Origin of the sequence: Streptomyces sp. NPDC047886 (assembly GCF_043204435.1) — a bacterium.
Lineage (GTDB): Bacteria > Actinomycetota > Actinomycetes > Streptomycetales > Streptomycetaceae > Streptomyces.
Genome location: NZ_JBIDCF010000001.1, coordinates 135,836 through 251,178, shown reverse-complemented (window position 1 = coordinate 251,178; position 115,343 = coordinate 135,836). Strand labels below are relative to the sequence as shown.

The window sequence follows — 115,343 nt, the reverse complement described above, 5'->3', positions numbered from 1 at the left end:
CCGGCGGCTCCGACGGTGTCGTACGGCTGTGGGACCCGGTGTCCGGCGCGTGCCGCCACCGGCTCGACGTCCACCCCGACGGCGTGTGGCCCGTCGTCCTCGACCACACCGGCACCCGTGTCGCCACCGGCGACGCCGAGGGACTCGTCACCGTCTGGGACGTCGCCACCGGCGAGCCCGTCCACCGGCTGCCCGGCCACCTCGCCCCCGTGTACACGGCCGTGTTCAGCCCCGACGGCACCCGGCTCGTCACCGGCGACGCCGCCGCCGACGTCCGCGTCTGGGACCTCGGCACCGGCGTCTGCGAACGGGAACTCCCCGGCCACCGGGGCGCCGTCTACCGGGTCAGGTACAGCCCCGACGGCACCCTCATCGCCACCGCCGACCGGGGCACGGGCCGGGGCGGCACCGTACGGATCTGGCAGGCCGGCGACGACCGGCCGCCCCAGGAGTTCACCGGCCACACCGGACGCGTCTACACCCTGGACTTCCACCCCTCGGGGCGGCTCCTCGTCAGCGGCTGCACCGACGGGCAGGTCCGCCTCTGGGACCCCGCCGTGGGCACCGCGCTCGGCACTCTGGAACGCTGCCCCGGCGGCCTCTACCAGGTCGGCTTCCATCCCGACGGCACGCTCCTCGCCGCCTGCGACAGCGACGGCACCGTCCGGCTGTGGAACGTCACCGGCACCGCGCGGGGCGGCCATGTCGTCACGCTCCACGAACGCCAGCCGTCCCCGCACCGGGGCTCGGCCTGGGCCTGCGCGTTCCACCCGTACGAGAGCCAGCTCCTCAGCGTCGGCAACGACGGCGGCGCGCAGGTCTGGGAGGCCGCCACCGGCCAGGGCAAGCGCATCCTGCGCGGCCACGGCCGACGCGTCTCCGGCGTCGCCTTCAGCTCCGACGGCGCCCACCTGGCCACCTGCGGCAGCGACGGCGCCGTACGCCTGTGGGACACCCGCACCGGCTGCCGCACCCATGAACTCACCGGCCGGGGCGACCGGCTGGTCTCCGCCGCCTTCAGCCGGGCCAGGCCCGTCCTGGGCACCGCGAGCAGCGACGGCGGCGTCTACCTGTGGAACCAGCACAGCGGCGAGTTCCTGCGCGAGATGGACGCCGAGACCGAACACATCTGGGCCGAGGCGTTCAACACCGCGGGCGACCTGCTGGCCACCGCCAACGACGACGACACCGTCTGCCTCTGGTACCGCTCCACCGGCGCCCGCGTCGCCACCCTCGACCGGCACCGGGGGCGGGTACGCTCCATCGCGTTCCGCGCCGACAGCGACATCCTCGCCACCGGCTGCGACGACAGCGCCGTACGGATCTGGGAGGCCCGCGCGGGCCGTCTGACGGCCGAACTCCGCGCCCACGAGGACCGCGTGTACGGCGTCGCCTTCGGCCCCGGGGACGCCTGGCTCGCCAGTGCCTCCTGGGACGGCACCGCCATCGTCTGGCGCGACGGCGAACCCCGGCTGCGGCTGCGCGGGTCCGGCGGCAAGTTCTGGACGGTCGCCGCGCACCCGACCCGCCCGGTGGTCGCCGCCGCCGGGGACAACCGCAGCGTCACCCTGTGGAACGCCGACACCGGCGCCCGCCTCGCCGAACTCACCGGCCACACGGGGCGGATCCTCTCCGTCGCCTTCAGCCCCGACGGCACCGCGCTCGCCAGCGGCGGCGAGGACGGCACCGTACGGCTGTGGAACCTGCCCGCCGACGGCGGGGCGCCGTCCCGGCGTGCCACCCTCATCGGCGTCCCGGGCGGCTGGGCGGCACTCACCCCGGACGGCGGCTACAAGTACGAGGGCGATGTGGCGGGCGAATTCTGGCACGTCGTCGGCATGTCCCGGTTCACGCCGGGCGAACTGGACGCGTTCCTGCCGGGCGTGCGGCGGATGCCGCTGGCCGAGGAGCTGTGACGGCGGGGCCGGCGGGGCCGCCAAGGAAGCCGGGGGCCGCCGGGGCCGCCGAGCGGCCGGGTCTCGGCGACCGCGTAACCTCCCGGCGAGGAGAGGAGTCACGGATGGCCATCAGCCTCCAGAAACTGGAGGAGACCGCCCCCGCGCTGGTCAGCCTCTACAAGAGCGCCGCCGTCAGCCTGCGCAAGCACGGCCTGAGCGGCCGGCGTGCCGCCGTCTACCTGGTGGTCGACCACTCGGGTTCCATGCGGCCGTACTTCAGGGACGGCAGCGTCCAGGCGCTCGCCGACCGCGTGCTCGGCCTGTCGGCCAACCTCGACGACGACGGGCGCGTCCCGGTCGTGTTCTTCTCCACGGACATCGACGCCGAGACCGAGATCACCCTGGCCGGACACCAGGGCCGGATCGAGCGGATCGTGGCGGACCTCGGCCACATGGGCAGGACCAACTACCACGTGGCCATGGACGCCGTGATCGACCACTACCTCGACAGCGGCGCCACCGAACCGGCCTTCGTCGTCTTCCAGACCGACGGCGGCCCGAGCAGCAGGCCCGCCGCCGAGCAGTACGTGTGCAAGGCGGCCCGACTGCCGATCTTCTGGCAGTTCATCGGCTTCGGCGACCCGCGCAGCCGCCAGTTCGACTTCCTGCGCCGACTGGACGAGCTGCCCGTCCCCGCGAGACGCCCCGTCGACAACGCGGGCTTCTTCCACGCCGGGGAGAATCCCCGGAGCGTCCCGGACGCGGTGCTGTACGACCGGCTGCTGGGCGAGTTCCCGGCCTGGCTCGCCGCCGCCGGCGCCCGGGGAATAATCCGCTCGGCCAGGCGGCCGACGGCTGGCAGTCTGACACCATGACCTCTCTCGTGCACCATGTGACGATCGACTGCGCCGACCCCTACGAACTGGCCCGGTTCTGGTCGGCCGTCCTCGACGCGCCCCTGGCCGACGACGACCTCCCCGGCGACCCCGAGGCGACGGTCCGCGCTCCGGGCGCCTCGCTGCTGTTCATCGCCGTCCCGGAGAAGAAGGCGGTGAAGAACCGCCTCCACCTCGACCTCCAGCCGCAGGACCGGGGACGGGACGAGGAGGTGGAGCGGATCCTCGCCCTCGGTGCCACGCTCGTCTCCGACCAGCGCCGCCCGGACGGCACCGGCTGGGCGGTACTCGCCGACATCGAGGGCAACGAGTTCTGCGTGGAGCGCAGCGCCGCCGAACGAGCGGCGACCGGCTGACACCCGCGCCCGCCGCGCCCGCCGTCCGCGCGTACGGGGCTGCTCGGCAGGCAGGTGACCGGTCTACGGGGTCAGCACGTGCCGCCGCACGGAGCGGCCGATGTGGCAGGAACACGTGCACATGGCGGAGACGGCGGGGCCGACTCGCGGCCGCCCGGGGTGCCGCACATACACGTACACCGGGTGGCAGAAGCCGTGTTCGTCGATGACGCACGCCCCCGACTTCCCCGTGCGGTCCGTCTCCGCCCACGCTTCCGTGATCGTGAACCGCCTGATGCGCACGGTGGCCGTGCGGTCGGCACTCACCGGGTGCCGCCCCTCCTGCTTCCGTGCCGACATGAGGGAGCACGGGAAGGCAGGCACGTGGGAGGCTCACAGCACCGCCCGCGCCCCGGCGCCTCAGCTGATCGCGGAGCGCCTGGCGATCGACCCCGGGGACCTTTGCGTCGTGACGCGGTATGAGTTCATGGCCGGCAAGCAGCCGGTGCAGCTCTCCGAGTCCTGGGAGCCCATGGCTATCACCGACGGCACCCCGATCGTGCTGCCGGAGATGGGGCCGTTGGCCGGCATGGGCGTGGTGGAGCGGATGCGCTCCATCGGCGTGATCATCGAGACTGCCGTCGAGTTGCCTCGCCCCGGCCGCGCCACCCAGGAGCAGGCGAACCTCCTGCGTATCCACGCAGGGGACCTGCTGCTCATGATCGAGCGGACCTACTACGACATCGACGGCCGCCCAGTCGAGACGGCTGACATCGCCGTACCGGATGTCCGGTGGGAAGTGGCGTACGAGTTCGGCATCGACCACCCGTGACCCGCGACCGGACTGCCGAACACTGCCCCGTCGCGCTCCGGTGACGCGTCGGCGCGGCCACGCGGGGGCAGACACGGACGGGGCAGGGTGAGGCACTCCCCACCGCTCCGGGGGTAGCTGTACCGCGTGATCGGGCGGGCCGGGGGCGGGAGCCGAGCGCGTCAGATCGGGAAGCTCCAGGAGTCATCCGGGGACAGGAGACAGCTGCCCTCGGACGAGAGTTCCGCGCGCATCGAGTGCAGAGAGAACCGGTTGTTCTCCTCCCACTTGCGGCGGACGCGCTCCAGTGCATCCCAGAGCCGGCGGGGGCCGCCCTGGTGGACCAGAGGCGCCGTTCCATCCTCGGCGCGTGCCCATGACCCGTCGGCGGCGAGCAGCCACACCACACGCCGACCGTCGTCCGGGTACGTTGCCGCGCGAGTCTCGACCCCGGGCGTATCCAGCTCGTACAGCCACCGAAGCGGCCACTCCTGCCACAGGTCGGGAATCGGGCCGTCCGGAGACCGCACGTCCTCGCCCTCTCGCACGCGGGCGGACACGAACACGTCGTTCAGCTTCGCCGGATAGTCCGCACCCTGCCGGGTCTCCATGAACGTTGCCGGATCGGGCTGGACGCTGCCTCGCGCCATGCCGTCCGCGCCCATGTCCGCCGTGATCAGTAGGGCGGTGTGAGCGATGGTCGTGACGAGACGACCGCCGGGACGGAGCGTGCGGAGCCATGACGCGGGGACGGGTCGCACGGAAACGGTCGCCATGATGCGGTCGTATTCCGGCTCCGGGAGTTCCCCGGTCGCGTCGACGGCTTCCACGCGCGGTGAGCGTCCGAACTCGGCGAGACGGGTCCGGGCAGCCTCGACCAGGTACGGGTCCACGTCCACGCTGGTCACGTTCTCGTCCCCGAAGCGGCGAGCGAACAGACCGGCGGAGTAACCGGACCCCGTGCCCACGTCCAACACCTTGTGGCCGGGCTTGACGTCGAGGCGGTGAGCCATGGACACGATGAGCCCCGGCAGGGTGGACGACGACGTGGGGTCGCCCGTGCCGTGCTCGCCGGGAGAGGCGTGGTCGGCGTGTGTGGGACCGACGCGGGTCACGAGCGTTTCGTCTGAGTACGCGGCGTGGAGCCGCTCGGGGGAGTCCTCGGTGAGGTCCACCAACTCCCATTCCTGCGTGGGACTGTCGGGAATGCGCTGCCACCAGCGCGGTACGAGCCGGTGACGGGGGGTGTTGCTTACGGCGTCATGCCATGCGGGGGCGTCTGCGGTCACCTTGTCGGCAAGCGCGTGGGCGGCTTCGGTCCATGGGGGCGCTTTGGTCATCTGGTCTCTCCCTGTAGGGCGTCGGCCATGGCTTCAACGAGCGGAACACCAGCCCTGACAGCGAGCCAGTGCCATTGACCGTTGGGGTTCACCTCGAAGAACACCCAACGACCGTCCGGTGTGACGGCGAAGTCCAGCGCGCCGAAGAACAGGCCGAGTTCGTCCATGAGCCGGCGGACCCCCTGTTCAACCTCCGGGGGCATGTCCACGGCCTCGTATGTGTGGGACTGGTAGTCCGTCCGCCAGTCCAGCTGTGCGGCTTCGCTGCCCGCGTGGATGGCAACGGGGAACATGCGGTTGCCGATCACCGTCAAGCGCACCTCGTACGCCTTGTCCACGCGTTCTTGGAACAGATGTGCAGTGCCGCTCACTCCGTCGTCCACCTGGTCTGCGGAGACGAGCGCCACGGGGAGGAACTGACGCTTCCCACCAGGACCCAGTACGCCACCGCCGAGCCCCTTGTAGACAACCGTGTCGTCCCCCATGAACCTACGGGCATGCTCGGGGTCCGACGTGATCACCGAGCGGGGCACGTTCAGCCCGCACCGCGCGGCAACGGCAAGCTGTCTCGGCTTGTAGTTCGCTGCCGCGTCGTCGGCGGGGTGGTTGACCCACCGGACGGGCAATGAGCCGAGCACGCCGAGCAGCCCTGAGCGTGCTTCCGAGACCGCGAGCGCGCGAGCGTGTCCGGGCCAGTCGACGGGGATCCGGAACTCGTTGGGGCGACGCCACCACACCGACTTGACGGACTCCAGGCGGACCGTACGGGAGCCGGTGAGGGACCCCGCCCAGCCGTCCCCGGTGAGGGAGACGGCCAGACGGGAAGCGGTCGGGAAGTCGGCAGTGTCATACCTGACGACGTGCTCACCGCGTTTCACCAGCTCCTCAACCACCGCATCGGCCGTGAGATCGTCCCGGCCGGTCAGGATGAGGATGGGTCGCATGTCAGTACAGGTCGGTCCCGCTGTCGGAGCCCGGCGCGCTGCCGTCGCCGTTGCTGGTCTCCGTCTGCGTCTCGGGCAGCTCGGCCGCGAGGGCGTGCCACGGGTTGCCCTCGGCGGAGACGTTGAGCTGAAGCGACTCGCTGTACGTGATGACAGGCGCCTCGCCGTTCGTCGGAGCCGGCGAGACCAGATGCCGTACCCCGAAGGGGATGGACGTAGTGGTCGCGGTGCGCATGCTGTGTTCCTCCTGTTGTCGCGTCTTGCCCTGCCGTTACAGGTCCGGTCCGCTGCGAACGTCCCGCATGCAGCCGACCGGAGGTAGCGCCCGCCCCCTGCCCCAGAGCGAGTCAGTGCGGGCGGCGGACTCGTCGGCGACGTACTCAGCACGGTCATGGGGCTGCCTGCCCACTCGATGCGCTCCCTCACAGCAACTCCCGACGGCATCGGGCGCTCGCGCCGGCGCTTGCGGCGCGCAGCGCTGTTCGAAAGAGACCGGTTGAGTCCGCTGGGGCCATAAGCCCGAGCACGCGTCGTTCAGGTCGCGTCGTCGCCGCCGGTCGGCGGGGCTACGGTTCATGACCTGGTCTCCCATGCTCCGAAGGCGGGACGAGTCATGACCGTATGGCTGTGACGGGCAGTCAGACCAGCTCAAAAGCACGGTAGTTCACGGAGTGCGATCGGCCGGCTACCACGCTCCGTGGTAGTTCTCAGAAAACCCCCAGGTAGGAAGCCATGTCGCGCATCTCTTGGGTAAGCGTGCGCTTACGTGACCTGAGTGCGTCGGACATGATGTATCGCGCTAGCGGCTGGTGACGGAGCCACGCCCCGTTGCTCTCGCGGAGGCCCACCAGCTCGGCCATCGCGTCCTGGTGCGACCCCAGCGCGACATGGGCTTTGGCCACGTCAAGCCGGTGGCGTCCCCAGTTCGGTGCGGTGGGCTTGCCGAGAGCCTTCAACGCCTTGTTCCCGAGTACGCCTTCATCCGCCCGCCGCAGTACTCCGCGAGCGTCGCCGTCCAGCGCCAGGTCTTCCACGGCCTTCATCTCCGCTGTGACGGGACCGAACCCGCCCCAGTGGTGGGGGAAGCTGTTGCGCTCGGTAGCGAGGGCGCTTGCCGCTGTCGCAGCCATCCGGCGGGCGTACGCGGCATCGTCGGGCCGGTTGTTCCGCACGGTGGAGGACGCCACGCGCAACCACAGTTCACCCCAGATCGCTAGTTCGTCGGGCTTCGCCGACGACATGCGGGGTTCCATGACTTCGGCTGTCCGCAGCGCGAGCGCTTCGCTTTCGTCGAACCTGTCTTGCCGTAGCAGCAGCCAGCACATCCCCACGATGCCTGTGCCCGCGGCCGACTGCTGCCCGGATTCCCGAGCTGTCCGGATGGACTCCGCGAGGGCGTAATAGGCCAAGTCGTACTGGCGTACCTGGGTGAGGTACTTGCCGGCCAGCAGCAGTGAGTGGGTTCGAGCCTTGTCCGCCTCGTGTCTGTCCTCGTCGCCCTCGACCGCCGTCACGGTGGCTTCCGTGTCCCTGAGCAGCGCGGGAAGTTGCCGCGCGACAGAGTCGTACCGGTCAGCCCAGTAGAGCGCGTGCACGTCTTCGATGCGCCTGTGCAGGTCGGCAAGGTCGCTCGGCTCCGCCGCGAGCACCACGGGAGCTTCCAGCCCGACCGGCGGCATCAGGGCCTTGCGGAGTTCCACGAGGTTCCGGCGGGATGCCTCGTCACCGACCACGGGGGCCGGGGAATCCGCTACGAACAGCTCGGCCGTGGTCACGCCCAACCCGCGAGCCACCTGGTGGAGGGTGTCTGTACGTACGTCGCCGCCCTGCTCGATCTTCCGAACGGTCTGGATGGACAGACAGGTGTTCTGCGCCAGTTCTTCCTGGCTCCATCCCCTGCGGCGCCGGTGCTTCCGTACGTTGTGCGCAAGCGCTGTCGTCATCGTCGCCCCTCCCCTCTGTGCAACGGTACGCCCGAGGGGGACGCTCGTACTGATACCCGCACCGCTCTTGACGCAACGCGCAATCGGGGGCCCGGGTACGACGAGAGCGGGGGCGGACCCGGTGTCACAGGGAGTCGAGCAGCACCTGCTCCCGGCACCACGCGGGCGCGCCCCACGCCTCGCGCAGCGGTCGCGCCTTGCGGAGCCACAGCGCGAGGGCCGGCTCGTCGGTGTAGCCGATCGCGCCGTGCAGCTGGAGCGCGGTGCGGGCCGCCGCGTACGCCGCGTCGCCGGCCGCGGCCTTGGCGGCGGCGACGTCCGCCGTACGGGACGTCAGCGCCGCCCCGTACAGCAGCGGCCCGGCGAACTCCAGGCCCAGCAGCGTGTCCGCCAGCCGGTGCTTGACCGCCTGGAACGAGCCGATCGCCGCCCCGAACTGGCTGCGCCGCCGCACGTACGCCACCGTCCGGTCCAGCAGCGCCCGCCCGACGCCCAGCGACTGCGCCGCCGTCGCCAGCGCCGCCCGGCGCGCCGCGTCCCCGGCCGCCCGCGCCACCGGCTCCCCGGCGGCCAGCAGTTCCCCGCCGTCCGCCGGCCGGGCGAGCCGCCGCACCGGGTCGGCGGAGACCCGCACCGGGCCGTGCCCGGGGGCCGACCACAGCTCGTCGCCGTGGACGACGACCAGGAGAGCGGCGGCATCGGCGTCCAGCGCGTACCCGCCCGACTCCGGCATGGCGAGCGTCGCCGTCACCTCGCCCGCCGCGATGCCGGGGAGCAGCCGTTGCGCGGGGGCCTCGTCGCCGAGTGCGGCGAGACGGGTCAGCAGTTCCGCCACCGCGAGGGTCTCCACCACGGGGCCGGGGACCGCGTGCCGTCCGGCAGCCACGCACGCGAGGGCGATCTCGACCGGGAGCGGGCCGAGCCCCCCGTACCGTTCGGGTACCGCGAGCGCGAAGAGGCCCGCGCGGGCCAGCCGCGACCAGACGGCCCGGCCGGGCGCCGGGTCCCCCGCCGCCCACGCCCGTGCCGCCGCCGGGGCGTCCGCCGCCGTCAGCATCGCGTCCAGCGTCCGGCTGAGGTCCCGCTGCTCGGTTGTCGGGTGGAAGCGCATCAGCGGCGGCCCTTCGGCAGGCCGAGCAGCCGCTCGGCGACGATGTCGCGCTGGATCTCGTTCGTACCGGCGTAGATCGGCCCGGCGAGCGCGAACGTGTACCCCTCCGCCCACGGGCCGTCCGCCATCTCCCCCTCCGCGCCCTGCAGTTCCAGCGCCGTCTCGTGCACCTTGATGTCGTGCTCGGACCAGAACAGCTTGTTGAGGCTGGCGCCGCCCGGCGAGAGCGGCGCCCCGGACGCCGCGCCCGACGCGGCCGCCAGCGCGTACAGCCGGTACGCCCGGGCGCCGATCACCGCGTCCGCCACCCGGTCGCGCAGCGCCGGGTCCTCGCCCCGTTCGCGCCACAGCCGTACGAGCCGGTCGGCGGCCGCCAGGAAGCGCCCGGGGGAGCGCAGCGTCAGCCCGCGCTCCGCGCCGGTCGCCGACATCGCGATGCGCCAGCCCTGCCCCGGCTCGCCGATCACGTCCTCGTCCGGGACGAACACCTCGTCGAGGAACAGTTCGGCGAAGGCGGGCCTGCCGTCCAGGCGTCCGACGGGCCGTACCGTCACACCGGGCTCCCGCAGCCCGAACATCAGATACGTCAGCCCCTCGTGCGGCCGGGCCGCCGCCGGGTCCGTACGGAAGATCCCGAAGGCGCGGTCGGCGAACGCGGCCCGTGACGACCAGGTCTTGTGCCCGTTCAGCAGCCAGCCGCCTTCGGTGCGCACCGCGCGCGACCGCAGCGACGCCAGGTCCGAGCCGGCCTCCGGTTCCGACCATGCCTGCGCCCAGATCGTCGTACCGCTCGCCATCGAGGGCAGGACGCGGTCCCGCTGCTCCGGCGTGCCGTGGTCGAAGAGCGTCGGCGCGAGGAGGCTGATGCCGTTCTGCGAGACCCGGCCGGGCGCGCCGGCCGCCCAGTACTCCTCCTCGAAGACCAGCCACCGGAAGGTGTCGGCACCCCGGCCCCCGTACCGCTCGGGCCAGGACACCGCCGACCAGCGGCCGGCGTGCAGTTCGGCCTCCCACGCCCGGTGCGCGGCGAAGCCGTCCTCCGTCTCCAGCGACGGCAGCGGCCGCGCCGGCACGTGCGCGGCCAGCCAGGCGCGGGCCTCGGCCCGGAAGGCGTTCTCCTCGGTCGTGTGCGCAAGGTCCATACCGCCCACCTTCCCTAACAAGCGTTTGGCAGGTTAACGTACGGCCATGAGCAGCGTCGAGCCTCCGTACGTCCCCGGACACGGCCTGCTGGCCGGACGCACCGCCGTCGTCACCGCCGCCGCCGGCACCGGCATCGGCGGCGCCACCGCCCGCCGGCTCCTGGAGGAGGGCGCCCAGGTGCTGGTCAGCGACGCCCACACCCGGCGCCTGAACGAGACCGAGCGGAACCTCGCGGCCGAGTTCGGAGCGGCCTCCGTCACCGCCCACCCCTGCGACGTCACCGACGACACCCAGGTCCACGACCTGTTCGCGGCGGCGGTACGGCTCCACGGCGGCCTCGACATCGTCGTCAACAACGCCGGCCTCGGCGGCACCGCCGCACTCGCCGACATGACCGACGACCAGTGGGACCGGGTCGTCGACGTCACCCTGAACGGCACCTTCCGCTGCCTGCGGGCGGCACTGCGGCACTTCAGGGACACCCGGCCGAGCGGCGGCGGCGTCGTCGTCAACAACGCGTCCGTCACCGGCTGGCGCGCCCAGGCCGGGCAGGCGCACTACGCGGCCGCCAAGGCGGGCGTCATGGCCCTCACCCGCTGCGCCGCGATCGAGGCCGCCGCCTACGGGGTACGCGTCAACGCGGTCGCGCCGAGCCTCGCCATGCACCCGCACCTCGCCAAGGTCACCTCCACCCGGCTGCTGGAGGAGCTGACCGGACGGGAGGCGTTCGGGCGGTACGCCGCGCCCTGGGAGGTCGCCAACGTCATCGTCTTCCTCGCCAGCGGCTACGCCTCGTACATGACAGGCGAGACCGTCTCGGTCAGCAGCCAGCACCCGTAGGACGACAATGGACCACGTGCCGAACAAGCCCAGGACCCCGCAGAAGAAGCCCCGCCCGATCGACGCCGCGCAGCAGGAGCGGCGTGCCGAGATCCTCTCCACCGCCGCCGAGGTCTTCGCGGCACAGGGGTACAACGCCACCACCGTCCGCCGGATCGCGGACGCCGCCGGCATGCTCGCCGGCAGCCTCTACTACCACTTCGACTCCAAGGAGTCGATGGTCGACGAGATCCTCTCGTCCTTCCTGGACGAGCTGTGGACCGGCTACGACACCGTCCTCGCCGCCGGTCTTGGCCCCAGGGAGACCATCGAGGCGCTCGTCACCGAGTCCTTCCGGGAGATCGACCGGCACCACGCCGCCGTCGCCATCTACCAGAAGGAGTCCCGGCACCTGGCCGCCCTGCCCCGCTTCCGGTACCTCACCGACTCCCAGGAGAGGTTCGAGAAGGCCTGGCTCGGCACCCTGGAGAGAGGCGTCGCCGAACGGGTGTTCCGCGCCGACCTCGACGTCCGCCTCACCTACCGGTTCGTCCGCGACACGGTGTGGGTGGCCGCCTCCTGGTACCGCCCCGGGGGCCTGCACAGCCCGGAGGAGATCGCCCGCCAGTACCTGTCGATGGTCCTGGACGGCATCGCCGTACGCACGTAGCCGATCGAGGAGTTCGACATGGCCGAGGCCTACATCGTGGAAGCGGTACGCACGCCGGTCGGCCGGCGCGGAGGCGGACTCGGCGCCGTCCACCCGGCCGACCTGGGCGCCCATGTCCTCAGGGCGCTGGTCGAACGGACCGGCATCGACCCGGCCGCCGTCGACGACGTCGTCTTCGGCTGCCTGGACACGGTCGGCCCGCAGGCCGGTGACATCGCCCGTACGGCCTGGCTCGCGGCCGGCCTCCCGGAACAGGTGCCGGGCGTCACCGTCGACCGGCAGTGCGGCTCGTCGCAGCAGGCCGTCCACTTCGCGGCGCAGGCCGTCCTGTCCGGCACGCAGGACCTCGTCGTGGCGGGCGGCGTCCAGAACATGACGATGATCCCCATCGCGTACGCGTCCCGGCAGGCGGGCGCCCCGCTCGGCCTGACCGACGGCCCCTTCGCCGGCTCCGACGGCTGGCGCGCCCGCTACGGCGACGCGCCCGTCAACCAGTTCCACGGCGCCGAACTGATCGCCCGGGACTGGGGCATCACCCGCCGCGACCAGGAGGAATACGCCCTCACATCCCACCAGCGGGCGATCAGGGCGACCGACGAGGGCCGCTTCGCCCGCGAGATCGTCCCGTACGGGGACGTGACCGCCGACGAGGGGCCGCGCCGCGACACCGACCTCGGCAGGATGGCAGCCCTGCGCCCCGTCCTCGACGGCGGCACGATCACCGCCGCCTGCTCGTCCCAGGTCTCGGACGGCGCCGCCGCGATGCTGCTGGCGAGCGAGCGCGCCGTGACCGCGCACGGGCTGACCCCCCGGGCGCGCGTCCACCATCTGTCGGCTCGCGGCGAGGACCCGATCCGGATGCTGTCGGCACCCATACCGGCCACCGCGCACGCGCTGAGGAAGACCGGGACGACCATCGACGACATCGACCTGGTCGAGATCAACGAGGCGTTCGCCCCCGTCGTCCTCGCCTGGCTGAAGGAGACCGGCGCCGACCCCGCCCGGGTGAACGTCAACGGCGGTGCCATCGCGCTCGGCCACCCGCTGGGCGCGACCGGCGTCCGGCTGATGACCACCCTGCTCCATGAACTGGAGCGCACCGGAGGACGGTTCGGCCTCCAGACCATGTGCGAAGGCGGCGGCCAGGCCAACGTGACCATCATCGAACGGCTGTGACCGAACCGGCCTCCGAGGGCCCCGCCCCGTCCCCTGCCGTGTCACCGTTCCGTGTCACCGTTCCGTGTCACCGGACCCCGGGCCGGGGCAGGGAGTCCAGCGTCCGCCACGCCTCGGACATCACGCGCCGCACCAGCTCCTCGCAGCTCGGCAGGTCCTCGATCACGCCCGCCACCTGCCCGGACGCCATGACGCCGAGGTCCGTACGGCCCTCCACCATGGCCGCCCGAAGCAGCATCGGCGTGTTCGCGGCCAGCAGCACCTGGCTCCACGTCAGGTCCTTGCCCCGCTTCAGCGCCAGCCCGTCCCGCACCATCCGCCGCCATGACAGCCCCGACAACCGCCGGAAACCGGCCGCTCGCCGCACCGCCCGCGCCGTCGCCGCCGCCCGCCCGGCCGGACCCGCGCCCTCCAGCGCCGCCACGAAATCCGTACGCAGCACGCGGTGCGGCAGCCCGTCCACGGCCCTGGTCACCGTCACGTCCCTGACGCCCGCCGCCAGGTAGGCGGCCTTCACCGCGTCCGGCACCGTCGAGTCGGAGGTGAGCAGGAACCGCGTCCCCATCGCGACGCCCGCCGCCCCGTACGCGAGCGCGGCGACGAGCCCGCGCCCGTCGTGGAACCCGCCGGCCGCGACCACCGGGACGGACACCGCGTCCACCACCTGCGGCAGCAGCACGCTCGTCGCCACCTCACCGGTGTGCCCGCCGCCCTCACCGCCCTGCACGATCACCGCGTCGGCACCCCACGCCACCACCTTCTCCGCGTGGCGCCGCGCACCGACCGACGGCACGACCACGACTCCCGCATCCTTCAGCTCGGCGATCAGCTCCCGGGACGGCGCCAGCGCGAACGACGCCACCCGCACGCCCTCCTCCACGAGGATCCGCACCCGCTCCCGCGCGTCGGAGGCGTCGGCCCGCAGGTTGACGCCGAACGGCGCGTCCGTCCGGGACCTCACCTCCCGTACCGCCTCCCGCAGCCGGCCGGGCGTCATCGTCGCGGAGGCGAGCACGCCCAGTGCCCCGGCGCGGGCGGTCGCCGACACGAGGCGCGGTCCGGACACCCAGCCCATGCCGGTCTGCACGATCGGGTACCGCACCCCGGTCAGCCGCGTGAACGCGGTCTCCAAGGACGGCTCCGCCCGCCCGGTGTCCGGCTGCCGGGGGCCGTCCCGCCCGGGGCCGTCCCGCCCGGGGGTCGGCTGCCGGGGGCCCGGCTGGCCGGGGCCGTCCCATCCGGTGTCCGGCTGCCCGGAGCGGGGACGCCCGGGAGGCCCGTCCCATCCGGAGCCCGCCCGCCCGGGGCCCGCCCGCCCGGGGTTCGGCTGCCCGGAGCCGTCCCATTCGGAGCCCGCCCGCCCGGGGCCCGGTTCCGCACCCGCGCCGGAGGGCGCCGTGTCCCTCATCGGACCCCGACCTCCCGGTCCCGGCGGCCCTCCGGGTCGATGACCTCCCGGATCAGCCGGAGCTCCTCGGCGGTCGGCTCGCGGGTGTACGGGACGTCGTCGCCGGTCACCAGCGGGAACCCGGTCGCGGCCGCGACCTCGTCCAGGGTGACACCCGGGTGCAGCGAGGCCGGCCGCATCACGTGGTCCGGCGTCGCGAAGTCGAACACCCCGAGGTCGCTGACGACCCGGACGATCCGGTGGAACCGCGCACCGGCCGGAACCCGGTCGTACCCGACCCCGCACACCATGTCGACGCGTTCGACGAACACCCGCCGCGAGTGCCGGGGCACCCAGTAACTCGTGGGATTGTTCAGCGTGTTGACCGGCGCGCCGCGTACCCCGATGAGCTGCCGGACGGGCCGTTCCCAGTCCCCGACACAGGAGATGTTCTGGTTCCCGAACCGGTCGATCTGGCTCGCGCCCATCATCACGTGCCTCCGTCCGCCGGTGACGAGCGCCAGATGCGCGCGGTACGGCAGCCAGCCCTCCACCGTGCCGTCGAGGCCGACGAGCGTCGCCTCACCGTCGGTGAGCAGCAGGTCGGGGGAGAAGGTGTGCTTGGCCAGCCGTGCGCCGATCGACGGGATCAGCCCCATGGGGGCGGCCAGCACCTCTCCGGCGTCCCGCCATGCCTCGGCGCAGGCGACCACGCAGTACTCGGCCCGTGTGATCACCCCCGCGCACCCCCTTCCCTCTCCCTCTCCCTCTCCCTCTCCCGGTCCAGGTCCGGGCCCCGCCCCCGCCCCCGCCCCCGCTCCCTCTTCTCCTTCTCCCGCTCGTCGTGAAAGGCCCGGACGGCCGCCTGATAGTCCGCCTCACCGACCAGGAACCGTCCGGCGAACTCGTCCCACGGCGTGGCCGCGTACCACTTCTGGAACTCCTCGTCCCGGCCGTGGTCGGGGGCGCAGGAGGTGAAGTGCGCGCCGCCCGGTGCCTCGACGACCCCGGCCACGGTGTGCCGGGAGAGCAGCAGCGACTGCGGCGGGGCGTCCCCCGTCAGCTCCGCCGTCTCCACGATCCGCTCGCACGACACGTACGCGGCATCGGCGGCCTGGCAGAACAGGTCGTCGAAGTACGGGTCGGGGCCGAGGTAGCGGGCGTTGCCGAGGCGGTCGGCGAGGTTCAGGTGGACGAGGGCCGCGTCCATGCGCAGGGCGGGCGCGGCGACGAACTCCTCGCCGTCCTCGTACGGTGAACGGACCGTGCGCAGCTCCGGGTTGACGCGCATGACGTCCGAGCCGAGCCCCGCCCGCACCGGCAGGAACGGGAGCCGGTTCGCGGCGGCGTGCAGGCCCCACATGAACATCGCCTCGTCCAGCTCGGTCAGTGCGAGGGCGCCGCGCTCGCGGGCCGCGCGGAAACGCGGCTCCAGCGGGATCGAGTCCAGTGTCACGAACGGTGCGACGAGCCGGCGGATCCGGCCGGCGGCGGCCAGCATGCCCACGTCGGGTCCGCCGTACGAGACCACCGTGAGGTCGGTGATCGCCGACCGGATCAGCGCCCGGACCAGGGCCATCGGCTTCCGGCGCGACCCCCAGCCGCCGATGCCGACGGTCATGCCGCTGCGCAGCCGGGACACGACGTCGTCCAGGGACATGACCTTGTCCGTCATCCCGCGCCCCCTTCCTCTCCCCGGCCGTGTCCCTGGTCCTGTCCCCGGCCCCGGCCCTGTCCCGCACCGGAGGTGGCCCGCTCGCCCGTCCCGAAGGCGTCCCGCACCCGGCCGGCGACCCCGCCGAGGTTCGCCTCGAAGGTGAACCCCTGCTCGAAGCGGTAACTGCGGTGTACGTCCACGGGGTCGATGCCGTTGATGGCCGCCTTGGCGAGCCGCAGCAGCGTCCCGTCCTTGCGGGCGATCTCGCGGGCCAGCCCGGCCGCCGCGTCCGCCAGCTCGTCGCGGCCCACCACCCGCCAGACGGAGCCGTGGGCGTGGAGTTCGGCGGCGGTGACCGTACGGGAGGTGTAGTACAGGGCGCGCATCAGATGCTGGGGGACCAGCCGGGCCAGATGCGTGGCCGCGCCGAGCGCGCCACGGTCCAGTTCGGGCAGCCCGAACACGGCGTCGTCGGACGCGACGATCGCGTCGGCGTTGCCGACGAGTCCGATGCCGCCGCCCAGGCAGAACCCCCGCACGGCCGCGACGACGGGGACCTCGCACGCGTACACCGCCGAGAACGCCTCCGCGCAGCCGTGGTTGGCGCCGAGCAGCGCCCCGTGCCCGGCGTCACGCTGGAGCTCCTTGATGTCGACGCCCGCGTTGAAGCCCCGGCCCGCCGCCGTGAGGACGACGCAGCGCACGGCCGGGTCGCGCCCGGCGGCGCGGACCGCGTCGGCGAGCGCGTACCAGCCGCTCACGGGCAGCGCGTTGACGGGCGGGAAGTCGACGGTGACGACGGCGACGCCTTCAGGCCCGGCGGTGGTGCGGACTCCCATGAGCGGCTACCTTTCCACCAAACGTTTGTTAGGCACCCATTCGGAAGGAAGGTAGCAGCCGATGGAGCTCGACGGGAGGGTCGCCGTCGTCACCGGCGGCACACGCGGCGTCGGAGCCGGCATCGCCCGCGCGCTGCTCACCGCCGGCGCGCACGTCGTGATCTGCGCCCGCAGACCACCGGACGCCCCGGTCCAGGCGGCGGGCCGCACCGCCGAGTTCACCCCCCTCGACCTGCGCGACCACGCCGCCGTCGACACCTTCTTCGCCGCCACGGCGCACGCCCGCGGCCGCCTCGACATCCTCGTGAACAACGCGGGCGGCACACCGCACCGCCCGCTCGCCGACGGGAACGCCGCCCGCCACGCGCGCGTCCTGGAGCTGAACCTGCTCGCCCCGCTCGCCGCCTCCCTCGCCGCCCACCCGTTCCTGCGGGCCCGGGGCGGCGGCAGCGTCGTGATGATCGGCAGCGTCAGCGGCACCCGGCCGTCACCGGGCACGGCCGCGTACGGGGCGGCCAAGGCCGGCCTGGAGAACCTGGCCCGCTCGATGGCCGTCGAATGGGCGCCCGATGTACGGGTCAACACCCTCGTACCCGGCCTGGTCGCCACCGAGTCGGCCGCCGCGCACTACGGAGACGCCGACGGTGTCGCGGCCGTCGCCCGCACCGTCCCCCTGGGCCGGCTCGCCACCCCCTCCGACATCGGAGAAGCGGCCGTCTTCCTCACCTCGGACCGCGCCGCCCACATCACCGGGGCGCAGCTGCTGGTGCACGGCGGCGGCGAACGGCCCGCCTACCTGAACGCTTCGACGGCCGCCAAGGAGTCCTGACATGACCGGCATCTGCACGGACCGCGTGGTCGCCGTCACCGGCGCCGGGCGGGGCCTGGGCCGCGCCCACGCGCTGGCGTTCGCCGCCGAGGGAGCCCGCGTGGTCGTCAACGACCTCGGCGTCGCCCTGGACGGCACACCGTCCACCGCGGACAGCCACGCCCACCGGGTCGTCGACGAGATCCGCGCCGCCGGCGGCCGGGCGGTAGCCCACACCGGGGACATCGCCACCGCCGAGGGCGCCGCGTCCCTCGTCGCCACCGCCCTCGACACCTACGGGCGCCTCGACACCCTCGTCAACAACGCGGGCTTCCTGCGCGACCGGATGCTCGTCAACCTCGGCGACGACGACTGGGACGCCGTCCTGCGCGTCCACCTCACCGGCCACTTCCTGCCCCTCAGGCACGCCGCCGCCCACTGGCGGGCCGAGGCCAAGGCGGGCCGCACCACCGAGGCCCGCGTCGTCAACACCAGCTCGGGCGCGGGTCTCCTCGGCAGCGTCGGACAGGCCAACTACGCGGCGGCCAAGGCCGGCGTCGTCGCCCTCACCCTCGTCGCCGCCGCCGAACTCGCGCCGTACGGCGTCAACGTCAACGCCCTCGCCCCGGCCGCCCGCACCCGTATGACCGAGCAGACCTTCGCCCCCGTCATGGCCGCCCCCGACGACCCCGGCGCGTTCGACGCCATGGCCCCCGAGAACGTCTCGCCGCTGGTCGTCTGGCTCGGCTCCCCCGCGAGCACCGGCGTGACGGGCCGCGTCTTCGAGGCGGAAGCGGGCCGGATCACCGTCATGGACGGCTGGCGCCCCGGCCCCACCGCCGACAAGGGCGCCCGCCTCACCCCCGCCGAGGCCGGCGCCACCACCCGCCGCCTCCTCACCCGCGCCGACCCCCCACTCCCGGTCTACGGAGCCCGGACATGAACGACCGGTCCCGCCGTCGGCCGGTCGCCGTCACGTCAGCGGCGGCGCGGGAACGTGTGCTCCAGACGGCGCCGCGTCCGGTCGTCGTGGACGACCTCAACCGCTGCCCGCGCGATGCGGTACGCCGCGCCTTCCGGGTCCTCGTGCATCAGGATCCGGCCCAGCGCCGCCACCGCGCGGTCGTCCTGACGGGTCGCCAGGCCCCGCGCCGCCTCGGCGGCCGCCACCGGGTCCTGGTCGGTCAGCCGCGCGGCCAGCGCCTCACGCACAGCGGGGGAGTCCTCCGGTGCCCCGGCCAGCGCCCGCGTGGCCCGCTCCCGCACCGCCGCCTCCCCGTCGCCGGTCAGCGTCACCAGCGCCCCGACGGCGTCCCCGGCCGCCCGGCCCTGTCCGCGTGCGCCGGGCGCGCCGCTGCCGCCCGCCCGTGCCAGGCGGCCCAGCGCGGCGGCGACGGCACACCGCACCGCCGGGTCCGGGTGCGCGGCGTGCCGCAGCACGTCGGGCGCCGCCGCCGGGTCGCCGTGCGCGCCGAGCCCGGCCAGCACGGGTACCAGCAGCTCGGCGGCCACCGCCTCCCGCGCCAGCTCCCGCAGCACGGGCAGCACCCGCGCAGAGAACGCCCCGCCCGCCCCGCCCGGCACCGCGCCACCACCACCGCCATCGCCACCGGCCCCGGCACCGCCATCGCCACCGGCCCCTGCACCGCCACCGGCCCTGGCGCCTGCACCGCCCCCGGCCCCGGCGCCTGCACCGACACCGGCACCGCCACCGGCACCGGCTACGGACGCGGCAGCACCGGCCTCCTCCGCCGGGCTCGGGCCAGGGCCCGAACCCGAACGCGCCTCCGGGCCCACGTCCAAGCCTGCCTCCACACCCACGTCCGAGCCCACCTCCAAGCCTGCCCCCGGGCCCACGTCCCAGCCCGCCTCCGAGCCCGTGTCCCGGGTGGCGAAGCCGGCCAGCACGTCAGCTCCCAGCGCCTGGCGCAGTACGTCGTCGGACGCGCACCACGACACCGCCGCGTCGAACGTCTCCTCGTCGCCGCGCCGGCGCAGCACCGCCACGGCCTCCGTCCAGTCGTCCTGTTCGGGGGCGCCGCAGCGCAGCGCCCTGGCAGCCAGCTCGTCGGGCGGGGTGCGCTCGCCGAGCGCGGCCTCCAGGAGCGTCGCGATCGCCGCGTGCGCGGTCTGCTGCTCCTGGCCCGCCCCCGTCCCGTCGTCCCGCACCACCTCCACCACGACGGTCACCCCGCCGTCCTCGGGGACGCGGCGCACCACGGTCTCGGCGCCGTCGCCGTACATCTCCTCCAACTGGTCCCGCAGCACCCGCTCCACGTCCGAGTCCAGCCACCGCCGGGCCTCCCGCAGCGCCTGCTCCCGGCCGGGCGCGCCGTACCCCAGGAGCGTCCGCACCAGTGACGCGGAACCGCGCCGCGCGGCCGCGACCAGCGGCAGGTCCCCCGCGCCGCCGTCACCGGTGTGCGGGGCCGGCATGCCCGGGTCGGCGCCGTGCTCCAGCAGCACCCGCACGATGTCCGTGAACCCGTGCCGTACCGCCCACGCCATCGCCGTGAACCCGAACTCCTCGCGCCTGTCCGGCCACGCCCCCGCCGCGAGCAGCGCCCGCACCACCCCGGTGTGCCCGCCGCACGCGGCGCCGCACAGCGGCAGGTCGCCCCCGGTCTCCCCGCTGCCCCGGTCGGGGTCCGCACCGGCGGCGAGCAGCAGCCGCGCGATGCCCGGGTGGTCGCACACGGCGGCCGCGTACAGGGCGGTCGTACCGTCCTCGCTGGTCGCCTCGGCCGGGGCCCCCGACCGCATCAGCCGTACGACGGCGTCCTCGTCACCGCCGTACACCGCTTCGAACAGATCGTCGTGAACCTCTGCGGGCACCATGGTCATGATCCGACCTTGGCCTGCCCGCCTCCCAAAGGCAAACAAGTAGCCGCAAACGGCATCGTTCTGGTCGTCAGCACCTGATGCCTATGTGTCGCACTCCAGCACCGTCCGGCACAGCCCGCAGCGCGCCCGCACCCTGCCCCGGACCGGGACCCGGATGCGCTGCTGACATGTGGGGCACGGGAACGACACCCGCAGGGCCGCCCCGCCGCCGCCCTCGAAGGCGTACCCGGGTCCCGCCGTCCCGGGACCCGCCGTTCCCGGTCCCGCCGTCCCGGATCCCGAAGTCCCCGGTCCCGACGCCCCGGCGCCTGCCGCGCCCGCCTCTCCGTGGTCGTGCGCGTGGCGGCGGTCCTTGGTGTACCGGTGGCGGCCCGCCCACCCCGCGGCCGACAGCGGTGGCCTGCGCCCGTCCCGCAGCGCCTGTTCCCGGCCGCGCTCGTACGCCGTGTAGGCCTGCGGGCTGGTGAACCACGGCGACGGGTCCTCGCCGAACACCAGTGCCCGCTTGTGGAGGACGTAGCCGAACTCCTCCGGTGTCAGATAGCCCAGCTTCTGGCTCGACACGCCGTCCTCCCGGTACGCGTCCAGCAGAAGCCAGCCCGCCCCGAGATACGTTGTCGCGGTGTCGGTCAGGATCTCGTTGTCCCGGGTTCCCGGAAACCCCAGGCCCAGCCGGTGCAGCAGCACATGGGTGATCTCATGGGCGAGCGCCGCCCCGATGTCCCTGCGATGTGTCCGGAACCGGTCGTTCAGCTCGATGAAGTACTCGGGCCCCGCCGTCAGTTCGACGCTCGCCGCGTGCTCCATCTCGCGGAAGCTCACGATCATCCGCGCCTCCGGCAGCCGTAGCTGCCGCACCAGGGCGTGGGCCACCCGCTGGGCGCCCAGATGCAGGTCGTCGGTGTCGGCGAAGGCGACGTCGGCGGGCGGGACGCTCGTGGCGTACGCGTACAGCCCCTCGTACGAGATCCGGCGGTACAGCGCCGTGATCGACGCCCGCACGGTGTCGAGGTGCGGATAGCCGTGCGCCACCTCGCCACCGCCTCCGCCGCCAAGGCGTCCGCCGCCAGGGCGTCCGGCACCGCCCCGTCCGCCGCCGCTGCCGTTCGCCACGTCGCGTACCCCCATGTACGAACCCGACCGGACCCTCCTTCAAATGTACGGCCGGCCCCGGTCCGCCGTCGGGTCCCGGGCCGCAGGGCCTCCGCTCAGCGGACGCGCGTGGCCGAAAAGCGGGGCTTGTGGCGCCTGTGACCGCCTCCGGATAATCACGGGCACGCCTTGATGAGGTCATGTCATTCCCCGTCTCCCCGGACGCGGGACGACCGGACCCGTCGTGCACGCACGGCACAACCCCCCACGAAAGGCAGAGAATTGAAGAACCTTCTGCGCACCTTCAAAAGACTCGTCGCGGCCGGCGCCGTCGTCATCGCCGCGGTCAGCCTCCAGCCCGCCACCGCGACGGCCGCACCCGCGCCCGTCGTCGGCGGGACCCGAGCGGCGCAGGGCGAGTTCCCGTGGATGGTCCGCCTCTCCATGGGCTGCGGCGGCTCCCTCATCAGCCCGCAGGTCGTCCTGACCGCCGCGCACTGCGTCAACGGCTCCGGCAACAACACCTCGATCACCGCCACCGCCGGCGTCGTCGACCTCCAGAGCAGCTCCGCCATCAAGGTCAGGTCCACCAAGGTCCTCCAGGCCCCCGGCTACAACGGCCAGGGCAAGGACTGGGCCCTGATCAAGCTCGCCCAGCCCATCAACCTGCCCACCCTGAACATCGCCACGACCACCGAGTACAACAGCGGCACGTTCACCGTCGCCGGATGGGGCGCCAACCGCGAAGGCGGCAGCCAGCAGCGGTACATGCTCAAGGCGCAGGTGCCGTTCGTCTCCGACGCCAGCTGCCGGCAGTCCTACGGCAACGACCTCATCCCGGCCGAGGAGATCTGCGCCGGCTACACCAGCGGCGGCGTCGACACCTGCCAGGGCGACTCGGGCGGCCCCATGTTCCGCCGCGACAACGCCGGAGCCTGGATCCAGGTCGGCATCGTGAGCTGGGGCTACGGCTGCGCACGGCCCAACTACCCGGGTGTCTACACCGAGGTGTCCACCTTCGCCTCCGCCATCAAGTCGGCCGCGGCCGGGCTGTAAGGCCCCGGCACCCAGGCGGGCCCCGGCACCCACACCGGTACCCGCACCCGCCCCCGCATGCACATCCTCGCCAGACGGGCGGGCCCGGCATCCGGCCGGGCCCGCCCCGCCGTACATCCCGGCACGACAGCCACGGCCGACCAGGAGGGGACGGATGTACCACACCTGGATGCGCTACTTCACCCCCAGCGCGCAGCATCTGCGACTCGGCCTCGTCTGCCTCGGCGTCGGCCTCCAGCACGGCACCCTGCCCACCGTCGGGCCCCGCACCCTCGACCACCACGTGGCCGTCGTCGTCTCCGCGGGCGGCGGCTGGTACCGGACCGCCGACGGACGCCGCGTCACCGTCACCGCGCCCGCCCTGCTCTGGCTCACCCCCGGCGTACCGCACCACTACGCCCCCGACCCGCACACCGGGTGGGACGAGAGCTTCGTCGACTTCACGGGACCGGCCACCACCACCTACACCGAACTCGGCTACATCGACACCGACCGCCCCGTCGTCCCGCTCTCCGACACCGCCGGCGCCCGCACCGCCATCGGCCGGATCGTCCGCGCCGCCCGCCGCGGCAACCCCTTCCTCGAAGTGGAGACCGCCGCCGCCGTCCACGAGCTCCTCGTCGCCCTGCGCCGCGCCCGCGCCGACACCGACGCCGACGGCGCCCCCGTACTCGAAGCCCTCGCCCGCGACGCCTGCCGCCCCATGACCGTCGCCGAACACGCCGCCCGCCACGGCATGACCCCCGCCGAACTGCGCACCGCCGTCCGCCGCAGCGCCGGCTGCGGCCCCAAGGACTACCTCCTCGGCATCCGGCTCGGCCGCGCCAAGGAGCTGCTCACCGCCACCGAACTCCCGGTCGCCGCCGTCGCCCGCCGCGTCGGCTACGACGACCCCGCGTACTTCTCGCGGCTGTTCACCCGCCGTGTCGGCACCCCTCCGGTCCGCTTCCGCGCCCAGCAGAGCAGAGCCGTCCCGGGCGGCTGGAGCGACCGGATCCCGGATCCCGAACACCCGCCGACCCTCACTGGCGGACCCGTCTAAGCTCGCCTCCCATGAGCACCAGCGACATCGACGAGTCCGTCCACGCAGAGCTGACCCGGCTGCGGGAGAGCATCGACAACATCGACGCGGCGGTCGTCCATATGCTGGCAGAACGGTTCAAATGCACCCAGCAGGTCGGTCTGCTCAAGGCCCGCCACCAGCTCCCGCCCGCCGACCCGGCCCGTGAGGCGCGCCAGATCGGCCGCCTGCGCCAGCTCGCCGAGAGCGCGAACCTCGACCCGGCGTTCGCCGAGAAGCTGCTGAACTTCATCATCGCCGAGGTCATCCGGCACCACGAGACCCTCGCCGGAGCCGCCGGAGCCGCCGGAGCCGCCGGAGCCGCCGGAGCCGCCGGAGCCGCCGGAGCCGCCGCCGACCACGACGCGGCCGCCGACGATGACGGCGACACGGACGACGACGGACGGTAACCCCACCCCTGTTCGCGCGTCCACCCCACCGCCTACACCCCACACCCCCACCGCCTACACCCCACACCCCCCACCACCCCACCGCCCAGCACTCACCCCGTCGGGCGGCCCCGCCACCCCCCCCTCGGGCCCGCGCACGCTGTCAGCGGAATCCCCCTGACCACCGCCCACCCCATCGGGCAGCATGGGCCCATGCCCGTACTGACGCGCGACGAAGCGCAGACCCGAGCCCAGCTCCTCGACATCCGCCGGTACACGATCCACCTCGATCTCACCACCGGCGACGACACCTTCGACTCCACCACCGTCATCCGCTTCACCGCCCGCACCCAGGGCGACACCTTCGTCGAGCTCAAGCCGGCAACGCTGCGGAGCGTCACCCTCGACGGGCATCCCCTCGACCCCGAGACCCTCGCCGACAACCGCCTGCCCCTCACCGGCCTCAGCGAGGGCGACCACGAGTTGCACATCGACGCCACGATGCGCTACTCCCGCACCGGCGAAGGCATGCACCGCTTCACCGACCCCACCGACGGCGAGACCTACGTCTACACCCAGCTGTTCATGGACGACGTCCAGCGCGTGTTCCCCGCCTTCGACCAGCCCGACCTGAAGGCGGTCTTCGACCTCACCGTCACCGCCCCCGCCGGCTGGACCGTCCTCGCCAACGGCATCACCACCCACCAGGGCGACGGCCGCTGGACAGCCGCCCCCACCCCCCTCATCTCCACCTACCTGGTGGCCGTCGCCGCCGGCCCCTGGCACTCGATCCGCGCCGAGCACGCGGGCCTGCCCTTCGGTATCCACTGCCGCCGCTCCCTCGCCCCCCATCTCGACGCCGACGCCGACGAGATCCTCGACGTCACCCGGCAGTGCTTCGACCGCTACCACGAGAAGTTCGACGAGCCGTACCCCTTCGACTCCTACGACCAGGCGTTCGTCCCCGAGTTCAACGCCGGCGCCATGGAGAACCCCGGCCTCGTCACCTTCCGCGACGAGTTCGTCTACCGCTCCGCCGTCACCGTCACCGAACGCCAGACCCGTGCCATGGTCATCGCCCACGAGATGGCCCACATGTGGTTCGGCGACCTCGTCACCCTGCAGTGGTGGGACGACATCTGGCTCAACGAGTCCTTCGCCGAGTACATGGGCTACCAGACCGTCAACGAAGCCACCACCCGCTATCCCGACACCTGGATCGACTTCGGGGTCGCCCGCAAGGCCTGGGGATACGACGCCGACCAGCGACCCTCCACCCACCCCGTCGCCCCGGACCCCGACGCCGTCCCCGACACCGCGTCCGCCCTCCTGAACTTCGACGGCATCTCCTACGCCAAGGGCGCCTCCGCCCTGCGCCAGCTCGTCGTCTGGATGGGGGAGAAGGACTTCCTCGCCGGTATCAACACCCACTTCGCCCGGCACAAGTTCGGCAACGCCACCCTCGCCGACTTCATCGACAACCTCGCCTCCGCCACCGACCGCGATGTCCACGGCTGGGCCGACCAGTGGCTCCGTACCACCGGTGTCGACACGCTCACCCCGGAGATCACCGAAAGCGAGGGGAAGTGGCACCTCGCCGTCGGCCGGCGGGGCAGCCGCCCCCACCGCGTCACCGTCGGCGCCTTCGACCGCGACCCCCTCGACGGCCGCGGCCTCGTCCTCCGGGACCGGTTCGAGATCGACGTCCCCCAGACCGCCCCCACCGACGCCGCCCCCACTGACGCCGCCCCCGCCTCCTCCGGCGTCACCACCGTCCCCGCCGTCTCCACCGCCCACGGCCGGCGCCCCGCCCTCCTCGTCCTCAACGACGGCGACGCCACCTACGCCAAGGTCCGCCTCGACCAGCAGTCCGAGGAGACCGTCCTGCGCGGCCTGTCCGGCATCCCCGACCCGCTCACCCGCGCGGTCCTGTGGAACGCCCTGCGCGACATGGTCCGCGACGGCGAACTCCAGCCCGGCACGTACCTGGAGACCGCCCGCGCCCACCTCCCCGAGGAGACCGACCTCGCCATCGTGCAAGGCGTCCTCGCGTTCGCCCGCACCCACATCGCCGACCAGTACCTCAACCCCGGCGACCGCCCCGCCGCCCTCACCCTCCTCACCGACCTCACCCGCGACCTCATCCGCCGCACCGAGGACGGCCACAACCCCGGCCTACGCCTCACCGCCGTACGCCACTTCATCGACGCCGCCGGCCAGCCCAACGCCCTGCAGGCATGGCTCGCCGACGGCACCGTCCCCGGCGGACCCGATCTCGACCCCGAACTGCGCTGGCGCATCCTCCACCGCCTCGCCGTCCTCGGCGCCACCGACGACACCGCCATCAGCGCCGAACTCGACCGCGACACCAGCGCCACCGGCCAGGAAGGCGCAGCCCGCTGCCGCGCCGCACTCCCCACCACCGAGGCCAAACAAGCCGCCTGGAACAGCATGTTCCACGACGACACCCTCTCCAACTACCTGTTCACCGCCACCGCCCAAGGCTTCTGGCAGCCCGAACAGGCCGACCTCGTACGCGACTACATCCCCCGCTACTTCACCGACGCCACCGCCATCGCCGCCCGCCGCGGCCCCGCCATCGCCACGGCCACCGGCCGCTACGCGTTCCCCGTCCACGCCGCCGACCCCGACACCCTCCGCCTCGGCGAGCAGCACCTCACCCACGACGACCTCACCCCCGCCCTGCGCCGCCAGCTCGTCGACCGCCTCGACGACCTCCGCCGCGCCCTCCACGTACGCCGAGCCTGACCCCCGGGGGCACACCACCGGCCCGGGGGCACACCACCAACGGGCCCAGCAACGGGCACACCACCAGGCACACCCACCACGGCACGACAGGCGCCCCGGCCACCCGCGACCAGCGGACGGCCGGGGTGCAACCCCCATTCCCCCGTTCGGGTTGCGATCACCCCACACCCCGCACACCCCCACCACAACCGGTACACGCTGACCCACGGAACGTCACGCACCCGTGGAAGGCGACACCCGATGACCGGCACCCGCACCCACCCCCACGAACCAGACCGCGCCCACGACCTCGTCGGCATCGGCATCGGCCCCGCCAACCTCTCCCTCGCGGCCCTCGCCCACGGCCTCCGCACCCGCCACGACGACGGCCCCCACCTCACCGCCGCCTTCTACGAGCAGCGCCCCGCCTTCCACTGGCACCCCGGCCTGCTCATCGAAGGAACCACCCTCCAAAGCCCCTTCCTCGCCGACCTCGTCACCCTCGCCGACCCCACCAACCCCTGGTCGTTCCTCAACTACCTCCGCAGCCGCGAACGACTCTTCCCCTTCTACCTCGCCGAACGCTTCCGCATCCAGCGCGCCGAATACGACGCCTACTGCCGCTGGGTCAGCGACCACCTCCCCGACCTGCACTTCAACCACCAGGTCGACGCCGTCCGCTGGAACCCCGAACACAACCTCTTCGAAGTCGACTACACCCAACTCGACCCCGACGGAGAAGCCGAAGCCCTCGGCCGCACCCACACCCGCCACATCGCCCTCGGCATCGGCACCGAACCCCACATCCCCGACCCCCTCAAACCACTCGTCGACGCCCCCACCGTGCCCGTCTTCCACTCCGCCGACTACCTCCACCACCGCGACCTGCTCCGCACCGCCGCACACATCACCGTCATCGGCTCCGGACAGTCGGGCGCCGAGATCTTCCTCGACCTCCTGCGCGACCGCCCACCCGGCCGCGAGAGCATCCACTGGCTCACCCGCACCGAAGGCTTCGCCCCCACCGAGCACTCCAAGCTCGGCCAGGAACACCTCACCCCCGACTACACCCGCTACTTCCACGCCCTGCCCGAACCCGCGCGCAACGACCTCGTCCCCCGGCAATGGCAACTCCACCAGGGCATCCACACCGACACCATCGCCGCCATCCACGACGAGCTCTACCGCCGCAGCCTGCACGGCGGCTGGCCCGACGCCGTCCTCACCCCCGGCGTCCGCGTCCGCACCGCCGGCCGCATCGCCACCACCAAAGTCGAACTCCACCTCGAACACACCAGGCAAGGCACCCGCTCCCGCATCACCACCGACGCCGTCGTCCTCGCCACCGGCTACCGCGAACGCCCCCTGAGCCGCATCCTCGCCGGCCTCGACCCCTACCTGCGCCGCGACTCACGGGACCGCCCCCGTATCGACGACCACCACCGCCTGGTCCTCGACCCCTCCGTCACCGGCTCCCTCTACGTACAGAACGCCGAAACCCACACCCACGGCGCGGGCACCACCGCCCTCGGCCTCACCGCCTGGCGCAGCGCCGACATCCTCAACACCCTCACCGGCAAGGACCCCTACCCCCTGCCCCACCGCACCGCGTTCACCAGCTTCGGACTGGAACGGCGCGAGCCCCCCGAGGTACCCCACCAGGGACACCGGCTCACGCCGCTCAGCCAACACACCTAGGCAGTGCCCGGAACACCCCCGGGCCACGCCCGGACCACGCCGTTCACGACAGCGCGGACGAGAACACCGGCACACCGTCCCGGGTCAGCCTCCACCCCACCGAGGCGAACCGGCCCGGGTCGACAGCCCCCTGCGCCCGCACCCACTGAATGATCGTGTTCCGGATCTCATCCGAATTCGCCCACAGCTGCTTCGCCCCCGCCACATGCGGGAACGCACCACCACCACTCGCCCGGTAGTTGTTCACCGCCAGCACGAACTCCGCCGCCGGATCGACCGGCGCACCCTCGAACGACAGGTCCACGATCCGCGACCCCACCGGCTGGGCGATGTCGATGTCGTACGTCAACCCGTACACCGCGTCGTAGTTGTAATCCGGCGTACCGTCCGCGTTCGTCAGCTTCGCCGTGTCCACCGGCGCCCCCGCCGGCGTCCGCACGTAGTACTTCGCCGAATACTCCAGATAGTCCTTCAGCTGCGCACCCGTCAGCAGCCGCGCCTCCAGCGTGTTCTCGAACGGATACAGCCCCGCCGCGTCCCGGATCGTCACCTGGCCCGCCGGTATCGCCGCCGACCGCGAGAAACACGACGCCTGCGACAGCACCGGCAGCGCCGCATGCGCCCCGCCCGCCAGAGCGGCCTTCACCGTCTCCGCCTGGACGTGGTTGATCAGATCGATGATCGGCTCGTCCCGCCACGGCGCCTGCGCCGTCGACATCTGCACCGGCGACGTGCCGATCACCTGGTTGACGTACGCCACGACCTTCTCGTGCTCGTCACCCAGCAGCTTCACGATCTCCGGGTCCTCATCCACCGTGTTCGAGTTAAGCACCTGCGCGCCGACCTTCTCGACCACCCAGCGGCCCTTCGACCACACCACGTCGATGTCGAACAGCGTCAGCCGCTGGCCCCACTTCAGGGGCTCCGACAGGACCACGTCCTTGCCGGTCCGCCTGTTCGTCACCCGGTACTCCGGGATCTCCGTATGGGCGTGGCCCACCAGGATCGCGTCGATCCCCGGGACCTGCTCCGCCACCAGCGCCGCCGCGTTCTCGATGTACGGCAGCTGATCCCCGTACGACGACGTGCCGCTCGACCCCGAATGCGCCGACACCAGCACCACGTCCGCGCCCATGGACCGCAGCCTCGGCACCCAGTGCGCGGCCTGCTCCTCCAGCCCCGGGAACACCATCTGGCCGCTGACGTGCGCCTTGTCCCAGATCGCGATGCCGGGGTTCGTCAGCCCGAGCACCGCCACCCGCACGTCCCGCCCGCACGGCGTCCGCAGCCGGTGCATGCTGTACGGCGCGAACGCCGGGCGCAGCGTCTTCGCGTCCAGCGCGTTCGCCCCCAGCAGCGGGAAGTCGCACTGCTCCTCGAACTTCCGCAGCAGCGGGATGCCGTAGTTGAACTCGTGGTTGCCCAGCGCCGCCGCGTCGTACCCGATCGCGTTCATCGCCTGCGCCATCGGGTGCACCGGACCCGACTCCGCCGTGATCGGATCGACCTTGGCGTAGTAGTACGACAGCTGGGTGCCCTGGATGGTGTCACCCGCGTCGATCAGCAGCGTGTTCCGCCGCCCCTTCTCCGCCCGGACCCGGTTCACGAGCGTCGAGATCTTCGCCAGACCGACGTCGTTGTGCGCCTTGTCGTCGAACTCCCGGTCAGTGAAGTAGTCCCAGTTGAAGACGTTTCCGTGCAGATCCGTCGTCCCCATCACGGTGAAGGAGTACCGCTTCTGCGTCTTCCCCTTCCCCGTCGCGCCCGCCGCCGCGGCCTCGGCGGCCGGCGCGGTCACGCCACCCGCCACAGCGACACCAGCACCCACGGCGGCCGACCGCTCCAGAAACGACCTACGGTTCAGCGGCATCAGGACTCCCTTGCTTCCCTTGCTCCACAGCCACTTGACGCGCGTAGATTCTCATGCCGGCCACCCTCCCGAACACCCCCGCAAGGTTTCGATCCGATGACCGCTACGGAAAACAGCACCCATGACCACCACGCCACCCCACCCCACCCAGCCCACCCCTCCCGCTCACCCCACCCCCGCCACACCCCACCTCGCCGTCCGCGGCGAAGCCCACCTCGAAGTCGACCCCGAACTCGCCCGCATCACCGTCACCATCACCGCCCGCGGAACCGACCGCGCCACCACCCTCGCCGACCTCACCCGCCGCAACACCACCGCCATCAACCTCATCAAGTCCTACGGTGACGCCCTCCACGCCCTCGAAACAGGCACCCTCACCCTCACCCCCCAACTCACCCGCCACGGCCGGGGCGAACACATCCGCACCCACCACGGCACGGTCCACCTCACCGCCACCCTCAACGACTTCACCGCACTCGGCGAACTCACCACCCGCCTCGCCGACCTCGAACTCACCCGCGTCGACGGCCCCTGGTGGACCCTCCACCCCCACTCACCCGCCCACGACCAGGCCCACCGCCAAGCCGTCGACAACGCCCTCCACCGCGCCCGCGCCTACGCCCAGGCACTCGGCACCCACCTCACCGCCCTCCTCGAACTCACCGACACCGACACCCCCGGCCACCCCGGCCCCTACGCCGGCACCAGCCGCATGGCCTTCGCCACCGAAGCCGCCCCCGACACACCCCCACCACTCGACCTCGAACCCCAACGCCAGACCATCACCGCACACGTCCACGCCCGCTTCACCCTGCACCCCCCGACCATCTGAACCGCCCACCCCCGGCGCTCATCGGAGCACCCCCCTGCACAATTCAACACTTGTCAACAGCCTTTCCCGCAAAGGCTGTTGAACAGCCACACACAGGCCCATCGCTACCCGCCGGTAAGCCCTAGGCTCGAACCATGCGCCGAGCCAAAATCGTCTGCACCCTGGGCCCAGCCACCCACACATACGACCAGATCAAGGCCCTGGTCGAAGCCGGCATGGACGTCGCCCGGCTCAACCTCAGCCATGGCACCTACGCCGACCACGAAGAACGCTACGCACGCGTCCGCAAAGCCTCCGACGAAACCGGCCGCAGCGTCGGCGTACTCGCCGACCTTCAAGGCCCGAAGATCCGCCTCGGACGCTTCCGCGAAGGACCCGTACTCCTTGAACGCGGCGACCCGTTCACCATCACCACAGAAACCGTCGAAGGCGACCGCACCACCTGCGGAACCACCTACCCCGGCCTCGCCGACGACGTCACCCCCGGCGAACGCATCCTCGTCGACGACGGCCGCGTCAGCCTCGAAGTCACCGCCGTCGACGGCCCCCGCGTCCACACCCGCGTCAGCGAAGGCGGCCTCGTCTCCGACAACAAGGGCCTCAACCTCCCCGGAGTGGCCGTCTCCGTCCCCGCCCTCTCCGACAAGGACATCGACGACCTCCGCTGGGCCCTCCGCACCGGCGCCGACATCATCGCCCTCTCCTTCGTCCGCACCGGCCGCGACATCCAGGACGTCCACCGCGTCATGGACGAAGAGGGCCGCCGCGTCCCCGTCATCGCGAAAATCGAAAAACCCCAAGCGGTCGAGAACATCGACGGCATCGTCGCCGCCTTCGACGGCATCATGGTCGCCCGCGGCGACCTCGGCGTCGAAATGCCCCTCGAACAGGTCCCCATCGTCCAGAAGCGCGCCATCAAACTCGCCAAGCGCAACGCCAAACCGGTCATCGTCGCCACCCAGATGCTCGACTCGATGATCGAGAACTCCCGCCCCACCCGCGCCGAAGCCAGCGACGTCGCCAACGCCGTCATCGACGGCACCGACGCCGTCATGCTCTCCGGCGAGACCAGCGTCGGCCGCTACCCCGTCGCAACCGTCCGCACCATGAGCCGCGTGGTCGAGGCAGCCGAGGAAGACGTCCTCGCCAAGGGCCTCCCGCCGCTCACCGAACGCAGCAAACCCCGCACCCAGGGCGGCGCCGTCGCCCGAGCCGCCGCCGAGATGGGCGACTTCCTCGGCGCGAAGTTCCTCGTCGCCTTCACCCAGTCCGGCGACACCGTCCGCCGCCTCAGCCGCTACCGCTCACCCATCCCCCTCCTCGCCTTCACCCCCGACCCCGCCACCCGCTCCCAACTCAACCTCACCTGGGGCGTCGAGACCTTCCTCGGCCCCCACGTCGAGTCGACGGACGCCATGGTCGCCCAGGTGGACGAGCAACTGCTCAGGATCGGCCGCTGCCAGAAGGGCGACATCGTCGTCATCACCGCCGGCTCACCCCCCGGCGTCGCGGGCTCCACCAACCTCGTCCGCGTCCACCGCATCGGCGACCCCGTGCGCTAGACCTAGTACTTCGCGCCCACATGGGCGTCCATCAACGCGACGGACGCCCTCCGGGCGACGGAGATGTTGTACGGATTCCCGTCCCGAACGCACCGCCGCCACTCGACGCCCAGCGTGTCCAGGGTGTCGGTGTAGAGGCGCCGGATGTCGTCGGACACGTTGGTGAAGAAGTACCGGGGATACTCGTACCGCTTCCGCTCGCCGCCGACGAGGCGAGTCGTCCAGTTCGTGATCCGGCACCCGTCGGAGTGGACGAGCCCCCGCACGAACTCCCACGGGTACGCGTCCACGATGTCCTGCTGCCAGCCTTCGAGCTCGATGCGCCGCTCGTGCTTCCTGCCGGGTCCGTGCTGCGGAAACAGGCACGCGAGGTGTGTGAAGTAGACCTTGATGTTGTGGCATCCGGTCCTTCGGATCCGGCAGGTTCGGTTGTCCGGGAACACGGCTCGCATGGCTGCCTCGGCCATGTCCTGAATGCCCGGCCAGGCATCGTCAAGGGCGATCATGAGGCTGGGCGCCCGGTGTCCGGAGGGCTGGCTTATGTGGCCGTCGCCCAGGTAGAGCCCGAGAAGGTACGCGTACGCGGCTTCGTCGAGCTCCCGGTCGTGGCACCGGGGACACCGAGGGATGCGCCGGCCGGGGCACTCGCCGCGCTTCGCCCGGTCCTCGTGCTTCCAGTAGCCGATCGTGCCGAGTGGCACATCGAGTCTGCGCGCGACGTCCGCGTTCTTCACGCCGTCCCGCAGCAGCGTGAGCGCGCGCTGCCGTACCTCTGGTCCATGGAAGTCCATGGACGCCACTCTGCGTGGCGGTGCGTCGCGGTGCGTAGCAAAAAGCGGACGTTCATGCGAAGGTGAACATCCGCTTGTGGTGCCGGGTGCGGGATTCGAACCCGCAAGCCCTCTCGGGCAGATGTGTTTGAGACATCCGTGTATGCCGTTCCACCAACCCGGCAAGGTCGCTGGTCGGAGTGTACCCGGTGACCAACACGTCCTTCAGCTAGGTAGGCTCGGGGGAGCTGCACCGCCTCGTCACAAGGAGCCCACGTGACCGCCCCCGAGTCGCCCCAGCCTGTCGCCGACGACGACAAGTCGCACGTCCCGCCGCTGACGACGCGCGTCGTCATCGCCGAGGACGAGGCCCTCATCCGCCTCGACCTCAAAGAGATGCTGGAGGAGGAGGGCTACACGGTCGTCGGCGAGGCCGGTGACGGTGCCCGTGCCGTGGAACTGGCGCGGGAGCACCGCCCGGACCTGGTGATCCTGGACGTGAAGATGCCCGTCCTGGACGGCATCTCGGCGGCGGAGAAGATCGCCGGCGAGTCGATCGCCCCGGTACTGATGCTGACCGCGTTCTCGCAGCGCGACCTGGTGGAGCGGGCGCGGGACGCCGGTGCCATGGCGTATCTGGTGAAGCCGTTCAGCAAGAGCGACGTGGTGCCGGCGATCGAGATGGCGGTGTCGCGGTTCGCGGAGCTGAAGGCGCTGGAGAAGGAGGTCGCGGACCTCTCGCAGCGGCTGGAGACGCGGAAGCTGGTGGACAGGGCGAAGAGCATCCTGCAGACGCAGTACGGGCTGTCGGAGCCGGCGGCGTTCCGGTGGATCCAGAAGACGTCGATGGATCGGCGGATGTCGATGCAGCAGGTGGCGGAGGCGGTCATCGAGGACGCCGAGGAGAAGAAGGCCGCGAAGGGGCAGTAGCTCCGGCAGCCGTGGTCGTGGTCGTGGTTGCGGCGAGGCCCGCCCCGTACGGCAGGTGCGTGGGGCGGGCCTCGTCGTGTGCGTAAGGCGTGTGCGTAAGGCGTGGGCGCGGGGTCAGTCCTCGCCGAGGTAGGCCTTGCGTACGGATTCGTCGTGGAGCAGGTCCTGTCCGCTGCCGGAGAGGACGATGTTGCCGATCTCCATGACGTGGCCCTGGTCGGCGAGGGAGAGGGCGGCCTGGGCGTTCTGCTCGACCAGGAGGATGGTCGTGCCCTGGGCCTTCAGCTCGGCGATGGTGGCCATGATCTTCTGCATCATGATCGGGGAGAGGCCCATGGAGGGCTCGTCGAGCATGAGCAGTTTGGGCTGTGACATGAGGGCGCGGCCCATGGCGAGCATCTGCTGTTCGCCGCCGGAGAGGGTGCCCGCGGCCTGCTTTCGGCGTTCGCCGAGGATGGGGAACAGGTCGTAGGCGCGCTGGACGTCCTTGGCGATGCCCTCGGTGTCCTTGCGGAGGAAGGCGCCGAGGAGGAGGTTGTCCTCGATGCTCATCCTGGGGAAGATGTGCCGTCCTTCGGGGGAGTGGGCGAGTCCGAGGGAGACGATCTGGTGGGCGGGGATCTTCTTCAGGGACTTGCCGTTGAACTTGATCTGGCCGCTGACGGGCTTGAGGAGTCCGGAGAGCGTGCGGAGGGTGGTCGTCTTGCCGGCGCCGTTGGTGCCGATGAGGGTGACGACTTCGCCCGCGTCGACGGTGAACGAGATGCCCTTGACGGCCTCAATCTTGCCGTAGGCGACGCGGAGGTCCTCGACTTCCAGCAGTGCGGTCATGCGTCGTTCTCCTTGCCGGATCCGGGGGCCGGAGCGGTGTCGGTGTCGCTGTCACCGCTGTCGCTCTCACCGCTGGTGGTGTCACCGATGGTGGTGTCGGCTGCCGGGGTGTCGTCGTCTTCGTCCGCCGCGTCCGTGCCGTCGGCTTCGTCGGCCTCGTCGGCCTCGTCGGTCGGCTCGTCCGCCTCGTCCGCCTCGTCCGTGCCGGCCGGGGTGTCGTCCGTCGCCGGGGCGTCCGCGGCGGCTTCCGCCGTGGCTTCGGCGGCGGCGACCTCGGCGGCCTCCTCGTCGCCGGGGGCGCCTTCGAAGGGTTCGCCGAGGTAGGCGGCGATGACGCGTTCGTCGCTCTGGACGGTGTGGCTGTCGCCTTCGATGAGCTTCTCGCCCTGGACGAGGACGGCGACGCGGTCGCAGAGGTTGAAGATGAAGCGCATGTCGTGCTCGATCACGAGGACGGCGATGCCCATGTCGCGGATGGCGAAGACGAGTTCCTCGGTGGCGCGGGTCTCCTGCGGGTTCATGCCGGCGGTGGGCTCGTCCAGGAGGAGGAGGCCGGGTTCGCTGGCGAGCGCGCGGGCGATCTCGAGCTTGCGCTGTTCGCCGTAGGGGAGGTTGCGCGCGAGGTGTTCGGCCTTGTGGTCGAGGCCGACGAACTCGAGCAGTTCCATGGCGCGTGCGCGGGAGGTGGCTTCGGCCTTGTGGAAGCCGGGGCCGCGGAGGAGGGCGGACCAGAGGCCTTCCTTGGTGCGTGTGTGGCGGCCGACGAGCACGTTCTCCAGGACGGTCATGTTGGCGAAGAGCCGGATGTTCTGGAAGGTGCGGGCGATGCCGGCGGCGGTGACCTTGAAGGACTTGGGGGGCAGGACCTGGCCCTTGTACCGGACTTCGCCCTCGGTGGGGATGTAGAGGCCGGTGAGGCAGTTGAAGAAGGTGGTCTTGCCGGCGCCGTTGGGGCCGATGAGCCCGACGATCTCGCCGCTGTTGACGGTGAGATCGACGCCGCGTACGGCGGTGAGGCCGCCGAAGCGCATGGTGACGCCTCGGGCGTCGAGGACGGTCTCGCCGGTGGGGGCGGTCTGGGTGGTGGTCTCGGTGGTGGTGGTCATGTTCAGGCACCTGCCTTGGTGAGGGTGGCGGGCGCTTCCTCGTTCTCGTGGAATTCGAGCTGGCGGCGTCGGTTGGGGATGAGCCCTTCGGGGCGGAATCGCATGAGGAGGATGAGCGCGAGTCCGAAGGCGAAGAGCTGGTACTCGCCGAGGAACTGGAGCTTGTTGGGGATGAGGAAGAGCAGGGCCGCGCCGACCAGGGGTCCGCTCATGGTGCCCATGCCGCCGAGGACGACGGCGGCGAGGAGGAAGGCGGAGTTGGGCGGGATGGGTCCGGCGAAGAGGTACTGCTCGGGGGTCACGGTGTAGGTGACGTGGGCCTGGACGGTGCCGGCGAGGCCGGCGAGGGAGGCGCCGAGCGCGAAGGCGATGAGCTTGACGCGGAAGCCGTTGATGCCCATGGCGAGTGCGGCGGTCTCGTCCTCGCGGATGGCGACCCAGGCGCGGCCGATGCGGGAGTCGCCGCTGCGCCGGAAGACGAGGACGACGACGGCCATGATGAGCAGCATCAGGAAGAAGTAGTTGGCGAAGCGTCCGATGGTGAATCCGGCGATGGAGTGTTCGGCGCCGAAGTCGAATCCGAAGATGTTGAGGTTCGGGATGGAGGCGATGCCGTTGCTGCCGTTGGTGATGTCGGGGCCGCTGGTGCCGTCGGTGTTCATGACGGCGATGCGGAAGATCTCACCGAATCCGAGGGTGACGATGGCGAGGTAGTCGCCGCGGAGTCGGAGGGTGGGGGCGCCGATGAGGACGCCGAAGACGAGGGAGGCGGCGGCTCCGAAGAGGACGGCGGCCCAGAAGGGGAACTGGACACCGAAGGGGGAGGTGGGGGCGCCGGAGACGAGGGCGGCCGCGTAGGCGCCGACGCCGAGGAAGGCGACGTAGCCGAGGTCGAGGAGTCCGGCGAGGCCGACGACGATGTTGAGGCCGAGGGCGACGGTGGCGAAGATCAGGATGTAGACGCCGAGGGTGGCGTACTGGTCGTCGGTCTGGGTGAAGGGGAAGAGGGCGGCGGCGATGAAGGCGCCGGCGATGGTGAGGCTCTGGTGTTTGCCGGTGAGGCGGGTGGCCTGTTGGAAGAGGCCGGCCTTGTGGAGGGCGGCGACGCCGAAACCGGCGGTGATGAGGAAGCCGATGAAGAGTTCGTCGTACTCGGTGCCGATGCCGTAGGTGAAGACGCCGAGGGCGAGGGCGAGGATGCCCGTGATGATGAGGATCTCGACGTAGGACGGCAGGGCGCGCAGGGGCTTGACGGGGCCGGTGGCGAAGGCGGCCCTGAGGGTGGTGAGGTTGTCGCGGGTGTGGTGCTTGAACTGGTCCCAGCCGGCGTCGTCGGGGTCGCCTGGGCTGGCTTCGGGGCGGTCGAACGGCAGGGCGAGGGCGCCGATGAGTGCGGCGAGGGAGGTCGCCGCGACGATGTAGCCGCCGGGTTCGAGGTTGATGAGGCCGCCGAGCTGGACGCTGATGGCGAGGATCGTGTACCAGGCGGTGGTGAAGGCGGCGAGTGCGGCGAGTTTGATGGCCGCGTCGGCGCCGGCGGGGATCAGCCAGCGGGTGCCCTTGACTCCGTAGGAGGCGAGGCCGAGGAGTGCGGTGAGGGCGCCGGCGACGAGGACCTGCCACTGGAGGCCGCCGGGGTAGCCGTAGACGGTGAGGTTGCCGGGGAAGGCGGGTGTCCAGGTCCAGGCGAGGAAGGCGCTGAGGGCGGTGAGGGCTCCGCCGCCGGTGGCGAGGGCGCGTGCGGTGCCGGCGGGCAGTTTGGGGATGAGTCCCGTCTGCCGGGGCGTGGCGGTGGTCTCGGCCGGGGTGGTGGTGCTGGTCTGTGTGGTCATGGTGCTCACGCCCTGTCCGCGACGCGCTCGCCGAGGATGCCTTGTGGCCTGGCGAGGAGTACGACGATGAGGAGTACGAAGGCCCAGACGTCGGCCCAGGACTGGCCGCCGAGCTGCTGCATGCCGGGGATGTGGTTGATGTAGGCGGTGGCCATGGTTTCGGCGATGCCGAGGACGAGTCCGCCGATCATGGCGCCGTAGATGTTGCCGATGCCGCCGAGGACGGCCGCGGTGAAGGCCTTGAGGCCGAGGAGGAAGCCCATCCGGTAGTCGACGATGCCGTACTTGAGGCCGTAGGCGACGGCTCCGACGGCGGCGAACGTGGCGCCCAGGGCGAAGGCGATCACGATGATGCGGTCGGTGTTGACGCCCATGAGCTTGGCGGTGTCGGGGTCCTGCGCGGTGGCCTGCATGCCGCGGCCGGTGCGGGTGCGCATGACGAAGTAGCCGAGGAAGGCCATGCAGACGGGGGCGGCTATGAGGAGGAAGACGTCGCCGGTCTGGATGGTGACGCTGCCGAGTTCGAAGGGGCCGCCGTCGAGCTGGGGGAAGGTGCGGGCGGACTTGGCTTCGGGGTACCAGGCCCAGACCGCCTGCTGGAGGGCGAGGGAGAGGCCGATGGCGGTGATGAGGGGGGCGAGTCGTGGTCCGCCGCGGAGGGGGCGGTAGGCGAAGCGTTCGGCTCCGACGGCGACGAGGGTGGCGACGATGACGGCGCCGATGATCATGAGTGGCAGGGCGAGCCACATGGTGGTGCCGCCGGGCAGGATCAGCCAGACCGTGAGGGCGCCGAAGCCGCCGGTCATGAAGATCTCGCCGTGGGCGAAGTTGATGAGCTGGACGATGCCGTAGACCATCGTGTAGCCAATGGCGACCAGCCCGTACATGGATCCCAGGAGCAGGCCGTTGACCAGCTGCTGCGGCAGTTCGTTCACCGCATTGTCCTCCGAGACTGTGGACGAATGTGACACCGCGCGGGGCGCCTGGTGCGGCGCCCCGCGCGGCGAAGGGGGTGGGTCGTGTGGGGTTTCGGTGGATCAGCCGGTGAACGTGCCGGACTCGACCGACTTGTGGGCGCCGTTCTCGACGGTGTAGACGGTGAGCTGCTTGTTGGTGGTGTCACCGAACTCGTCGAAGGAGACCTTGCCGGTCACGCCGTCGAAGGAGACACCCTGCATGGCCTCGACGACCTTGGCGCGGGCGTCCTTCTCGGGGAGCTTGCCGCCGTTGGCGTCCACGACCTTCTTGACGGCCTCGATGATGGCCCAGGCGGAGTCGTAGGAGTAGCCGCCGTAGGCCTCGTAGGCCTCCTTGAAGTTGGCCTTCTTGTAGTTGGCCAGGAACTCCTTGGCGGAGTCGAGGGTCTCGATCGGCGCGCCGACGGAGGTGGCGATGTCGCCGTTGGCTCCGGTGCCGGCGAGCTTGATGTACTCGGCGCTGTAGAGGGCGTCGCCGCCGGCGACGACGACCTTGGCGCCGGCTTCCTTGATCTGCTTGCTGAGCGGGCCGCCGGCGGGGTACTCGCCGCCGTAGTAGACGACGTCGGCGCCGGAGCTCTTGACCTTGGTGGCGACGGCGCTGAAGTCCTTGGCCTCCGGGTTGACGTGGTCGGTGCCGACGACCTTGCCGCCGAGCTTCTCGAACTCGGCCTTGAAGGTGGCGGCCAGGCCGGCGCCGTAGGTCTTCTTGTCGTCGATGATGAAGGCCTTGGTCTTCTTGGCCTTGTTGACGATGTACTGGGCGGCGAAGGGGCCCTGGATGGCGTCGGTGGTGGCGGTGCGGAAGTACGCGTTGTAGGTGCGCTTCTTGTCGCCGGTGTTCCAGTTGGGGCCCTGGGTCAGTGCCGGGTTGGTGTTCGCCGGGGAGACCTGGACGAGCTTGGCGTCGTCGAGGACCTTCTGCATCGACTCGGCGACGGAGGAGTTCAGGGGGCCGACGACACCGAGTACGTCCTTGTTGGCGACGAGCTTGGTGGCGTTCTGCTGGCCGGAGGAGGGCTGGGCCTGGTCGTCGAGGGCTTCGAACTTGAAGGTGATGCCCTTGACGTACTCCTTCTCGTTGGCCGTGCGGACGGCCAGGTCGACGGAGTTCTTGATGCCGAGGCCGAGGGCGGAGAGGTCGCCGGTGAGCGGGGCGTCGAGGCCGATGACGACGGTGGTGTTGCCGCCTCCGGCGGAGTCCCCGCCCTTGTCGTCGCGCGAACCGCAGGCGGAGAGGGTGAGTGCTCCCGTGGTTATCACGGTGGTGAGCATGAGCAAGGAACGGTGTCGCACGATGAATCCTTTCCCTGGCGCGGCCTTCCTCTGGTGAGGTGCCGTTTCCTTCGCCGGGGCGTACTGGGGGTGGTCCGGGTGTCTTGCTTGCAGACGCGCCCGGCGGCGCGGTGACTGGCCGTGACTCTAAGCGCAGGTGGGGCGGTCGGGGAGCGCCCTGGGCAGGATGTGACTCTCTTGTTATGCCGTGGCCATGGATCACTGGTTCGTGGTCTCTACATGTGTCTTCGCGGGGTCGGCTTTCTTCTCACATGGCGAGAACATGCAGTACTGCTAAGGGGCTTGAGGGGATCATGGTGCTGACGGCGGGGGGCCGGCGCGCCGGGTCGAGTTATGGGGGAAGTGTGCGCACCGCGTCCTTCGGGAGGGGTGGGGTGGGGGTTCGCCGCATGTCATGAATGTTACGCAGTGTGACGAACGCGGGTTCGGTGGAGGGTGTCTCCAGGGGTGCCGGGCGGGTCCGCCGTCGCGGTGGCGGTCGGCGCGGCGGCGCTGTGTCCCGGTGGCGGTGAGGCGGTCGTCGGCGGCGGGTCCCGAGTGCGTCCGTTCGGTGCGGGAGGCGACGGCGACGGCTCTGAGGGTCTCGTTCCGGCCACGTGGCAGAGCCTGCTGTCGGTGGCCGCCCCGGGTGCGTCCTGCCAGCTCTTCCCGGGTCCGGTGATGGTGGGCGGGACGTACGGCCCGGTGGCCGAACTCGCCTTCGGGAGCGCGGAGTTGACCGGTTCGCGGTGGGTGCGGGCGCTCCGTGGAGTGCTGCGTCCGGCGGGCGCAAGGGCCGAGCGGGCCAGGGTGCGCGTCGGTGTGCGGGACGTCCGGCCCGGCGGTGCTGACGTCATGCCCGGACGCCGGGGATACGGGGCCGTGGACGCCGGGCGTCGGGTGCGCCAACTCTCAGCGACGGGGTGCGCGTTGTGCGGGCGCGGGGGGCGAGCGGTGTCGCCGGGGGCGGCGGGGTCCGGCGCAACGGTGCCGTCGCGGCTCCGGGTTGGCTGTGGGAGCGGTCACAGCGGGTGTCCGGTGAGCGGCGGCGGGGTGGCGAAAAGCGGACGGTCCGGCCGGGGTGGAGGGGGCGCGGTCCGAGGTGCCTCGGGGTCTCGGACGGGCGGCCGGGCGGGGTGTACGGGGGTGCGGCCGAGGGGCGGGGGAGCGGCCGGGTTCGTACGCTGCGTCACCCACCGGGGCGGGCGGCGGGTCGCTGCCCCCGCCCCCGGCGGGTGGGGGCGTGCCGCCGCCCCGGGCGGGTGGGCGGGTCAGCCGGTGGCGCCGTCGAGGCCGGCCTCGGGCACCTTCTCGGCGTCCTTGGCGGTGACCTCGCGGAGCAGGCAGGTCAGACGCGCGGTGCAGACCCGCTTGTCGTGCTCGTCGGTGATGACGATCTCGTACGTGGCGGTGGAGCGGCCGCGGTGGACCGGGGTGGCCACCCCGGTGACCAGCCCGGAGCGGACCCCGCGGTGGTGGGTGCAGTTCAGGTCGACGCCGACGGCGATCTTCCCGGAGCCGCCGTGCAGCATGGAGCCGACGGAGCCGAGGGTCTCGGCGAGTACGGCGGAGGCGCCGCCGTGGAGCAGCCCGTACGGCTGGGTGTTGCCCTCGACCGGCATGGTGCCGACGACGCGGTCGGCGGACGCCTCCACGATCTGGACGCCCATGCGGGTGCCGAGGTGCCCGGCGGAGAAGAGCGCGGGCAGGTCGACGCCGAGTGCGGCGTACTCGTCGATGACCTCTTGCGGGAACTTGGTTCGGCTCTGCTCGCCCATGGGGCCCTGCTCCGTTCGTCGTCGTACGGCTCATCTGCCTGAGCGAACGCTTAGGCGGTCGGTGATTGTTCCAGACGGACGATGACGGACTTGCTGGCGGGGGTGTTGCTGACGTCCGCGGTCGAGTCCAGCGGCACCAGCACGTTGGTCTCCGGGTAGTAGGCGGCGGCGCAGCCCCGGGCGGTGGGGTAGTGCACGACACGGAATCCGGGGGCGCGGCGCTCGGTCCCGTCGGTCCACTCGCCGACGAGGTCGACGTACGCGCCGTCGGCCAGGCCCCGGTCCCGGGCGTCGTCCGGGTGGACGAGGACGACACGGCGACCGCCCCTGATGCCCCGGTACCGGTCGTCCAGTCCGTAGACGGTGGTGTTGTACTGGTCGTGCGAGCGCAGCGTCTGCAGCAGCAGCCGGCCTTCCGGCACCCGCGGGTACTCGACGGGCGCGGCGGTGAAGTTGGCCTTGCCCGTGGCGGTGGGGAAGCGGCGCTCGTCGCGCGGGGCGTGCGGCAGGGCGAAGCCGCCGGGCCGGTCGACACGGGTGTTGAAGTCCTCGAAGCCGGGGATCACGCGCGCGATGCGGTCGCGGATGGTGCCGTAGTCCTTCTCGAACTCCTCCCACGGGGTGGCCGACGCGGTCCCGAGGACGGCGCGGGCCATGCGCGCCACGATGGCCGGCTCCGACAGCAGGTGGGGGCTCGCCGGGGGCAGGTTGCCGCGCGAGGCGTGCACCAGGCCCATGGAGTCCTCGACGGTCACGAACTGCTTGCCGCTCGCCTGGACGTCCTTGTCGGTGCGGCCGAGGGTGGGCAGGATCAGCGCGCGTGCGCCGGTGACGGCGTGGGACCGGTTCAGCTTGGTCGACACGTGCACGGTCAGCCGGGCGCGGCGCATCGCGGCCTCGGTGACGTCGGTGTCGGGGGTGGCGCCGACGAAGTTGCCGCCCATCGCGAAGAACACCTTCGCCCGGCCGTCGCGGAGCGCCCGGATGGCGCGGACGACGTCGTATCCGTGGTGGCGGGGCGAGGTGATGCCGAATTCCCTGTCCAGGGCGTCGAGGAACGCGGGTGCGGGCCGCTCGAAGATGCCCATCGTGCGGTCGCCCTGCACGTTGGAGTGGCCGCGCACGGGGCACACGCCGGCGCCGGGCCGGCCGATGGCGCCGCGCAGCAGCAGCAGGTTGACCACTTCCCGGATGGTGGCCACGGAGTGCTTGTGCTGGGTGAGGCCCATGGCCCAGCACACGATGGTGCGCCGGGAGGCGAGGACCATCCGCAGGGCCTGTTCGATCGCGGCGCGGTCCAGGCCGGTCGCGGCGAGCGTCTCGTCCCAGTCGGCGGTGCGGGCGGCGGCCGCGAACTCCTCGAACCCGTGGGTGTGGGCGGCGACGAACTCCTCGTCGACGGCCCCCTCGGTGTCCAGCACCAGTCTGTTGAGGAGACGGAAGAGTGCCTGGTCACCGCCGATACGGATCTGGAGGAACAGATCGGTCAGCGCGGCGCCCTTGATCATCCCCTTGGGGGTCTGCGGGTTCTTGAACCGCTCCAGGCCCGCTTCGGGCAGCGGGTTCACCGAGATGATCTTCGCGCCCTCGGCCTTGGCCTTCTCCAGGGCGACCAGCATGCGCGGATGGTTCGTGCCCGGGTTCTGCCCGGCGACGATGATCAGATCGGCGTGGTGCAGGTCCTCCAGCGACACGCTGCCCTTGCCGATGCCGATCGTCTCGTTGAGCGCGGACCCGGACGACTCGTGGCACATGTTGGAGCAGTCCGGCAGATTGTTCGTGCCGAACTCGCGGGCGAAGAGCTGGAGCAGGAACGCCGCCTCGTTGCTGGTGCGGCCCGAGGTGTAGAAGACGGCCTCGTCGGGTGAGTCGAGCGCGGTCAGCTCCTCCGCGATGATCGCGAACGCCCGGTCCCAGGTGACCGCCTCGTACCGGTCGGCGCCCTCGGGCAGGTACATGGGCTGGGTGATCCGGCCCTGCTGCCCCAGCCAGTAACCGCTGCGGCCGGCCAGGTCCGCGACCGGGTGCGCGGCGAAGAAGTCGGGTGTGACCCGGCGCAGCGTCGCCTCCTCGGCGACCGCCTTCGCCCCGTTCTCGCAGAACTCCGCCACGTGCCGCTTGTCACCCTCGGGCCAGGCGCAGCCAGGGCAGTCGAAGCCGTCCTTCTGGTTGACCTTGCGCAGCGTACGGGCGGTGCGCGAGACGCCCATCTGCTGCTGGGCGACGCGCAGGGTGTGGGCGACCGCCGCCAGACCGGCGGCCGAGTGCTGGACGGCGCCGACCTGCGGGGCGTCCTGGACCGGGTCGCCCGCGGGCGGCTTGCTGACCATCGCGCTCTCCTTCGAGTCGCCGTGCTGACGTCTTCTTCGATCCTGTCACGCCGCACCGACAACGCGTGACGCCGAGCCCGGCGGCGCCCCGCCGGGGCGGCCGCCAAGCCTCAGCAGGCGCCTGCCCGCGGCCCGCCGGGGCGGCCGCCAAGCCTCAGCGGGTGCCTGCCGGCGCCCCGCCGGGGCGGCCCCGGTCCGGGCGGTGGTCCATGAGTGTCAGTGGTCCGTGGCAGGATCGTCTGCGTGGCTGAGACAGCATCGAAGAAGACCGCACAAGACCGTCCGCGCCTGCTCCTCATGGACGGGCACTCTCTGGCGTACCGGGCGTTCTTCGCGCTGCCCGCGGAGAACTTCAGCACCGTGAGCGGCCAGACGACCAACGCCGTGTACGGCTTCGCGTCGATGCTGGCGAACACGCTGCGCGACGAGGCGCCCACGCACTTCGCGGTGGCGTTCGACGTGTCGCGCAAGACGTGGCGCTCGGCGGACTTCCCCGAGTACAAGGCGAACCGTTCGACCACCCCGGACGAGTTCAAGGGGCAGGTCGAGCTGATCGGCGAGCTGCTCGACACGATGAACGCGGTGCGGTTCGCCGTGGAGGGCTTCGAGGCCGATGACATCATCGCGACCCTCGCGACCCAGGCGGAGGCCGCGGGGTTCGAGGTGCTGATCGTCACCGGCGACCGGGACTCCTTCCAGCTGGTCTCCGACCACGTCACCGTGCTGTACCCCACCAAGGGCGTCTCGGAGCTGACCCGGTTCACGCCGGAGAAGGTCCAGGAGAAGTACGGGCTGTCGCCGAGCCAGTACCCGGACTTCGCGGCGCTGCGCGGCGACCCGTCCGACAACCTGCCGGGCATCCCGGGTGTCGGTGAGAAGACCGCCACGAAGTGGATCAACCAGTTCGGTTCGTTCGCCGAACTGGTCGCACGGGCCGACGAGGTCAAGGGCAAGGTCGGCCAGGCGCTGCGCGACCACCTGGAGTCCGTCAAGCTCAACCGCCACCTGACCGAGCTCGTCCGGGACGTGGAGCTGCCCAGGAGCGTGGCCGAGCTGGAGCGCGCCCCCTACGACAGGTCCGCGCTCAAGGGCTTCCTGGAGGTCCTGGAGATCCGCAACCCGAGCCTGCGCGAGCGGCTCCTCGCGGTGGACCCGGGCGCGGCGGAGGAGGAGGCCCCGGCGCCGGCCGCCGGAGTGGAGCTGGACGGTTCGGTGCTGGGCGCGGGCGAGGTCGCGCCGTGGCTGGAGCGGCACGGCGGGCAACCGCTCGGCATGGCCACCGTGGACACCTGGGCGCTGGGCGCCGGCCATGTCGCCGAGGTCGCCCTCGCCGCGGCCGACGGCGCGGCCGCCTGGTTCGACCCGTCGCAGCTGGACGAGGCCGACGAGCGGGCGTTCGCCGCCTGGATCGCCGACCCGGCCAGGCCGAAGGTCCTGCACAACGCCAAGGGCGCCATGCGGGTCTTCCCGGAGCACGGCTGGAGCGTCGCGGGCGTCACCATGGACACCGCGCTCGCCGCCTACCTGGTCAAGCCCGGCCGCCGCTCCTTCGCGCTGGACACCCTGTCCATCGAGTACCTGGGCCGGGAGCTCGCGCCCGCGGCCGCGCCCGACGGGCAGCTCGCGTTCGGCGCGGACGACACCGCCGAGGCCGATGCCCTGATGACCCAGGCCCGCGCGGTCCTCGACCTGGGCGCGGCGTTCGCCGGACGCCTCGAAGAGGTCGGCGCCACGCGGCTCCTGCACGACGTGGAGCTGCCGACGTCCGAGCTGCTGGCCCGGCTGGAGCGGCACGGCATCGCCGCGGACCGGCCGCACCTGGAGGCCATGGAGCAGCAGTTCGCCGGCGCGGTGCAGCAGGCCGTGAAGGAGGCGCACGCCTCGGTCGGGCACGAGTTCAACCTCGGCTCCCCGAAGCAGCTCCAGGAGGTCCTCTTCGGCGAGCTGAGCCTGCCCAAGACGAAGAAGACCAAGACGGGCTGGACCACGGACGCGGACGCGCTGGCGTGGCTGGCCGCGCAGACCGAGCACGAGCTGCCCGTCATCATGCTGCGCCACCGGGAGCAGGCCAAGCTCCGCGTCACGGTCGAGGGCCTCATCAAGACGGTCGCGCCCGACGGCCGTATCCACACCACGTTCAACCAGACGGTGGCGGCGACGGGCCGGCTGTCCTCGACCGATCCCAACCTGCAGAACATCCCGGTCCGTACGGACGAGGGCCGGGCCATCAGGCGGGGCTTCGTCGTCGGCGACGGCTTCGACGCGCTGATGACGGCCGACTACAGCCAGATCGAACTGCGCGTCATGGCGCACCTGTCCGAGGACGAGGGCCTCATCGAGGCGTTCACCTCCGGCGAGGACCTGCACACCACCGTCGCGTCGCAGGTGTTCGGCGTCGACAAGTCGTCCGTCGACGCGGAGATGCGGCGCAAGATCAAGGCCATGTCGTACGGCCTGGCCTACGGCCTGTCCGCGTTCGGTCTCTCGCAGCAGCTGAACATCGAGGCGGCCGAGGCGCGGGCGCTGATGGACACCTACTTCGAGCGGTTCGGCGGCGTCCGGGACTATCTGCGCCGGGTCGTCGACGAGGCGAGGGCGACCGGCTACACGGCGACGATGCTCGGCCGCCGCCGATACCTCCCGGACCTCAACAGCGACAACCGCCAGCGCCGCGAGGCGGCCGAGCGGATGGCGCTGAACGCCCCCATCCAGGGCACGGCCGCCGACATCGTCAAGGTCGCCATGCTCAATGTCGACCGGGCGCTGACCGAGGCGGGCCTCGACACCCGGATACTGCTCCAGGTCCACGACGAAATCGTGCTGGAGCTCGCCCCCGGTGAGCGCGAGCGGGTGGAGGAGATCGTCCGGCACGAGATGTCGACGGCCGTCGAACTGCGGGCTCCGCTGGACGTCTCCGTCGGCGTCGGCGAGGACTGGGAGTCCGCCGCGCACTGACCCGTACGGACGGGTGCGGGCGCGCGCCGACCCGTATGGCGCGCGCCGACCCGTACAGCCGCGTGCGCACGCGCGTGGACGCGGGCTGCCTCGCGCCCCGGGCCGGAGAACGTCGCGCGCCCGGTCGGACCCCCGCCGGTCCGGCCGGGCGCGGGGTGCGGGAGCTCTCGCTGCGGGCCGCCGGCCGGTCAGGCGCGGGTGCCGGCCGTCCACAGCCGCATGCCGGCGCCGTAGATCACCAGCCCGGCCGCCAGTCCGGCGCCGGCGCCGAAGCACGCGGTCGGGATGATGTCCAGGGGCGTGTCGATCCGCCCCCAGGACGCGTACCAGCGGGCGCACCGATGGGCGACACCCACCGCCACGCACACCCCGAGCAGCCCCCCGGCCAGCCACCGGCCCCGCCGGTCCAACACCGGCACCCCGGCCTCCACCGCGCGGCCCCTCTCGGCCGCACCGCCACCGTCACTGTCGCCGGTGCCCGCGTCGCCGCCCGCGTCCGCGCGGCGCGCCGCGCTCGTGACGAACCAGCCCAGGACGCCCAGCGCCAGCGCCGAACCGCCGTACTGCGCGTACTGGTACACCGGGAAGCCCCCGACGACCTCGCCCAGGACGGGCAGCACTTCGGTGCCCCACCGGCCGGGATGCGTGAACAGGTCCCAGACCACATGGGTGGTCGCCCCGATGACCGCCGACACGTAGAACCAGAACGCCAGCGCCACAGGCCGCCGCTCGCGCCACGCCCGCCCCCGCGCCAGCGCGGCCACCCGCGCCCGCAGACGTCCCGGTACCAGCGCCAGCAGCGGCTCACGCACCATCAGCCACGTCGCGACCAGCGCCCCCGTGATGGCCGCGTCGACGGTGAGGATGCCTGGCAGGCTGTGCGTCACGTCCCCGAAGAGCATCGCGCCGGGCAGCACACTGTCCGCGAAGTAGGTCGTGTCGGGCGCGAAGGAGCCCATGACGAGCGCCGAGGCGACCAGCGGACCGCGAGCGGCGCCGGACCTCCGTATCCCGGGCAGGACGGCGACGGCATGGCTGAGTGTGAAAGGCATGTGGTGGCGTACCCCGAAGTGGATTCCCCCGACGGCCTGATGGGCCGCGCGGCTTGACGAAGCCTGGTCTCCCTCAGTATGCGGGAGGTCAAAAATGCTCCGACCTGCGGCGCAGAGGTGACGAAACCGTGAAAAGCGGTCACGGAGCGGTGTGTCCGCGCCAGGAGTTGACGTAGGGTCGCCAGAGTCCTGGCGCTGGGGAGCGCAGGCAGTCGTCCACGGGGAGGGACCACACGAATGGCAGCGCACATCGGCCGTCGGCTGCGCAAGGGGGCCACCAGCACCGCGGTAGCGGCCGCTGCTGTAGCCGCTCTTTCCGCCTCGCAGGCGCCGGGTGTCACACCCGCCGGTGCGGGCGACCAGCCGACCGCCGACGCGACGACGCCCGGCGCGGGCGAATCGGCGACCGGTGACTCGCCGTACTACACCGACCTGCCGCCGCTCAACAGCCCCAACAAGCCCGGCGGTGTCATCGACATGCCGGTGGCGGGGCCGGCCGAGTCGGGTATACCCACGACCGTGCTCGCCGCGTACAAGCAGGCCGAGCAGTACGTGAAGAGCGTCAAGCCCGGCTGCAACCTCCCGTGGCAGCTCCTGGCGGGCATCGGCAAGGTCGAGTCCGGCCAGGCGCGCGGCGGCCGTGTCGACGCCAACGGCACCACGTTCTCCCCGATCCTCGGCCCCGTCCTCAACGGTGTCGGCTTCGCCAACATCTCCGACACCGACGGCGGCGCGTACGACGGCGACAAGAAGTACGACCGCGCGGTCGGCCCCATGCAGTTCATCCCGTCCACCTGGGCGAGCTGGGGCCAGGACGCCAACGCCGACGGCCGCAAGGACCCCAACAACATCTACGACGCCGCGCAGGCCGCCGGCATGTACCTGTGCGCCAACAGCCGTGACCTCGCGCTCAAGGCGGACCTGGACAAGGCGATCCTCAGCTACAACCGCTCGCAGGAGTACCTGCGGACGGTGCTCTCCTGGTTCGAGTTCTACAAGCGCGGCACCCACCAGGTTCCCGACGGCACGGGTGTCCTGCCGGCCGACCGCAGCGACGACGGCGTCATCACCGTCCCGAAGCCGACGCCCGTCCCGTCCGGTTCAGGCGCCACGCCCACGCCGAAGCCGACGACGCCCACCCCGGGCCCGTCGGTCCCCGCCAAGCCATCGCCGACACCTACCCCGACGCCCACGCCGACCCCCACCCCGACACCCACGCCGACCCCCGCGCCCGCCGAGACGGTGACGCGGATCGCTGACGCCGGGACCGGGGCGCTGACCGCGACGGCGGGCTCCCAGTTCGCCGAGCGGCCCCAGGTGGTGACGCTCAACGAGCAGGGCAGGCCGGTCGCCAAGGTTCCCGTCGTCTTCGAGATCGTCGGCACCACGGAGGCCCGGTTCGCGGGCGGCACCACCAGTGTCACCGTCGTCACGGGCAGCACCGGCACGGCCGTCGCGCCCGCCATCCTCGCCGGTGAGCGAACCGGCGAGTTCACGGTACGGGCGAGCGTGGCCCGCCGTACGACGCTCCGCGTCGACTATCCCGCGACCGTCACCGCCCGTCAGGCCGACGCCCTGACCAGGACGGACGGCAAGGCCCTGACGGCCGCGCCGGGCGCCGAGTTCGCCGACCCGCTGGTCGTGAAGACGACGTACCGGGGGAACGCGATCTCCGGTGTCGCCCTCACCGCCACCATGATCACTACGGCGGAAGGCGGAGAGGTCAACGACAAGGGCCCCTACTTCAAGGACGAGCAGGGCAACCCGATCCGTACCCTCACCGGCCTGAAGACCGGCGCCGACGGCACGCTCCAGCTGCCGAGGATCTACGCGGACGGCCAGACGGGCACCTTCCTGCTGCGCATCGGCGCGGCGGGCGGCGTGACGCTCGACGTCGAGCTCACGATCGCCTGATCCGTCCGCGACGCCCACCCGCGTGCCGTCCCTCCGCAACGGGGGACGGCACGACGCGTTCACGCCCCACACGCTCACCCCGCCGGTCCACACCCACCCCGTGCGCCCTGCCGGTGCGTCCCGCCGATGCGCACCCACCGGTTCACCCCTCGCCACCCCCACGCGGCCCAGCCCGCCCGGCCTGCCCGGCCTGTCCCGCGGTCCCCTGTGTTCTCGCGTGCTCTCCGTGTGTTCTCATCTCGCGGCGCGATTGCTACGGTGCCAACCCCCGACCTGACGCATCATCAGATCCCGTTCCGGGAGGTCGACCATGCGCGCCCTCGCAGCCGCCGCCATCGGACTGGTTCCCGCCCTCCTCCTCATGCTGCTCCTCGCCGTCGTGGACCTCGTACCCGAGGGCGAGACCTCGCCCCGCCCACTGCTCACCACCGTGCCGCCCGGACCCGGGAAGTAGGAGGACGGGTCCGCATGCGCCGCCGAGCCGGCCTCGTCCTCATCGCCCTCGCCGTCTGCCTCGCCGCCATGGCGCCGACACTGCGCTGGTACGCCTTCCCCCGGCTCGCCAGGATCCCCGCGGGCCAGTACCAGGAGATGGTGCTGGAGGCCCGGCCCGCGACCCTCCTCCAGTACGACACGATGCGGGCGGAACAGGTGGAGAAGGTCACCATCGTCCAGACCCTCAAGGGCAACGTGGAGGAGTCCCGCAGGATCGAACGGGACGCCGGCCGCGACGTCGTCGTCTGGGACGCCCTGTCCCACGTCGTCGGCCCCGACGGCGCGACGGTCTCCCAGATCCCCGAGCGCTACATCTTCGACGCCCACACCCAGGCACCCGTCCACGCGACCGGCGAGTCCGTCGACGGCCACCCGGTGCGGCGCGAGGGCATCGAGTTCAAATGGCCGTTCCTCACCCAGAAGCGGGACTACACCTACTTCGACGCGCAGACCCGTACCTCCGCGCCCATCCAGTACAAGGGCACCCGTACCTTCCGTGGCCTGGAGGTCTACTACTTCGAGCAGACCATTCCCTGGACGAAGGTCCCGTACCCCCGGAAGATGCCACTGCCCGGCATCGACGCGACGCGGCTGGAGCGGCAGACCGGCACCACCCGCTGGTACACCACCAAGCGGATGTTCTGGGTCGAACCCGTCACCGGCGCGCCCGTGAACGGCGAGGAGATCCACCGCGAGGAGCTGCGCGGCGGCACCCTCCTCGGCGGCCGGGACAAGGTCACCGCGTTCGCCGGGCACGTCAGGATGCGCGAGGACTACCTCGACCACACCGTCGACCTGGTCGCATCCCAGCGCACGCTGGTGCTCCTGATGACGTCGTACCTGCCGTGGGGCTTCATCGTCCTCGCCGCGGCGCTGTTCGCGCTCGCGCTGTGGCTGGAAGCCCGCGGCCGCCGCGCCCCCGCCCGTGACCGGCCGACCAGCTGACCGGCCGACCGGCCGACTGACCGACCGCCAGCTGACCGGCCGACCGACCGGCTGACCGGCTGATCAGCGCCGGGTGTTCGTACGCCGCGTCGGCTCCGCCGTCGAGGGGTCCTCCGGCCACGGGTGCTTCGGATAGCGGCCGCGCAACTCCGCGCGCACGGACCGGTAGCCGTCCCGCCAGAACGACGCGAGGTCCGCCGTCACGGCCGCGGGCCGCCCGGCGGGGGACAGCAGATGCACCAGCACAGGTACGCCCGCCAGGCGCGGCGTCTCGGTCAGACCGAACATCTCCTGGAGCTTCACGGCCAGGACGGGCTGCCCGCCCCCGTACCGGACCTGTATCCGCGAACCGCTCGGCACCTCGATCCGCTCCGGCGCCAGCTCGTCCAGCCGCCCCGCGTCCCCGCTCGCCCACGGCAGCAGCCGCCGCAGACCCTCCCCGGCGTCGACGCGCCCCAGGTCGGCCCGGCGACGGGCGCGCGACAGCTCCGGCTCCAGCCACTCCTCCGCACGCTCCAGCAGCGCGGCGTCCGACACGTCCGGCCACGGCCCGCCCAGGGCGTCGTGCAGGAACGCCAGCCGCTCCCGCAACCCGGACGCCTCGCGGGACCAGCGCAGCAGCCCCGGGCCCTCGCGCCGCAACCCCTCCAGCAGGGCGGCCCGCACCGCCGGGGGACCGGGCTCCCTCAGCGGGCGTACGGTCAGCTCGACCGCGCCCAGCCGTTCCACGGACCGGGCGACGACGTCGCCGTCCTCCCAGTGGACCTCGTCGCCCGCGACGAGCAGCGGCCGCGCCGCGTCCCGCGCGATGTCCTCGTCGGCGACGGCGGCGAGCCGCACCCGCGCGGACGCGGCGTGCGCGGGCCGGTCGGCGACCGCGACGGCCAGCCACGGCGCACCCCGCAGGCCCGAGCCGTCCGGCACCTCGGCCCCGGTACCCGACGCCATCAGGAACGCGCCGCCGCCACGCGCGCGTGCCACCCGTTCCGGGAAGGCCAGCGCGGTCACGAGCCCGGCCACGGCATCGTCACCCGGAGCGTCCCCGCCCCGCGCCTCCCCACCGGCCGCGCCGTCCAGCTGGGACGCCAGTCGGCGGGACTCCTGCCGCCAGCGGGCGCTGTAGGCGTCGCCGCCCCGGCGCGCGGCGCGCCACGCGGCCGCCAGATCGTCGCCGTACTCGCGTGGCGGCTCCTCGCTCAGCAGCGCCACGACCTCCGCCGCCCGCCGCACGCCCACCCGGGGCGCCCCGTCCAGCAGCGCCCGGGCAAGCCGGGGGTGCAGGCCCATGCGGGCCATCCGTACGCCCCGGTCCGTGACCCGGCCCGCCGCGTCCACCGCGCCGATCGCGGCGAGCACCGACCGGGCCGCGGCCATGGCGCCCGAGGGCGGCGGGTCCAGCAGAGCCAGCCCCGTCGCGTCCGGGTCGCCCCAGTGGGCCGCCTGCAACGCGAACCCCGTCAGATCCGCGATCCGGATCTCCGGCGCCGGGAACCGGGGCAGCCGCGGGTCCTCCGCCTCCGCCCAGCACCGGTACACCACGCCCGGAGCCTCACGGCCCGCACGGCCGGCGCGCTGTCGGGCGGCAGCCCTGGACGCCCGTACCGTCGTCAGCGCGCTCAGCCCCCGGGCATGGTCCACGCGCGGCTCGCGCGCCAGGCCCGAGTCGACCACGACCCGCACTCCCGGCACCGTCAGCGACGACTCCGCCACCGCTGTCGCGAGGACCACGCGGCGGCCTGACGCCGAACCCGCCAGGACCGCGTCCTGCACGGCCCCCGGCGCCCGCCCGTGCACCTGGAGCACCTCCGCACCGGCCCCGGACAGCAGCCCGGCCACCCGGGCGATCTCCCCGACGCCGGGCAGGAAGCACAGCACGTCCCCGTCACGTTCGGCCAGCGCCCGCCGCACCACGGACGCGACGTGCGCGGTCAGCGCCGGGTCCACCCTCATGCCGTGCGGCGGCCGCACCGGCCCCGACGGCGGCGCCCACACCACCTCCACCGGATACGCCGTACCCGTCGCCTCGACCACGGGCGCGTCGCCCAGCAGGCGGGCCCAGCCGTCGGCGTCCGTGGTCGCGGACGCGGCGACCAGCCGCAGCTCGGGCCGGAGCGTCTGCCGTACGTCCAGCAGGAACGCGGCGACCGTGTCGGCGTCCAGATGCCGCTCATGGCACTCGTCGATGATCACCACATCGGTGCCGGCCAGTTCCTGGTCCCGCTGGAGCCGCTGCAGCAGCACACCGGTGGTCACGACCTCGACCACCGTCTCCCGGGAGACGGCCCGCTCGCCGCGCACCGTGAAACCGACCCGGCCGCCCACCCGCTCGCCGAGCAGCCACGCCATCCGCCGGGCCGCCGCGCGTGCCGCGATCCGGCGCGGCTCGGCGACCACCACGCGGGCACCCCGCTCGGCCAGCACGAGCGGCACCAGGGTCGTCTTGCCGGTGCCGGGCGGCGCGCACAGCACGGCCGCCCCGTGCCCGTCGAGTGCCCGCTCCAGCGCGGGCAGGGCGGCGCTCACGGGCAGGCGCGTGCCCTCGTCGCGGATCACGTGCTCAGCCCCTCCGCCGGCCATCGGCCCCGGGGACCGGCGTCGCGTCCCGCTCGCACACGAAGATCGCCGTTCCCGGGATCAGGTTTCCGCGCAGCGGCGACCAGCCGCCCCACTCCTGGCTGTTCCAGGCGGGCCACTCCGGCTCGACCAGGTCCACCAGCCGGAACCCGGCCGCCACCACGTCCCGTACGCGGTCGCCCAGCGTCCGGTGGTGCTCGACGTAGACCGCCCGCCCCTCCTCGTCCTGCTCGACGTACGGCGTACGGTCGAAATAGGACGCGGCGACGGACAGGCCCTCGGGGCCCGGCTCGTCGGGGAACGCCCAGCGGATCGGGTGCGTCACCGAGAACACCCACCGGCCGCCCGGCCGCAGCACCCGGCGCACCTCCCGGAAGACCCTCACCGGGTCGGCCACGAAGGGCACCGCCCCGTACGCCGAGCACGCCAGGTCGAAGGAGCCGTCCCGGAAGGGCAGGGCCCCGGCGTCCGCCTCCACCAGGGGGATCCCGCCGCCGATCCGCAGCGCGTGCTGGAGCTGCCGGTGGGACAGGTCCAGCGCCACCGGCCGGGCGCCCCGCGCGGCCAGCCAGCGGGAGCACTGCGCGGCGCCCGCGCCGATCTCCAGTACGTCGCGGCCCCGCAGCGAACCGGCGGGGCCCAGCAGCCCGGCCTCCGCCTCGTCCAGCCCCTCGGGGCCCCACACGAACCGGTCGTCGCCGAGGAACCCTCCGTGTTCGCTCTGGTACTCGTCGGCGTTCCGGTCCCACCAGCCGCGGCTGGCCCGGCTGCTCTCCACGTCGCCGGCCGGGCGCCGGGTGGCCTCGGTCCCGTACTCGCCGGCCTCGGGGACCCCTCCGGCAGTGGCCCCGGAAGCGGCCCCGGAAACCCCTCCCGCAGTGGCCCCGGACCCCGGTCCGGGAGCGTGCGCGGTCCCGCGCCCGGACTCGAACTCGCGCTCGTACTCTTGGATCATCCCGCCCGCCGTTGTAGTTTGCGCACAGCGCCGTCGGCGTACGTGCCGGGCGCGTGTCGTGTCATGGTTCAGGGGCCACGACGGCCTCGGGCCACGATAGTTGTGCCGGGTATGCGGGGATCCGCCCCGGGTGGGCGCCTTCGCGCATTGACCGTGTCCGGCCGTCCCCGTATGCTAAAGGTTGCGCTGCGGGCCTGCGTGCCTCAGACGGAGCAGGCCGCGCTCGCATCTGTATGTATGTCCCCTCGGTTCTCGAGGCGTCACCCTTGTCGGGCGTGCGCTTCCTTGGCTGTCCGGTCTTCTGCAGAGGCGATACGGGCTCTCGGCGTAGCAGTACCTACGACTTCAATGTCCGCACCGGAGCCCTTTCCCACATGACGAGCAGCACCGAGACCACCGCCACCACCCCGCAGGTTGCGGTCAACGACATCGGTAACGAGGAAGCCTTCCTCGCCGCGATCGACGAGACGATCAAGTACTTCAACGACGGCGACATCGTCGACGGCGTCATCGTGAAGGTCGACCGGGACGAGGTCCTGCTCGACATCGGTTACAAGACCGAAGGTGTCATCCCGAGCCGCGAGCTCTCGATCAAGCACGACGTCGACCCGAACGAGGTCGTCAAGGTCGGCGACGAGATCGAGGCCCTGGTTCTCCAGAAGGAGGACAAGGAAGGCCGCCTGATCCTCTCGAAGAAGCGCGCCCAGTACGAGCGTGCCTGGGGCACCATCGAGAAGATCAAGGAAGAGGACGGCATCGTCACCGGTACCGTCATCGAGGTCGTCAAGGGTGGTCTCATCCTCGACATCGGCCTCCGCGGCTTCCTCCCGGCCTCGCTGGTCGAGATGCGCCGCGTCCGCGACCTCCAGCCGTACGTCGGCAAGGAGCTCGAGGCGAAGATCATCGAGCTGGACAAGAACCGCAACAACGTGGTCCTGTCCCGCCGTGCCTGGCTGGAGCAGACCCAGTCCGAGGTCCGCCAGACGTTCCTCACGACCCTGCAGAAGGGTCAGGTCCGCTCCGGCGTCGTGTCCTCGATCGTCAACTTCGGTGCCTTCGTGGACCTGGGTGGCGTCGACGGCCTGGTGCACGTCTCCGAGCTGTCCTGGAAGCACATCGACCACCCGTCCGAGGTTGTCGAGGTCGGCCAGGAGGTCACCGTCGAGGTTCTCGACGTCGACATGGACCGCGAGCGTGTCTCCCTGTCGCTGAAGGCGACGCAGGAGGACCCGTGGCAGCAGTTCGCCCGGACCCACCAGATCGGTCAGGTCGTCCCGGGTAAGGTCACGAAGCTGGTTCCGTTCGGCGCGTTCGTCCGTGTGGACGAGGGCATCGAGGGTCTGGTCCACATCTCCGAGCTGGCCGAGCGCCACGTGGAGATCCCGGAGCAGGTCGTCCAGGTCAACGACGAGATCTTCGTCAAGGTCATCGACATCGACCTCGAGCGTCGTCGCATCAGCCTCTCGCTGAAGCAGGCCAACGAGTCCTTCGGTGCCGACCCGGCCTCGGTCGAGTTCGACCCGACCCTGTACGGCATGGCCGCGTCCTACGACGACCAGGGCAACTACATCTACCCCGAGGGCTTCGACCCGGAGACCAACGACTGGCTGCCGGGCTACGAGGCGCAGCGCGAGGCCTGGGAGACCCAGTACGCCGAGGCGCAGCAGCGCTTCGAGCAGCACCAGGCCCAGGTCATCAAGTCCCGCGAGGCCGACGAGGCCGCCGCTGCCGAGGGTGGCGCCGCCGCTCCGGCCGGTGCCCCGGCGGGTGCCTCCGGCGGTTCGTACTCCTCGGAGTCGGACGACAACTCCGGCGCCCTGGCGTCGGACGAGGCCCTGGCTGCCCTCCGCGAGAAGCTCGCCGGCGGCCAGAGCTGAACAGCTCTCGCCCCTAGCGACTAGCTAGCGACGACCGAGGCCCGTCCCCGAAAGGGGGCGGGCCTCAGTCGTGTCCGCTGCCGCACCCGCTCCCGCCCCCTGGCCCTGGCCTAGCCCCGGCCCTACTCCCGCCCCGGCCCTGCTCCCGCCCCGGCCTTGTCCTCGCCCCGGCCCTGCTTCCGGCCCGGCCCTGCTTCCGGCCCGGCCCTGCTTCCGGCCCGGTCCAGGGCTCGGCTTCCGGGTGCGGCCGAGGCCGGTGTCCGCCGCCCGGGGGCCGGAGAGGGGCGGACTGTGGACATGCCAAGGCAGGGGCCGATGGCCGTCAAGAGGCCCCCGCGGTCCCGGAGATGGGGCCGGCGGCCGCAGCCGGCGGGAATGCCCGTGGCACGCGCGACGTTGTCTCCTGTGAACACGAGGAGGAGCGGTAATCGTGCTTGATCCGCAGGATTTGTACGCATGGGAGCCGAAGGGCCTGGCCGTCGCCGACATGGCGCTGGCGCAGGAGTCGGCCGGCTTGGTCATGCTTTATCACTTCGACGGATACATCGACGCGGGCGAGACCGGCGAGCAGATCGTCGAGAGCCTGCTGGAGACACTGCCCCACCAGGTAGTGGCCCGCTTCGACCACGACAGGCTCGTGGACTACCGGGCGCGCCGACCGCTGCTCACGTTCCGGCGCGACCGCTGGACCGGTTACGAGACGCCCGCGATCGAGGTCCGCCTCGTCCAGGACGCCACCGGAGCGCCCTTCCTGCTGCTGTCCGGCCCTGAGCCCGACGTCGAGTGGGAGCGGTTCGCCCGCGCCGTGCGGCAGATCGTGGAGCGGCTCGGAGTCCGGCTCTCGGTCAACTTCCACGGCATCCCCATGGGCGTCCCGCACACCCGCCCCGTCGGCCTCACCCCGCACGGCAACCGTACGGACCTGGTGCCCGGGCACCGCAGCCCCTTCGACGAGGCGCAGGTACCCGGCAGCGCCGAGTCCCTCGTCGAATACCGCCTGATGGAGGCGGGTCACGACGTCCTCGGTGTCGCCGCCCATGTTCCGCACTATGTCGCCAGGTCCTCCTACCCGGACGCCGCGCTGACCGCCGTCGAGGCGATCACCTCCGCGACGGGCCTCGTCCTGCCCGGCATCGCGCACAGCCTGCGGACGCAGGCACGGCGTACGCAGACCGAGATCGAGCGCCAGATCGGCGAGGGCGACGAGGAGCTCGTGGCGCTCGTCCAGGGGCTGGAGCACCAGTACGACGCGATGGCCGGCGCCGAGACACGCGGCAGCCTGGTCGCCGAGCCGGTGGACCTGCCGTCGGCGGACGAGATCGGCCGCGAGTTCGAACGGTTCCTGGCCGAGCGGGAAGGCGACCTCTAGCGACCTCTAGCGGCCTCTGCGATCTCTGGCGACCTCTGGCGACCTCTGGCGACGTCTGGTGAGCGCGTCCGGCCGGGTCCGGCGGCGCCCGCCGACCGTGGTTCGAGCGACCGGGTCCGGCGGCCGCTCCGCCCGCACGGGAGCCCGCGCCCGTGAGAACCGGCGAGCCAGGGCCTAAGCTTCGGCTCATGCTGACCGTAGGGCTGACCGGTGGAATCGGCGCCGGCAAGAGCGAAGTGTCCCGGCTCCTCGTCTCGTACGGGGCGGTGCTGATCGACGCGGACAGGATCGCCCGCGAGGTCGTGGAGCCCGGGACGCCCGGGCTGGCGGCCGTCGTGGACGCGTTCGGGGCGGAGGTCCTCACCGCCGAGGGGACCCTGGACCGGGCGAAGCTCGGCTCCGTCGTGTTCGCCGAGCCCGAGCGGCTCGCCACCCTGAACGGCATCGTCCACCCGCTCGTCGGCGCCCGCTCCGCCGAGCTGCAGGCGGCGGCCGCGCCCGACGCCGTCGTCGTCCACGACGTACCGCTCCTCACCGAGAACGGGCTCGCCCCGCTCTACGACGTGGTCGTGGTCGTGGACGCGTCCCCCGAGACCCAGCTCGACCGGCTCGTGCGGCTGCGGGGCATGACCGAGGACGACGCACGCGCCCGTATGGCCGCCCAGGCCGACCGCGAACAGCGGCGCGGCATCGCGGACCTGATCATCGACAACGACGGGCCCCTGGAGGCGCTGGAGCCGCAGGTCCGCGAGGTCTGGGAGGAGCTGGCCGCCCGCGCGGCCCGCACCGCGCCCACGCCGGAGCAGCGGTAGCCGCCGCTCCCGGAAGAGATGTTGACCGGCCGGAGCCGGCGGGAAGGATATGACCGTGTCCGAGAGCACTCCCGAGACCCATGTCATCGACTACCGCGCGGCCGAACAGCTCCTGGCCGCGCGGGACCCTCGCGGGGCCGTCAAGCTGCTCGACTCGGTGATCGCCGCGCACCCGGAGAACACCGCCGCCCGGCTCCTGCGGGCCCGTGCCTTCTTCGCCTCCGCTCAGCTGCGCAGGGCGGAAGCCGAGTTCACACTCGTGCTGGAACGCGAGCCGGACAACTCGTTCGCCCACTTCGCCCTGGCCCGGACCCTGCAGCGCGCGGGCCGCGCCGCCGAGGCCGTCCGCCACTTCCGGCTGGCCGCGGCCCTCGACCCGAAGCCGGAGTACCTGGAAGCGGCCCGCTTCGACGCCGACTGACGCCTGCGCCGACACCGACTGGCGCCCGCGCGCCCGCACGCCCGACCGACCGGCGCCGGGGCTTCCGCGGCCGATCGTTCAGCTCCCGCCCGGAGGGCGGTGGTCCGGTTCGTACGGGGGCACGTCCGGGCCGGGCTGGTAGTGCGCTCCCTGCCGGATATGGCGTACCACCATGATCATGTCCGCGGCGACGACCAGGAACAGCAGGCCACAGGCGAGCGCCCACCCCGGCCGGCCCGCCAGGGAGAAGGCCGCCGTGCCCGCGCCGGCCCAGATCAGACCCCACAGGCTCAGCCAGAACCGCAGCCGCAGCGGGCTGCGTGCGGTGATCGGTTCACTGCCGGTGCGCATACTCCGCGCGTACCCCCGCACGCGACATCTACGAGCGCTGCGCGCAGGATGACGCGGCGGTGTCTTTACGCGGGGGACACCGGCACGGTACGGAGGGTCCTGTGCCCGCCCGGGGCACCTCGGCGAAGGGACCTGACACAGATGGAACCGGTGTGCACGACCCGGCAGGGCGCGGTACGCGGCAGACTCTCGCCGACGGGAGTCGCCTCCTTCCTGGGCATCCCCTACGCGGCGGCGCCGTTCGGGCCCCTGCGCTTCCGGCCGCCGGCCCCGGCGCCCGTGTGGAGCGGGACCCGGGACGCGACCGCGTTCGGGCCGACCCCGCCCAAGGCGCCCTACGCCCCGCCGTTCGACGCCCTCATCCCGGAGTGGATCATCCCGGGTGACGACTGCCTCAATCTGAACGTGTGGACCCCCGCCCCCGATCCCGGCGCGCGGCTGCCGGTCATGGTGTGGTTGCACGGCGGGGCCTTCACCAACGGGGCGACGTCCACACCCGCGTACGACGGAAGCGCCTTCGCCCGTGACGGCGTCGTGTTCGTGTCGCTCGCCTACCGCCTGGGCGTGGACGGCTTCCTGAGTATGGACGGGGTGCCGGACAACCGCGGGCTCCTCGACCAGCTCGCCGCCCTGGAGTGGGTCCGCGACAACATCGCCGCGTTCGGCGGCGACCCGGACCGGGTGACCCTCTTCGGCGAGTCGGCCGGCGCCCTGAGCATCGGCACCCTGCTGGCCGACGAGCGGGCCCGCGGCCTGTTCCACCGGGCCATCCTCCAGAGCGGCGCCGCCCATCACTTCCTGCGCCCCGGCTCGGCCCGCCGGATCACCGAGCACCTCGCGCGGAAACTGGCCGTACCGCCGACGGCCGAGGCGTTCGCCGACGTCCCCCTGGACCGGCTCGTCGCCGCGCAGGCCGAGCTGCGCGCCGAGATCGGCGCCCGGCCGGACCCGGCCCTGTGGGGCGAGGCGGCGCTCAACGCCATGCCGTTCGAGCCCGTCGTCGAGGAGCTGGCGCCGCCCGGCCCCGGCTGCCCGGTGGACCTCCTCGTCGGCAGCAACCGGGAGGAGTACCGGCTGTTCCTCGTCCCCACCGGGCGGCTGCATCTGCTGCCGGAGGCCAAGCTGCGGGCGACCGCCGAGGCGTACGGGCTCGACCCCGACAAGGCCCTGTCCGTCTACCGGGAGACCCGGCCGGACGCCGTGCCCGGCGAGATCTTCGACGCGCTGGTGACGGACTGGTTCTACCGGATTCCGGCCGTCCGGCTCGCCGAGTCGGTGCCCGGTACCCACGTGTACGAGTTCGCGCGCCGCTCCCCGGCCTTCGACGGCCTGCTGGGCGCCTGCCACGGCGGCGAGCTGGCGTACGTCTTCGACCGGCTCGGCGACCCCACGTACGCGCCGCTCATCGGCGATGACCCGCCCCAGCCGGTCGCCGACGCCATGCACGGGGCGTGGGTGGCCTTCGCGACGACCGGTGACCCGGGCTGGGCCGCGTACGACCACGGGCGGCGCACCACGATGGTCTTCGACGACGTGGCGCCGGGACCGGTGGACGACCCCCGCCCGGCCGAGCGCGAACTCTGGGAAGGACTGCGCTGACCTGCGGTGAAAGGGTGATCGGGGCGATTGTCAGACCCTCGCCGTAAGGTCGTGGATGCAGGAGTCATGGTGATCCGGCCGGCCCCGGCCGGACATCGCCTGCGACCGGCGAGGGGAGGTGATCGGACCATGGGTACGTTCGACGCGCCGAGCGCATCGGCCGACCGGCGGCAGCGTCCCTCCGCGCCCCCACAGACGCCGCAAGGAACACCGGGGACGCAGGGAGCACCAGGAGCACTGGGAGCACCAGGAGCACTGGGAGCACCAGGAGCACCAGGAGCACCGGGAGGACTGGGAGCGCAGGGAGTACAGGGAACGCAGGGAGCCCCGGGAGTACCGGGAATGCCGGGAGCCCCCGGAACTCCGGGAGCCGCTGGAACTCCGGGAGCACCGGGAGCGCAGGGGAGGCGGCGGGCGCGGGAGACACAGCGGACGCGCGGCACACCGAGCGCGCCGCGCGAGCCGCGCCCGCTGCACGGCTGCGCGGCCGTGTTCCTGCCGGACGCGCTGCCCCGCGCGGGCCGGATCGCCTTCTGGTCCCCGGACGACCGGGCGCCGGCCGCGCCCGACGGCGCCCGGACCCGGACGCTCACGGTCGTACGGCGGCACGGCGCCGGCGCCCGCAGCCGCACCGTCCCGGCAGTGCTGCTGTCCGTCGCCGAGGCACTGCCCCTGCTGGTCACCGCACGCCACACGGCGGGGGCGCACCCCGCCACCGCGTGCTGGGGCGCCGCCGCGCTGCACGCCCTGCACCTCGCCGCGCGCGGGCGCCTCCTGCCCGGCCTCACCGCCACCGACCACGACGCCTGGCGGGCCGGCCCGCTCGACGCCGACGACATCGCCCACCTGCGCGCGGTCGCCGCCGCCATGCCGTACGAGGCGTACGCCGCGCCGGTGGCCGGGGCGCGGCCGCTGCGGCTGCCCGACCCGGAGGCCCTGGTCCGGGCGTTCCTCGACGCGGTCGCCGACACCCTGCCGCGCACCCCCGCCGCCGCGTACGCGGCCGGGAAGCCGTTCGCGGCCGACGCCCCCCAGCATCTGCCCCGTGCCCGGGCGTGGGCGGCCGAGGCCGCCGCCGGCATGGACGCGGGCGTGCGGATCTCCCTGCGCCTCGACCTCTCCTCCTACGAACTGTTCGACACCGACCCCGAGGAAGGCGACGAGCGGCAGGCCGCCGCCGCGCTCGTCCAGGTACACAGCCTCGCCGATCCCACCCTCGTCATCGACGCGGCCGGACTGTGGGCCGGGCGGGGCGACGAGCAGTTCGGGCCCCGCGCCCGGATCGACGCGGTCCTCGCCCTGCGCCGCGCCGCCCGCGTGTGGGCGCCGCTCACGCGGCTCCTGGAGCGGCCCGTGCCCGACGTGCTCGCGCTGACCGAGAACGAGCTGTACGAACTGCTGGGCCCTGCGGCGACCCGGCTCGGCGCGGCGGGCGTCACGGTGCACTGGCCCCGGGAACTGGCCCGTTCCCTCACCGCCACCGCGGTCGTCCGGCCCGCGCCCGGCTCGGCCACCGACGGCACCGCCTTCTTCGACAGCGCCGAACTCCTCCGGTTCAACTGGCAGTTGGCGCTGGACGGCGACCCGCTCACCGAACACGAGATGGACACCCTCGCCGAGGCCCACCGTCCGGTGGTCCGGCTGCGCGACCGCTGGGTCGTCGTCGACCCCGCGCTCGTCCGCAAGGCCCGCAAGCGGGAACTGGGCCTGCTGGAACCGGTCGACGCGCTCGCCGTGGCGCTCAGCGGCACCGCCGAGGTCGACGGCGAGACCGTCGAGGCGGTCCCCACCGGCGCGCTCGCGGCCCTGCGCGACCGGCTCGTCACCGGACCCGCCGATATCGCCGCGCCGCCGGGCCTCGACGCGACCCTGCGCGACTACCAGCTGCGCGGCCTCGCCTGGCTGGACCTGATGACCTCGCTCGGCCTCGGCGGCTGCCTCGCCGACGACATGGGCCTCGGGAAGACCGTCACACTGATCGCCCTGCACCTGCGCCGCGCCCGCACCGCGCCCACCCTCGTCGTCTGCCCCGCCTCGCTCCTCGGCAACTGGCAGCGGGAGATCCAGCGGTTCGCCCCCGGCGTGCCCGTGCGCCGCTTCCACGGCGCCGACCGCTCGCTCGACGGCGTGGCCGGCGGGTTCGTCCTCACCACGTACGGCACGATGCGCACCAGCGCCGAGCGGCTCGCCGCGCAGACCTGGGGCATGGTCGTCGCCGACGAGGCACAGCACGTCAAGAACCCGTTCTCCGCCACGGCGAAGGCGCTGCGCACCATTCCCTCACCCGCCCGCGTGGCGCTCACCGGCACGCCCGTCGAGAACAACCTCTCCGAGCTGTGGGCCCTCCTGGACTGGACGACGCCCGGACTGCTCGGGCCGCTCAAGGCGTTCCGCTCCCGCCACGCGCGCGCCGTCGAGAACAGCGAGCAGATCGAGAACGACGAAGCGGTCGAACGGCTCGCCAGGCTCGTCCGGCCCTTCCTGCTGCGCCGCCGGAAGTCCGACCCGGGCATCGTGCCCGAGCTGCCGCCGAAGACCGAGTCCGACCACCCCGTCCCGCTCACCCGGGAACAGGTCTCCCTCTACGAGGCGGTCGTCCGGGAGACCATGGCGAGCATCGAGGGCGCCGAGGGCATCGCACGACGCGGCCTCGTCATGAAGCTGCTGACCTCGCTCAAACAGATCTGCAACCACCCGGCCCAGTATCTGAAGGAGGACACGGCCCGGCTGGCCGGCCGGTCCGGGAAGCTCGCCCTGCTCGACGAACTGCTGGACACGATCGTCGCCGAGGAAGGTTCGGTGCTGGTCTTCACGCAGTACGTGTCCATGGCGAGACTGCTCACCGCGCATCTGGCCGCCCGCGCGATCCCGTCGCAACTCCTGCACGGCGGCACCCCGGTGGCCGAGCGGGAGCGGATGGTGGACCGCTTCCAGTCCGGCGACGTGCCCGTCTTCGTGCTCTCCCTGAAGGCCGCAGGCACCGGCCTCAACCTCACCCGGGCCGGCCACGTCGTGCACTACGACCGCTGGTGGAACCCGGCAGTCGAGGAGCAGGCCACCGACCGGGCGTACCGCATCGGGCAGACCCAGCCGGTCCAGGTGCACCGGCTCATCGCCGAAGGCACGGTGGAGGACCGCATCGCCGACATGCTCCTGGCCAAACGGGCCCTCGCCGACGCCGTCCTCGGCTCCGGCGAGGCGGCGCTGACCGAGCTGACCGACCGCGAACTGGCCGACCTGGTGTCGCTGAGGAGGCCGTCATGACGCCCGGCACCCACCGCACGGCACCCGGCCCCGAAGGCCGGGGCGGCGGGCGCGGCGGCGTACGGTCCGGCCGCACGGTGCCGCCGCACGGCGACCGGCGTCGTACGTTCACCCGGCTGCCGTCGGCGCCACCTGCCGCGACGGACTCCGCGCCGCGCTCCGCGGCACCCTCCGCGCCGGACCGCGACGACCGCCGGTTCGCCGCCACCTGGTGGGGCAACGCCTGGGTGGAGGCGCTGGAGGACACCGCCCTGGACCCGGCGCGGCTGGCGCGGGGACGCGCCTACGCGGGCCGTGGCCTCGTGGACGCGATCACCGTGACGCCCGGCCGGGTCACCGCCTACGTCCACGGCAGCCGGGCCCGGCCGTACCGGGCCGACATCCGGCTGCGCGTCCTCGGCGACGACGACTGGGAAAGCCTCCTGGACACGGCCGCCGAGCGTCCCGACCACATCGCGGCACTCCTCGACAAGGACGTCCCGCACGCCCTGGCCGCCGTCACCGACCTGCTGCCCGGGCCCGGCGACCTCGTCCCCGACTGCTCCTGCCCGGACGACGGCTACCCCTGCAAGCACGCCGCCGCGCTCTGCTACCAGGCGGCACGGCTCCTCGACGAGGACCCGTTCGTGCTGTTCCTGATGCGCGGACGCGGCGAACAGGAGATCCTCGCCGCGCTCGGCAGGCGCAACGCCGCCCGGTCCGCCGCCGAAGCCGGGGCCGCCCCGCCGCCGATGCCCACAGTGCCCGCCCGCGCGGCCGTCACCGCCGAGCCCGCGGTGGCCCTGCCGCCTCCCCTGCCCGTGCCCGCCCAGCCGGGCCGTCCGCCCGTCTACCCCGAGGACCCCGCAGCCCCCGACGCCCTGGCGCTGGAGCTCCTCGCCACCGAGGCCGCCGCCCGTGCCCACACGTACCTGACCACCGGCCGCGACCCGGTCGCCGCGCTCACCCCCTGGCAGGACGCCGTACGGCTGGCGGCCGCCCACCCGGGCTCCGGGCTCACCGCCTCCACCCGCGCCCTGTACCGCGACCTCGCCGGTGCCCTGGACCGCACGCCCGCCGACCTGGCCCGCGCGGTCGCCGCCTGGCGCCAGGGCGGGCCGGCGGGCCTCGCCGTCCTGGAGGAGTCCTGGGATCCGCCCGCAGGCCCCTTCGACCGGGCCCGCCCCGCCCTGATCGCCGCCGACTTCCCCCACTTCCGTCCCTGGCGCAACCGGCTCTCCACCGCCTCCCTCCAGCTCCGCTACGGCCGTGACGGCCTCTGGTACGGCTACGAGTCGGACCACGGGCGTGAGGACTGGTGGCCGCGCGGCACACCCGACCCGGACCCGGTGGGCGCGCTCGCCGACCTCCTCGGACGGTGAGTGGCGGGAAGGCGGGCGGAACGCACGGGCAGCGGTGCTCGCCGAGGAGGAGACCGGCGACAGGGCCGCGACCGCCGACCCGCGACACCACCGGCGGAGACGTCCCGGGCGGGACGGTGATCCAGGCCGGCACATCCGGAGCCTGAACCTCGGTCCCCGGGGCGGCTGGGACGGCATGCCCCGCCCTCCTCACCTACGGCACCCGTTGTGATGACAATGCGTGGAGGTGATGTGAAAGTTCGATTAACTCGCCACTCGTTGGGGTGAATGGTGTATGCGTCATAACCCGCGTTGGCTGTAAGGCGTTAATTCCGGTACGGGCGAATGCCCGTGAAGGTCTCCGGAAGGCAGGAAGCCATGAGACACACTCGCCGAAATGGCCTCGTCGCACTGATGGCCACGGGCGGCGCACTCGCTCTCGCGGCGGGCAGCGCCCACGCCGACGCGGACGCGGCGGGCGCCGCGGCCGACTCTCCCGGGGTGATCTCCGGCAACACCGTGCAGTTGCCGGTGGACGTCCCGGTCAACATCTGCGGAAACACCGTCAACGTGGTCGGACTCCTCAACCCGGCGTTCGGCAACAAGTGCGCCAACACCGGCGGGTCGGAGGGGCATCGCCACAAGGACCGTCCGGGCACGCCCCATGGAAAGCCCGGCGACGGAAAGGCCGGCAGCGGAAACACCGGCGGTGCCTCCGCGCAGAGCGTCGGAAAGGATTCCCCCGGTGTGATTTCCGGCAACGGGATCCAGCTGCCCGTCGACCTGCCGGTGAACGTCTCCGGCAACTCGGTCAGCTTCGTCGGCATCGGCAACCCGGTCTTCGGCAACGCGTCCAGCAACTCGGGCGGCAAGCCGCCCACGCACGTGGTCACCCCGCCGAAGCCCCCGGTCAAGGACAGGACGCCGGGCACGCCCGCCACGCCGCCCAAGCAGGACGAGACCGCCCCGCCGGCCTCGGAAGGCTCCGTGCCCGCCCCGCACGGCTCCGTGTCCCTCGCCGAGACCGGCGCGGGCGATCTGGCCGGTCTGGCGCTGCCCGCCGCGGGCCTGATCCTCGGCGGCGCGCTGCTCTACCGCCGCTTCCGCCCGGCGTCCGACGCCTCCTGAGCCCGGCAGCGCGCCGAGCGACTCCGGGGCGTACCCGGAGTACCCGAGCCGCACCCCTGTCCGTGGCCGCGCAGTCCCAGCCGCTCACCGCCGCCAGGCCGACAGCACCGCCTCCATGGCCGGTGCCACCCGGGTACGGGCCTGGCGGCGGGGGACGCCGCGCATCAACAGCGCGTCGTACGCGGTGTCGACGTGCCGTACCGACGCCCGCACCGCCGCGGTGACCGCGCCCTCCTCCAGTGCCCGCCCCGCCGCCGTGCGCCCCACCCGCCCGCTGCCCCGCACCGACGCGTGCGCCGCGATCTCGGCGACCCGCTCCGGCGGGCACCCCGGAAACAGCCGCTGGATCTCGGCGGCCAGGGCGGCCGTGAACCGTACGTCCTGTGCGGCACGCCGTTCCGCGTCCCGGGCCCGGCGGCGGGCCCGCGCGTCGGCGTCCGCCAGACACGCCGCCTCGGCACGGGCGAGGGCGGCCTCCTCGACGAGGATGCCCTGCCGTTCGTAGCGCGTACGGCGCCGGTTGTGGCGTACGACCACGGCCCACAGCGCGCTCGCCTCCCGGGCCCGGCGGGTGAGCGCCGCGTCCCCGCGCGGCAGATGGACCAGATGGCCCAGGTCCGCGCAGTCCAGACAGAGCGGCGCGTGGAACTCCAGGACGAGCCGGGGCAGCGGCCCCCGCCGGCACTCCGCGCAGTGGCGCGGCCTCAACGGCTCGATCACCACGATCGGGGCGGTCGCCGGCATATCAGCGTCTCCTCCTCCGGCCGCGTCCTCCCCTCCTCCGTTCCCTTTCCCTCCCCGGCCGGTCCCGCAGGAAGAAAACCATTCGATCCGGCCGGCCGGTACCGGTTAGCTTTCCCGGGTGGGGAACACGAAACTCAACCAGATCATCGCCGTCGAGAAGGGCGTCAAGTCCAAGGCGCACCAGGACCTGACCGCCGCGCACCACGGGCTCCAGAAGCCCGCGCTGCTCGCCGGTATCGCGCGCTCGTACCAGCCGAAGGACGAGGAGGGCGAGCAGCTGCCGCCCGAGTCGACGCTCGTGCAGGTCAAGGCCGAGGAAGTGCTGAGGGCCACCGCGAAGACGCTCACCCGGCTGTTCGACGTGACCGCCACCAAGGACTGGGCGAACTGCGCGGCCCGCGCCGACATCACGGTCGACGGCCGTGTCCTGGTGAGCGATGTGCCCGTCGCGTACCTCCTCTTCCTGGAGAAGCAGCTGACGGACATCAACACCTTCGTCCGCAAGCTGCCGGTGCTGGACGCCTCCGAGTCCTGGACGCAGGATCCGTCGACCGACGCGTGGAAGACCGAGCCGGTCCGGACGCTGCGTACGAAGAAGGTGCCCCGCAACCATGTGAAGGCGGAGGCCACCGACAAGCACCCGGCGCAGGTCGAGGTGTACTACGAGGACGTTCCCGTCGGCTACTGGACGACGGTGAAGTTCTCCGGCGCGCTGCCCGCCCGCCGTGTGAACGAACTACTGGACCGGGTGGAGAAGCTCCAGCAGGCGGTGAAGTTCGCCCGCGAGGAGGCGAACAGCACGGAGGTCACCGACCAGCGGGTGGGTGACGCCGTCTTCGGCTACCTCTTCGGGTAGCCGACCCAGAACTCCCCGGCCTGGTACGCACCCGGCCGGGGTGCGCGAGGAGCGCAAAGCTGAAGCTGAAGCTTGTCGTGAACCACGCGGTCCCGGTGGAGGTTCGAGTCCTCCCCCCGGCACTCACGAGCCGGGGTGGCCCAACGAGGCAGAGGCAGCCGCGATGAAACTCAGACTCTCGCTCCAGACTCAGCATGCGCCGCTCATCGCCGGATCGACCGGGCTCGGGCCCTGGTGCGTCGAAATGCCGGTTCAAGTCCGGCCCGCGGAGCTCGATCCGCGGTGGTCCAAAGGAAGGACGCGACGACATGACGATGACCCGGGTCCTCAAGTGTGCCGGCGTGTGAAGAGGAGCGGCAACGATGGGTCCGGGGGCCGGCTACGCCCTCGGACCCGCTGCTTTTCCCGCCCCCTCACCCCGAGCCGACCGGTCCCACCCCGCTCCGGCCGGTCCCACCCCGCTCCGGCCGGTCCCGCCCCTGACGGCCCGTGAGCCCCTGACGGACCGTGACGGCTCCTGGCGGCCCCCCGGATCGGCCGCGCCCGGCCTGCCGCGCGGTCACCGGCCGCGCGGGTGCACCGGCCGCGCGCGGGCGCCCGTCTCACTGGCGGTAGCCGCCCAGGAACCGGCCGATCCGGCTGATCGCCGCGTCGAGGTCGTCGGCGTGGGGGAGCGTCAGGATGCGGAAGTGGTCGGGGCGCGGCCAGCTGAAGCCGGTGCCCTGCACCACCTGGATCTTCTCGCGCAGCAGCAGGTCGAGGACGAACTGTTCGTCGTCGTGGATCCTGTGCACCTCGGGGTCGAGGCGGGGGAACGCGTACAGGGCGCCCTTCGGCTTCACGCACGACACCCCCGGTATCTCGTTGAGCTTCTCCCACGCCCGGTTGCGCTGCTCGTACAGCCTGCCGCCGGGGGCGGTCAGCGCGCGGATGGACTGGTGGCCGCCGAGCGCCGCCTGGATGGCGTACTGGGCGGGGGCGTTGGGGCACAGCCGCATGGAGGCGAGCATGGTCAGCCCCTCCAGATAGCTGCGGGCGTGCTGCTTCGGGCCGGTGACGACGAGCCAGCCGGAGCGGAAGCCGGCCACACGGTACGTCTTCGACAGCCCGCTGAAGGTCAGGACGACCAGATCGGGGGCGAGCGCCGCGGCGGCGTGGTGGACGGCGTCGTCGTACAGGATCTGGTCGTAGATCTCGTCGGCGAACACCATGAGCTGATGGCGCCGGGCCAGGTCCAGGATCCCCTCGACCACCTCACGCGGATAGACCGCGCCCGTCGGGTTGTTGGGGTTGATGATCACGACGGCCCGGGTGCGGTCGGTGATCTTGGACGCCATGTCGTCGAGATCCGGGTACCAGTCGGCCGACTCGTCGCAGAGATAGTGCACGGCCCGGCCGCCGGCCAGGGTGGTGACGGCGGTCCACAGCGGGAAGTCGGGGGCCGGGATCAGAACCTCGTCGCCGTCCTCCAGCAGCGCCTGGACGGCCATGGAGACCAGCTCGGACACGCCGTTGCCGAGGAACACGTCGTCCACGCCGACCTCGGTGAGACCGAGCGCCTGGTAGCGCTGGGCGACCGCGCGACGGGCGGAGAGGATGCCCCGGGAGTCGGTGTAGCCGTGCGCCCGCGGCAGCATCCGGATGACGTCCTGGAGGATCTCATCGGGTGCCTCGAACCCGAAGAGTGCCGGGTTGCCGGTGTTGAGGCGCAGGACGCTGTGGCCCGCCTCCTCCAGGGCGTCGGCGTGCTCGATCACCGGGCCCCGGATCTCGTAGCAGACCTCGCTGAGCTTGCTCGACTGCCGGAACTCCATGCGGTGACCTCCCAGAAGGTGTGTTGCTTGGTTTTACCAAGTAGGAGCTTGGAAAGTCCAACAACATGTCTAGACTGCGTCGCATGCCACGTTCCACCGACCGCCGTCGGAGCTATGACCAGTACTGCGCCGCCGCCCGCGCCCTCGACGCGGTCGGTGACCGCTGGACGCTGCTGATCGTCCGCGAGCTGCTCGCCGGTCCTCGCCGGTACACCGACCTGCACGCCGACCTGCCGGGTGTCAGCACGGACATGCTCGCCTCGCGGCTCAAGGACATGGAACGCGACGGACTCGCCGTCCGCCGCCGGCTTCCGCCGCCCTCGCCCGCGTACGTGTACGAACTCACCGGCCGGGGCCGCGAACTGCTCCCGGTGCTGCGGGCCATGGCCCGGTGGGGCGCGCCCGCGCTGGACGGCCCGCGACCCACCGACGCCGTGCGCGCCCACTGGTTCGCCGTTCCGCTGCTGTCCGCGCTGGAGGCGGCGGGGGAGCCGGGCGTCGTCGAGATCGCGCTGGACGAGGGCGAGTTCCACGTACGGCTGACCGCCGGATCGCCGCCCGTGTACGGGGACGGCCGGCACGAAAGCCCCGACGTACGGCTGCGGCTGGACGCCGACACGTGCGCGGCCGTCGCGCGCGAGGAGCTCACCGTCCCGGACGGGGTGAAGACCGGACGGGTGGAGGTCGCGGGCGACGGCCCGCTCGCGGCCGCGCTCAGGGGTGAGACGGCGGGCCGGGGCGGCGCGCCGGCGTGACGCGGTGGCATGGCCGGGCGCGGGTCGCGGCGCCCGAAGGGCCGCCCCCCTGAGCCGTCCCGCCGGGGCGAGGCGGCAGGATGGAGGCGTGCGACTGGAACCGATCACCTGGGAACGGCTCGCCGACGCCCTCGCCGCCCATGTGGACTCCCTGCGGCCGGGGGACGGCGGGCCGTGGCCGAAGGTCGCCGTGGACGGCCCTCCCGCCGCGCGTCCCGGCGATCTGGCCGACGCCGTGGCCGAGGAACTCCGGCTGCGCGGCCGGGCGGTGGCGAGCATCGGAACGGCCGGCTTCCTGCGGCCGGCGTCGCTGCGCTACGAGTACGGCAAGGAGGACCCCGACTCCTACTACAGCGGCTGGTTCGACACCGGCGCCCTGTGGCGGGAGGTGTTCGGGCCACTGGAGCCGGGCGGCGGCGGACGGGTGCTGCCCGACCTGTGGGACCCGGTCGCCGACCGCGCGACGCGCAGCGCGTACCGCGAGCTGCCGCCGGGCGGTGTCCTGCTGCTGCACGGGCCGTTCCTGCTCGGGCACTGGTTCCCGTTCGACCTGACGGTCCACCTGAGGCTGTCGGGCCCGGCCCTGGCACGGCGGACCGGCGAGCGGTGGACGCTGCCCGCGTTCGAACGGTACGAGGCGGAGGTCGGCCCCGTGGACGCGGCCGACATCGTCGTACGGGCCGACGACCCCCGCCACCCGGCCTGGACGGGCCTGCCCTGACCCGCAGGAACGGCGGGAACCGGCCCGTCAGGACGGACGGGCGCCCACCAGGGCCACGGCCTCGGCACCCGCGCGGCACCCTGCCGCCGCGGCCTCCCCGACGGTCGCCCCGGCAAGGCGGGCGGCCAGGAACCCGCCCGTGAACGCGTCGCCCGCGCCCGTCGAGTCGACCGCCCCGGCCGGTGGCGCCGCCACCCGCGCGACCACCTCGCCGGCCGCCGCGACCAGGGCGCCCCGCGCGCCGAGCGTCACCGCGACCAGCGGGAACCGGCGGCTCAACGCGGCCGCCGCCTTCGCCGGTTCGGGCAGCCCGGACAGCAGCGCGGCCTCGTCGGCGTTGGGCAGCAGCACAGCGGCGCCGTCCAGCGCGTCGAGGAACCGGTCCACCCCCCACTCGCCGATGAACCCCGCCGACGCCGGGTCGACGCTCACCGGAACGCCTCGTTCCAGGGCCGAGGCCAGCGCTGCGGACGCCGCGCCCCGGCTCGTCCCGGCGAAGAACAGGTACCCCGACACATGCAGATGGGCGACCCCGTCCAGCAGGCCGGGCGACCAGTCGGCGGCGGACAGCCGCAGCGCGGCGCCGCTGTCCGTGAGGAACGTCCGCTCGGCGGCCGCGTCCACCAGCGACACGACCGTCGCGGTCGGCGCCTCCCGGTCCACGACCAGCAGCGGTCGCACCCCGGCCCGGCGCAGCCGCTCCTCGTGCCACGCGGCCCGGTCGGTGCCCACGCGGGCCAGGATCCGCACATCAGGGCAGCCGGCACGCACCGCCCAGCAGGCCACGTTGGCGCCCGCGCCGCCCGGCAGCGTGCGGATCTCCGCCTCCGTGTCGGTCCCCGGCGCCAGGGGCTTGCGGTGACGGGCGACGACATCCGTCACCACGTCCCCCACCACGAGCAGCCCGCCGCCGGCGCTCCCGCCTCCCCTCCCACCCCCGGAGCCCCCGCCCCCGCTGCCCGTGTCGCCGCCGCTGCTCGCGCCCCCGCTCACCGCGCTGCCTCCGCTCACCCCGCCCCCGCTGCCCGTGTCGCCCCCGCTCCCCGCGCCGCCTCCGCTCCCTGCGCCCCCGCTCACCGCGTCGCCGTCGACCAGGCCGCCGCGATGCGCGCCGCCAGCCGTACGTTCCCCCGTACCGCCGCGAGGTTTGCCTCCAGGGACGCCCCGTCGGTGTGCCGGGTCAGATACTCCAGCAGGAACGGCGTCACCGCCTGCCCGCCGATCCCGCGCTCCCGGCACTCCGCCAGCGCCCGCGCCAGCACCCGGTCGTGCAGGGCCGGGTCCAGCTGCTCCGCCTCCGGCACCGGGTTGGCGACGACCAGCGCCGACGCGGGGCCGCCCAGCGCGTCCCGCGCCCGTATGACCGCCGCCACCTCCTCGGGCGTGCGCACCGTCCAGTCGACCGGCTCGCCCGACGACGCCAGATAGAACCCGGGGAAACGATCCGTCCCGTACCCGAGCACGCCGACGCCCAGCGTCTCCAGCCGCTGCAGCGTCGCCGGCACGTCCAGGATGGACTTGACGCCCGCGCACACCACCGTGATCCCGGTCGTGGCCAGCAGCCGCAGGTCCGCCGACTCGTCCTGCGTCTCGGCCCATTCACGGTGTACGCCGCCGAGGCCGCCGGTCGCGAACACGCGGATGCCCGCCCGGGCCGCGAGGAAGGCCGTCGCGGACACGGTCGTCGCCCCGCTCGCGCCCAGGGCGACGGCGGGCGCGAGGTCCCGGTGCCCCAGCTTGCGGATCCCCGGGTCGCCCGCCACCCGCTCCAACTGGCCCTTGCCGAGGCCCGCGTGGGGTGAACCGTCCAGTACGGCGATCGTGGCGGGCACGGCGCCCGCAGCCCGTACCAGCGCCTCCAGCTCCTCGGCGACGGCCAGATTGCGCGGGCGTGGCAGCCCGTGCGCGATGATCGTCGACTCCAGGGCGACGACGGGGCGGTGCGCGTCGACCGCCTCCCGTACCTCTTCCGACAGCACCACTGTGGTCTCAGGCATGACCCATCCCTGGCGCGCTCGCCACGCCGCCAAACATCACCCCCCCCGCCCACCGGCCCGCGCCCACCCGCCGCACCCCCCGCGACAGCGGCCCGCCTCCGCCCCGGTCCCCTCCGCCCCAGCCCGCCTCCGCCGCGGCTACGACTTCGCCGGGGCGGCCGGACGGCGCCGCCGTACCGTGAGCAGGACGAGCGGCAGCAGCAGCGCCGCCCCGACCCCGTTCAGCCAGCCGTAGCCGGCGTTCGCGACGATCAGTCCGGCGGTGACGCCCCCGACGCCCGCCGCGGCGTTCATGGTCAGGTCCGACAGGCCCTGCGCGGCGGCCCGTGCCGCCGCCGGCACGGAGTCGGTCAGCAGCGCCGACCCCGCGACCAGACCCGCCGACCAGCCGAGCCCCAGGAGGAACAGCCCGGTGGCGGTGCGGCCGTGGCTCGCCCCCGCCGTGCCCGCCAGCAGCGCGGCGGAGCCCAGCAGGACGACGGCCAGCCCGATCACCGGCAGCCGCCCGAACCGGTCCGACAGCCGGCCCATCACCGGCGAGAACGCGTACATCCCGGCGATGTGGACGCTGATGACCAGCCCGATCAGCTGGATGTCCGCGCCGTGGTGCGTCAGCGCCACCGGGGTCATCGACATGATCGACACCATGGCGGTGTGCGAGACGGTGACGGCGAGCAGCGCCAGCCGGGCCCGCGGCGACTCCCGGACGGCCCTGACGCCCGCGCGCAGGGAGTGGCCGCGGGGCTCCCCACCGTCCTCGGCCGCGAGCGCCCGCGCGGTCAGCAGCGGATCCGGTCGGAGCGCCACGGCGACGACGAGCGAGGACAGCAGGAAGACGCCGGCCGCCCACAGGAACGGTCCTGCCGCCTCGGGCACGCCGAGAGCGGCCGCGCTGCGCCCGGCAGGGGCGGCGATGTTCGGCCCCAGGACCGCGCCGATGGTGGTCGCCCAGACGACCGTCGAGATGGCCCGGCCGCGCCGCGCCGGCTCGGCCAGGTCGGCGGCCGCGAACCGTGCCTGGAGGTTCGCCGACGAACCGGCCCCGAACGCGGCCATCCCGGCCAGCAGCAGGGGGAAGTTGTCCGCGATCGCGGCGAGCACCACGACACCCGCCCCGGCCGCGCCGATCAGATACGCGGCGACCAGTCCGTGCCGTCGGCCGCGGGCCGTCATCAGCGCGGCCAGCGGCATCGCCAGCAGCGCCGTCCCGGCCACCATGGCGGTCGGAGCGAGCCCGGACAGCGCGTCCGTACCGCTGACGTCGCGCGCGAGGACGGCGGCGAGGGCGATACCCGTGGCCACCCCGAGCCCGCCGAGGATCTGGCTGACGACCAGCACGACCGTCGTGCGCCGTCGGAGGATGGGCAGATCGGCCGCCGCCGGGGGTGACGTCACCAGCACGGAGACCTCGGGAGTGTCGGAGTGGTAGTTGCTGACACAGTGTGCCACCCCTTACGGGTGGGGAACAGAGGTGCGAAACAATGAGGGAGGGCCATCTGGGGCGGGCCTCAGAACAGCGGCTCGGGCAGCACCCCCTCCAGCGCCAGCAGCCGGCGCTTGGTCTCCCGGCCGCCCCCGAAGCCGCCGAGCCCCCCGTCGTTCTCGACCACGCGGTGGCACGGCACGACCACCGGCAGCGGATTGGCGCCCATGGCGGCTCCCACCGCCTGGGCCGCCCCCGGCTGACCCACCCGCCGGGCCAGGTCCCCGTACCCGACGACCGCCCCGTACGGCACGCCGGACGCCAGCTCCCGCAGCACCTGGCGGGTGAAGCCGCTCGTCAGCGACCAGTCCAGGGGCAGCGCGAACCTCCGCCGGGCCCCCGCGAAATAGGCGTCCAGAGCGCGTATCGGCTCGGCGAGCCACCCCGACGCGTCCTGCACCGGCTCGGCACCGAGCGTGCTCCTCAACCGCTCAAGCGCCCGGTCCCGGACGGCTCCGGTCGCGTGGAACACCACGTTCACCAGCCCGTCGGCGGTCGCGGCGAGCAGCAGCGGGCCGATGTCGCTGCCCGTGACGGCCCACTCCACCCGCACCCCGCCGGGCCGCGCGTCCCGTACGTCCCCCACATCGCTGTCCATGCCGACCACCGTACGACCGGCCACCGACAACGCGACCGGGATCGCCGTCCGGCCCGCGATACGGGCACGCCTCCACGAACGGCGAGCGGGCCCCTCACACCGGCATCACCGCTGTCGATTAATCTCCACACAAATGTCTGATCGGCGCCTGCGGCGCCATAGCCCCGGCCCCTTACCAGCGGGTACACATGGCACACCACCGAGTGGCACGGCCGGGGCGAGGCGCGAGGGCGGAGGGCGCAGGGGTATGCGGGGCACAGTCGACGGATTCAGCCATGGTCTGATCACGCCCGTGATCGCCTACCTCATGGCCTGCCTCGGCGGGGCCCTGGGCCTTCGCTGCACCACCAGGTCCGTCCGGGACCGGGGAACCTTCCGCCCGGGGTGGCTGGCCCTCGGTGCCACGTCCATCGGCGCCGGCATCTGGACCATGCACTTCATCGCGATGACGGGCTTCACCATCGCGGAGGCGCCCGTCGACTACGACCGGCCCGTCACCTTCGCCAGCCTGGCCGTGGCGATCCTGATGGTCGGCATCGGCATCTTCATCGTCGGGCACCGCGGCGCGACCGCCATGGCCCTGGTCACCGGCGGCACGATCACCGGACTCGGCATCGCCACCATGCACTACCTGGGCATGGCGGGCATGCGGGTACAGGGGCGGCTGGAGTACGACACCGTCACGGTCGCCCTGTCGGTCGTCATCGCCGTGGTGGCGGCCACGTCGGCGCTGTGGGCGGCCGTCTCCGTCCACGGCTTCCTGCCCAGCGTCGTCGCCAGCCTCGTCATGGGCCTCGCCGTCTCCGGCATGCACTACACGGGCATGGCCGCCGTCCGCGTCCACCTGCACACGGACGCCACCGTGGAGGCCCTGCGGCCCGCGGGCGACACGGCCACCTCGCTCCTCGCGCCCATGCTCGTCGGGCCCGTCCTCTTCCTGCTCCTCGCGGCCGTCGTGGTGATGCGGGACCCGCTGCTCGTGACCGGCGGCCACGACGGACCCGGCACCGCCCACGCGGCCACCCGCCGGCCCGGCATCCCCGCCCCGCGCGACGGCCGCGCCCACGACGCCGGGGCCGGCGGGTTCGCCCGCCCGGGGGCGGCGCGCCGCGACACGTGGTCCCGCGACCGCTGACCGCCCCGGAGACCGAACGGCAGGGCCCTGGCGATGCCCGGGGCGACGGCCTGGCGACGCCTGGGCGAGGCCGATCACCGCCCGACTGTCAGTGGTGAGTCGTACGGTGGTTCCATGCGGCCCGTTTCCAAGATCGAACGTTCGGTGGCGCCCTTCGAGGTCGTCAGCCCGTACCAGCCCAACGGCGACCAGCCGGCGGCCATCGCCGACCTGGAGCGGCGTATCCGCGCGGGGGAGAAGGACGTCGTCCTGCTCGGCGCGACCGGCACCGGAAAGTCGGCGACCACCGCCTGGATGATCGAGCGGCTTCAGCGCCCGACCCTGGTCATGGCACCGAACAAGACGCTCGCCGCCCAGCTGGCGAACGAGTTCCGCGAGCTGCTGCCGAACAACGCCGTCGAGTACTTCGTCTCGTACTACGACTACTACCAGCCGGAGGCGTACGTCCCGCAGTCGGACACCTACATCGAGAAGGACTCCTCGATCAACGAGGAGGTCGAGCGGCTGCGCCACTCCGCCACCAACTCGCTGCTGACCCGGCGCGACGTCGTCGTGGTCGCCTCCGTCTCCTGCATCTACGGCCTCGGCACGCCGCAGGAGTACGTCGACCGCATGGTGCCGCTCAAGGTCGGCGACGAGATCGACCGGGACGAACTGCTGCGCCGCTTCGTGGACATCCAGTACACGCGCAACGACCTCGCCTTCACCCGGGGCACCTTCCGCGTCCGCGGCGACACCATCGAGATCTTCCCGGTCTACGAGGAGCTCGCGGTCCGCATCGAGATGTTCGGCGACGAGATCGAGGCGCTGTCCACGCTCCACCCCCTCACCGGCGAGATCATCAGCGACGACAGCCAGCTGTACGTCTTCCCCGCCAGCCACTACGTGGCCGGTCCCGAGCGCATGGAGAGGGCGGTCCAGGGCATCGAGCGGGAGCTGGAGCAGCGCCTCGCCGAGCTGGAGAAGCAGGGCAGGCTGCTGGAGGCCCAGCGGCTGCGGATGCGGACCACGTACGACATCGAGATGATGCGCCAGATCGGTTCGTGCTCCGGGATCGAGAACTACTCGATGCACTTCGACGACCGCGAGCCCGGGTCCCCGCCCAACACCCTCCTCGACTACTTCCCCGAGGACTTCCTGCTCGTCATCGACGAGTCGCACGTCACCGTGCCGCAGATCGGCGCCATGTACGAGGGCGACGCCTCCCGCAAGCGCACCCTGGTCGACCACGGGTTCCGGCTGCCGTCCGCGCTCGACAACCGGCCGCTGAAGTGGGAGGAGTTCCAGGAGCGGATCGGGCAGACCGTGTACCTGTCGGCGACGCCCGGCACATACGAGCTGTCCCGCTCCGACGGCTTCGTCGAACAGATCATCCGGCCCACCGGCCTGGTCGACCCCCAGGTCGTCGTCAAGCCCACCGAGGGCCAGATCGACGACCTGGTCCACGAGATCCGGCTGCGCACCGAGCGGGACGAGCGCGTCCTCGTCACCACGCTCACCAAGAAGATGGCCGAGGACCTCACCGACTACTTCCTCGAACTGGGCATCCAGGTCCGCTATCTGCACAGCGACGTCGACACCCTGCGCCGGGTGGAGCTGCTCCGCGAGCTGCGCGCCGGGGAGTACGACGTCCTCGTCGGCATCAACCTGCTCCGCGAGGGCCTCGACCTGCCCGAGGTGTCCCTGGTGGCCATCCTCGACGCGGACAAGCAGGGCTTCCTGCGCTCCGGCACGTCCCTGATCCAGACCATCGGCCGCGCGGCGCGCAATGTCTCGGGCCAGGTCCATATGTACGCGGACACGATCACCCCGGCGATGGCCCAGGCCATCGACGAGACCAACCGCCGCCGTGAGAAGCAGGTCGCGTACAACACGGCGAACGGAATCGACCCGCAGCCGCTCCGCAAGAAGATCAACGACATCGTCGCCACCCTGGCGCGCGAGGAGATCGACACCGAGGAGCTCCTCGGCACCGGCTACCGGCAGGCCAAGGACGGCAAGGGCGCCAAGGCGCCCGTCCCGTCGCTCGGCTCATCCGCGAAGGGCGCCAAGGCCGGGGGCAGGACCACGGGCAAGGCGGCGGCCCGCAAGGGCGAACTGGTCAGCGACCGCCCGGCGGCCGAACTGGCCGGGATCATCGAGGAGATGACCGACCGCATGCGGGCCGCCGCGGCGGAGCTGCAGTTCGAGGTCGCCGCGCGACTGCGTGACGAGGTGAGCGAGTTGAAGAAGGAACTGCGGCAGATGAAAGAGGCGGGCATCGCCTGACGCCGCCGCACCGGTGTGTTGCAACACCGATACAAAAGCGGACCGGGCCTGATGCCGTGACGAGGCCCCTGCGTAGGGTGCTGAGCAACCGCGATCCGAGACGGTCGTGGGGAACGAAAAGAGAGGGGACAGCGCGTGTCGGTCAACTTGACCAAGGGCCAGGCCATCAGCCTGCAGAAGAGCGACGGGGGGACTCTGACCGCGGTGCGGATGGGGCTCGGCTGGCAGGCGGCGCCGCGCCGCGGGCTGTTCGGTTCGCGCACCCGCGAGATCGACCTCGACGCGTCGGCGGTGCTCTTCGCCGACAAGCAGCCGGTGGACGTGGTCTTCTTCCGCCACCTGGTCAGCGACGACGGTTCGGTCCGTCACACCGGTGACAACCTGGTCGGCGGCGCCGGCCAGGGCGGCGACGACGAGGCCATCCTCGTGGACCTCCAGCGGGTCCCCGTCCACATCGACCAGATCGTCTTCACCGTGAACTCCTTCACCGGCCAGACGTTCCAGGAGGTGCAGAACGCCTTCTGCCGGCTCGTGGACGAGACGAACGGCCAGGAGCTCGCCCGCTACACGCTGGACGGCGGCGGCCAGTACACCGCGCAGATCATGGCGAAGGTGCACCGGGCCGGCTCCGGGTGGCAGATGACGGCCCTCGGGAACCCGGCCAACGGCCGTACCTTCCAGGACCTGATGCCCGCGATCCTCCCGCAGCTGTAGCACCACCGCACCAGGCACCACCGCACCACGCAGAACCGACACCACGCACCACCCATCACACCGCCGTGCTGCCGTGCGTCCCCGCACGGCGGCACGCCGGCGTGTACCCACCCACAGCTCCCGCCAGGCGTCGGGCCCCGGGAGCCGACCCGCTCACCACCGAGGGGACAGGCGATGACGGCCGAGCTGGTACGGGGGCAGAACCACCCCCTGCCCGACACCCGACTCGAGATCCGGGTGTCGGCCGGCGTACCGGTCGTGGCCGGTGCGACCCTCGCCGACGCGAACGGCACGGTCGGCGGTGCCGAGAGCGTCGTCCACCCGGGCGCGCCCGCGCTGCCGGGCGTCGAGGTGTCCCGGCAGGCTGCGGCGGACCACCGGCTCGCGCTGGATCTCGGCGCGCTCCCGGCGGACGTCCACCGGCTGAGCCTGCTGCTCGCGCTGCCCACCGGGGTCGGCGGACCGGTCCGCTTCGGTGCCGTCGCCGCGCCGTTCGTGGCCGTCACCGGACTCGACGGGACCGAGATCGCCAGCTACACCGTCACGGGCCTCGACACCGAGTGCGCCGTCATCGCCCTGGAGGTCTACCGGCGGCAGGGCGCGTGGAAGGTCCGCGCCGTCGGCCAGGGGTACGCGGGCGGGCTCGTCGCGATGCTCGCCGACCAGGGCGTGGACCGGGCGGCCGAGCTCGCGTCCGCCATTCAGCAGGCGGTCGCGCAGGGCGTGACCCGTTCCGTGGCGGCGCCCCCGCCCCGTACGGCGGAGGGCGACCGGGTCCGCCGGGGCGCGCCGCTCGCCGCGTCCGGCACACCGGGCGCGTCCGGTGACACGGCCACCGGCGGCACGCCCGTACCGCCGCACACGCCCCACCAGCACCAGCACCAACCGCCGCAGCCCCACCAGCCACCCCAAACGCCGCAGCACCAGCCGCACCAGCCGTCTCAGCCCTCCGAGGGTGCCGGGCCGATCGACTACGCCCATCCCCGCCGCCGGGCCTCAGCGCCGCCGCCACCGCCCCCGGAGGCCGCTCCCACCCCGCCCGGCGGGCCCGCCGCGCCCGTCGCGGGGGACGCCACCGGCTGGTCCATGGAGGAGCGGCTCTACAACCAGGTCTGGGGCATGTTCGAGGACCTGGCCCGTACGACCGCCGCGTACCGCAGCGCCGTCGACTTCGCCGAGTCGCGGATGGACCAGGAGCTCGACCGCGCCCTGTCCGATCCGCGCAGCCGTGTCGGCGGCGCCGGTGACGCCGCCCGCGCCGCCGCCCTGGCCAGGCGCGATGAGCTCACCGACCGGGCGCGGGAGGTGCTCGACCGGGACCTCGCGCAGCTCAGCGCCGAGGCCGAGGTGGTGGAACCCGCGCTGCCGCCCGCGTACGCCCGGTGGGACAACCCCGTCTGGCACGCCTATCGCGTCCCCATGGAGCTGCCGATGGCGCTGCGCCTGGGCGACCTGCATCTCCCCGAGTGCCCCGACCTGCGCATCCCGATGCTGGTCCGGCTGCCCCTGGAGCGCGGCCTGTGGGTCGACTGCGGCCGCTCGGGCTCCGAGGCGGCCGCCTTCCTGGACGAGGGCCGGCTGCGCGAGCTCGCCGTCGACACGGCGGTCACGCACGCGGCCCGGCTGCTCGCGGTGCACCCGCCCGGCGAGTTCACCGTCCATGTCATCGACCCGGCGGGCGCCGCCGCCGCACGGCTCGCCCCGCTCGTCGGCGCGGGCGTCCTGGACGCGCCTCCGGCCGCCGGGGCCGCCGGAGTGTCGTCCGTCCTGGAGCGGCTGACCCAGCGCGTGGACCTGGTGCAGATGGCCGTCCGGGGCGGTGCCCCCGACTCGCTGCCGCCCGGCCTGGACACCGCGCAGCAGCTGCTGATCGTCAACGACTTCCCGCACGGCTTCGACGACCGGGCCGTCACCCGGCTGCGCTACCTCGCCGACGAGGGCCCGGAGGTGGGCGTCCATCTGCTGATGGTCGCCGACCGGGAGGACGCGGAGGAGTACGGTCCGGTCCTCGGCCCCCTGTGGCGGTCCCTGCTCCGCGTCACCCCCGTGCCGGACGATCACCTGGCGGACCCGTGGGTGGGGCACGCGTGGACCTACGAGCCGCCCAAGGTGCCGCCCGGCAGTCAGGTCCTGTCCCGGGTCCTTGCGCAGGTCGCCGATGCGCGCCGGTCGTGGCGCCCCTGATCTCCCCACCGCACCTCTCCCACCTGCGGCTTTAACTAATCCTTTGCCATTGCCTTTACCTTCCTTTGGTCTTTCGGGTACTGTTCTTCGCGCGGAGGGGAGTACTCCCACACTTGCGGCGTGCCCGTCAGTACGGACGGTCGGACAGAGACCGGTCCCGGGGCGCCGGCCCAGCACACGGTCGGGCGAGAGCCGACGGCCGTCCGGGTGGAAGAGACCTCCGGCAGCGACGACGCTGATCAGTAGCCGTACGACGCCGGAGGCGCAGTGGACGTTTCGATGACCATGTGGGCGGTGACCGTTCTCGGTCTATCCGCCCTGATCGCGGTCGACTTCTTCATCGGGCGCAAGCCCCATGACGTGTCGGTCAAGGAAGCCGGCATCTGGACGGTCGTGTGGATCGTCCTCGCCGTACTGTTCGGCCTCGGCCTGCTGCTCTTCGGCCAGAGCGCGGCGTCGGGCGAGTTCTTCGCCGGCTTCATCACCGAGAAGTCGCTCAGCGTCGACAACCTCTTCGTCTTCGTCCTGATCATGGCGAAGTTCGCCGTGCCGAGCCCGCTCCAGCAGCGGGTGCTGCTCATCGGCGTGCTCATAGCGCTGGTGCTCCGGGCGATCTTCATCGCCGCCGGTGCCGCGCTCATCTCCAGCTTCTCCTGGATCTTCTACATCTTCGGCGCGTTCCTGATCTACACCGCGTGGAAGCTCATCCAGGAGGCCCGCTCGGACGAGGAGGACGAGGAGTTCGAGGAGAACCGGCTCCTCAAGTCCATCGAGAAGCGGTTCGGCGTCGCCGACCGGTACCACGGCACCAAGCTGTTCATCCGTGCCAACGGCAAGCGGGTGCTGACGCCCCTCATGGTCGTGATGCTGGCCATCGGCACCACCGACGTGCTGTTCGCGCTGGACTCCATCCCCGCGATCTTCGGTCTGACCGAGGACCCGTACATCGTGTTCACGGCGAACGCCTTCGCCCTGATGGGCCTGCGGCAGCTGTACTTCCTCATCGGCGGCCTGCTGCGGAAGCTGGTGCACCTGAGCTACGGCCTGTCCGTGATCCTCGGCTTCATCGGCGTGAAGCTCGTGCTGCACGCCCTGCACAAGACCGGGGTGCACGTGCCCGAGATCTCGATCACGTTCTCGCTGACGGTCATCTGCGGCGTCCTGATCATCACCACGATCACCAGCCTCATCGCCGCCCGCAGGCAGACCCCCGTCGAGGAGCACGAGCCGGACTCCGTGGACGCCTGACACCGGGGGAGTACACGCGGTACCGGCCGGGTTGCCGGGCAACCCGGCCGGTGTTTGCGTGGAGTCATGAGATTCACTCAGATCATCGACCTCGAAACCGAGCGCATGGACGAGATGCGTACGCTCATGGACGAGTGGGGCAACGAGGAGGAGTCACGCGACTACGGTCCCACGCGCAGCCAGATCCTCAAGGACCGCGACAACGCCAACCGCTACTACGTGGTCGTCGAGTTCAACTCGTACGACGAGGCCATGCGGAACAGCGACGACCCGAGGATCTCGGCCATGGCCGAACGCCTGCAGTCGCTGTGCACCCGCCCGACGCGGTTCATCAACTGCGACGCCCTGGAGATCAGCGAACCCTGAACGCCCCCGTCAGACGGCCGCCGGCTCCTCCGCGCGCTCGGCGGCCGCCACCCGCGCGGGCATGGTCTCCGGCAGCAGCGCGAAGCAGCAGAGGCTGAACACCGCGATACCGGTCAGATACGCGGCGACCCCCCACGGCGGCCCGTCGCCGGCCGAAGCGGCGGTCGCCACCATCGGGGTCAGCGCCCCGCCCAGCACCCCCGCCAGGTTGTAGCCGACCGCGGCACCGGTGCAGCGCACCCTCGGCTCGTACAGCTCCGGCAGATACGCGGCGACCACCGCGAACATCGTGATGAAGGCCAGCAGCGCCCCCAGGATCCCCAGGAACATCAGCGGCGGCCGGGCGGTGTGCAGCAGCCCCACCATCGGGAACATCCACAGCGCGGCGGCCGCGCAGCCCGCCAGGCACAGCGGACGCCGCCCGTACCGGTCGCCCAGCATCGCGGCGAACGGGGTCACCGCGCCCTTGACGGCCACCGCCGCCATCACACAGACCAGCATGACCGTACGGCTGACGCCGAGCCGCTCCGTGCCGTACGCGAGCGCCCACGTGGACACGGCGTAGAACACCGCGTACCCGACCGCCAGCGCGCCCGCCGTGAGCAGCACCAGCCGCCAGTGGCCGCGCACGACCTCGACGAACGGGGCGCTCGCCCGCCTGCCCGTCTCGGCGAGCTCCTTGAACTGCGGTGTCTCCGTCAGCGACGTACGCAGCAGCAGCCCGCCGGCCGCCAGCAGCCCCGCCGCCCAGAACGGCACACGCCAGCCCCACTCCCGGAACGCCGCGTCGCTCAGGCCCGCCGACAGCGCCAGCATCACCCCGTTCGCCAGCAGGAACCCGACGGCCGGCCCGACCTGCGGGAAGCTCGCCCACAGGGCCCTGCGCCGCTCCGGCGCGTGCTCGGCGGTGAGCAGCACCGCCCCGCCCCACTCGCCGCCCAGGCCCAGCCCCTGGAGGAACCGCAGCACGAGCAGCAGCGCGGGCGCGGCCGCGCCGAGCGTCGCGTACGACGGGACGCAGCCGACCGCCACCGTCGCCGCGCCGGTCAGCGCCAGCGAGGCGAAGAGCACCGGGCGCCGCCCGTACCGGTCGCCGATGTGGCCGAAGAGGATCGAGCCGATCGGGCGCGAGACGAAGCCGACGGCGAACGTGCCGAACGCCGCCAGCGTGCCGGCTACCGGTGAGAACGTCGGGAAGAACAGCGGGCCGAGGACCAGCGCGGCGGCCGTCCCGTAGACGAAGAAGTCGTAGAACTCGATGGCCGTACCGGCGAGCGACGCGGCGGCGAGCCGTCCCATCGACGGCGTCGCCGGGGAAGGCTGTGGGAGGTGACTGTGGCGCATGTCGCGCCAACTACCCCGCGCGCGACCCGGTTACGGGGCGCACGGAGGCACGGACCACCGCACTGACGCCCCGTCACCAGCCGCGGGCGCGCCACTCCGGCAGATGGGGACGCTCGTCGCCGAGTGTGGTGTCCCTGCCGTGCCCCGGATACACCCACGTCTCGTCCGGGAGGGCGCCGAAGAGCTTGGTCTCCACATCCGCCAGGAGGCTGGCGAACGCGTCGGCGTCCTTCCAGGTGTTGCCGACGCCGCCCGGGAAGAGGCAGTCGCCGGTGAAGACGTGCGGATGGCCGTGCGGGTCGTCGTAGACGAGCACGATCGAGCCGGGCGTGTGGCCCACCATCCGGCGGGCCGTCAGCTCCACCCGGCCGACACGCACCGTGTCCCCGTCCTCGACCGGGACGTCCGTCGGCACGTCGATGCCCTCGGTGTCGTACCGCCCGGCGTACGTGCGGGCGCCGGTGGCCGCGACGACGTCGGCGAGCGCCTGCCAGTGGTCGTGGTGGCGGTGGGTGGTGACGACGGACGCGATGCCGTCGTCACCGATCAGCCGCAGGAGGGTGTCGGAATCGTTCGCCGCGTCGATCAGCAGCTGCTCACCGGTGGCGCGGCAGCGCAGCAGGTACGCGTTGTTGTCCATCGGGCCGACGGCGACCTTGGAGACGATCAGATCCGCGAGTTCGTGCACGTCCGCGGGTCCGCCGACCTTCACCGCTCCGCTGTACGTCATGGGGTCAGCCTATAGCGGAGGCAGCGCCGGGAGCGGGCCGCCGGAGACGGTCAGGGCGGACCCGTCGCGGCGGCCGGCCAGCCAGCCGAGGAGGTCCGGAGCCGGGCCCCGTACGGCCACCGGACCGCCCGCCCCGCCGCCGCCCGTGGTCCAGGTGCGGCCGCCGTCGGTGGCCAGCCCGGTCGACGGCACCTCCGGGTGTCCGGCGAACCGTTCGGCCAGGAAGTCGATCTCCCGCTCGGTGAACTCCTTCGGCAGGTCCTCCAGCTCGTAGCCGATGTCCAGGTCGACGTGGTGGAGCTCGACCTCGACGAGGCGGCGGAAGGGCACCCGGGCGGCGCGGTCGGTGACGCCGTTGCGCAGGGCGACGACGCGGTTCCAGTCCGCCGGGACGTCGGCCACGGCCTGGAAGCGCGCGGCGGTGTCGCGTACGTCGGCGAGCTGCGTCTCCAGGGGACGGTCCGCGTCGCGCGCGATGTCGGAGTCGCGGGTCTCGGCGCTCGCGTACATGGGGCGGCCCTCGAAGACGTTCACCAGGGCGTCCGCGTTGCGGGCGAGGTGGGCGAGCACATGGCCCCGGGTCCAGCCGGGCAGCCGTGACGGCGCCCGGACGGCGGCGTCGTCGAGTGCGGAGGCCGCGGTCAGCAGTCGGTCGGTCGCCTCGCGGAGAGAGGCCAGGTCATGAACGTGGTTGATCATGCTCCTGACCCTAGCGTCACCACTCGATCGGGTGAAGGTGGTCGCACGCGGCCGTAAATCGAATGCGCGTGCTATACGCTCGGTGGAGGCATCCTTGGAAGTCAGGCATTCATCCGCTTGGCGGCCCCCCATAGGCTGGAACGGTCTGGGACGGGGGCAATGCCCCCGCTTCTCTCAAGAAAGGTGCGGACCGGCGTGGCCGACCGTCTCATCGTCCGTGGCGCGCGCGAGCACAATCTGAAGAACGTCTCGCTCGACCTCCCGCGTGACTCCCTCATCGTCTTCACCGGGCTCTCTGGGTCGGGCAAGTCGTCCCTCGCGTTCGACACGATCTTCGCGGAGGGGCAGCGCCGGTACGTCGAATCGCTCTCCTCGTACGCCCGGCAGTTCCTCGGACAGATGGACAAGCCGGACGTGGACTTCATCGAGGGGCTCTCACCGGCCGTCTCGATCGACCAGAAGTCGACCTCGCGCAACCCGCGCTCCACGGTCGGCACGATCACCGAGGTCTACGACTACCTGCGGCTGCTCTTCGCCCGCATCGGCAAGCCGCACTGCCCCGAGTGCGCCAGGCCCATCTCCCGCCAGTCGCCCCAGGCCATCGTGGACAAGGTGCTCGAGCTGCCCGAGGGCAGCCGCTTCCAGGTACTGTCGCCGCTCGTGCGTGAGCGCAAGGGCGAGTTCGTGGACCTCTTCGCCGACCTCCAGACCAAGGGATACAGCCGTGCCCGGGTGGACGGGAAGACCGTCCAGCTGTCCGAGCCGCCGACCCTGAAGAAGCAGGAGAAGCACACCATCGAGGTGGTCGTCGACCGCCTCACGGTCAAGGACAGCGCCAAGCGCCGGCTCACCGACTCCGTCGAGACGGCACTCGGCCTGTCCGGCGGCATGGTCGTGCTCGACTTCGTGGACCTTCCCGAGGACGACCCTGAGCGCGAGCGGATGTACTCGGAGCACCTGTACTGCCCGTACGACGACCTCTCCTTCGAAGAGCTGGAGCCCCGCTCCTTCTCCTTCAACTCGCCCTTCGGCGCCTGCCCCGACTGCACCGGCATCGGTACCCGTATGGAGGTCGACCCCGAGCTGGTCGTCCCCGACGAGGAGCGGTCCCTGGACGAGGGCGCGATCCACCCCTGGTCCCACGGCCACACCAAGGAGTACTTCGGGCGGCTGATCGGCGGCCTCTCCCAGGCCCTCGGCTTCCGTACGGACATCCCGTGGGCCGGGCTGCCAGCCCGTGCCAAGAAGGCCCTCCTGTACGGGCACAGGACCCAGGTCGAGGTCCGCTACCGCAACCGGTACGGCAGGGAGCGGGCGTACACCACCCCCGCCTTCGAAGGAGCCGTCTCCTTCGTCAAGCGGCGCCACAGCGAGGCCGAGAGCGACTCCAGCCGTGAGCGCTTCGAGGGCTACATGCGCGAGGTCCCCTGCCCCACCTGCGAGGGCACCCGCCTCAAGCCGATCGTCCTCGCGGTCACCGTCATGGGGAAGTCCATCGCCGAGGTCTCCGCGATGTCCATCAGCGACTGCGCCGAGTTCCTCGGCGAGCTGGCGCTGAACACCCGCGACAAGAAGATCGCCGAGCGGGTGCTCAAGGAGGTCAACGAACGCCTGCGCTTCCTGGTCGACGTCGGCCTGGACTACCTGTCGCTGAACCGCGCAGCCGGCACCCTCTCCGGCGGTGAGGCCCAGCGCATCCGGCTCGCGACCCAGATCGGCTCCGGTCTCGTCGGAGTGCTGTACGTGCTGGACGAGCCGTCCATCGGCCTGCACCAGCGCGACAACCACCGGCTCATCGAGACCCTGGTCCGGCTGCGGGACATGGGCAACACGCTCATCGTGGTCGAACACGACGAGGACACCATCAAGGTGGCCGACTGGGTCGTGGACATCGGCCCCGGCGCCGGCGAGCACGGCGGCAAGGTGGTCCACTCCGGACCGCTCAAGGAGCTGCTGTCCAACAAGGACTCCATGACCGGTCTGTACCTGTCCGGGCAGCGGTCCATCCCGACCCCGGACATCCGCCGCCCGGTCGACCCGGACCGCCGGCTGACCGTCCACGGTGCCCGCGAGAACAACCTGCGCGACATCGACGTGTCGTTCCCGCTCGGCGTGCTCACCGCGGTCACCGGCGTCTCCGGCTCCGGCAAGTCCACGCTCGTCAACGACATCCTGTACACGCATCTGGCCCGCGAGCTGAACGGGGCCAAGTCCGTGCCCGGGCGGCACACGCGCGTGGACGGCGACGACCTGGTCGACAAGGTGGTCCATGTCGACCAGTCGCCGATCGGCCGTACGCCCCGCTCGAACCCGGCGACGTACACCGGTGTCTTCGACCATGTCCGCAAGCTGTTCGCGGAGACGATGGAGGCGAAGGTCCGGGGCTATCTGCCCGGCCGGTTCTCCTTCAACGTCAAGGGCGGCCGCTGCGAGAACTGCTCCGGCGACGGCACCATCAAGATCGAGATGAACTTCCTGCCCGACGTGTACGTGCCGTGCGAGGTCTGCCACGGGGCGCGCTACAACCGGGAGACCCTGGAGGTGCACTACAAGGGCAAGTCCATCGCCGAGGTGCTGGACATGCCGATCGAGGAGGCCCTGCACTTCTTCGAGGCCGTCCCGACGATCTCCCGCCATCTGAAGACGCTCACCGAGGTGGGCCTCGGATACGTCCGGCTCGGCCAGTCCGCGCCGACCCTGTCGGGCGGTGAGGCGCAGCGCGTGAAGCTGGCGTCCGAACTCCAGAAGCGGTCCACCGGTCGCACGGTGTACGTGCTGGACGAGCCCACCACCGGTCTGCACTTCGAGGACATCTCGAAGCTGATCAAGGTGCTGTCCAACCTGGTCGACAAGGGCAACTCGGTGATCGTCATCGAGCACAACCTCGATGTCATCAAGACGGCCGACTGGGTCGTGGACATGGGCCCCGAAGGCGGCAGCGGCGGCGGGGTCGTCGTCGCGGAGGGCACGCCCGAGCAGGTGGCGGGCGTCCCCGCCAGCCACACCGGCAAGTTCCTCCGGGAGATCCTGAACGCGGAGCGGATCAGCGACGCGGCGGTGCCGACGGCCCGGAAGCGGACCACCGCCAAGAAGACGGTGGCGGCCGACGGCTCCCGCGCCAAGAGGACGGCCACGGCCAGGGCGACCACGGCCAAGGCCGGAACCACGGCGAAGACGGGAGCCACGGCCAAGAAGACGGCCCGCGCCCGCAAGGCCTGAGCCCCGACGCCCAGGCGGCCGGAAGCCCGACGGTCGGCCCGGAAGCCCGACGCCCGTCCCCGCGCACCCCGGGGGCGGGCCGGGGCCCCGCCCCGGGCGTGCCCCGCGTCAGACCACCTCACGGGCGTAGGGGGGCTCCGCGCCCGGCCTGGAACAGGTCACCGCCGCCGCGCGGGCAGCGAACCCGAGCAGCTTCCGCCAGGCGGCCTCGTCCAGCTCCTCGGGGGCGCGCCCCGCGAGGCCGTGCAACAGCGCCGCGTTCACCGTGTCGCCCGCGCCGATCGTGTCCGCGACCGCCACCGGAACGGACGGCACCGCCACGGCCACCTCCCGGGTCCGTACGGAGAGCCCCGCCGCGCCCCGGGTCAGCACCACGGCCGCCGGGCCCCGCGCGAGCCACTCATCGGGCGAGCCGCCCAGCCACCGGGCGTCCTCGTCGGACAGCTTCAGCAGCGAGACATACGGCAGCCAGCCGGCGAACCGCGCCCGGTACGCGTCCGCGTCCGGGATCAGGCCGGGCCGGATGTTCGGGTCCAGCAGGGTGAGCGCGCCGCGCCGCGCCTCCCGGCGCAGCAGCGCCTCGTATGCGCTCGCACCCGGCTCCAGGGCGAGCGAGCAGGTGCCGAACGACACGGCCCGCACCTCGTCGGGGAACCGCTCCGGCAGCTCGAAGAGCCGGTCGGCGGTCCCCTCCGCGTAGAAGCCGTACCCGGCCGAGCCGTCCGCCCCGACCGACGCCACCGCCAGCGTCGTCGGCTCGGCGCCCCGCTGGACGAGACCCGTCGCCACGCCCGCCCCGCGCAGCCCCGCGAGCAGGGCCTCTCCGAACGCGTCCGTGGACACCCGGGAGCAGAAGGCGGTGCGGGCGCCGAGGCGGCCCAGGGCCACCGCCGTGTTGTACGGGCCGCCGCCCGGCCGGGGCACCAGCGCCGACAGCCCCGGCACGGAGGCGGGCGTTCCTTCCGGGACCAGGTCGATCAGGGCCTCACCGGCGACGACGATCACGAGCCAGAACGTAACCCATCCGTCCCGGCCGGGACAGCCCCCGTGACAGGCCGCCGATCTGCGTCGGTATCGTCGGTTCCGTCATATGCCGCCCCGTCCGTCGACGTCGTGTCCGTCGCCCGCCGCCCCCGTGGAGACCTCATGTCCGGCCAGCCCGCCGCCCGCCGTACCGTGCTGAAGAGCGCAGCCCTCGCCGGGGCCGCCGGGCTGGGCGTCGCCGCCTGCTCCACCCAGTCGAAGCTCGGCCACGCCCAGACCCCCACGCCCACGGCACCCGTCGACCTGGGCGCGGCGGACGAGGTCCCCGTCGGCGGGGCCAAGCTCTACCGTGAGCAGCGCCTCCTGGTGCACTGCCCGGCGAAGGGCCAGTACAAGGCGTTCAGCGCGCAGTGCACCCACGCGGGCTGCGTCCTCGACAAGATCGAGGAGCAGGAGGGCAACTGCCCCTGCCACGGCAGCCGTTTCGACGTCACCACAGGACGGTCCCTCAAGGGCCCCGCGACCGTTCCCCTGCCCGAGGTCCCCGTCACCGTGCGGGACGGGAGGCTCATCGCAGGCCCCCAGGCCTGACCCGGCCCCGGGCCCCGGCCCCTGGCCCGCCCCGGCACCTGCGGCCCCCAGGGCCCGGCCTCCCGCCGCCCGCGGCCCGGGCCCCCCGGTCTAGTCCCAGTCCCAGGCGATGCCCAGGATCCCGGGGCGTACGCCCTGCTCCACGAAGTGCACCGCGCGGTGCCGGCCGCTCAGCGTCAGATCGCCCCGGGCGCCGCGCGGCGCGCCCGCCGTCGCCTGCGCGAACCGCCGGCACCGTACCGGCAGGGCCTCCTCGTGGAACCTGACCTGCAACGCGTACTGCCCGCCCGCGAAACTGAACCCGCGTACGTACTCGCCGCTCGGGCCGCCCGTCCCGTCCTCGAAGCCGTACGCGAAGAGATGGGTCTCGCCGGCCCGCAGCCGCGCGTCGAAGAGCAGCTCGGCGACGACGACGCCGGTCGCCCGGTGCCGGCGCACCCGCCCCGTACGGCAGTTGTCGCCCGCCCTGACCACCACCCGCTCGGCGTCGCACCCCGGGTCGCCGTGGTGGATCGCGAGGTAGCGGTCCACGCCGTCGCGGTGCGCCCGCACCACCTGCTGCGAGTCGCGGCCCACCAGTTGCCGCCGCGCCCCGATCCGTACCCGCTCGTAGTGGCCCACCGTGTGGAGCCCGCCGTCGGCCGGTGACTCCAGGTCGGCGATCAGCCGCTCCACGACGTCGGACGCCTCCACCAGCGCCCGGTACGAGCGGGTCGCGGGCCGGGACGGCTCGGCCCCGCGCCGCCCGTCCACGCCACCGGCGGCACCGCCACCGGCACCCGCGCCACCGCCGCCCGCAGGGCCGGAGGCGGCCTCGTCGGCGGCGAGGAGACGTAGCAGCGAGTCCCTGGGCAGCCCGAGCAGCTCCTCCAGCGCGCGCACCGCCTTCAGCGACTCCGGCCGCTGCGGACGACGCGCCCCCTGCTGCCAGTAACACAGGCTGGTCACCCCGACCCTGATGCCCCGGTGCGCCAGATGGTGCTGGACCCGCTGGAGCGGCAGCCCGCGCACCGCGAACGCCGCGCGCAGCGCCAGATGGAAGGGACCGGTGTGCAGGAGCTGCGACAGATCGGCATCGGTGTGTCCCATGGGGACTCCTCAGTGAACGTTCACGACAGGAGGGGGCGGGGCGGGGCGACATCGCCCGGGCGGGCGGCGGGCGGGCTGGTCGGACGCGAGGGCCCGTTCACAGGGCGACCGGTGCCTTCACACCGCGATGTCATTCCGCATTCAAGCGTGTTGACCGGTCCCCGACAACGATGGACGCTTCCGAGCAGGCGTCCGGACGCGCTCCTCCCTCCCCACATCCCCATCCGGAGGAACGCATGCGCAACCGCAACAAGCCCCGCACGACCCGCAGAAGCCTCCCCGTCGCCGCGCTCGCCGCCGCGGCGCTCCTCACGGTGTCCGCCGCACCGGCCGCCGCCGTACCGCAGGACGACCCCTCGGTCCTCGCCCAGAAGCGCCTGAACATCACCATGCAGGCGCAGCAGAAGAGCAACTGGTGCTGGGCGGCGGCCGGCAACACCATCGCCACCTGGTTCGGCCGCGGTTACAGTCAGAACCAGTTCTGCAATGCCGCGTTCGACCGGCAGCAGGGCTACGACTGCCCCAACTGGCAGGCCACCCTCGGCCATGTGCAGACCGGCCTGCGCTGGGCGGGCGTCAGCCCCGGCTCGTACGTGAACGGCTGGCTGCGCTACTCGACCGTGCAGAACGAGATCAACGCGAACCGGCCCGTGGAGACCCGCATCCAGTGGGCATCCGGCGGTGGCCACATGCATGTGATCCACGGCTACGACGACTCCAGGAGCTGGGTGTACTGGGGCGACCCATGGCCCTCCAGCGACCGCTACAACTGGGCGTCGCACGCCTGGTACGTCGACAACAGCTCCTTCTCCTGGACCCACTCGCTCTACCGGATCGGGGCGTGAGCACCATGACGACTCCGCGTACCAGCCGCGTCACGACCCCCGTGCTGGCCGCCCTCGCGCTCCTGGCGATCGGGGCACCCGGGGCCGAGGCCGCCCCCGTGCCGGATGCCACCCCCGAGACCCGGGCCGCCTCTGCCTCCTCCCACGCCTCCGCCTCCTCGCGCACGTCCGCCTCCTCCCACACCTCCGCCTCCTCCCGCACGTCCGCCTCCGCCTTCGTCTCCGACTCCGGGGCGGCGGCCACCCCGCCGCCCGCGCCCTCTCCCCTCGCGGCGGCACAGGCCCCGGCCACGCTCTCCACGCTCGCCCGCTTCTTCGCCCGCGACGGCGCGTCGCCCCGGACCGCCTCCGTGCCCCGGGTCGAAGGCACCACGGTTCCGGTACGGGTCCTGTCGCCCGAGTTCGTGGCGGGCAGGCGGGGCGCGCCGCCGGCCCGTGTCGAGTTCCACGCCGCCACGGCGGTCTCGGCGGACGGGCGGAAGGCGTCGGTGTGGACCGTCCGGCAGGGTGCCGGCTGGCAGGTCGTGAACATCGCGACCGGCGACGACGAGGCCCGCTACGCCGGGCGGGGCGCCCGCGCCCTGCCCGGCGGGACGGTGTTCCGCGAACCGCAGATCGACGCCTGGTACGTCCACAAGGGCGGCAGGGTGCTCCCGCTCGATGAGGACGCGATACGGGCGGTCGGCGCGAACGGCACCACGCTCGCCGCCTACCAGGACCGGGTGGCCGCGGCCTACGGCGACAAGCTGCCGGGTTCCGCGTACGCGCGGAAGGGCAACGCGGGCGGCTACGACCGGGACGGCACCGGTGGACCGGCGGCGGCCGGAGCGGAGCCCGCCCCCGCCACCGGGGCTTCGTGGACCGCGGGCGCCGGGGCCGTGGGCGCCTGGGCCGCGGGCCTCGCGGCGCTGGCCCTGACCGCCGTCCACCGGCACCGGCGTCGCGCCACGACACCGTCGGCCTGAGCGGGCCGCCTGAGCGGGGCCGCCTGAGGGGGTCGCCTGACCCGCTGCCGGCCTGCCGGCGGCGCCGGGGCGTCGAACGGGCGCCCCGGCCGCGGAGCACCTCCGCCCCCACCGGAGGTGCTCCGTTCCCGGCCGTCGGGGCTTCCGCTCGCACCCGGAGTGTCACCGGTCGCCAGTAGGGTGTGAGTCATGGCAGACCCCTCCAGCTACCGCCCCAAGCCGGGACAGATCCCCGACTCGCCGGGGGTCTACAAGTTCCGTGACGAGCACCGCCGGGTGATCTACGTCGGGAAGGCCAAGTCGCTGCGCCAGCGGCTGGCGAACTACTTCCAGGACCTGGCGGGTCTGCATCCGCGTACGCGCACGATGGTCACCTCCGCCGCGTCCGTCGAGTGGACCGTCGTCTCCACCGAGGTCGAGGCGCTGCAGCTGGAGTACTCCTGGATCAAGGAGTTCGACCCCCGCTTCAACGTCAAGTACCGCGACGACAAGAGCTACCCCTACCTCGCGGTCACCCTGGGCGAGGAGTTCCCGCGCGTGCAGGTCATGCGCGGCCACAAGCAGAAGGGCGTACGGTACTTCGGGCCTTACGCGCACGCCTGGGCGATCCGCGAGACCGTCGACCTGCTCCTGCGCGTCTTCCCGGTCCGTACGTGCACGTCCGGCGTGTTCAAGAACGCCGCGCGTACCGGCCGCCCCTGCCTGCTGGGCTACATCGGCAAGTGCTCGGCGCCCTGCGTCGGCCGGATCGGTCCGGAGGAGCACCAGGAACTGGCCGAGGAGTTCTGCGACTTCATGGCGGGCCGGACCGGTACGTACATCCGGCGCCTGGAGAAGGACATGGCGGCGGCGGCCGACGAGATGGAGTACGAGCGGGCCGCCCGGCTGCGTGACGACATAGACGCCCTCAAGCGCGCCATGGAGAAGAACGCCGTCGTCCTCGCCGACGCCACCGACGCCGATCTGATCGCCGTCGCCGAGGACGAACTCGAAGCGGCCGTGCAGATCTTCCACGTCCGGGGCGGCCGGGTGCGCGGGCAGCGCGGCTGGGTCACGGACAAGGTCGAGGCCGTCGACACGGCGGGCCTGGTCGAGCACGCCCTCCAGCAGCTGTACGGCGAGGAGCGCGGGGACGCCGTCCCCAAGGAGGTCCTCGTCCCCGCCCTCCCCGAGGACGCGGACGCCGTCACCCAGTGGCTCGGCGACCGGCGCGGCTCCCAGGTGTCCCTCCGCATCCCGCAGCGCGGCGACAAGAAGGACCTCATGGCGACGGTCGGCCGCAACGCGCAGCAGGCTCTGGTCCTGCACAAGACGAAGCGCGCCAGCGATCTGACCACCCGCTCCCGCGCGCTGGAGGAGATCGCGGAGGCGCTCGACCTGGACACCGCGCCGCTGCGGATCGAGTGCTTCGACATCTCCCACCTCCAGGGCGAGGACGTCGTCGCGTCGATGGTCGTCTTCGAGGACGGGCTGCCGCGCAAGAGCGAGTACCGCCGCTTCCAGATCAGGGGCCGGGTCGGTGACACCCAGGTGTGGCACGGCGAGGGGCAGGACGACGTCCGGTCCATGCACGAGGTGATCAGCCGCCGGTTCCGCCGCTACCTCGCCGAGAAGGAGAAGACGGGAGAGTGGGTCGGCCAGAACGGCGAGACGGGTGAGGTCCCGGCCGACGGCGAGACGGACCTCACCGAGGAGAGCGGGCGGCCCAGGAAGTTCGCGTACCCGCCGCAGCTCATCGTGGTCGACGGCGGACAGCCCCAGGTCGCGGCGGCCCAGCGGGCCCTGGACGAGCTGGGGATCGACGACATCGCGGTCTGCGGTCTCGCCAAGCGGCTGGAGGAGGTCTGGCTGCCCGGCGAGGACGATCCGGTCGTCCTGCCCCGGTCGAGCGAGGGGCTGTATCTGCTGCAGCGCGTGCGTGACACGGCCCACGACTTCGCCATCCGCTACCAGCGGACCAAGCGGCACAAGCGCCTCAGGACCAGCCCCCTGGACGCCGTGCCGGGTCTGGGCGACGCCCGCAAACGGGCGCTGATCAAGCATTTCGGCTCGGTGAAGCGGCTGCGGCAGGCGACAATCGAGCAGATCTGTGAGGTGCCGGGGTTCGGCCGGAAGACCGCCGAGGCCGTGGCCGTGGCCCTCGCGGAGGCCGCCCCGGCCGCTCCCGCCGTGAACACGGCGACAGGAGAGATCATGGAAGACGACGACCGGGGACCACGCACGGACGGGGGATCCCGAGATGACTGAGCACACCGGCCCGGCCAACCGACCGGACCAGACGCATGGACCCGGCACACCGGACACACCGGGCACACCGGACACGGCAGAGCGAGAAGACGGAGCAGCAGACGTGAGTACGGGCACGACGATCGAGGCCGGCCAGGCCGCCGAGGCGGCCATCCCCGAGCTGGTGATCATCTCCGGCATGTCCGGCGCCGGGCGCAGCACCGCCGCCAAGTGCCTGGAGGACCTCGGCTGGTTCGTCGTGGACAACCTGCCGCCCGCCCTGATCCCCACCATGGTGGAGCTCGGCGCCCGCTCGCAGGGCAATGTGGCGCGGATCGCCGTCGTCGTGGACGTGCGGGGCCGCCAGTTCTTCGACAACCTGCGGGAGTCGCTCGCCGACCTGGACGCCAAGCAGGTCACGCGGCGGATCGTGTTCCTGGAGTCGTCCGACGACGCCCTGGTCCGCCGGTTCGAGTCGGTGCGCCGCCCGCACCCGCTCCAGGGCGACGGGCGCATCGTGGACGGCATCGCCGCCGAGCGTGATCTGCTGCGCGAGCTGCGCGGCGACGCCGACCTGGTGATCGACACCTCCAGCCTGAACGTCCACGAGCTGCGCGCCAAGATGGACGCCCAGTTCGCCGGGGGCGAGGAGCCGGAGCTGCGGGCCACGGTCATGTCGTTCGGCTACAAGTACGGGCTGCCCGTCGACGCCGACCTGGTGGTGGACTGCCGGTTCCTGCCCAATCCGCACTGGGTGCCCGAGCTGCGCCCGTTCACCGGGCTCAACGCGGAGGTGTCGGGGTACGTCTTCAACCAGCCCGGCGCCAAGGAGTTCCTCGACCGGTACACGGAGCTGCTGGAGCTGATCGCCGCCGGCTACCGCCGTGAGGGCAAGCGGTACGTGACGATCGCGGTCGGCTGCACGGGCGGCAAGCACCGCTCCGTCGCCATGTCCGAGAAGCTCGCCGCCCGGCTCGCCTCGGAAGGGGTCGAGACCGTCGTCGTCCACCGGGACATGGGGCGCGAGTGAGGCCGTACCGCCGGCGTACGGGCACGCTGACCGCCCGTACGCTCCGCAGACGGGGCACCCAGCCCAAGGTCGTCGCCCTCGGCGGGGGCATGGGCCTGTCCGCCTCCCTGGCCGCGCTGCGGCGGATCACCGGCGACCTGACGGCCGTGGTCACGGTCGCCGACGACGGCGGTTCCAGCGGCCGCCTCCGCGAGGAGCTCGGCGTGCTGCCGCCCGGGGACCTCCGCAAGGCGCTGGCCGCGCTGTGCGGGGACGACGACTGGGGCCAGACCTGGGCCCGGGTCATCCAGCACCGCTTCCAGTCCAAGGGCGACCTGCACGAGCACGCCGTCGGCAACCTGCTGATCGTCGCCCTGTGGGAGCAGCTCGGCGACCATGTGCAGGCGCTCGACCTGGTGGGCCGGCTGCTCGGCGCGCACGGCAGGGTGCTGCCCATGTCGGCCGTGCCGCTGGAGCTGCAGGCGCTCGTCAAGGGCCACGATCCGGCGCGCCCGGACGACGTGGACGTGGTGCGGGGCCAGGCGACCGTGGCGCTGACGCCCGGCGAGGTGCAGTCGGTGCACCTCGTGCCGAACGACCCGCCGGCCGTGCCCGAGGCGGTGGCGGCCGTGCTGGACGCCGACTGGGTGGTGCTGGGCCCCGGCTCCTGGTTCTCGTCGGTGATCCCGCACCTGCTGGTGCCCGAACTGCTGGACGCCCTGGTGGAGACCAAGGCGCGCCGCGTGCTGTCGCTGAACCTCGCGCCGCAGCCCGGTGAAACCGCCGGGTTCTCTCCGCAGCGTCATTTGGAGGTTTTGGGGCGACACGCCCCTAAACTCGCCCTGGACGTGGTGCTGGCCGACGAGGCCGCCGTGCCCGACCGCGAGTCCCTCGCCGACGCGGCGAAGCGGCTCGGTGCCGCGGTCGAGCTCGCCCCGGTGGCGTTTCGTGGGGCTTCCGCCCAGGCCGATGGCCTCGGGGGAGGTTCGTCGAAGCACGACCCGGAGCTGCTGGCCGCCGCGTACGACCGTATTTTTCGGATGCATGGAAGGATCGGCCCATGGCGATGACGGCAGCGGTGAAGGACGAGATCTCCCGGCTCCCCGTCACCCGGACCTGCTGCAGAAAGTCCGAGGTCTCGTCGATCCTGCGGTTCGCCGGCGGGCTGCACCTGGTGAGCGGCCGGATCGTGATCGAGGCGGAGCTGGACACCGCGATGGCGGCCCGTCGGCTGAAGCGGGACATCGCGGAGATCTTCGGGCACAACTCGGAGCTGATCGTGATGGCCCCGGGCGGGCTGCGCCGGGGCTCCCGGTTCGTGGTCCGCGTGGTGGCGGGCGGCGACCAGCTGGCCCGTCAGACCGGTCTTGTCGACGGTCGCGGACGTCCCATCCGGGGTCTGCCCCCGCAGGTCGTCTCGGGGGCCACCTGTGACGCGGAGGCCGCCTGGCGCGGGGCCTTCCTGGCGCACGGCTCGCTGACCGAGCCCGGCCGCTCCTCGTCGCTGGAGGTGACCTGCCCCGGGCCCGAGGCGGCCCTCGCCCTGGTCGGTGCCGCCCGTAGGCTCTCCATCGCCGCGAAGGCGCGCGAGGTACGGGGCGTGGACCGGGTCGTCGTACGGGACGGCGACGCGATCGGCGCGCTGCTGACCCGGCTCGGCGCCCATGAGTCGGTGCTGGCCTGGGAGGAGCGGCGGATGCGCCGCGAGGTCCGTGCCACCGCGAACCGGCTGGCCAACTTCGACGACGCCAACCTGCGCCGTTCGGCGCGTGCCGCGGTCGCGGCCGGGGCCCGGGTGCAGCGCGCTCTGGAGATCCTCGGCGAGGAGGTGCCCGAGCACCTGGCGGCGGCGGGCCGGCTGCGGATGGAGCACAAGCAGGCCTCGTTGGAGGAGCTGGGCGCGCTCGCCGATCCGCCGCTGACCAAGGACGCGGTCGCGGGCCGGATCCGGCGGCTGCTGGCCATGGCCGACAAGCGGGCGCAGGACCTGGGCATCCCGGGGACGGAATCCAGCCTGACCGAGGAGATGGCGGACGGTCTGGTCGGCTGACCCGGGTCCGCGCTCACCAGCGGTCTTCCCGCCCGGCATCCTCGGGTCCGAGGGTGCCGGGCGGTGCCGTGTGGCCCCCGAGACGCTCTTGACATGATCATGAAGGGTGATGAGCCTGGCGTCTGTTCGTTTCGCGGTGGCATCCGGACAGACAACGACAAAGAGGGGCTCATGAGACGCAGAGCGAGATCGATCCTCGCCGCTGTTTCCCTGCTCTTGACCAGCCTGATCGCGGCGCCCGCCGTCGGGGCCGCGCCCGCCGACGACGGCGGCGGAACCGGCGACGGCCTCACCGTCTGGCACGCCGAAGTGACCCGGGAGCAGGTGCCCCTGCTCCTCGAAGCGGGCGCGGACGGGCACGAACTCACCGAGCGCGTCCCCGACCGGGGCACCGCCACCCTCGAGCTCTACCTCACCCGGGCCCAGGCCCGCCACCTGCGCGGCAAGGGCGTCGACGTCACCGCCCACACCATCGCCGGGACCGCCAGGCAGCGCGTCGCCGCCGCGGGCGACGGCGTGTTCCGCCCGTACGGCGGGCAGGGCGGCCTCAAGGAGGAGATCCTCGCGACGGCCCGCGCGCACCCCGCCCTGACGAAGGTCGTCAGCATCGGCAAGACCGTCAGGGGCCAGGACATCCTCGCCGTCAAGGTCAGCAAGGACGCCACGAGGCACCGGGACGGCACCAGGCCCGCCACCCTGTACCTGTCCAACCAGCACGCCCGCGAGTGGATCACGCCCGAGATGACACGGCGGCTGCTCCACCACTACCTCGACTCCTACGGCACGGACCCCCGGGTCACCAGGATCGTCGACACCACCGAACTCTGGTTCGTCATCTCCGCCAACCCCGACGGCTACGACTACACGCACGCCGCCGACGGCAACCGCCACTGGCGCAAGAACCTCCGCGACAACGACGCCGACGGGCGGATCGCCCCGGGGGACGGAGTCGACCTCAACCGCAACTTCGCCTACAAGTGGGGCTACGACAACGAGGGTTCGTCCCCCGACCCGGCCGGTGAGACCTACCGCGGCCCCGGCCCGATGTCCGAGCCGGAGACCCGCGCACTCGACGCCTTCCAGAAGCGCGTCGGCTTCCAGTACGGCGTCAACTACCACTCCGCCGCGCAGCTGATCCTCTACGGCGTCGGCTGGCAGGTCGCCACATCGACCCCGGACGACACCGCCCTGAAGGCGCTCGCCGGAACCCCCGCCGCTCCGGCGGTCCCCGGCTACCGCCCCCAGCTCTCCTCCGAGCTCTACACCACCAACGGCGAATCCGACGGACACGCGGCCAACGTCAACGGGATGCAGATGTTCACCCCCGAGATGTCGACCTGCGCCACCGTCTCCCGGATCGACCCCGACGACGCCTGGGAGCCCGGCGACTGCGCGTCGGTCTTCACGTTCCCCGACGACGAGAAGCTCATCCAGCAGGAGTTCGCCAAGAACATCCCGTTCGCGCTCGCCGTCGCCGAGTCGGCCGCCCACCCCGACCGGCCCGTCTCCCCGGTCGGCATCGAGGCACCCGACCTCACCCCGGACGCCTTCACCACCTCGTACGCGCGCGGCCCCCAGCAGGTCGCCGTCACCGCCCGCAAGTCGCTGCGGGACAAGGAGCTCAAGTACCGCGTCAACGGCGGCCGCACGCACGACGAGGACCTCAGCCCGTGGCGCGGCGGCAGCACCTACGGCGGCGACGACAACCTGCACTTCGACCAGTACCGCGCGCGGGTCAGGGGCGCCCGCCCGGGAGACACCGTCGAGGTCTGGTTCACCGCCCGCACCCGCGACGGCAGGCGGACCTCCTCCACGCCGTTCACGTACACCGTGGCCGAACGGCCCCGGGCGGACGTCCTCGTCCTCGCCGAGGAGGGCGGCACCGGCCCCGCGCGCCACACCGCCGCGTACACCGGCGCCCTCGCCGACAACGGCCACCGGGCGGCCGTCTGGGACACCGCGACCCGGGGCACCCCGCACCCGCTGGCCGTCCTCTCCCACTTCAGGACCGTCGTCTGGTACACCGGCGACCAGCGGCCGGCCGGCCCGACCACGCTCGCCGTGCGCGACTACCTCAACGAGGGCGGCAAGCTGATCAACGCCGGTGAGCAGGCCGGCGGCCAGGTGAACATCGGCCGCGCCCTCTCCGACGACTTCGCCCAGTACTACCTCGGCGCCTACCGCCGCCTCTCGCTCGCGTCCCCGCCCGCCTTCGCCGGCGCGGGACCGCTCGCCGGAGCCCGCGCCGGGCTCGCGGGCGCCGACGGCAACCCCCTGGACCACGCGGGCGCCTACACCGTCACCTCCGACACGCTGACCCCCGACCGGTTCCCCTGGTTCCGCAGCGCGGCGGCCGGCGACTACCCGGACGTCCGCACCCCCTACGAGCCCTACGAGGGCGAGACGTTCGCCGCCGCCCGGCACGCCCACAACGCCTGGATGCGGCTGTCCCGCACCGCGGACCTCACCGGCGTCGACGCGGGGGCCCGGCCCACCCTGCGGTTCCGGCTCAGCCATGACACCGAACCCGGCTACGACCACGTGATCATCGAGGCCCGCACCCAGGGCCGGGACGACTGGACGACCCTGCCCGACCTCAACGGCCACACCTCCACCCGGCTCCCCGACGACTGCGCGGAGGGCTTCTACGCCGCCGGGCACCCCGCCCTCACCCGCTACCTCACCGTCGGCGACGACGGCTGCACGGCCACCGGCACCACCGGCTCCTGGAACGCCCTCAGCGGCACCTCCAACGGCTGGCGCGAGATCGCCGTCGACCTGAGCGGCTACGCGGGCGAGCGCGTCGAGCTGTCCGTCTCGTACGTCACCGACCCCGGCGCCGGCGAGGTGGGCGTCTTCGTGGACGCCGCCGAGCTGGTCGTCGACGGCGCCGTACGGGACAGCGAGGGGTTCGAGACGTCCCTCGGCGTCTGGTCCGTGCCCGGGCCTCCGCCCGGCAGCCGCGCGAACGCCGTCGACTGGGCCCGCTCCCCGGCGCTGCTCCATCCACGGGCGGCCGTCACCACGCGGGACACCGTGCTCCTCGGCTTCGGCCTGGAGCACCTGACGAGCCGCGCCGAACGCGCCCGGCTCACCGGAAAGGCCCTCGCCGCGCTGCGGCGCTGACCCTCCGTAGTCCCCCTGAGGCCCGGTGGAGTGAGGCCGGGGGCCCCTTCGGCCTTACTCGCCGGTAGGCGCGATGTCGGGTTCGTACGGGTGCGCTCGATGTCACTCCGGCGCCCCGGGAGAGGTAGGGTCGTAAGCGGTCGGGGACATCCCATACAACTCGCCGGCGTCGAAACCCGGCGTACCTAACGAGGAGATCGGTTCGTGACGATCCGCGTAGGCATCAACGGCTTTGGCCGCATCGGTCGTAACTACTTCCGCGCGCTGCTGGAGCAGGGTGCTGACATCGAGATCGTGGCTGTCAACGACCTGGGCGACACCGCGACCACGGCTCACCTGCTGAAGTACGACACCATCCTGGGTCGCCTCAAGGCAGAGGTCAGCCACACCGCCGACACCATCACCGTCGACGGCCACACCATCAAGGTACTCTCCGAGCGCAACCCGGCCGACATCCCCTGGGGCGAGCTGGGCGTCGACATCGTCATCGAGTCGACCGGCATCTTCACCAAGAAGGCCGACGCCGAGAAGCACATCGCCGGCGGCGCCAAGAAGGTCCTCATCTCGGCTCCGGCCACCGGCGAGGACATCACCATCGTCATGGGCGTCAACCAGGACAAGTACGACGCGGCCAACCACCACGTCATCTCCAACGCCTCCTGCACCACCAACTGCGTGGCGCCGATGGCGAAGGTCCTCGACGAGAGCTTCGGCATCGTCAAGGGCATGATGACGACGGTCCACGCCTACACCAACGACCAGCGCATCCTGGACTTCCCGCACAAGGACCTGCGCCGCGCCCGCGCCGCCGCGGAGAACATCATCCCGACCTCGACCGGTGCCGCCAAGGCCACCGCCCTGGTCCTCCCGCAGCTCAAGGGCAAGCTGGACGGCATCGCCATGCGCGTCCCGGTCCCCACCGGCTCCGTCACCGACCTCGTCCTCGAGCTCGACCGCGAGGTCACCAGGGACGAGATCAACACGGCCTTCCAGAAGGCCGCCGAGGGTCAGCTCAAGGGCGTCCTGGAGTACACCGAGGACCCGATCGTCTCCTCGGACATCGTCAACTGGCCGGCCTCCTGCACCTTCGACTCGTCCCTGACCATGGTCCAGGGCAAGCAGGTCAAGGTCGTCGGCTGGTACGACAATGAGTGGGGCTACTCCAACCGCCTCGTCGACCTCACCGTGTTCGTCGGCGGTCAGCTCTAAGCACCAGGGCAGGGCACTTCGATGCGAGCACAGGGCTCGGGCAGCGCAACGCCGCGCTGTACGAGCCCTGTCGCTTGCCTCGATATCTCCAGGGTCTCCAAGGAGTTCAGTACACATGAAGACGATCGACGCACTTCTCGCCCAAGGGGTCGACGGTAAGCGGGTATTCGTCCGCGCCGACCTCAACGTGCCGCTCGACGGCACGACCATCACCGACGACGGCCGCATCCGTGCCGTCCTCCCCACCGTCAAGGCCCTCGCCGAGGCCGGTGCCAAGGTCGTCGTGGCCTCCCACCTCGGCCGCCCCAAGGGCGCCCCGGACCCGGCCTTCTCGCTGCGCCCGGCCGCCGAGCGCCTCGGCGAGCTGCTCGGCTCGCCCGTGGCGTTCGCAGGCGACACCATCGGCAGCGAGGCCCACGCGGTCGTCGGCGGCCTGGAGGCCGGCCAGGTGGCCGTCATCGAGAACCTCCGCTTCAACGCCGGCGAGACGTCCAAGGACGACGCCGACCGCGCCGAGTTCGCCTCCCGCCTCGCCGCGCTCGCCGACGTGTACGTCGGCGACGGCTTCGGCGCCGTGCACCGCAAGCACGCCTCGGTCTTCGACCTGCCGAAGCTGCTGCCGGCCTACGTCGGCAGCCTCATCGCCACCGAGGTCGGCGTCCTCAAGAAGCTCACCGACGACGTCAAGCGCCCGTACGTGGTTGTCCTCGGCGGTGCCAAGGTCTCCGACAAGCTGGGCGTCATCGACCACCTGCTGGAGAAGGCCGACCGCATCCTCATCGGCGGCGGCATGGCGTACACCTTCCTCAAGGCCAAGGGCCACGAGGTCGGCATCTCGCTGCTCCAGGAGGACCAGATCCCGGCCGTCCTCGAGTACCTGGAGCGCGCCGAGAAGCGCGGCGTGGAGTTCGTCCTCCCCGTCGACGTGCTGGTCTCCGCCGAGTTCCCGGACCTGAAGACCAAGGCCCCGGCCAACCCCGCCACGGTCGCGTCGGACGCCATCCCGGCAGACCAGGAGGGCCTGGACATCGGCCCCGAGACCCGCAAGCTGTACGCATCGAAGCTCGCCGACGCGGCCACCGTCTTCTGGAACGGCCCCATGGGCGTCTTCGAGCACCCCGACTACGCCCAGGGCACCAAGGCCGTCGCCCAGGCGCTCGTCGACTCCCCGGCCTTCACCGTCGTCGGCGGTGGCGACTCCGCCGCCGCCGTCCGGATCCTGGGCTTCGACGAGAACGCATTCGGCCACATCTCGACCGGCGGCGGCGCGAGCCTCGAGTACCTCGAAGGCAAGACGCTTCCCGGCCTCGCCGCACTGGAGGACTGAACCCCGTGACTGCCCGTACCCCGCTGATGGCGGGCAACTGGAAGATGAACCTCAACCACCTCGAGGCCATCGCCCACGTCCAGAAGCTCGCCTTCGCCCTGACCGACAAGGACCACGACGCCGTCGAGGTCGCGGTCCTGGCGCCCTTCACCGACCTGCGGTCCGTCCAGACCCTGGTCGAGGGCGACAAGCTCAAGATCAAGTACGGCGCCCAGGACATCTCGGCGCATGACTCCGGCGCCTACACCGGCGAGATCTCCGGCGCGATGCTGGCCAAGCTGAAGTGCTCCTACGTCGCCGTGGGCCACTCCGAGCGCCGCCAGTACCACGGCGAGACCGACACGACCTGCAACGAGAAGGTGAAGGCCGCCTACAAGCACGGTCTGACCCCGATCCTCTGCGTCGGCGAGGGCCTCGACGTGCGCAAGGCGGGCGACCAGGTCGCCTACACCCTCGCGCAGCTCGACGGCGCCCTGAAGAGCATCCCCGCCGAGCAGGCCGAGTCCATCGTGATCGCCTACGAGCCGGTGTGGGCCATCGGCACCGGCGAGGTCGCCACGCCGGACGACGCCCAGGAGGTCTGCGGGGCCATCCGCGGCCGGCTGGCCGAGCTGTACTCCCAGGAGCTGGCCGACCAGGTCCGCATCCAGTACGGCGGCTCCGTCAAGGCGTCGAACGTCGCCGCGATCATGGCGCAGCCCGATGTGGACGGCGCCCTGGTGGGCGGTGCCGCACTGGACGCCGACGAATTCGTCAAGATCGTCCGCTTCCGCGACCAGTGAGCGCCCCCGGCGGACAGCCGGTGAGAGCCGGTGAGCAACCGGTGAGTATGCGGTAGGGCAGATCCGTCGTAGGCTTGCGGGGGCCCCGGCTTTACGAGCCCGGGCCCCCGTCGTCCGTAGAGTTCCGAGAGAATTGCCAGGAAGTAGGGTCCAGCCGTGGTTATGGGGTTCTCGATCGCCCTCATCGTCTTCAGCGCGCTGCTGATGCTGCTGGTGCTGATGCACAAGGGGAAGGGCGGCGGTCTCTCCGACATGTTCGGTGGCGGCATGCAGTCGTCCGTCGGCGGCTCCTCGGTCGCCGAGCGCAACCTGGACCGCATCACCGTGGTCGTCGGTCTGCTCTGGGTCGCCTGCATCGTCGTCGTGGGGCTGCTGATCAAGCTGGAAGGCTGAGCCGACGGTTCCGCGTCCCGGGGTGTAACTCCAATCACTGGACGCGCGTTGGGCCTTACGTAGACTGGGGCATCTTCGAGCACCATCACGCAGGGAGTTACGACCGTGGCAAGTGGCAACGCGATCCGGGGAAGCCGGGTCGGGGCGGGGCCGATGGGGGAGGCCGAGCGGGGCGAATCCGCGCCGCGGCTCCGCATCTCCTTCTGGTGCTCGAACGGGCACGAGACGCAGCCGAGCTTCGCCAGCGACGCACAGGTTCCGGACACCTGGGACTGCCCGCGGTGCGGGTTCCCGGCGGGCCAGGACCGGGACAACCCGCCGGACCCGCCGCGCACCGAGCCGTACAAGACGCACCTGGCGTACGTACGGGAGCGGCGCAGCGATGCCGACGGCGAGGCGATCCTGGCCGAGGCGCTCGCCAAACTGCGCGGCGAGATCTGAGCAGGCGCATCACGGGCTCTGTCCGCGAAACACCGGTTTCGCGGCGGGGCCCGTTCGCATGCCCGGTTCCGCTCACCGGTCGTCCTGTTCGCGTCGGTATCAGTGCTCCAGATCAATTAGGTTGGAGGGGCAGCGGGGCAACAGGCAGGTACGAGAAGAAGTGGGCTGATGTCCGACATGAACGCAGAAGTCCGAGGCAGACTCCACCACATGGCCGAGTGGTCCGCACTCGGCGAGCACCGTGAGCGGCTGGGGCGGACGCACCTGCGCGAGCTGTTCGCAGACGACCCGGCGCGCGGCTCCCGCTACGCCCTGCGGGTCGGCGACCTGTATCTGGACTACTCCAAGCAGCTCGTGACCGACGAGACGCTGGGGCTGCTGCGCGAGCTGGCCTCGGCGACCGGGGTCGCCGAACTGCGCGACGCGATGTTCCGCGGCGACAAGATCAACACCACCGAGGACCGGGCCGTCCTGCACACGGCCCTGCGCGCGCCGCGCGACGCCGTCATTGAGGTCGACGGCGAGAACGTCGTCCCCGAGGTGCACGCCGTCCTCGACAAGATGGGCGCCTTCTCCGACCGCGTCAGGGCCGGGGAGTGGACCGGGCACACCGGGAAGCCCATCAAGAACATCGTCAACATCGGCATCGGCGGTTCCGACCTCGGACCGGCGATGGCGTACGAGGTCCTGCGCTCCTACACGCGCCGCGACCTGACGTTCCGTTTCGTCTCGAACGTGGACGGCGCCGACCTGCACGAGGCGATCCGCGACCTCGACGCGGCCGAGACGCTCTTCATCATCGCGTCCAAGACCTTCACCACCATCGAGACCATCACCAACGCCACGTCCGCCCGCGACTGGCTGCTCACCGAGCTGAAGGCCGGCCAGGAGGCCGTGGCCAAGCACTTCGTGGCGCTGTCCACCAACGCCGACAAGGTCGCCGACTTCGGTATCGACACGGCCAACATGTTCGAGTTCTGGGACTGGGTCGGCGGCCGCTACTCCTACGACTCGGCCATCGGGCTCTCCCTGATGATCGCCATCGGCCCGCAGCGCTTCCGCGAGATGCTCGACGGCTTCCGGCTGATGGACGAGCACTTCCGCACCGCTCCGGCGGAGGAGAACGCGCCGCTGCTGCTCGGCCTGCTCGGCGTCTGGTACGGCGCCTTCTTCGACGCCCAGTCGCACGCCGTCCTGCCGTACTCGCACTACCTGTCCAAGTTCACGGCGTACCTCCAGCAGCTCGACATGGAGTCCAACGGCAAGTCCGTGGACCGCGACGGCAACCCCGTCGAGTGGCAGACGGGACCGGTCGTCTGGGGCACCCCCGGCACCAACGGCCAGCACGCCTACTACCAGCTGATCCACCAGGGCACCAAGGTCATCCCCGCCGACTTCATCGGCTTCGCCAAGCCCGTCGACGACCTGCTGCCCGGCCTCGTCCCCCAGCACGACCTGCTGATGGCGAACTTCTTCGCGCAGACCCAGGCGCTCGCCTTCGGCAAGACCCCGGACGAGGTACGGGCCGAGGGCGTGCCCGAGGAGCTGGTGCCGCACAAGACGTTCCGCGGCAACCACCCCACCACCACGATCCTCGCCGACGAACTGACCCCGTCCGTCCTCGGCCAGCTGATCGCCCTGTACGAGCACAAGGTCTTCGTCCAGGGAGCGATCTGGAACATCGACTCGTTCGACCAGTGGGGCGTCGAGCTCGGCAAGGTCCTCGCCAAGCGGATCGAACCGGTGCTCACCGAAGGAACCGGCGGTGAGGGGCTGGACAGCTCGACCGCCACGCTGACCGACGCGTACCGGACGCTGCGGGGGCGGTAGAAGGCCATGACGGGGGAGGACGCGGTGCGACTGAGGCCGCCGAACAACACGCTGAACGAACGGGCCGTCAACTGGTGGCGGACGCAGTGGCTGCTGCTCACCGTGGTGCCCGTGCTCGTGCTGACGGTCCTGGCCGGGTTCCTCGAACCCGCCAGGGGCTGGCTGCTGGCCGCCGCGGCGGCCGTCACCGTGCTCGGTCTCGGCTGCACCGCGTTCTTCCCCCGCTGGTGGTACCGGGTCCACCGCTGGGAGGTCACGGACGACGCCGTCTACGTCCGTACCGGGTTCTTCTGGCAGGAGTGGCGGATCGCGCCGATGTCCCGGATCCAGACCGTGGACACCGTACGGGGCCCGCTGGAGCAGGCGTTCCGGCTCGCCACGGTCACCGTCACCACCGCGTCCGCCAAGGGCGCCGTCACCATCGCGGGCCTCGATCACGAGCTGGCGGCCGGCCTCGCCGAGCGGCTCACCCGGATCACCCGCGACACACCCGGGGACGCCACGTGAGCGCCGTCCCGCCACAGAGCGCGGCGGCGAACACCACCGCCCCGGCGGAGGCGGAGTGGCGGCGGCTTGACCGGCGGACGATCCTCGTCAGCGCACTGGTCATGGCCGGTGTCGCGGCGGGTGGCGCGGTACCGGCGTTCCTGGGCCTGGCCGGCACCATGGCCGTATGGCAGGCGCTGCTCGTGGTGGCCGCAGGGGCCCTCCTGCTGATCGGCGGCGGCGCCGGAGCCGACTACGTACGGTGGCGCAGGACCCGCTACCGGATCGGCGCCGAACGGGCCGAACTCCACACCGGGCTGCTGCTCGTCAAACGCCGCTCCCTGGCCCGCGAGCGGATCCGCAGCGTCGACCTGACGGCCAACCTCCTCCTGCGCGTCCTGGGACTGGTGAAGGTCCGCATCGGCACGGGCGAGAACACCGGCGGCGGCGAATCCACCCTGGAACTCGACCCGGTCACCCGCGCCGAGGGCGAACGGCTCCGCCGGGTCCTCCTCGCCCGGCCGCGGCAGACGGCCGACGGCGACCACCGCGAGGGCGAACTCGCCGTCCTCGACCCGCTCTGGATCCGCTACGCACCGGTGTCGTTCGTGGTCCCGCTGCTGGGCGGCGCGGCCGTCGGAGCGGTCATGCAGATAAGCGACTGGTTCGGCGCGCAGGGCCGGGTCATCGACTGGATAGGGGACCGCTTCCGGGAGACCCCGCTGATCTGGCTCGTGGTGGTCGTCGCCGGAGCCGCGCTGCTCACCGGAGTCGTCGGCGCACTGGGCCTGTGGGTCGAGATGTGGTGGAACTACCGGCTGGAGCGCGAACCAGGCGGCACCCTCCGGGTCCGGCGCGGCCTGTTCACCGCCCGCTCGCTGTCCATCGAGGAACGGCGGCTGCGCGGCGTGGAGCTCGTCGAGCCGATCGGCGTCCGGCTGTGCCGGGCCGCCCGGGTCGACGCGGTCGCCACCGGGCTCGTCCAGGAGAACGACGACAAGCACGCCACCCACAAGACCCTGCTGCCCGCCGTGCCCCGGGCCGTCGCCGACGGCGTGGCGGCGCACATCCTGCGGGAACCCGCCTCGCCGACGGGCGCCCCGCTCACCCGCCACCCGGCCGCCGCCCGCACCCGGCGACTGCGCTGGTCCCTGGGCGCCGCGCTGCCCCCCGTCCTGGTCCTCGCGCTCCTCGGCGCCGTGCTCGACGTGGCGGCGCTGCGGTACGCGGCCCTGGTGACCGGACTGGTGCTGGTGCCGCTCGCGGTGGGCCTCGCCCTCGACGCGTACCGGAACCTGGGCCACGGCATCGGCGGCGCCTACCTGGTCGCCCGCTCCGGTACGGTGCGCCGGACCACCGTGGCGCTCCAGCGCGGCGGCGTGATCGGCTGGACGGTCAAGCAGTCGTACTTCCAGCGCCGCGCGGGCCTCATCACCCTGACGGCGACGACGGCGGCGGGCGACGGCGCCTACCACGTGTACGACGCCGACGGCGGCGAGGGCCTCGGCTTCGCGGCCGCCGCCGTCCCCGGCCTGCTGGAACCGTTCCTGGAGCTCGACCGGACCTGACGCCGGCCGGGGCTGCGGCGAAGGCCCGGTGCCGCCGGGCAGGCGGTACGGCGAAGGCCCGGCGCACCGAGCGGGTGCGCCGGGCCTTCCCGTGCCGTGTGCTCTGCGTCGTTACGCGGACGCCGACGGGTACAGGTCGCGCGGCAGCGCCGACGCGGCCGCCGCGTCCAGCAGCCACAGCGTCCGTGACCGGCCGTACGCACCGGCCGCGGGGGCCTGCAGCTCACCCGCGCCCGACAGGCCGATCTCGACCGCCTTCGCCTTGTCCTCGCCCGCCGCGAGCAACCACGCCTCACGCGCCGCCCGGATCGCCGGGAACGTCAGCGAGATCCGGGTCGGCGGCGGCTTCGGCGCGCCGTGCACGCCCACCACCGTGCGCTCCGTCTCCCGGACCGCCGGGTGCTCGGGGAACAGCGAGGCGACATGCGTGTCCGGGCCGACGCCGAGCAGCAGGACGTCGAACACCGGGACCGGCCCGTGGTTCTCCGGCCGGGCGGCCGCCGCCAGCTCGTCCGCGTAGGCGGCGGCCGCCGCGTCCGCGTCCGTGCCGTACGCGCCGCCCGCCACCGGCATGGTGTGGACCCGCGCGGGGTCCAGCGGCACGCTGTCCAGCAGCGCGGCGCGGGCCTGCGTGTCGTTCCTGTCCGGGTCGCCCTCGGGCAGGAACCGCTCGTCGCCCCACCACAGGTCGAGCCGCGACCAGTCGATCGCGTCCCGGGCCGGCGCCGAACTCAGCGCGGCCAGCAGCCCGTTGCCGTTGCGGCCGCCGGTGAGCACCACCGAGGCGGAGCCCCGGGCGGCCTGCGCGTCCACGATCCGGGTGATGAGCCGGGCCGCGGCGGCCTGCGCCATCAGCTCCTTGTCGCGGTGGACGACGAGTTGAGGTGTGCTCACTTCGCCGCCGCCTTCTTGGCGGGTGCCTTCTTCGCCGGCTTGGCCGGTGCGCCGGCGGGAGCACCGGCAGCGGCGCCGCCGGTCCCGGAGGCGGCCTCGGACGCCTCGGACGCCTCCGACGGCTCCGTCGAAGCGGCGTGGGCCCGCTCCTGAAGCCGGTCCACGCCGTAGCGCAGCGCGGACGCGTAGGTGTCGTCCGGGTCGAGGCGGCGCAGCTCCTCCGCGATCAGCTCGGACGTCTCGCGGCGCTTGAGCGCCACCGCCCGGTCCGGCTGGCCCTCGACGGAGAGCGTCGCCAGGGAACCGTCCGCGCGGTCCAGCGCGATCGGCCCGCAGTCGGTCTCCAGCCGTACGGCCGTCAGTCCGGGTCCCGCCGAGCGCGAACGCTTCACCGGCACCTTCAGCCGGTCCGCCAGCCACATGGCGAGCAGCTCGACGCTCGGGTTGAACTCCTCGCCCTCCACCTCGGCCGACGTCACCTCGCACACGACCTGGTCGAGCGCCGCCGCGAGCATCGAACGCCAGGGCGTGATCCGGGTCCAGGACAGATCCGTGTCGCCCGGGGTGTACGCCTCGGCGCGCGCGGTCAGCTCCTGGACCGGGTGCTCCGCGTTGTACGTGTCGGTGACGCGGCGCTGGCCGAGCGCGCCGAGCGGGTCGCTGGCCGGGTCGGTCGGCGCGTTCACCGGCCACCACACCACCACGGGCGCGTCCGGCAGCAGCAGCGGCAGGACCACCGACTGGGCGTGGTCGATGACCTCGCCGTACAGCCGGAGCACCACCGTCTCGCCGGTGCCCGCGTCCGCGCCGACGCGGACCTCGGCGTCCAGCCGGGCCTTCGCCCGCGAGCGGGGCGAGCGCGAGACGCGCTTGATGACGACCAGGGTCCGCGACGGGTGCTGGCGGGACGCCTCGTTGGCGGCCTTGAGCGCGTCGTACGCGTTCTCCTCGTCCGTGACGATGACCAGCGTCAGCACCATGCCGACCGCCGGCGTGCCGATGGACCGCCGGCCCAGCACCAGCGCCTTGTTGATCTTGCTGGACGTGGTGTCCGTAAGGTCGATCTTCATGGCCGGCGCCAGCTCCGTCCGTCTCGTGCGAGCATTTCGTCCGCCTCGACCGGACCCCAGGTACCCGCCGGGTACTGGGCGGGCCTGCCGTGCTTGTCCCAGTACTCCTCGATCGGGTCGAGGATCCGCCACGACAGCTCCACTTCCTCCACCCGGGGGAAGAGGTTGGAGTCACCGAGCAGGACGTCCAGGATGAGCCGCTCGTACGCCTCGGGGCTGGACTCCGTGAAGGACTCGCCGTACGCGAAGTCCATCGAGACGTCCCGGACCTCCATCGACGTGCCCGGCACCTTGGAACCGAACCGCATGGTCACGCCCTCGTCCGGCTGGACGCGGATGACCAGGGCGTTCTGGCCCAGCTCCTCCGTCGCCGTGTGGTCGAAGGGGGAGTGCGGGGCGCGCTGGAACACGACCGCGATCTCGGTGACCCGGCGGCCCAGCCGCTTGCCGGTGCGCAGATAGAACGGGACCCCCGCCCAGCGGCGGTTGTCGATCTCCAGCTTGATCGCGGCGTAGGTGTCGGTCTTGGAAGCGGGGTCGGTGCCCTCCTCCTCCAGGTAGCCGACCGCCCTCTCGCCGCCCTGCCAGCCCGCCGCGTACTGCGCGCGGACCGTGGACCTGCCCAGGTCCTTGGGGAGCTTGACGGCGCCCAGCACCTTGGTCTTCTCCGCCGCGAGCGCGTCCGCGTCGAAGGAGGCGGGCTCCTCCATCGCGGTCAGCGCCAGCAACTGGAGCAGATGGTTCTGGATGACGTCACGGGCGGCGCCGATGCCGTCGTAGTACCCGGCACGGCCGCCGATGCCGATGTCCTCCGCCATGGTGATCTGGACGTGGTCGACGTACGACCGGTTCCAGATCGGCTCGAACAGCGTGTTGGCGAACCGCAGCGCCATGATGTTCTGGACGGTCTCCTTGCCCAGGTAGTGGTCGATCCGGAAGACCTCGTTGGGCGGGAAGACCTCGTGGACGACCTTGTTCAGCTCCTGCGCGGACACCAGGTCGTGACCGAACGGCTTCTCGATGACCGCCCTGCGCCAGGAGCCCTCCTTCTGGTCGGCCAGCCCGTGCTTCTTGAGCTGCTTGACGACCTTCGGGAAGAACTTCGGCGGTACGGACAGGTAGAACGCGAAGTTGCCGCCGGTGCCCTGCGCCTTGTCCAGCTCCTCGATGGTGGACTTCAGCTGGTCGAACGCCTCGTCGTCGTCGAAGTCGCCCTGGACGAACCGCATCCCCTGGATCAGCTGGTGCCACACCTCCTCGCGGAACGGCGTGCGGGCGTGCTCCTTGACGGCGTCGTGGACCTCCTGGGCGAAGTCCTCGTCCTGCCACTCGCGGCGGGCGAACCCGATGAGCGAGAAGCCCGGCGGCAGCAGACCCCGGTTCGCGAGGTCGTAGACGGCGGGCATCAGCTTCTTGCGTGACAGGTCGCCCGTGACGCCGAAGATCACCAGGCCCGACGGCCCCGCGATACGCGGGAGCCGTCGGTCAGCGGCGTCACGAAGCGGATTCGCTCCGGTGACGGAAACGGCGGACAAGGTGTTACGCCTCCGAAGGTGCGAGGCGCTTGAGCTCCGCCTCGGTCGACTTGAGAAGGTCGATCCAGGCCGCCTCGAACTTCTCGACGCCCTCGTCCTCCAGCAGCTGGACGACGTCGTCGTAGCTGATGCCCAGCTTCTCGACGGCCGCCAGGTCGGCCCGCGCCTGCTCGTACGTGCCGGCGATGGTGTCGCCGGTGATCTCGCCGTGGTCGGCGGTGGCCTCGAGCGTGGCCTCCG

At 72.4% G+C, this 115,343-nt stretch carries 95 protein-coding genes, 2 tRNA genes and 1 pseudogene (2 of these 98 running past the window's edge); 56 read left to right on the top strand and 42 right to left on the bottom strand.

Translation table 11 applies throughout. From position 1 onward, the window contains the following. From ACGF5U_RS01140 to ACGF5U_RS01130, 3 genes are all read left to right on the top strand, one after another. Positions 1-1,916 carry the end of a TIR domain-containing protein gene (locus tag ACGF5U_RS01140; RefSeq protein ID WP_392714064.1) on the top strand. Its footprint begins 3,958 nt before the window's first position, so the window shows 1,916 of its 5,874 coding nt (coding positions 3,959-5,874); its start codon lies beyond the left edge, outside the window; its stop codon occupies positions 1,914-1,916. A gap of 104 nt (positions 1,917-2,020) precedes the next feature. Continuing rightward, the gene (locus ACGF5U_RS01135; protein ID WP_392714066.1) at positions 2,021-2,773 is read left to right on the top strand and encodes a vWA domain-containing protein; all 753 of its coding nucleotides are present in this window, start codon (positions 2,021-2,023) and stop codon (positions 2,771-2,773) included. After that, entirely contained in the window at positions 2,770-3,150 is a 381-nt protein-coding gene (locus ACGF5U_RS01130) for a VOC family protein (RefSeq protein ID WP_392714068.1), read from the top strand. Before ACGF5U_RS01135 ends, ACGF5U_RS01130 begins: the two co-directional genes overlap by 4 nt. Positions 3,151-3,213: 63 nt before the next feature. Here ACGF5U_RS01130 and ACGF5U_RS01125 read toward each other — a convergent pair whose 3' ends face one another. Beyond that, positions 3,214-3,456, bottom strand: a complete 243-nt coding sequence (locus ACGF5U_RS01125; protein ID WP_392714426.1) for a hypothetical protein — start codon at positions 3,454-3,456, stop codon at positions 3,214-3,216. 13 nt (positions 3,457-3,469) lie between these two features. On the opposite strand from ACGF5U_RS01125, the pseudogene ACGF5U_RS01120 reads away from it, so the two are divergent. Beyond that, positions 3,470-3,961 (top strand): annotated as a pseudogene (locus tag ACGF5U_RS01120) (UTRA domain-containing protein); the annotation flags it as partial. A gap of 161 nt (positions 3,962-4,122) precedes the next feature. Here the strand turns inward: ACGF5U_RS01120 and ACGF5U_RS01115 are convergent. The 6 genes from ACGF5U_RS01115 to ACGF5U_RS01090 all read right to left on the bottom strand — a co-directional run bounded on the left by ACGF5U_RS01115 (position 4,123) and on the right by ACGF5U_RS01090 (position 10,420). Further along, a complete protein-coding gene (locus ACGF5U_RS01115) occupies positions 4,123-5,280 on the bottom strand; it encodes a methyltransferase domain-containing protein (RefSeq protein WP_392714070.1) in 1,158 nt (385 codons plus the stop codon). Further along, on the bottom strand, positions 5,277-6,224 hold the full coding sequence (tgmB, locus tag ACGF5U_RS01110; RefSeq protein ID WP_392714071.1) for an ATP-grasp ribosomal peptide maturase: 948 nt from the start codon (positions 6,222-6,224) through the stop codon (positions 5,277-5,279). Before tgmB ends, ACGF5U_RS01115 begins: the two co-directional genes overlap by 4 nt. A 1-nt stretch (position 6,225) precedes the next feature. Then, positions 6,226-6,459 (bottom strand): hypothetical protein, encoded by a 234-nt coding sequence (locus ACGF5U_RS01105; protein WP_392714073.1) that lies wholly within the window; start codon positions 6,457-6,459, stop codon positions 6,226-6,228. Between the two features lie 472 nt (positions 6,460-6,931). Further along, positions 6,932-8,167 carry a helix-turn-helix domain-containing protein gene (locus ACGF5U_RS01100; RefSeq protein WP_392714075.1) on the bottom strand — a complete coding sequence of 412 codons (1,236 nt, stop codon included), beginning with the start codon at positions 8,165-8,167 and terminating at the stop codon, positions 6,932-6,934. A 124-nt stretch (positions 8,168-8,291) separates the two neighbouring features. Then, positions 8,292-9,278 (bottom strand): acyl-CoA dehydrogenase family protein, encoded by a 987-nt coding sequence (locus ACGF5U_RS01095; protein ID WP_392714076.1) that lies wholly within the window; start codon positions 9,276-9,278, stop codon positions 8,292-8,294. Beyond that, on the bottom strand, positions 9,278-10,420 hold the full coding sequence (locus ACGF5U_RS01090; protein ID WP_392714078.1) for an acyl-CoA dehydrogenase family protein: 1,143 nt from the start codon (positions 10,418-10,420) through the stop codon (positions 9,278-9,280). Before ACGF5U_RS01090 ends, ACGF5U_RS01095 begins: the two co-directional genes overlap by 1 nt. 46 nt (positions 10,421-10,466) lie before the next feature. Here ACGF5U_RS01090 and ACGF5U_RS01085 point away from each other — a divergent pair, with 46 nt between their 5' ends. Genes ACGF5U_RS01085 through ACGF5U_RS01075 form a run of 3 tightly spaced genes read left to right on the top strand, consistent with a single transcriptional unit; the run spans position 10,467 to position 13,086 of the window. Next, positions 10,467-11,261, top strand: a complete 795-nt coding sequence (locus ACGF5U_RS01085; protein ID WP_392714080.1) for an SDR family oxidoreductase — start codon at positions 10,467-10,469, stop codon at positions 11,259-11,261. Between the two features lie 16 nt (positions 11,262-11,277). Further along, positions 11,278-11,910: a TetR/AcrR family transcriptional regulator gene (locus tag ACGF5U_RS01080; protein ID WP_392714082.1), complete on the top strand. Its 633-nt coding sequence runs from the start codon at positions 11,278-11,280 to the stop codon at positions 11,908-11,910. Between the two features lie 18 nt (positions 11,911-11,928). Beyond that, entirely contained in the window at positions 11,929-13,086 is a 1,158-nt protein-coding gene (locus tag ACGF5U_RS01075; RefSeq protein WP_392714084.1) for an acetyl-CoA C-acetyltransferase, read from the top strand. Positions 13,087-13,153: 67 nt separating this feature from the next. Here the strand turns inward: ACGF5U_RS01075 and ACGF5U_RS01070 are convergent, their stop codons facing one another. From ACGF5U_RS01070 to ACGF5U_RS01055, 4 genes are read right to left on the bottom strand one after another with little or no spacing between them, the layout of a single operon-like run. Beyond that, the gene (locus ACGF5U_RS01070; protein WP_392714086.1) at positions 13,154-14,494 is read right to left on the bottom strand and encodes a nitronate monooxygenase; all 1,341 of its coding nucleotides are present in this window, start codon (positions 14,492-14,494) and stop codon (positions 13,154-13,156) included. Then, the gene (locus ACGF5U_RS01065) at positions 14,491-15,210 is read right to left on the bottom strand and encodes a CoA-transferase subunit beta (protein ID WP_392714088.1); all 720 of its coding nucleotides are present in this window, start codon (positions 15,208-15,210) and stop codon (positions 14,491-14,493) included. The genes ACGF5U_RS01070 and ACGF5U_RS01065 overlap by 4 nt, the downstream gene beginning before the upstream one ends. Beyond that, entirely contained in the window at positions 15,207-16,148 is a 942-nt protein-coding gene (locus ACGF5U_RS01060; RefSeq protein ID WP_392714089.1) for a CoA transferase subunit A, read from the bottom strand. The genes ACGF5U_RS01065 and ACGF5U_RS01060 overlap by 4 nt, the downstream gene beginning before the upstream one ends. Beyond that, positions 16,145-16,969, bottom strand: coding sequence for an enoyl-CoA hydratase family protein (locus tag ACGF5U_RS01055; protein ID WP_392714091.1), 825 nt, complete (start codon positions 16,967-16,969; stop codon positions 16,145-16,147). Before ACGF5U_RS01055 ends, ACGF5U_RS01060 begins: the two co-directional genes overlap by 4 nt. Positions 16,970-17,030: 61 nt before the next feature. Here ACGF5U_RS01055 and ACGF5U_RS01050 point away from each other — a divergent pair, with 61 nt between their 5' ends. Continuing rightward, positions 17,031-17,798: an SDR family oxidoreductase gene (locus tag ACGF5U_RS01050; protein WP_392714093.1), complete on the top strand. Its 768-nt coding sequence runs from the start codon at positions 17,031-17,033 to the stop codon at positions 17,796-17,798. Position 17,799: 1 nt separating this feature from the next. Further along, positions 17,800-18,720, top strand: a complete 921-nt coding sequence (locus ACGF5U_RS01045) for an SDR family oxidoreductase (RefSeq protein WP_392714095.1) — start codon at positions 17,800-17,802, stop codon at positions 18,718-18,720. Positions 18,721-18,755: 35 nt separating this feature from the next. Here ACGF5U_RS01045 and ACGF5U_RS01040 read toward each other — a convergent pair whose 3' ends face one another. After that, the gene (locus ACGF5U_RS01040) at positions 18,756-20,621 is read right to left on the bottom strand and encodes an ankyrin repeat domain-containing protein (RefSeq protein WP_392714096.1); all 1,866 of its coding nucleotides are present in this window, start codon (positions 20,619-20,621) and stop codon (positions 18,756-18,758) included. 81 nt (positions 20,622-20,702) lie between these two features. After that, positions 20,703-21,749 (bottom strand): hypothetical protein, encoded by a 1,047-nt coding sequence (locus ACGF5U_RS01035; protein ID WP_392714097.1) that lies wholly within the window; start codon positions 21,747-21,749, stop codon positions 20,703-20,705. 246 nt (positions 21,750-21,995) lie between these two features. Here ACGF5U_RS01035 and ACGF5U_RS01030 point away from each other — a divergent pair, with 246 nt between their 5' ends. From ACGF5U_RS01030 to ACGF5U_RS01010, 5 genes are all read left to right on the top strand, one after another. Next, complete coding sequence (locus ACGF5U_RS01030) at positions 21,996-22,769, top strand: S1 family peptidase (RefSeq protein WP_392714098.1); 774 nt, start codon at positions 21,996-21,998, stop codon at positions 22,767-22,769. 154 nt (positions 22,770-22,923) lie between these two features. Further along, positions 22,924-23,811: a helix-turn-helix domain-containing protein gene (locus tag ACGF5U_RS01025; protein ID WP_392714099.1), complete on the top strand. Its 888-nt coding sequence runs from the start codon at positions 22,924-22,926 to the stop codon at positions 23,809-23,811. Positions 23,812-23,822: 11 nt separating this feature from the next. Then, positions 23,823-24,239, top strand: coding sequence for a chorismate mutase (locus tag ACGF5U_RS01020; protein WP_392714100.1), 417 nt, complete (start codon positions 23,823-23,825; stop codon positions 24,237-24,239). A 192-nt stretch (positions 24,240-24,431) separates the two neighbouring features. Further along, a complete protein-coding gene (gene pepN, locus ACGF5U_RS01015) occupies positions 24,432-26,987 on the top strand; it encodes an aminopeptidase N (RefSeq protein WP_392714101.1) in 2,556 nt (851 codons plus the stop codon). A 240-nt stretch (positions 26,988-27,227) separates the two neighbouring features. Further along, on the top strand, positions 27,228-28,664 hold the full coding sequence (locus tag ACGF5U_RS01010; RefSeq protein ID WP_392714103.1) for a lysine N(6)-hydroxylase/L-ornithine N(5)-oxygenase family protein: 1,437 nt from the start codon (positions 27,228-27,230) through the stop codon (positions 28,662-28,664). A 43-nt stretch (positions 28,665-28,707) separates the two neighbouring features. Here the strand turns inward: ACGF5U_RS01010 and ACGF5U_RS01005 are convergent, their stop codons facing one another. Next, entirely contained in the window at positions 28,708-30,534 is a 1,827-nt protein-coding gene (locus ACGF5U_RS01005; protein ID WP_392714105.1) for a bifunctional metallophosphatase/5'-nucleotidase, read from the bottom strand. A 121-nt stretch (positions 30,535-30,655) separates the two neighbouring features. Here ACGF5U_RS01005 and ACGF5U_RS01000 point away from each other — a divergent pair, with 121 nt between their 5' ends. Next, a complete protein-coding gene (locus ACGF5U_RS01000; protein WP_392714106.1) occupies positions 30,656-31,366 on the top strand; it encodes an SIMPL domain-containing protein in 711 nt (236 codons plus the stop codon). 134 nt (positions 31,367-31,500) lie between these two features. Then, positions 31,501-32,928, top strand: coding sequence for a pyruvate kinase (pyk, locus tag ACGF5U_RS00995; RefSeq protein ID WP_392714108.1), 1,428 nt, complete (start codon positions 31,501-31,503; stop codon positions 32,926-32,928). Positions 32,929-32,930: 2 nt separating this feature from the next. On the opposite strand, the gene ACGF5U_RS00990 is transcribed toward pyk, so the two are convergent. Beyond that, complete coding sequence (locus tag ACGF5U_RS00990) at positions 32,931-33,719, bottom strand: helix-turn-helix domain-containing protein (protein ID WP_392714110.1); 789 nt, start codon at positions 33,717-33,719, stop codon at positions 32,931-32,933. Positions 33,720-33,796: 77 nt separating this feature from the next. Further along, a tRNA-Leu gene (locus ACGF5U_RS00985) sits at positions 33,797-33,882 on the bottom strand. 92 nt (positions 33,883-33,974) lie between these two features. On the opposite strand from ACGF5U_RS00985, the gene ACGF5U_RS00980 reads away from it, so the two are divergent. Then, positions 33,975-34,628, top strand: a complete 654-nt coding sequence (locus ACGF5U_RS00980; RefSeq protein WP_392714112.1) for an ANTAR domain-containing response regulator — start codon at positions 33,975-33,977, stop codon at positions 34,626-34,628. A gap of 114 nt (positions 34,629-34,742) precedes the next feature. On the opposite strand, the gene ACGF5U_RS00975 is transcribed toward ACGF5U_RS00980, so the two are convergent. The 7 genes from ACGF5U_RS00975 to ACGF5U_RS00945 all read right to left on the bottom strand — a co-directional run bounded on the left by ACGF5U_RS00975 (position 34,743) and on the right by ACGF5U_RS00945 (position 44,757). Then, entirely contained in the window at positions 34,743-35,459 is a 717-nt protein-coding gene (locus ACGF5U_RS00975) for an ABC transporter ATP-binding protein (protein WP_392714114.1), read from the bottom strand. Continuing rightward, positions 35,456-36,565 carry an ABC transporter ATP-binding protein gene (locus ACGF5U_RS00970; protein ID WP_392714116.1) on the bottom strand — a complete coding sequence of 370 codons (1,110 nt, stop codon included), beginning with the start codon at positions 36,563-36,565 and terminating at the stop codon, positions 35,456-35,458. The genes ACGF5U_RS00975 and ACGF5U_RS00970 overlap by 4 nt, the downstream gene beginning before the upstream one ends. 2 nt (positions 36,566-36,567) lie before the next feature. Beyond that, the gene (locus ACGF5U_RS00965) at positions 36,568-38,397 is read right to left on the bottom strand and encodes a branched-chain amino acid ABC transporter permease (RefSeq protein ID WP_392714118.1); all 1,830 of its coding nucleotides are present in this window, start codon (positions 38,395-38,397) and stop codon (positions 36,568-36,570) included. A 5-nt stretch (positions 38,398-38,402) separates the two neighbouring features. After that, the gene (locus tag ACGF5U_RS00960) at positions 38,403-39,332 is read right to left on the bottom strand and encodes a branched-chain amino acid ABC transporter permease (RefSeq protein WP_392714119.1); all 930 of its coding nucleotides are present in this window, start codon (positions 39,330-39,332) and stop codon (positions 38,403-38,405) included. 102 nt (positions 39,333-39,434) lie between these two features. Beyond that, complete coding sequence (locus tag ACGF5U_RS00955; protein ID WP_392714120.1) at positions 39,435-40,670, bottom strand: branched-chain amino acid ABC transporter substrate-binding protein; 1,236 nt, start codon at positions 40,668-40,670, stop codon at positions 39,435-39,437. Between the two features lie 1,250 nt (positions 40,671-41,920). Beyond that, positions 41,921-42,427, bottom strand: a complete 507-nt coding sequence (locus ACGF5U_RS00950) for a PaaI family thioesterase (RefSeq protein WP_392714121.1) — start codon at positions 42,425-42,427, stop codon at positions 41,921-41,923. A gap of 50 nt (positions 42,428-42,477) precedes the next feature. Further along, entirely contained in the window at positions 42,478-44,757 is a 2,280-nt protein-coding gene (locus ACGF5U_RS00945) for an FdhF/YdeP family oxidoreductase (protein WP_392714122.1), read from the bottom strand. A gap of 297 nt (positions 44,758-45,054) precedes the next feature. Between ACGF5U_RS00945 and polA the strand changes: the two genes are divergently transcribed. Continuing rightward, the gene (polA, locus tag ACGF5U_RS00940) at positions 45,055-47,712 is read left to right on the top strand and encodes a DNA polymerase I (protein ID WP_392714406.1); all 2,658 of its coding nucleotides are present in this window, start codon (positions 45,055-45,057) and stop codon (positions 47,710-47,712) included. Between the two features lie 188 nt (positions 47,713-47,900). On the opposite strand, the gene ACGF5U_RS00935 is transcribed toward polA, so the two are convergent. Then, positions 47,901-48,764, bottom strand: coding sequence for a DUF4184 family protein (locus ACGF5U_RS00935; RefSeq protein ID WP_392714123.1), 864 nt, complete (start codon positions 48,762-48,764; stop codon positions 47,901-47,903). A 237-nt stretch (positions 48,765-49,001) separates the two neighbouring features. On the opposite strand from ACGF5U_RS00935, the gene ACGF5U_RS00930 reads away from it, so the two are divergent. The 3 genes from ACGF5U_RS00930 to ACGF5U_RS00920 all read left to right on the top strand — a co-directional run bounded on the left by ACGF5U_RS00930 (position 49,002) and on the right by ACGF5U_RS00920 (position 52,118). Beyond that, on the top strand, positions 49,002-50,678 hold the full coding sequence (locus ACGF5U_RS00930) for a lytic transglycosylase domain-containing protein (RefSeq protein ID WP_392714125.1): 1,677 nt from the start codon (positions 49,002-49,004) through the stop codon (positions 50,676-50,678). Between the two features lie 310 nt (positions 50,679-50,988). Beyond that, positions 50,989-51,132, top strand: coding sequence for an SPW_0924 family protein (locus ACGF5U_RS00925; RefSeq protein ID WP_392714127.1), 144 nt, complete (start codon positions 50,989-50,991; stop codon positions 51,130-51,132). 14 nt (positions 51,133-51,146) lie between these two features. Continuing rightward, entirely contained in the window at positions 51,147-52,118 is a 972-nt protein-coding gene (locus ACGF5U_RS00920) for a DUF3068 domain-containing protein (protein WP_392714129.1), read from the top strand. 63 nt (positions 52,119-52,181) lie between these two features. On the opposite strand, the gene hrpB is transcribed toward ACGF5U_RS00920, so the two are convergent. Together hrpB and ACGF5U_RS00910 are read right to left on the bottom strand one after the other, a co-directional pair. Next, positions 52,182-54,671, bottom strand: coding sequence for an ATP-dependent helicase HrpB (hrpB, locus tag ACGF5U_RS00915; RefSeq protein ID WP_392714131.1), 2,490 nt, complete (start codon positions 54,669-54,671; stop codon positions 52,182-52,184). A gap of 4 nt (positions 54,672-54,675) precedes the next feature. Then, positions 54,676-55,647, bottom strand: a complete 972-nt coding sequence (locus tag ACGF5U_RS00910; protein WP_392714134.1) for a class I SAM-dependent methyltransferase — start codon at positions 55,645-55,647, stop codon at positions 54,676-54,678. Positions 55,648-56,021: 374 nt separating this feature from the next. Here ACGF5U_RS00910 and rpsA point away from each other — a divergent pair, with 374 nt between their 5' ends. The 4 genes from rpsA (at position 56,022) to ACGF5U_RS00890 (ending at position 60,126) form a co-directional block, all read left to right on the top strand. Then, a complete protein-coding gene (rpsA, locus tag ACGF5U_RS00905; RefSeq protein ID WP_392714135.1) occupies positions 56,022-57,524 on the top strand; it encodes a 30S ribosomal protein S1 in 1,503 nt (500 codons plus the stop codon). A 430-nt stretch (positions 57,525-57,954) separates the two neighbouring features. Continuing rightward, positions 57,955-58,893: a PAC2 family protein gene (locus tag ACGF5U_RS00900; RefSeq protein ID WP_392714137.1), complete on the top strand. Its 939-nt coding sequence runs from the start codon at positions 57,955-57,957 to the stop codon at positions 58,891-58,893. A 188-nt stretch (positions 58,894-59,081) separates the two neighbouring features. After that, positions 59,082-59,705 (top strand): dephospho-CoA kinase, encoded by a 624-nt coding sequence (coaE, locus tag ACGF5U_RS00895; RefSeq protein WP_392714138.1) that lies wholly within the window; start codon positions 59,082-59,084, stop codon positions 59,703-59,705. Between the two features lie 55 nt (positions 59,706-59,760). Further along, on the top strand, positions 59,761-60,126 hold the full coding sequence (locus ACGF5U_RS00890; protein ID WP_392714139.1) for a tetratricopeptide repeat protein: 366 nt from the start codon (positions 59,761-59,763) through the stop codon (positions 60,124-60,126). 78 nt (positions 60,127-60,204) lie between these two features. On the opposite strand, the gene ACGF5U_RS00885 is transcribed toward ACGF5U_RS00890, so the two are convergent. Then, the gene (locus ACGF5U_RS00885; protein ID WP_392714141.1) at positions 60,205-60,477 is read right to left on the bottom strand and encodes a DUF6343 family protein; all 273 of its coding nucleotides are present in this window, start codon (positions 60,475-60,477) and stop codon (positions 60,205-60,207) included. Between the two features lie 141 nt (positions 60,478-60,618). Here ACGF5U_RS00885 and ACGF5U_RS00880 point away from each other — a divergent pair, with 141 nt between their 5' ends. From ACGF5U_RS00880 to ACGF5U_RS00865, 4 genes are all read left to right on the top strand, one after another. After that, positions 60,619-62,076, top strand: a complete 1,458-nt coding sequence (locus ACGF5U_RS00880; protein WP_392714143.1) for a carboxylesterase/lipase family protein — start codon at positions 60,619-60,621, stop codon at positions 62,074-62,076. Between the two features lie 342 nt (positions 62,077-62,418). After that, positions 62,419-65,340, top strand: coding sequence for an SNF2-related protein (locus tag ACGF5U_RS00875; protein WP_392714145.1), 2,922 nt, complete (start codon positions 62,419-62,421; stop codon positions 65,338-65,340). Then, positions 65,337-66,701: an SWIM zinc finger family protein gene (locus ACGF5U_RS00870; RefSeq protein WP_392714147.1), complete on the top strand. Its 1,365-nt coding sequence runs from the start codon at positions 65,337-65,339 to the stop codon at positions 66,699-66,701. The genes ACGF5U_RS00875 and ACGF5U_RS00870 overlap by 4 nt, the downstream gene beginning before the upstream one ends. Positions 66,702-67,058: 357 nt before the next feature. After that, positions 67,059-67,808 carry a chaplin family protein gene (locus ACGF5U_RS00865; RefSeq protein ID WP_392714149.1) on the top strand — a complete coding sequence of 250 codons (750 nt, stop codon included), beginning with the start codon at positions 67,059-67,061 and terminating at the stop codon, positions 67,806-67,808. Between the two features lie 84 nt (positions 67,809-67,892). On the opposite strand, the gene ACGF5U_RS00860 is transcribed toward ACGF5U_RS00865, so the two are convergent. Continuing rightward, on the bottom strand, positions 67,893-68,552 hold the full coding sequence (locus tag ACGF5U_RS00860) for a DUF2293 domain-containing protein (protein ID WP_392714151.1): 660 nt from the start codon (positions 68,550-68,552) through the stop codon (positions 67,893-67,895). A 118-nt stretch (positions 68,553-68,670) separates the two neighbouring features. Here ACGF5U_RS00860 and ACGF5U_RS00855 point away from each other — a divergent pair, with 118 nt between their 5' ends. Both ACGF5U_RS00855 and ACGF5U_RS00850 read left to right on the top strand, forming a co-directional pair. Beyond that, positions 68,671-69,408 carry a hypothetical protein gene (locus ACGF5U_RS00855; RefSeq protein WP_392714153.1) on the top strand — a complete coding sequence of 246 codons (738 nt, stop codon included), beginning with the start codon at positions 68,671-68,673 and terminating at the stop codon, positions 69,406-69,408. Positions 69,409-69,442: 34 nt separating this feature from the next. Further along, positions 69,443-69,530: transfer RNA gene (locus ACGF5U_RS00850), tRNA-Val, on the top strand. A 480-nt stretch (positions 69,531-70,010) separates the two neighbouring features. On the opposite strand, the gene ACGF5U_RS00845 is transcribed toward ACGF5U_RS00850, so the two are convergent. After that, on the bottom strand, positions 70,011-71,222 hold the full coding sequence (locus ACGF5U_RS00845; protein ID WP_392714155.1) for a pyridoxal phosphate-dependent aminotransferase: 1,212 nt from the start codon (positions 71,220-71,222) through the stop codon (positions 70,011-70,013). 65 nt (positions 71,223-71,287) lie between these two features. Here ACGF5U_RS00845 and ACGF5U_RS00840 point away from each other — a divergent pair, with 65 nt between their 5' ends. Together ACGF5U_RS00840 and ACGF5U_RS00835 are read left to right on the top strand one after the other, a co-directional pair. Beyond that, on the top strand, positions 71,288-71,977 hold the full coding sequence (locus tag ACGF5U_RS00840; RefSeq protein WP_392714157.1) for a winged helix-turn-helix transcriptional regulator: 690 nt from the start codon (positions 71,288-71,290) through the stop codon (positions 71,975-71,977). An 88-nt stretch (positions 71,978-72,065) separates the two neighbouring features. Next, a complete protein-coding gene (locus tag ACGF5U_RS00835) occupies positions 72,066-72,698 on the top strand; it encodes a uridine kinase (RefSeq protein ID WP_392714159.1) in 633 nt (210 codons plus the stop codon). Positions 72,699-72,725: 27 nt separating this feature from the next. Here the strand turns inward: ACGF5U_RS00835 and ACGF5U_RS00830 are convergent, their stop codons facing one another. From ACGF5U_RS00830 to ACGF5U_RS00815, 4 genes are all read right to left on the bottom strand, one after another. Then, a complete protein-coding gene (locus ACGF5U_RS00830; protein WP_392714408.1) occupies positions 72,726-73,601 on the bottom strand; it encodes a carbohydrate kinase family protein in 876 nt (291 codons plus the stop codon). Between the two features lie 170 nt (positions 73,602-73,771). Continuing rightward, a complete protein-coding gene (locus ACGF5U_RS00825; protein WP_392714161.1) occupies positions 73,772-74,695 on the bottom strand; it encodes a pseudouridine-5'-phosphate glycosidase in 924 nt (307 codons plus the stop codon). 138 nt (positions 74,696-74,833) lie between these two features. Further along, entirely contained in the window at positions 74,834-76,096 is a 1,263-nt protein-coding gene (locus ACGF5U_RS00820) for an MFS transporter (protein WP_392714410.1), read from the bottom strand. Between the two features lie 107 nt (positions 76,097-76,203). Next, positions 76,204-76,776: a methylated-DNA--[protein]-cysteine S-methyltransferase gene (locus ACGF5U_RS00815; RefSeq protein WP_392714163.1), complete on the bottom strand. Its 573-nt coding sequence runs from the start codon at positions 76,774-76,776 to the stop codon at positions 76,204-76,206. A 247-nt stretch (positions 76,777-77,023) separates the two neighbouring features. On the opposite strand from ACGF5U_RS00815, the gene ACGF5U_RS00810 reads away from it, so the two are divergent. The 6 genes from ACGF5U_RS00810 (at position 77,024) to ACGF5U_RS00785 (ending at position 84,691) form a co-directional block, all read left to right on the top strand. Then, a complete protein-coding gene (locus tag ACGF5U_RS00810; protein ID WP_392714165.1) occupies positions 77,024-77,911 on the top strand; it encodes an MHYT domain-containing protein in 888 nt (295 codons plus the stop codon). Positions 77,912-78,025: 114 nt separating this feature from the next. Continuing rightward, a complete protein-coding gene (gene uvrB / locus ACGF5U_RS00805; protein ID WP_392714166.1) occupies positions 78,026-80,179 on the top strand; it encodes an excinuclease ABC subunit UvrB in 2,154 nt (717 codons plus the stop codon). Positions 80,180-80,314: 135 nt separating this feature from the next. After that, the gene (locus ACGF5U_RS00800) at positions 80,315-80,893 is read left to right on the top strand and encodes a TerD family protein (RefSeq protein WP_392714168.1); all 579 of its coding nucleotides are present in this window, start codon (positions 80,315-80,317) and stop codon (positions 80,891-80,893) included. Between the two features lie 174 nt (positions 80,894-81,067). Further along, on the top strand, positions 81,068-83,077 hold the full coding sequence (locus ACGF5U_RS00795) for a TerD family protein (protein ID WP_392714170.1): 2,010 nt from the start codon (positions 81,068-81,070) through the stop codon (positions 83,075-83,077). 267 nt (positions 83,078-83,344) lie between these two features. Further along, positions 83,345-84,325, top strand: a complete 981-nt coding sequence (locus ACGF5U_RS00790) for a TerC family protein (RefSeq protein WP_392714172.1) — start codon at positions 83,345-83,347, stop codon at positions 84,323-84,325. Between the two features lie 66 nt (positions 84,326-84,391). Beyond that, the gene (locus ACGF5U_RS00785) at positions 84,392-84,691 is read left to right on the top strand and encodes a hypothetical protein (protein ID WP_392714174.1); all 300 of its coding nucleotides are present in this window, start codon (positions 84,392-84,394) and stop codon (positions 84,689-84,691) included. Positions 84,692-84,700: 9 nt separating this feature from the next. On the opposite strand, the gene ACGF5U_RS00780 is transcribed toward ACGF5U_RS00785, so the two are convergent. From ACGF5U_RS00780 to ACGF5U_RS00770, 3 genes are all read right to left on the bottom strand, one after another. Then, on the bottom strand, positions 84,701-85,990 hold the full coding sequence (locus ACGF5U_RS00780; protein ID WP_392714412.1) for an MFS transporter: 1,290 nt from the start codon (positions 85,988-85,990) through the stop codon (positions 84,701-84,703). 118 nt (positions 85,991-86,108) lie between these two features. After that, positions 86,109-86,765, bottom strand: a complete 657-nt coding sequence (locus tag ACGF5U_RS00775) for an MBL fold metallo-hydrolase (protein WP_392714176.1) — start codon at positions 86,763-86,765, stop codon at positions 86,109-86,111. Positions 86,766-86,774: 9 nt separating this feature from the next. After that, positions 86,775-87,464 (bottom strand): maleylpyruvate isomerase family mycothiol-dependent enzyme, encoded by a 690-nt coding sequence (locus ACGF5U_RS00770; protein WP_392714177.1) that lies wholly within the window; start codon positions 87,462-87,464, stop codon positions 86,775-86,777. A 195-nt stretch (positions 87,465-87,659) separates the two neighbouring features. Between ACGF5U_RS00770 and uvrA the strand changes: the two genes are divergently transcribed. Then, positions 87,660-90,683 (top strand): excinuclease ABC subunit UvrA, encoded by a 3,024-nt coding sequence (uvrA, locus tag ACGF5U_RS00765; protein ID WP_392714179.1) that lies wholly within the window; start codon positions 87,660-87,662, stop codon positions 90,681-90,683. A 108-nt stretch (positions 90,684-90,791) separates the two neighbouring features. Here the strand turns inward: uvrA and ACGF5U_RS00760 are convergent, their stop codons facing one another. Further along, positions 90,792-91,688, bottom strand: coding sequence for a carbohydrate kinase (locus tag ACGF5U_RS00760; RefSeq protein WP_392714181.1), 897 nt, complete (start codon positions 91,686-91,688; stop codon positions 90,792-90,794). Between the two features lie 141 nt (positions 91,689-91,829). On the opposite strand from ACGF5U_RS00760, the gene ACGF5U_RS00755 reads away from it, so the two are divergent. Further along, positions 91,830-92,258 carry a Rieske (2Fe-2S) protein gene (locus tag ACGF5U_RS00755; RefSeq protein ID WP_392714183.1) on the top strand — a complete coding sequence of 143 codons (429 nt, stop codon included), beginning with the start codon at positions 91,830-91,832 and terminating at the stop codon, positions 92,256-92,258. Positions 92,259-92,348: 90 nt separating this feature from the next. On the opposite strand, the gene ACGF5U_RS00750 is transcribed toward ACGF5U_RS00755, so the two are convergent. Then, positions 92,349-93,347: a hypothetical protein gene (locus tag ACGF5U_RS00750; RefSeq protein ID WP_392714185.1), complete on the bottom strand. Its 999-nt coding sequence runs from the start codon at positions 93,345-93,347 to the stop codon at positions 92,349-92,351. A 236-nt stretch (positions 93,348-93,583) separates the two neighbouring features. On the opposite strand from ACGF5U_RS00750, the gene ACGF5U_RS00745 reads away from it, so the two are divergent. The 15 genes from ACGF5U_RS00745 to ACGF5U_RS00675 all read left to right on the top strand — a co-directional run bounded on the left by ACGF5U_RS00745 (position 93,584) and on the right by ACGF5U_RS00675 (position 111,604). After that, complete coding sequence (locus ACGF5U_RS00745; RefSeq protein ID WP_392714187.1) at positions 93,584-94,192, top strand: papain-like cysteine protease family protein; 609 nt, start codon at positions 93,584-93,586, stop codon at positions 94,190-94,192. 5 nt (positions 94,193-94,197) lie between these two features. Then, positions 94,198-95,157, top strand: a complete 960-nt coding sequence (locus tag ACGF5U_RS00740; RefSeq protein ID WP_392714413.1) for a hypothetical protein — start codon at positions 94,198-94,200, stop codon at positions 95,155-95,157. Positions 95,158-95,346: 189 nt separating this feature from the next. Beyond that, a complete protein-coding gene (gene uvrC, locus ACGF5U_RS00735) occupies positions 95,347-97,404 on the top strand; it encodes an excinuclease ABC subunit UvrC (protein WP_392714189.1) in 2,058 nt (685 codons plus the stop codon). Continuing rightward, entirely contained in the window at positions 97,397-98,413 is a 1,017-nt protein-coding gene (gene rapZ, locus ACGF5U_RS00730; RefSeq protein ID WP_392714191.1) for an RNase adapter RapZ, read from the top strand. The genes uvrC and rapZ overlap by 8 nt, the downstream gene beginning before the upstream one ends. Further along, the gene (gene yvcK / locus ACGF5U_RS00725) at positions 98,410-99,462 is read left to right on the top strand and encodes a uridine diphosphate-N-acetylglucosamine-binding protein YvcK (protein ID WP_392714193.1); all 1,053 of its coding nucleotides are present in this window, start codon (positions 98,410-98,412) and stop codon (positions 99,460-99,462) included. Before rapZ ends, yvcK begins: the two co-directional genes overlap by 4 nt. Beyond that, positions 99,453-100,442 (top strand): DNA-binding protein WhiA, encoded by a 990-nt coding sequence (gene whiA, locus ACGF5U_RS00720; RefSeq protein WP_392714195.1) that lies wholly within the window; start codon positions 99,453-99,455, stop codon positions 100,440-100,442. Before yvcK ends, whiA begins: the two co-directional genes overlap by 10 nt. Positions 100,443-100,613: 171 nt before the next feature. After that, positions 100,614-103,568, top strand: coding sequence for a M14 family zinc carboxypeptidase (locus tag ACGF5U_RS00715; RefSeq protein ID WP_392714197.1), 2,955 nt, complete (start codon positions 100,614-100,616; stop codon positions 103,566-103,568). 204 nt (positions 103,569-103,772) lie between these two features. Beyond that, entirely contained in the window at positions 103,773-104,777 is a 1,005-nt protein-coding gene (gene gap, locus ACGF5U_RS00710; protein WP_392714199.1) for a type I glyceraldehyde-3-phosphate dehydrogenase, read from the top strand. 115 nt (positions 104,778-104,892) lie between these two features. Beyond that, positions 104,893-106,104 carry a phosphoglycerate kinase gene (locus tag ACGF5U_RS00705; protein WP_392714201.1) on the top strand — a complete coding sequence of 404 codons (1,212 nt, stop codon included), beginning with the start codon at positions 104,893-104,895 and terminating at the stop codon, positions 106,102-106,104. A gap of 5 nt (positions 106,105-106,109) precedes the next feature. After that, positions 106,110-106,886, top strand: coding sequence for a triose-phosphate isomerase (tpiA, locus tag ACGF5U_RS00700; protein WP_392714203.1), 777 nt, complete (start codon positions 106,110-106,112; stop codon positions 106,884-106,886). 162 nt (positions 106,887-107,048) lie between these two features. Further along, positions 107,049-107,279, top strand: a complete 231-nt coding sequence (gene secG, locus ACGF5U_RS00695; protein WP_392714414.1) for a preprotein translocase subunit SecG — start codon at positions 107,049-107,051, stop codon at positions 107,277-107,279. A 105-nt stretch (positions 107,280-107,384) separates the two neighbouring features. Then, positions 107,385-107,720, top strand: a complete 336-nt coding sequence (locus ACGF5U_RS00690) for an RNA polymerase-binding protein RbpA (RefSeq protein WP_003957010.1) — start codon at positions 107,385-107,387, stop codon at positions 107,718-107,720. 168 nt (positions 107,721-107,888) lie between these two features. Continuing rightward, entirely contained in the window at positions 107,889-109,550 is a 1,662-nt protein-coding gene (gene pgi, locus ACGF5U_RS00685) for a glucose-6-phosphate isomerase (RefSeq protein WP_392714205.1), read from the top strand. Between the two features lie 6 nt (positions 109,551-109,556). Next, positions 109,557-110,057 carry a PH domain-containing protein gene (locus tag ACGF5U_RS00680; protein ID WP_392714207.1) on the top strand — a complete coding sequence of 167 codons (501 nt, stop codon included), beginning with the start codon at positions 109,557-109,559 and terminating at the stop codon, positions 110,055-110,057. Further along, a complete protein-coding gene (locus tag ACGF5U_RS00675) occupies positions 110,054-111,604 on the top strand; it encodes a PH domain-containing protein (protein WP_392714209.1) in 1,551 nt (516 codons plus the stop codon). The genes ACGF5U_RS00680 and ACGF5U_RS00675 overlap by 4 nt, the downstream gene beginning before the upstream one ends. A gap of 111 nt (positions 111,605-111,715) precedes the next feature. Here ACGF5U_RS00675 and pgl read toward each other — a convergent pair whose 3' ends face one another. The 4 genes in view from pgl to tal are tightly spaced (at most 4 nt apart) and all read right to left on the bottom strand, a layout consistent with a single transcriptional unit that may run on beyond the window. Next, positions 111,716-112,498: a 6-phosphogluconolactonase gene (gene pgl, locus ACGF5U_RS00670; RefSeq protein WP_392714211.1), complete on the bottom strand. Its 783-nt coding sequence runs from the start codon at positions 112,496-112,498 to the stop codon at positions 111,716-111,718. Further along, positions 112,495-113,568, bottom strand: coding sequence for a glucose-6-phosphate dehydrogenase assembly protein OpcA (opcA, locus tag ACGF5U_RS00665; protein WP_392714213.1), 1,074 nt, complete (start codon positions 113,566-113,568; stop codon positions 112,495-112,497). Before opcA ends, pgl begins: the two co-directional genes overlap by 4 nt. Next, entirely contained in the window at positions 113,565-115,103 is a 1,539-nt protein-coding gene (gene zwf / locus ACGF5U_RS00660) for a glucose-6-phosphate dehydrogenase (protein WP_392714215.1), read from the bottom strand. The genes opcA and zwf overlap by 4 nt, the downstream gene beginning before the upstream one ends. Positions 115,104-115,107: 4 nt before the next feature. After that, positions 115,108-115,343: the 3' end of a transaldolase gene (gene tal, locus ACGF5U_RS00655; protein ID WP_392714217.1), read on the bottom strand. Its footprint extends 883 nt past the window's final position; the window shows 236 of its 1,119 coding nt (coding positions 884-1,119); its start codon lies beyond the right edge, outside the window — the gene reads right to left on this strand; its stop codon occupies positions 115,108-115,110.

Excerpts from the sequence above, each read along its gene's own strand:
- ACGF5U_RS01130 (WP_392714068.1), top strand. The coding sequence starts at position 2,770 with ATGACCTCTCTCGTGCACCATGTGACGATCGACTGCGCCGACCCCTAC.
- ACGF5U_RS00990 (WP_392714110.1), bottom strand. The coding sequence starts at position 33,719 with ATGGACTTCCATGGACCAGAGGTACGGCAGCGCGCGCTCACGCTGCTG.
- ACGF5U_RS01010 (WP_392714103.1), top strand. The coding sequence starts at position 27,228 with ATGACCGGCACCCGCACCCACCCCCACGAACCAGACCGCGCCCACGAC.
- pgi (WP_392714205.1), top strand. The coding sequence starts at position 107,889 with ATGTCCGACATGAACGCAGAAGTCCGAGGCAGACTCCACCACATGGCC.
- opcA (WP_392714213.1), bottom strand. The coding sequence starts at position 113,568 with ATGAAGATCGACCTTACGGACACCACGTCCAGCAAGATCAACAAGGCG.
- ACGF5U_RS00975 (WP_392714114.1), bottom strand. The coding sequence starts at position 35,459 with ATGACCGCACTGCTGGAAGTCGAGGACCTCCGCGTCGCCTACGGCAAG.
- ACGF5U_RS00775 (WP_392714176.1), bottom strand. The coding sequence starts at position 86,765 with ATGACGTACAGCGGAGCGGTGAAGGTCGGCGGACCCGCGGACGTGCAC.
- ACGF5U_RS00780 (WP_392714412.1), bottom strand. The coding sequence starts at position 85,990 with ATGGGACGGCTCGCCGCCGCGTCGCTCGCCGGTACGGCCATCGAGTTC.
- ACGF5U_RS00880 (WP_392714143.1), top strand. The coding sequence starts at position 60,619 with ATGGAACCGGTGTGCACGACCCGGCAGGGCGCGGTACGCGGCAGACTC.
- ACGF5U_RS01040 (WP_392714096.1), bottom strand. The coding sequence starts at position 20,621 with ATGACCATGGTGCCCGCAGAGGTTCACGACGATCTGTTCGAAGCGGTG.
- coaE (WP_392714138.1), top strand. The coding sequence starts at position 59,082 with ATGCTGACCGTAGGGCTGACCGGTGGAATCGGCGCCGGCAAGAGCGAA.
- ACGF5U_RS00920 (WP_392714129.1), top strand. The coding sequence starts at position 51,147 with ATGCGCCGCCGAGCCGGCCTCGTCCTCATCGCCCTCGCCGTCTGCCTC.
- tgmB (WP_392714071.1), bottom strand. The coding sequence starts at position 6,224 with ATGCGACCCATCCTCATCCTGACCGGCCGGGACGATCTCACGGCCGAT.
- ACGF5U_RS00865 (WP_392714149.1), top strand. The coding sequence starts at position 67,059 with ATGAGACACACTCGCCGAAATGGCCTCGTCGCACTGATGGCCACGGGC.
- ACGF5U_RS00910 (WP_392714134.1), bottom strand. The coding sequence starts at position 55,647 with ATGATCCAAGAGTACGAGCGCGAGTTCGAGTCCGGGCGCGGGACCGCG.
- ACGF5U_RS00785 (WP_392714174.1), top strand. The coding sequence starts at position 84,392 with ATGAGATTCACTCAGATCATCGACCTCGAAACCGAGCGCATGGACGAG.
- ACGF5U_RS00740 (WP_392714413.1), top strand. The coding sequence starts at position 94,198 with ATGACGACTCCGCGTACCAGCCGCGTCACGACCCCCGTGCTGGCCGCC.
- ACGF5U_RS01100 (WP_392714075.1), bottom strand. The coding sequence starts at position 8,167 with ATGACGACAGCGCTTGCGCACAACGTACGGAAGCACCGGCGCCGCAGG.
- ACGF5U_RS00925 (WP_392714127.1), top strand. The coding sequence starts at position 50,989 with ATGCGCGCCCTCGCAGCCGCCGCCATCGGACTGGTTCCCGCCCTCCTC.
- ACGF5U_RS00860 (WP_392714151.1), bottom strand. The coding sequence starts at position 68,552 with ATGCCGGCGACCGCCCCGATCGTGGTGATCGAGCCGTTGAGGCCGCGC.
- ACGF5U_RS01105 (WP_392714073.1), bottom strand. The coding sequence starts at position 6,459 with ATGCGCACCGCGACCACTACGTCCATCCCCTTCGGGGTACGGCATCTG.
- ACGF5U_RS01050 (WP_392714093.1), top strand. The coding sequence starts at position 17,031 with ATGGAGCTCGACGGGAGGGTCGCCGTCGTCACCGGCGGCACACGCGGC.
- ACGF5U_RS00875 (WP_392714145.1), top strand. The coding sequence starts at position 62,419 with ATGCCGGGAGCCCCCGGAACTCCGGGAGCCGCTGGAACTCCGGGAGCA.
- ACGF5U_RS00930 (WP_392714125.1), top strand. The coding sequence starts at position 49,002 with ATGGCAGCGCACATCGGCCGTCGGCTGCGCAAGGGGGCCACCAGCACC.
- ACGF5U_RS00715 (WP_392714197.1), top strand. The coding sequence starts at position 100,614 with ATGAGACGCAGAGCGAGATCGATCCTCGCCGCTGTTTCCCTGCTCTTG.
- ACGF5U_RS00815 (WP_392714163.1), bottom strand. The coding sequence starts at position 76,776 with ATGGACAGCGATGTGGGGGACGTACGGGACGCGCGGCCCGGCGGGGTG.
- ACGF5U_RS00845 (WP_392714155.1), bottom strand. The coding sequence starts at position 71,222 with ATGGAGTTCCGGCAGTCGAGCAAGCTCAGCGAGGTCTGCTACGAGATC.
- ACGF5U_RS01060 (WP_392714089.1), bottom strand. The coding sequence starts at position 16,148 with ATGACGGACAAGGTCATGTCCCTGGACGACGTCGTGTCCCGGCTGCGC.
- rpsA (WP_392714135.1), top strand. The coding sequence starts at position 56,022 with ATGACGAGCAGCACCGAGACCACCGCCACCACCCCGCAGGTTGCGGTC.
- uvrC (WP_392714189.1), top strand. The coding sequence starts at position 95,347 with ATGGCAGACCCCTCCAGCTACCGCCCCAAGCCGGGACAGATCCCCGAC.
- whiA (WP_392714195.1), top strand. The coding sequence starts at position 99,453 with ATGGCGATGACGGCAGCGGTGAAGGACGAGATCTCCCGGCTCCCCGTC.
- rapZ (WP_392714191.1), top strand. The coding sequence starts at position 97,397 with ATGACTGAGCACACCGGCCCGGCCAACCGACCGGACCAGACGCATGGA.
- ACGF5U_RS00970 (WP_392714116.1), bottom strand. The coding sequence starts at position 36,565 with ATGACCACCACCACCGAGACCACCACCCAGACCGCCCCCACCGGCGAG.
- pyk (WP_392714108.1), top strand. The coding sequence starts at position 31,501 with ATGCGCCGAGCCAAAATCGTCTGCACCCTGGGCCCAGCCACCCACACA.
- ACGF5U_RS01085 (WP_392714080.1), top strand. The coding sequence starts at position 10,467 with ATGAGCAGCGTCGAGCCTCCGTACGTCCCCGGACACGGCCTGCTGGCC.
- ACGF5U_RS00840 (WP_392714157.1), top strand. The coding sequence starts at position 71,288 with ATGTCTAGACTGCGTCGCATGCCACGTTCCACCGACCGCCGTCGGAGC.
- ACGF5U_RS01025 (WP_392714099.1), top strand. The coding sequence starts at position 22,924 with ATGTACCACACCTGGATGCGCTACTTCACCCCCAGCGCGCAGCATCTG.
- ACGF5U_RS01070 (WP_392714086.1), bottom strand. The coding sequence starts at position 14,494 with ATGAGGGACACGGCGCCCTCCGGCGCGGGTGCGGAACCGGGCCCCGGG.
- ACGF5U_RS00810 (WP_392714165.1), top strand. The coding sequence starts at position 77,024 with ATGCGGGGCACAGTCGACGGATTCAGCCATGGTCTGATCACGCCCGTG.
- ACGF5U_RS00935 (WP_392714123.1), bottom strand. The coding sequence starts at position 48,764 with ATGCCTTTCACACTCAGCCATGCCGTCGCCGTCCTGCCCGGGATACGG.
- ACGF5U_RS01055 (WP_392714091.1), bottom strand. The coding sequence starts at position 16,969 with ATGGGAGTCCGCACCACCGCCGGGCCTGAAGGCGTCGCCGTCGTCACC.
- ACGF5U_RS01115 (WP_392714070.1), bottom strand. The coding sequence starts at position 5,280 with ATGACCAAAGCGCCCCCATGGACCGAAGCCGCCCACGCGCTTGCCGAC.
- ACGF5U_RS00745 (WP_392714187.1), top strand. The coding sequence starts at position 93,584 with ATGCGCAACCGCAACAAGCCCCGCACGACCCGCAGAAGCCTCCCCGTC.
- ACGF5U_RS01020 (WP_392714100.1), top strand. The coding sequence starts at position 23,823 with ATGAGCACCAGCGACATCGACGAGTCCGTCCACGCAGAGCTGACCCGG.
- ACGF5U_RS01090 (WP_392714078.1), bottom strand. The coding sequence starts at position 10,420 with ATGGACCTTGCGCACACGACCGAGGAGAACGCCTTCCGGGCCGAGGCC.
- ACGF5U_RS00885 (WP_392714141.1), bottom strand. The coding sequence starts at position 60,477 with ATGCGCACCGGCAGTGAACCGATCACCGCACGCAGCCCGCTGCGGCTG.
- uvrB (WP_392714166.1), top strand. The coding sequence starts at position 78,026 with ATGCGGCCCGTTTCCAAGATCGAACGTTCGGTGGCGCCCTTCGAGGTC.
- ACGF5U_RS01000 (WP_392714106.1), top strand. The coding sequence starts at position 30,656 with ATGACCACCACGCCACCCCACCCCACCCAGCCCACCCCTCCCGCTCAC.
- ACGF5U_RS00825 (WP_392714161.1), bottom strand. The coding sequence starts at position 74,695 with ATGCCTGAGACCACAGTGGTGCTGTCGGAAGAGGTACGGGAGGCGGTC.
- ACGF5U_RS00965 (WP_392714118.1), bottom strand. The coding sequence starts at position 38,397 with ATGACCACACAGACCAGCACCACCACCCCGGCCGAGACCACCGCCACG.
- ACGF5U_RS00755 (WP_392714183.1), top strand. The coding sequence starts at position 91,830 with ATGTCCGGCCAGCCCGCCGCCCGCCGTACCGTGCTGAAGAGCGCAGCC.
- ACGF5U_RS00795 (WP_392714170.1), top strand. The coding sequence starts at position 81,068 with ATGACGGCCGAGCTGGTACGGGGGCAGAACCACCCCCTGCCCGACACC.
- secG (WP_392714414.1), top strand. The coding sequence starts at position 107,049 with ATGGGGTTCTCGATCGCCCTCATCGTCTTCAGCGCGCTGCTGATGCTG.
- polA (WP_392714406.1), top strand. The coding sequence starts at position 45,055 with ATGGACGGGCACTCTCTGGCGTACCGGGCGTTCTTCGCGCTGCCCGCG.
- ACGF5U_RS00870 (WP_392714147.1), top strand. The coding sequence starts at position 65,337 with ATGACGCCCGGCACCCACCGCACGGCACCCGGCCCCGAAGGCCGGGGC.
- ACGF5U_RS01095 (WP_392714076.1), bottom strand. The coding sequence starts at position 9,278 with ATGCGCTTCCACCCGACAACCGAGCAGCGGGACCTCAGCCGGACGCTG.
- ACGF5U_RS01035 (WP_392714097.1), bottom strand. The coding sequence starts at position 21,749 with ATGGGGGTACGCGACGTGGCGAACGGCAGCGGCGGCGGACGGGGCGGT.
- ACGF5U_RS00770 (WP_392714177.1), bottom strand. The coding sequence starts at position 87,464 with ATGATCAACCACGTTCATGACCTGGCCTCTCTCCGCGAGGCGACCGAC.
- ACGF5U_RS00950 (WP_392714121.1), bottom strand. The coding sequence starts at position 42,427 with ATGGGCGAGCAGAGCCGAACCAAGTTCCCGCAAGAGGTCATCGACGAG.
- ACGF5U_RS01045 (WP_392714095.1), top strand. The coding sequence starts at position 17,800 with ATGACCGGCATCTGCACGGACCGCGTGGTCGCCGTCACCGGCGCCGGG.
- ACGF5U_RS00705 (WP_392714201.1), top strand. The coding sequence starts at position 104,893 with ATGAAGACGATCGACGCACTTCTCGCCCAAGGGGTCGACGGTAAGCGG.
- ACGF5U_RS01135 (WP_392714066.1), top strand. The coding sequence starts at position 2,021 with ATGGCCATCAGCCTCCAGAAACTGGAGGAGACCGCCCCCGCGCTGGTC.
- ACGF5U_RS00750 (WP_392714185.1), bottom strand. The coding sequence starts at position 93,347 with ATGGGACACACCGATGCCGATCTGTCGCAGCTCCTGCACACCGGTCCC.
- ACGF5U_RS01075 (WP_392714084.1), top strand. The coding sequence starts at position 11,929 with ATGGCCGAGGCCTACATCGTGGAAGCGGTACGCACGCCGGTCGGCCGG.
- pepN (WP_392714101.1), top strand. The coding sequence starts at position 24,432 with ATGCCCGTACTGACGCGCGACGAAGCGCAGACCCGAGCCCAGCTCCTC.
- ACGF5U_RS01005 (WP_392714105.1), bottom strand. The coding sequence starts at position 30,534 with ATGCCGCTGAACCGTAGGTCGTTTCTGGAGCGGTCGGCCGCCGTGGGT.
- ACGF5U_RS00680 (WP_392714207.1), top strand. The coding sequence starts at position 109,557 with ATGACGGGGGAGGACGCGGTGCGACTGAGGCCGCCGAACAACACGCTG.
- ACGF5U_RS00945 (WP_392714122.1), bottom strand. The coding sequence starts at position 44,757 with ATGGTCAGCAAGCCGCCCGCGGGCGACCCGGTCCAGGACGCCCCGCAG.